The organism is Kordia zhangzhouensis, from assembly GCF_001005305.1.
Classification (GTDB): Bacteria; Bacteroidota; Bacteroidia; order Flavobacteriales; family Flavobacteriaceae; genus Kordia; species Kordia zhangzhouensis.
Genome location: NZ_LBMH01000012.1, coordinates 1 through 109,788 on the forward strand (window position 1 = coordinate 1; position 109,788 = coordinate 109,788).

The window sequence follows — 109,788 nt, forward strand, 5'->3', positions numbered from 1 at the left end:
AGTGATCCGAATGATCCATGTAATCCAAATGCAGGAGGAAATCCTGATGGCGATTGCGACGGAGATGGAGTATCAAATGGAGATGAATTAAATCCACCTAACGGAGGAGATCCAACAGATCCAACAGATCCTTGTGATTTAAATGTAGAAGATATTACTTTAGATCCTAGTCAAGATTGGATAGATGGTGATTGTGATGGAGATGGTATTCCAAACGGACCTGATGGAACAGATGATGAAGATGGAGATGGACTGCCAAACTTCTTAGATGTTAACAATTCAAATACTGTTGAAAACGATCTGGAAATATTCAATGCAGTAACACCAAATGGAGATGGAGATAATGATGTATTTACGATTAGAAACATTGAAATGTTCCCAGACAACCAAGTGCGTATTTACAACAGATGGGGAGTTTTAGTATATGAAACGCAAGGATATGGTCAAAATGGAAACTACTTCCGTGGAATATCTAATGGACGAGTGACAATACAGAAAAACAAACTGTTACCGGTAGGAACATACTATTACGTTGTTGACTATGTAATAAATGGAGTAACAAAGAATAAAGCAGGTTACTTATACATTCAACGATAAATACAAAAGCGTACATACAGTTTTTCTGTATGTACGCTCTAATTAATAAATAAAAAATACAGCATACTATAATGAGAAACAAAATCAGCATCATCATAGTTTTATTGAGTACTGTTTTTTCGCTACAGAGTTACGGTCAACAGGATGCTCAGTATACGCAATACATGTATAATACCATAAGTATCAATCCGGCATATGCTGGTTCAAGAGGCGTATTTAGCATGGCAGGGTTGCATCGTTCTCAATGGGTTGGATTGGAAGGTGCTCCGCGTACGCAAACACTCAATTTACATACCCCTATTGGAAAAAAAGGAAATGTAGGACTAGGGTTTTCTGTGATAAATGATGAATTGGGACCAACCAATGAAACTTATTTTGATATTGATTTCTCATATACAATTCGAACATCTGAAAATGGGAAACTATCATTTGGAATCAAAGCAGGAGGACATCTCTTAGACGTATGTTTTGATTGCTTAAATGAATACAGCCCTAATGATGCATTGCTGCAAAGTAATATTGACAATAAATTTTCTCCTAATGTAGGAGCTGGAATTTACTATCGAAACTCTGAAAAATGGTATGTAGGATTATCGGCTCCCAATTTACTAGAAACGAAACATTTTGATGAATCTTCACTATCAACAGCTAAAGAACGAATCAACTTTTATTTAATCGGAGGATATGTTTTTGATATGAGTGAAAGTGTAAAATTTAAACCAGCAGTATTATTTAAAGCTGTTTCTGGAGCACCATTACAAGCAGATTTATCTGCTAATTTTTTAATCAATGAAAAATTAACCCTCGGAGCAGCCTACAGATGGAGCGCTGCTTTTAGTGGACTGGTAGGACTACAACTGTCTGATAGCTTTATGATTGGTTTTGCATATGATCGAGAAACAACCGAACTTGGAAATACCCAATTCAATGATGGTTCGTATGAAGTGTTCTTACGTTTTGAACTGTTCAACAATCGCGACAAAATTATCTCACCAAGATTCTTCTAAAACTAGCATGATGAAACAAATAAAATATATAATATATACGGTATTAAGTTTACTTGTTTTTGTGGGAAATGCGCAAGAACGAAAACTTACTAAAGCAGATAAAAAGTATGATGATTATGCGTTCATCAATGCAATTGAAATTTATGAAGAAGTTGCAGAAGAAGGGTACAAATCAAAAGAACTTTTTGAAAAGCTAGGAAATGCATACTATTTCAATGCAGATTTGGCGACTGCTGCAAAATGGTATGAAGAACTATTCAAAATGGGAGAAGAAATTGCTCCAGAATATTACTTTCGTTATGCACAATCACTAAAAGCACTTGAACGTTATGAGGAAGCCGATACTAAAATGCAACAGTTTAATCAACTTACGGGAAGTGACATAAGAGGGAATAAATTTATAAAAACACGTAATTATTTAGAAGAAATTGCAGCACAATCAGGTCGCTTTCGTATAGAAAATTTAGGAGTTAATTCTCCATATTCTGATTTTGCGCCATCATTTTACCTTGAAAATAATTTAGTGTTCTCTTCAGCAAGAGATACAGGAGTCGCAACACGTTACAAACACAAATGGAATGCTCGTCCATTTTTAGACCTCTATGGAGCTGAAGTAGCTGAAAATGGAAGTTTAGTCAATGTAGATAAATTTTCAGGAAAACTAAATACCAAATACCACGAATCAACTACAGCTTTTACAAAAGATGGAAACACAATGTACTTTACGCGTAATAATTATTACAAAGGAAAGTATAAAAAAGACCAAAAAGGAATTAACAAACTAAAAATATTCAGAGCCACACGTGGGGAAAATGGTTGGACAAATATTGAGGAACTTCCTTTCAACAGTGATTTATATTCTGTTGCGCATCCAGCATTAAGTCCTGACGAGAAAAAACTTTATTTTGCATCCGATATGCCTGGCTCAGTAGGACAATCTGATTTATACGTAGTAGATATTCACAATGACGGAACATTTGGAGAGCCTAAAAATTTAGGAAAAGGAATCAACACAGAAGCTAGAGAAAACTTTCCGTTTGTAAGTCAAGACAACGAGCTCTACTTTTCTTCTGATGGACATGTTGGTTTAGGAGGATTAGATATTTTCGTGATGCGTCTTGACGATGAAGAATCTACTATTTATAATGTTGGAGAACCAGTTAATAGTCCTGTCGATGATTTTTCATTCATCATAAACACTACAACCAAAAAAGGGTACTTTGCATCCAACCGTTCTGGTGGACAAGGTGATGACGATATTTATTCATTTTTAGAAATAAAATCCATTCAATGGACATGCGAACAGGAAATTGTAGGTGTGGTAAAAGATAACAAATCTAACGAATTGTTGGTAGGAGCAAATGTAAAACTATTTGATAATGATAATCAAGAGCTAGAAAATACGTATAGCGATGATTTAGGAAAGTTTAGGTTTAAAACAATGATTGATTGTGAAGAAGTATATTTTATCAGAGCTTCCAAAAAAGAGTACAACTCGGAAGAAGTTTTATTACCTAAAACAGATGAAGCTGGTTTACGCTCAGTAACACTATTGTTGGAAAAAGAAAAAGTTCCATTCAAAGTAGGGGATGATCTTGCTGTAACTCTTAACATACCAATTATTTATTTTGACTTTGACAAGGCAAATATTCGCCCAGATGCAGCTACAGAACTAGAAAAAGTAGTTGCAGTAATGAGAAAATATCCAACACTTAAAATTGATGTTCGCTCGCATACAGACAGTCGTGGAAGTGATTCATACAACAAAAAACTATCACAACGCAGAAACAAATCTACACGAGACTATATCATCTCTAAAGGAATCGATGCAAGTAGAATAACAGGCGACGGTTACGGAGAAGAAAGATTGGTAAACAAATGTAGTAATGGTGTAAAATGTTCGGAAGAAGAACATCAACTTAATAGACGTAGCGAATTTATAGTCGTGGAAAAATAAAAAAACGAACATATACAAAAAAAGCATTCTAACATTTAGAATGCTTTTTTTTGTAGAATACATACGGCATAAAAATGGGGTAACTACTTTTTCAAAAACACAATATGTTAATTTTAACTAAAAAATAGGAAAATACAGTAAAGGCAACACCTGTTGATTTTGTAAATTTGTGTTCTATCAAAAAATATGGCACAAGAAAACGTAATTCTAGTAAACGAAAATGATGAGCAAATTGGCGTGATGGAAAAAATCGAAGCGCATGAAAAAGCATTGCTACATAGAGCATTTTCCGTATTTATCCTTAATAACAAAGGAGAGTTGATGCTACAACAACGCGCCCTCCACAAATATCATTCCCCTGGTTTATGGACCAATACCTGTTGCAGTCACCAACGTGAAGGTGAAAGTAACATTGCTGCAGGTAAACGAAGATTACAAGAAGAAATGGGTTTTGTTACCGAACTTGCAGAAGCAGTTTCGTTTATATACAAAGCACCTTTTGACAACGGATTGACAGAGCATGAATACGATCATGTAATGATAGGAAACTATAACGACGCTCCTATAATTAATCCCGATGAAGTTGCCGACTGGAAGTGGATGGATGTTAAAGCTGTTAAAGATGACATTGCTAGTCACCCCGAAAAATATACAGCTTGGTTCAAAATTATTTTTGATAAATTTTACGAACACATAAAAGTCGATATATGAAAGTTACTGTCAGCAGAAAAGCACATTTCAATGCCGCACATCGGTTGTATCGACCAGACTGGGACGATACAAAAAACGAAGCCGTTTTTGGAAAATGTAGCAATCCAAACTATCACGGACACAATTATGAATTGATAGTAAGTGTAAAAGGCGAAATTGACCCTGAAACAGGATTTGTAATGGACGTAAAAGTATTAAAAGATCTCATTTGCTCGGAAGTAGAAGACGCTTTCGATCATAAAAATCTAAACCTAGAAGTTCCAGAATTTAAAAACCTGAATCCAACAGCCGAAAATATTGTGGTAGTCATTTGGAAAAAGCTTAGAAAGCATATAAAAACTACATTAGACCTCGAAGTAGTTTTATATGAAACACCGCGAAATTTTGTAAAATATGCAGGAGAATAACTAAGAACGATGAACTTGTATCCTTTTAAATTTAATGCCATACTCAAAGAACGTATTTGGGGCGGAACCAAACTCAAAGAAGTACTCAACAAAGAAGCTACTGGTGAAACCATAGGTGAAAGTTGGGAACTATCTGATGTAAAAGGAGAATCGTCAGTTGTTGCAAAAGGGGCACTCAAAGGAAAAACATTACAAGAACTCAGCGAAACTTTTCAAGAAGAGCTTTTAGGAAGCAAAGTATATGAAACCTTTGGAACAAAATTTCCTTTATTAATCAAATATATCGATGCTCAAAAAGATTTATCAATTCAAGTACATCCCAACGATGCCCTTGCAAAAGAACGCCACAATTCGTTTGGAAAAACAGAAATGTGGTATGTAATGCAAGCTGATGAAGGAGCCAAATTAATGGTTGGTTTCAATCAAGAGGTTACCAAAGAACAATACCAGGAGCATCTAGAAAATAATACGCTTACGCAAATACTCAACTTTGAACCTGTAAAAAAAGGAGATGTGTTCTTTTTGCCTACCGGAAGGATTCATGCCATCGGAGGCGGAATTCTTCTTGCAGAAATCCAGCAAACTTCAGATATTACATATCGGATTTATGATTGGAATCGGGTTGATGCCAATGGAAACTCTCGCGAATTACATACAGCTTTGGCATTAGATGCAATAGATTATTCTTATTACAAAAACTATAAAACAAACTACCAAGAACTTCCTAATCAAATAACAAATCTAGTTGATTGCCCTTACTTTACGACTAATTTACTTCCTTTTATAGGAGAACTGTCATTAAATCATCATGACAAAGATTCATTTGTGATATATCTCTGTGTAAAAGGCAATGTAACTCTTAGCACAGAAACTTATGAAGAACAGTTAAAACAAGGAGAAACACTGTTGCTACCAGCTTGTATAAAAAACATCAAAGTAATGGCAAAAGAAGCTTCAGAATTATTGGAAGTGTATATCAAATAACTTTGCAGATTTATACCTAAAAAATAAAAAATCCCAAGCGTTCAACTTGGGAATTTCATTACTCACGAAACCTTTCGAATGGGTTTTTCTAACAAAGGAAAGCCAAAAGTAGCTTGACAAATAGCTTCTTCTGTTTTTGATTTTTTCTTCGATTTGGTGACTAAAATATGTACGACAAGTCGTTGAGCGTTTTGCTGAATCAATTGTGCTTGAATATTCAAAGAATCATTTAAACGCGCACTTTTATTCATCTTTATATCGTATTCTACAATAGTGGGAACTTCATGAGAATAAAACTCTCTAATTGGATAGGTGGCTGCTACTTGAATTTTATCAAAAAGAATATGTGGATGTAAAAATCCGTTACCGTTCGTTACTTTTTTAGTAACTAAAAATTGAATATTGGTCTGAATTGTATTTTGTGTGAATGTGTTCATAATGTAAAAAATTAATGATGTATCAAAAGTGGTATAGGTTCATAAAAAGGTGTTTGAATTCTATAATAAGGATTCATGGAAAAAATCAGTTGAGACATTTTTTGGATCAAGGTGAATGTACGTTTCATACGAATAGATTTTAAAAAATTAAACAGTTAAAAATAAAAAAGGTGCTTTGTAAAAAGCACCTTATAAGTTTATAATATAGATATTGAATTGTTAACTAATACTTATGTTGATGCTGATGGTACGGCGATTTCTGAATACGCACAGGAATACAAATCATAACACGTTTGGCGTTCGTGGTAGATTGAGTTAACTGTCGATATAACTGTACAATAGCATTCATGAGATAAAACTAGAAAAATAAATTTAGATGCACTAACATTTGTGTTATTTATAACAAATAATAGACCATTTTAGTGTAAATTTGCAAAAAATTATAATATATCATGGCAAATAAAAGAGATTTAAAGAAAGACTTGAACTATGTTTTTGGAGACATCATTGATGCTGCATTACTATGGCAAGTTGCCAATCCTCAAGAAGATTCTGCAAAAAGTGAAGAGATTATTGATGAATCTATTCAGAGTTTTGATGAATTGATTGCAGAGACTAACAAAAGAGGAGTAGAAAATCCTAAGGCACACTTTAAAGGAATCCGTCAAGAATTGGAAACAAGAGCAACTACTCTAGTAACAAAAATCAATAGTTTGTAAAAAAAATAAAAAAACGTTTGCAAAGAATAAAAAGCTTTTTATATTTGCAACCGCTTTGCCGATGTAGCTCAGCTGGCTAGAGCAGCTGATTTGTAATCAGCAGGTCGTGGGTTCGAGTCCCTCCATCGGCTCAAAGTATATAAAGACAGCAATTACGAAAGTGATTGCTGTTTTTTTTATGCATAAAAATCAGCGTATATTTAATACAGAAATTCAAAATTATTCTAAGTGACTTTTAAAGAACTAAAACTCAACAAGCCAATTCTCCGTGCAGTATTTGAAAAAAATTATGAGCAACCAACTTTAGTTCAAGAACGAGCCATTCCTATTATTCTTTCTAAAAAAGATACAATTGTTTCTGCACCTACAGGAACAGGGAAAACTGCAGCATATGCTTTGCCAATACTACAATTATTATTTGATAAGCAAGATGCTCCCAAAAAAGGAAAAAAAATTAGAGCATTAGTTGTTTGTCCTACACGAGAATTAGCCGTTCAAATTGAAGAAAATTTTAAAGCATATAGCACCTATACAAATTTACGAACAACAGTAATTTTTGGAGGAACTTCATTTGAACCACAAAAAGAGAAACTCAAAAAAGGAATTGATGTATTAGTAGCAACACCTGGACGATTATTGGATTTACATAAACAAGATTGTGTGAACTTAGATTATGTAGAAACGTTAGTGTTGGACGAAGCTGATTTGATGTTGGATATGGGTTTTATCAACGATGTTCGTAAAATTGAACGCTTATGTCCTACGAAAAAGCAAATCTTACTATTTTCGGCAACGATGCCACATAAAGTGGAAGAACTCGCTAGTTCCATTTTAAAAATGCCTGAATATATTGAAGTAGCTCCAACTTCTTCAACAGCAAAAGGAATTCAACAACGACTCTATTACGTGCCTAAGCGCAACAAAATAGAACTCTGTTTGCATTTGCTTCGCAACGAACTGAAAGGAACGTGTATCATTTTTAGAAGAACCAAGTTTGGTGTGGATAAATTGGAAAAAACACTGTTGAATAATAATTATAAAGCGGTTGGATTGCACGGCGATAAATCGCAAAGCATGCGTCAGGAAGCCTTGAATGAATTTATAAAAGGAACTTCAAATATTTTGATTGCAACTGATGTCGCAGCAAGGGGAATTGATATCAAAGAAGTAGACATAATCCTGAACTTTGATATTCCGAATGTGTCAGAAACGTACGTTCATAGAATTGGTAGAACAGCAAGAGCTGGCGCAACAGGATTGGCTATATCTTTTTGTTCGGCAGATGAAAAAAAATACATAAAAGATATTCAAGAACTCATTCGTAAAGAAATTCAAATTATTGAAGAGCATCCGTATCCATTAGATCCGAAGGCGAAACCAGTAGTTCATAAAAAGAAAGGTAGCAAACACAAAAAAGGGCGTAAATCAGTTGCTTCTAAAAAGAAAAAGAAACGTTGGTACTAAACAAGGATATACTACTTTCAAGAAAACATTGAAATAAATTGTATCTTAGAGTGCGTAGTAATTTTTAAATGTTTCCTTCCAATGAAAAAAATAATATGTTTCTTAATACTTCTTTTTGCTGTACAATCGTATGCACAGCAAGAGTCCACTGTTTTTGAATTGACAGGCTCGCAAAGCATGTGCATAACAGGAAAAGGAGCTGGGCAAGATGCAGCAATAAACCCATTTAAGGACAAAAATAGCATAGCCATTGTGGAAAATATTGGCAAAAACGAGCTTAGTGTTCGTGTAGAATATCAAGGAAAGTTGTTTTTGACACGTGCAATTGAAGCAGGGAAAACAGCAGAAATCTCTTTGCGTAGAGGAAGTATTTTATATGTTGATGCTGATTTGAAAACCAGTGCAAAAGTGAGTTTTAAAGAAGGGAAAGAGTAAATAATAAAAAAGACAACTAGAATCATAGTTGTCTTTTTACTTTTTTGAAAAAAGAAGGGATTATTGTTGTTCTTCTACTTTGCGTTTTTCGATTAATTCTTTTAATTCCTTTCCATATTTTGAATCTGCTACTTTTGGAGGTAATTGCTTGTAAATAGTGTCTAAAAACTTAACATTTGCATCGTTTGCTTCTTTGGCAACTACATAAGGGACAATAATATTCTCTTTATTGGTAAACGCATAATTTAAAATATAGCGCATACGAGTTTTCGCATAATTGTTAATTTGCGTATTGATTTCTGTTAGTTTTTTAGTGTCTTCTTCTTTTTGAGCGTCCAAACCTTCGCGAATCAACATTAATTCTTTTGTGTTAAATTTGGTCATAAAATCCTTAAATGCATCAAGATCATTATTGCTTTCAGAACCGGTAATCTTTACATCGTTTACAAATCTACGAAGAGTAGTATGTATGGTCATTTCACCAGGTTCAGCAAAAAAATCAATACGGTCGTTTAAATCGTTATAATCTTTTTTGTCTAAGTATAAATATAGCACTTGAGGTTCTTCAATACTAGTACTGAATGCAAAGTTGGCATCGCCTTTAATTACCACAGAATCTAATGTTACCAAACTGGTATCTTGTATTTTCTGCAGAAACAGTGTTCCTTCTTTCAAACCATCAATATTTCCGGTAATTTTTAAGTTACCTTCTTTTTCTTTTCCACAAGCGATGCAAGCTAAAATCGCAAGGAATGCAATACATTTTCTGAACATTATTCTAAATTTTAAAGAGCGCAAATATCTATAATTTTGTTAAACTTTAGAAGCCATTTCCATCAAAATTGTACATAAAATAGCTCCATACGTTCCAACTACATAACCAAAAACAGCCAATAATACACCTACAGATGTCAATGAAGGATGAAATGCTGAAGCTACAATTGGAGCAGAAGCAGCACCGCCTACATTTGCTTGACTTCCTACGGCTAAGAAGAAATAGGGAGCACGAATTAATTTGGCAACCAAAATGAGCAACCCTGCGTGAATTGCCATCCAAACCAATCCAACAGCAATAAGACCAGGATTTTCCAGTACTTTTCCTAAGTCCATTTTCATCCCAATTGAAGCAACTAAAATATAAATGAAGATACTTCCAATCTTACTTGCTCCAGCCCCTTCATAGTTTTTTGCTTTGGTGTATGATAAAAGAATTCCAAAAGCAGTAGCAATTGTAATCATCCAAAAGAAAGAAGAACCTAAAAATGACAGCGCTCCATCTTTATCTTTAACAGCATCAAAATTGCTTGTTAAATACTCAGTAATAGTATTGGCTCCAAAATGAGCTAGAGAAACGCCTCCAAATGCTAGAGCTAGCATAACCATTAATTCTGTTAACGTTGGATTTCGTTTTATTTTTTCTGTAAAAGAGGAAACGCGTTGTTTCAATTCTTCAATAGCAGAATTGTCAGCTTTAAAATGAGCGTCAATTTTTTTCGATTTTCCGATTCCTAATAAAAGTATAGCCATCCATAAATTCGCAACAACAATATCAACCAATACCATTGCCCCATACTTGTCTTGGCTATATCCATAAATTTCATACATGGCAGCTTGATTTGCGCCACCGCCAATCCAACTACCGGCTAAGGTGGAAAGTCCACGCCAAACAGCTTCAGGACCTGCGCCGCCAACAGTTTCGGGTGAAAAAATAGAGATTAATAAAATTGCCAAAGGCCCGCCAATTATAATTCCCACAGTTCCGGTAAAAAACATAATCAAAGCTTTTGGTCCTAAATTGAATACACCTTTTAAATCAATGCTTAACGTCATCAAAATAAGTGCGGCAGGCAATAGGAAACGACTAGCAATTAAGTAAGCTTCAGAATATTTATCTGAAATAATTCCAAGAGAGCTTAAAATAGCAGGCAATAAATAGCAAATAAGAAGTGCTGGAACATATTTATAAAACTTTTTCCAACCAGAATTTTTACTCGCTTCTGTATAAAACACAAAACCTAACAAAATCATTAGGATTCCAAAAACAATTTTATCACTACTAAATAGCGGTTTTGGATGAATAATTGTTTTTTTTACTTTTTGCTTTTCCTTAGGTATAGAAATTACAGCACTTTGATTGTAAAAAGTTACATTTTTAAGTTCATAAATTATTTCCGAAAAACCATATTTAGGTACTGTGGAAAGTTCAAAAAGCGAAATAGGTTTGGAGGTGTTAATGGTTTCTTTTCCTCGATAGGAGATGGTAGCAACTGAGTTGTCAATTGTAAAGCTGAAATTGCCAGTAGCAATAAATTGAGTGTTAATATTGCTTAGATTTTCGAGAGTTGCGAACTTAGTGTTTGTTTTAATCTCTATGTCAAATCCAGAAAAGGAAATTGAATCGATTGTAACTTTTGCATTGAATTTTTGTTCTTTACTTTCTACATTTTTAATGGTTAATTGCTGAGAAAACATAGAGAAACAGCTCAACAATAAGAATAAAGCAAACAATTTTTTGAACATAATCGGATAGTTTAAGTCGCAAAATACCAAAAATGTTAGCTTCGGTAAAATTTCAATTGCATTTTATAAAAAGAAATAAATTTAAAGCTCAGATGATTCTTCAGAAGAGTCTGTTTTTTTGTTAGGAACTCGTTTAGCATTTTTTAAACTTTGCATCAGCATCCATTCTATTTGTCCATTGGTACTGCGAAATTCGTCAGTAGCCCATTTTTCAATAGCTTTCAACATATCTTCATTGATTCGTAATGCAAAGGCTTTCTTTTTTGCCATAATTAGTTTTTGGACTTTGCCGCTTTTTGATTTTTTTGAATATAAATTAATAAAACAATAGGCATGATTACTGAAAAAGCAATCAGAATGTACATGAATGAATTTCCCATTAAAGAATTTTCTCCAGATGCAGCTTGAATGACTGATAACGCTACATATCCCATGATAAAAAGCGTTATCAAGTTCACGATTCGTAATAATCGCGCACTCATTTTATAATTATGGGGAGCATTTTCTTCGGTAATTTCGGTCATATAATTATGAATGTGTGGAAATTTAGTCAATATATACATTCCAATTGTGATTACAGTAGTAATTCCCATCAGAAACCATATAGAGCTTTTTCCGCCAGTTCCATCTACTTCACCTTGTGCATTAAAATGCGTTGGTACAATTTCTGGAAGCGATTGATATTTCATGATGACATAAGCCCATAAACATACCAAGACTGCTAATGTAATAAACTCTATAACAACATCAACTGTTGTTAAAGGAACTTTGATTCTGGGTCTATTTGAATGCATAGATTATCTATTTTTACTGCGTTCAAAAATAATTTGAACATATCCTTCATTTTTGTTGATATTACACAATATCCAACCTTGCTTAGCGTGGTTATTTAGGATTTCTTCTAGTTTTTCACTTCTATTTTTCCAACCTAAACTAGGTTTAACTACTTTATATTCTTTCATAAGATATTAATTATTTAGGAACCATCTTCTCGTAAAATCGCTAATGCAATAACGGCTCCAATCAATGTTCCTATTAAAGAGCCCATCATGGTTCCTGCGACAATGTTTCCAAATACAGCTCCATAAGTTGTTCCTATACTTGTACCAATTGACACTCCTAATGCTATAGCTGCTATTTGTTTCTTATTCATATTTATTGATGTAACGTTCCTGTGTTTACAACAGGAGAAGCATCTTTATCTCCACACAAAATAACTAATAAATTACTCACCATGGCAGCTTTCCTTTCTTCATCTAAAACTAATAGTTCTTTCTTGTTTAACTCATCAAGAGCCATTTCTACCATACTTACAGCGCCTTCTACAATTTTATGTCTTGCAGCAACAATTGCTGTTGCCTGTTGTCTTTTGAGCATAGCACTGGCAATTTCTTGCGCATACGCCAAATAACCAATTCGCGCTTCCAATACTTCAATCCCAGCAATTGCTAAACGCTCTTCTAGTTCTTTTTCTAGAGCTTCACTAACTTCATTGACACTTGATCGTAATGTGATGTCTTCATCGTGTCCTTCATCAGCAAAATTATCATATGGATACATACTTGCTAATTTTCGAACTGCGGCATCTGTTTGTACACGAACAAAATGTTCATAGTTATCTACGTCAAAGGCAGCTTTGTAGGTATTATTTACTTTCCAAACTAATATGGTACTAATCATAATAGGGTTTCCAAGCTTATCGTTCACTTTTAAGCGTTCACTATCAAAGTTACTTGCCCGAAGCGATATTTTCTTTTTTGTATAAAATGGGTTTACCCAATAAAAACCATTTTGTTTTACGGTTCCTACATATTTTCCAAATAAAAGAAGTACGCGAGAGTTGTTTGGGTTTACCATTAGAAAACCAAAAGCAATCAATAGTGCAATTATAATTCCTGGAATAAATGCAGGATTTTCATAATATAACATAGCAAAAATGTTTCCGAATAGTAAGAGCAAAAACACCAAAAGCATCAAATATCCATTTGCAGGAATAATAATTTTTTCTTCTTTCATAATGTTTAGTTTTAGATTGATATTAAAATGATATCATAAATATATAAAATTAAATAATTTCTTCGCAAGAAATTATATGTTTTTTTGATGCGTAGATTAAAAAAACATGTTTAGTACACTTTTTATAAATTATTTTTTTGAAAAATTAAAGTTTGGCACGTGGTTTGTTTTATACTATATGTAGTATAGCGATGACGTGTAGCAAAGCTGGTTACTTTCTACACAGAGTATATTACATTTTTTTGGTTGGTTAGTTATAAACACTCCGTTTTTACGGAGTGTTTTTTTATTTAAGTAATAATGCGAAATGTTATATTGATTCTCCCCTTGATTTGTCGAGTAGTTTTCGGAATTTGATGCAACCAGTGATGTTGCGTAGAACCTTTCATGAGGAGTAAACTTCCATGCTCAAGAAGAATTTTATGTTTCAGTGTGTTGTCATTTCGATGTTTAAGATAAAAAAAACGATTTTGACCAAAACTTAACGAAGCAATCACAGGATTGGAGCCAAGTTCCTTTTCATTGTCTGCATGCCAACCATTACTATCTTTACCGTCTCTATAATAATTGAGCAAAAGTGTTGTGAAGTTTTTTTTACACGTTTCATCAACTCGTTGTTTTAGTTTTTTTAAAGTTAATGTCAACGGATGTGGACTCATCTGTATGCTAGAATAACTATACGTTTTTTGATTGGTTCCGTATAATGCTGTTAATCGTGGTTGGGCATAGATTTTTCCAAAAACCTTAATATCATCTTGCTGCCAAGGGGTTTCATTTTTGAGTATTTCGAAAATTTGTGAGGCTTCTATAAAAGGAATATAGTTTGGATAATAGGTAATATCAGCATCTTTTAGATGTAATTGGTGTGGATTTTCTCCTGAAAATAAAGAAGCTTGTTTCATGTTTCTCAATAGTGATTATAAAATTAATCATTATTTTGTGAAAGAAGATGACAAGACTAGCAGTTATGCCAAAAATATACTATACAATTCCTTTATTATTATCACTACTTTTTTTTAGGAGTGACACTCAACTTCCTAGTGGGTTTGTATATGTAAAAGATTATATACCTAATATTCACGTTGAACTTCGTTATTTCTGTTCTGATAATTTTGTAGGAACACATATTGATGGCTATGAGGCACATACATGTATTTTATCAAAAGCAGCTACGTTAGCATTACAAAAAGTGCAAAAAGAACTGAACAAACAAAACTTAGGATTAAAAATTTATGATGCTTACCGACCACAACGTGCAGTAGATCATTTTCGGCGTTGGGCAAAAGATGTAAACGATACATTAATGAAACAGGATTATTACCCAAACGTTGCTAAAAAAGATCTTTTTGTACTACAATATATTGCAACACAATCACGCCACAGTAGTGGAAGTACTGTTGATGTAACCATTATTGATTTAAAAACTCAGAAAGAATTAGACATGGGAAGCTCTTATGATTTTTTTGGTGAGATATCTTGGGTTGCATATTCCAAACTGACTAAAAAGCAATTGGAGAACAGACAAATGTTGCAACGTGTTATGTTAAATAATGGGTTTCGAAACTATCCGAAAGAGTGGTGGCATTTTACATTGCGGGGAGAACCTTTTTATAATCACTATTTTGACTTTCCAATACAATAATTTCTCGATAAAAGTAGGGTGTTCCCGTACTTACATACTAAAATATTTAGTTAGCTTAGACTATTATAAATCAATAAAATACCTAATAATCATGCTACAGAATATTTTAAAATTAGAAGGAGTTTATGTGTTGGACAAGAAAGAACAATACGTAGTGACAGGAGGAAAAAAACAATGCAATTCGCACGCAGATTGTGGTTCTGGGAATTGTTGTAATACGGCAGGTTGGTGTCAAGCATTCGGCTCGCAAGGCTCTACAGGATATTTGTGTGACGGAAGCTTTTTGTAATATATAGTTTGAATCTTAACTCACTATAAAGTAAGGTGTTACCGTACAAAATCGCAAGTGATAATTAGTATCTTGTAAATAGCAAACCAAAAATTTTTAAATTATGAAAAAAAAGAGTGTACAAACATTAAAACTGGTGAAGAAAAAAGTATCAAACTTGAAAGTATCAGAATTAAACAAAGTAAAAGGCGGATCAGGAGTAGGAACGTACTGTAATACTTGGTTTGATTGCTGGTATCATTAAAAATTAGAATGAACACATTCATAAAATTAATAAGCGAACTTCGGTTCGCTTTTTTTATGTAAGATTGAATTTTGAGAAACGTTTAATCTCACGATTAAGTAAGCTATAATACTTATTAGGCGGTTCAATTGAAAAACAACAATTTTTGTTTGTGATAGGATGAACACATGCAATAGAAGTAGCACATAAAAACAGTCCTTTTTTATAATTTTCGGAAGCTTTTCCGTACAACTGGTCACCCACAATAGGATGTGAAATACTTGCTAAATGTACTCGTAATTGATGGGTTCTCCCTGTTTTAGGGAGTAATTTTACATGTGATAAAAATTGATTTTGTAAAGAAGGTACAGTTTGCAACGTTTCATAATAAGTCAATGCATCTTTTTCTGCCACTATTGAAGTTATTTGCCCTTTTTCTGGTGTTTTACCAAGAACAATAGCTTGATAGGTTTTTGAAATTTTTTGTCGTTCAAATTGTTGATGAAGATTGAGTTGAGCAGTTTTTGTTTTGGCAATTATCAAAATACCCGAAGTAGGATTATCCAATCGATGTACAGGCTTGGGAAACGGTAAAGCGTCAATTGCATTAGAAGTTTTTAAGTTATGTGGCAAAGCATTTTCAATAGTTTTAAAATAGTTGCCACTAGTGGGAAAACCTGCAGGTTTATTGATAATAGCTATAAAGTCATCTTCGAATAAGATAGGAATTTCAAGCTTAAAAACTTTTTTAGGAATATAATCTTGCTCATACACTTCAATCAAATCCTGAGTTGATACAAATGTTGCTGTGGTGGCAATTGTGCCATTAATATATACCACCTTTTTTTTAATCATTTTCTTCAATGCACTTTTAGTCATAATAGTTTTAAAATGACCTACAGGATATTCTTGAATTCGAACAGGCGAATCTATTTGATGTACAATATGGGATTCAAGAAGTTTCATTGCTGTAAAAATAGCGAAATCACAACTAAAAACCACGAATACAACTTTGATTGAATTCGCAGTTTTTCTTTACAGTTGTAATCTTATATTATTTGACTTTTTTTCCAGTCATTTTTTTGCCATTTTGGGTTAGAGTAACACGTATAGGCTTCTTTGTTTGCGTCTCAATTTCAAAAGTTAAAGTTGCAGGAACTACTTTTAGAAAGAACTGATTTTCTGTCTCTGCAAATATTTCAATTTTTGGTTGATTGGTTGCCTGTGCAAAAATTTGATTATTTTCTACGGTTATTTCAATACGAAAGTTTGGTTGTAACTCATAGATGCCAATATACTTTTGTAAAATTTCTGAAGATAATTGAATTTCTCTTTTAGGTTCTGGTAGCTTCTCATTTGTTGCAATTCCTTTAGATTCAGTTATATTACTTTTAAATAATACAGATTTTGGAGTTCCGTCAGTAAAAATAAATTCTGAAAAGCTATCTTCAAAAAAGAAACGATTTTCTGAAAGAGGAAAAATTGCAAATTCATTATTTCCATCGGTACGTTGACTGTACAATTGATTTCCTTTTCGCATAATTACACGAATTACACCATCTTCAAATTTATATGCACCAACCCATTTGTCAAGTTGAGGTTGGCTCAATTGAATTGCTTGAGCAATGGTAGGATACGGTTTTCCAATTGTAATAGCTGCAATTTTATAAGCAATGTTAGAAGGTGAGTTGCAGTTGCAATTTGTTAAAATGATGATATATGTGTTTTTACTCGGAATATAAATTCCTTGTGAAGTATACCCAAAAATTCCTCCACCATGTTCAATAATCGGAATCCCTTGAATGGTATTGTGAGACCATCCATACCCGTAATTAATCTTATTTCCGTTATTTAAAGTATAATTGCTAAAGGCTTTTTGCAAACTTTCTTTAGAAATTAAATCGTTGTTTTGAACTGCGCGTTGCCATTTCAATAAATCATCCACGGTAGACATGAGTGAACCAGCAGCATACGGAATGGTCATACTTATATAATTAGCGTTAAGATAACCTTCATTTCCTTTTTGATATCCCATGGCTCTATTGTTGATTAGTTTTGATTTGCTACCATAGTAAGAGTTGTTCATTTGAAGAGGTGTAAATATTCGCTTTTGTATAAAATCAGCATATGGCATATCAGTTATTTTTTCAATGATATATCCTAAAATTACATAGCCAGAATTATTATAGCGAAATTCCTCGCCAGGAGTAAAATCCATAGGTTCATTTTTAAAAAGATCCATAAGTTCTGTTGGAGAAAGATCTTTTCGAGCATACTCATTTAGCGAACCTAAAGAAGTATAGCTTTTAATGCCTGAAGTGTGAGTGAGTAAGTGGTGAATGGTAATTTTTGTATTCTGTGTTGGATAATCAGGAATGTATTTGGTAATCTCGTCATCGAGAGAAAGTTTGCCTTCTTCAAGGAGCATTAAAATTGAAATTGCGGTAAATTGTTTTGTAATTGAACCAATTTCAAAGACGTTTTCTGGAATCATGGCTACGTTCTGTTCTAAGTTTGCTCTTCCAAACGCTTTTCTATATACAATAGATCCTTCTTTGGCAATAAGAATTGTTGCGCCCGATTCGTTTGTCTTGTATTGATTGCTCATTAAAGCATCAATTTGTGCTTCAATATTTTGTGCATAAAATATGATGGGAAGTGTGACAAATAAGAACACAACAAGTGTCCTGAAAAGTGATAATTTTTTCATGAGTGAAATTGTTTTTTGATTGATACTATGTATGACTGTCTATTTGAAAAAAGGTTACAAAAAAAAAAGCCTCTTTTATAAAAAGAGGCTTTGTAATATATACATTCTATTATCATTTAATCATTTCATAGCTACGTTTGATGAACTGTGTCAACTCTTCCCCTTTTAACAAGTTTTGAGATAAACGGGCTAAGTCTAAGGACTGTTTGATTAAGCGTTCTTGTTTTTTCTTCGTTTTAGTATTTAAAATTTCTCCCACTAATTCGTGATTCGTATTAACGACCAAATTGTACATTTCAGGGAAATTCCCCATGCCAAACATGCCACCTCCAGTTTGTTGCATTTCTTTCATACGACGCATAAATTCTGGTTGTGTAATCATGAAAGGAGACGCATTAGAGTCCATTGCTTCTAACTGTACAGTATATGTGTCACTTGGAATTACTTCTGTAAGTGTTGTTTTTAAAGATTCTTTTTCCTCGTCAGAAAGTTTTGAAATTTGCTCTTCATCTTTTTTGATCAAGTTATCTATATGATCTGCATCAACACGAGCAAATGATATATTTTCTTTAGAAGTTTCTAATTTTTGAATCAAATGTGAAACAATAGGAGAATCTAAAAGCAATACTTCATAGCCTTTATCTTTGGCAGCTTGTATGTAACTATGTTGTTGATCTTTATCGGCAGCATACAAAATGATAGTCTTTCCATCTTTATCTGTTTGTGCGTCTTTGATTTTCTCGTGAAGTTCTTCATAGGTGTAGTATGCACCATCAACCGAAGGATATAAAGCAAACTTATCTGCTTTATCAAAGAATTTTTCTTCAGAAAGCATTCCGTACTCAATCACCACTTTGATATCGTTCCATTTTGCTTCAAAATCTTCTCGGTTATTCTTGAATAAAGAATTCAGTTTGTCTGCTACCTTTCGTGTAATATAAGAAGATATCTTCTTTACATTGCCATCGGCTTGTAAGTAAGAACGAGAAACATTTAATGGAATATCAGGCGAATCAATCACACCTTTTAGCATTGTTAAAAATTCAGGGACAATTCCTTCCACATTGTCAGTAACAAATACTTGGTTTTGATACAATTGAATTCTATCCTTTTGCATATTCATATCGTTCCCAAGTTTTGGGAAATACAAAATTCCAGTAAGGTTGAATGGATAGTCTACATTCAAATGAATATTGAATAAAGGTTCTTCAAATTGCATTGGATACAATTCGCGATAGAACTTTTTATAGTCTTCATCTTCTAAGTCTGCAGGTTGTTTGGTCCAAGCAGGATTTGGGTTGTTAATGATATTATCAACCGTAATTGTTTCTGGTTTTGCATCTTCAGGAGCGTCTTCAGGAAGAGGTAATGTTTCTTCTTTGGTGCCAAATTTGATTGGAATTGGCATGAACTTGTTATATTTTACTAACAATTCACGAATTCGCGCATCTTCCAAAAATTCAGTAGAATCTTCTGCAATATGTAAAATAATTTCAGTTCCTCTTTCTGTTTTGTCGTGTTCCTCTAATGTAAATTGAGGAGAACCATCACAAGTCCAATGAGCTGCTTTGGCATCTTCTTGATAACTTTTAGAGATGATTTCTACTTTTTCGGCCACCATAAAAGCAGAGTAGAAACCTAATCCGAAGTGTCCTATAATTCCTGAATCTTTGGCAGAATCTTTATATTTTTCTAAAAATTCTTCTGCTCCAGAAAAAGCGACTTCATTGATGTATTTCTGAATTTCATCAGCAGTCATTCCAATTCCTTGGTCAATAATGTGAAGTTTTTTTCCTTCCTTATCAACTTTTACCTCTATAATTGGATTCCCATATGTTACATTTACTTCACCAATACTAGTTAAATGTTTAAGTTTTAGCGTAGCGTCAGTAGCATTAGAAATTAGCTCACGTAAAAAGATTTCGTGGTCACTATATAAGAACTTCTTTATTAGAGGGAAAATATTTTCTACAGATACATTAATATTTCCAGTTGCCATTATGTTATTTTTTAGTTTATATTATGATTTATGAATGTTTGACTATTCTTTTTCAAAAAAAATACCATTTTACAACAGGTGACAAGATGGCATAAATACTGTCAAATACACATAGATATAAACATACAAAGGAGTTTTTTATGGAATCGTATCTTTTATAATAAATACGCTTTTTCGTTGAAGAGCACTCATTTACTTTACATAAGTTATTAATAATGCTTAATATTGCGGTTCAGTTTTTTAAGAATTTGTAAATTTATATAGCGATTACAGGCTAAAAAATAAAAAATCTACAATTTATGTATACATCAAAAATTATAGGATTAGGACATTACGTGCCAGATAATGTGGTTACCAATGATGATTTGTCCAAAATTATGGACACCAATGACGAATGGATACAGGAGCGTACAGGAATTAAAGAAAGAAGATTTGCCGTTAAAGGAACAGAAGATACCACTTCAGGAATGGGAATCAAAGCCGCTAGAAAAGCGATTGAGCGTGCAGGTATTGATAAAGACGATATAGATTTTATCATTTTTGCTACATTGAGTCCTGATTATTATTTTCCAGGACCAGGCGTTATGGTGCAAAAAGAATTAGATATAAAAACTGTTGGTGCACTTGATGTTCGCAATCAATGTTCTGGTTTTGTGTATGCAATATCTGTAGCAGATCAATTTATTAAGACAGGAATGTATAAAAATGTATTGGTAATAGGATCTGAGTTACACTCTCACGGATTGGATATGACTACAAGAGGAAGAGCAGTTTCTGTAATTTTTGGAGATGGCGCTGGAGCGGCAGTACTTACAAGAAGTGAAGATGCTAATCGCGGAATTTTATCGACGCATTTGCATTCACAAGGAGAACACGCAGAAGAATTAGCACTTACAGCGCCAGGAATGGGAACACGTTGGGTAAATGATATTCTTGATGATTATACGAATGGAGTAGAAGATACGTCTTATTTTCCACACATGAATGGACAATTCGTGTTTAAAAATGCAGTTGTTCGTTTTAGTGAAGTAATCATGGAAGGCTTGATGCAAAATGGATTGAAAAAAGAAGATATCGACATGTTAATTCCTCATCAAGCAAATTTGAGAATCTCACAATTTATCCAGAAAAAATTTGGGTTAACTGATGATCAAGTATATAATAATATTATGCGTTATGGAAATACTACAGCAGCATCTATACCTATTGCATTGACAGAAGCTTGGGAAGAAGGAAAAATAAAAGAAGGAGATACTGTAGTATTGGCAGCTTTTGGAAGTGGTTTTACTTGGGGAAGTGTAATTATAAAATGGTAATAAGCTAACACGCTATATAATAGTTTAAAATAAAATCCCAAATGCAAGTGCATTTTGGGATTTTTCTTTTTTTAGATATTGTAAAAATATCTACTATACTTTCTGCAATATTAAAGGGTGTTTTTAGAGTGCTAAATTCGAATAACTAACGTATTGCAATACAGTATAACATTAACCTGTTTGCAAGTACTTTGTTTTTTTTGGAATATAAAAGGTGCTTTACAGAACTTTAACAATTTTTTTGTTTAAAGGTGTTAAATAGCAGATTAACAGTAGTTTGTTGTTTTTATAAACAGAAAACCTTGGTCGTGCACAACCAAGGTTTTTCATATAATAACGGACAATTAACACTAACCATCAATAATAATTGCCGTCACTAGTTGTAGGATAGTGGCTTACATAAAACCACCACCACCTTCTTTTACATCTTTGTCACGTTGCTTACGTGATTTTGCTCTGTATTTTCCACCTCCAAAGCGATATGATAAACTCACATTTACAGTATTACTTTCCCAGCTAAATGAACCTACTTGACGGAAAGGTCTTTGTCCATCAAATCCGAATTCCATTGTATTGAAAATATCATTGTAATTCACGCTAATAGTTCCGTTTCCTTCAGCAAAGGCATAACGAGCACCAATGTTTACAAAATACATAGGTTCCATTTTAAACTGAATACCTTGTACGCTTCCTCTGTAAAATCCAAATGCAGATAAGCTTAATTTTTTAGTTACCCTAAAGTTATTAAACATTCTAAAGTTCCACGCTTCATTGTCTACTTCTACAGTTTCACGAACAATATTGTCCACCGTAGCCACATCTGTTGGAGCATTTAATGATTCTGTGATTCCTTTTTGCGTCTGCGAGAAAAAGTCAAAACTTGTATTAAAACTCCACCAACTTGTAGGTCTAAAATTACTTGAGATTTCAATTCCGTAGGCAGAAGTATTGTCAAAGTTATCATGAGTTAAAATCAATCGGCTTAAGTCAGTTTGATCTACAAAAACGGCTCTGTTGATTTCATCTTCGATAATTCTATAAAAAACACCTCCAGTAACAGTTCCTTTATTACCAAGCTTACGTGTGTAATTCAATTCCATAGAGTTGGTAAATTGCGGTTGTAAGTTGATATTTCCATAAGAAGTTATCAATGGAGTACTCCACTCTCTAATTGGGTTTACTTGTCCAATTCCCGGACGGTCAACACGTCTGCTATAGCTTAATTGATACGAATTTTTTTCTGACGGATTATAGGTGAAAAATGCTGAAGGATATACCTGAGTGTAATCATTTTCAAAAATAATGTTGGTTTCATCATTCGAATTTACTTCTCTTGATAGTGCATTCGCATCGACTTGAACAGTTTCGGCACGAAGTCCTAATTGATACGACCATTTTTCATATTGTTTTCCATATGTTGCATACAAAGAATAAATATCTCTGCTGTAGTCAAAATCAGTACTTGGAGTTCTACGTAAAGTTCCCATTTCATTGAATGAAAACCCTGTTGATTGGTAATCAATGTTCGAATTGAATAAACGTGCTTCTGCACCAAGTTCTAATTTAGCTTTGTTTTTTAATGGACGTACATAATCTAAGTTAATGGTAGTGCGGTTTCTATCCGTATCTGTTTCATCAATATAGTCAGGAAATGTATTAGCACCAGAAAAAGTAAAATCAAAGACATCATCTGCATCAAACGTATTATAATCTACTTCTAATTCAATATTGTGGCCTTCTTCATCAATATCGTATTTATAGTTAAAGTTATATTGAGATGATAAGTTGTCATTCTTAGCTAAGAAATATTGAAAGTTGTTAAATTGTGGATCGTCGTAAAAAAATACATTTGTCGTTCCGTCATTTTTACTATCCGATATATTTTGATTGGTAAAGAAAGAGATTGTATTCTTTTCATTCAAATAAATATCCATTCCAACTTTAAAAAGGTGCGTCTTACGATTGTCTAAGAAACTGAAAATTTGTTCAGAATTTTCATCTACTCTAAAAATATTACCATCGTTGGCATTTTTAGAAATATTATTGGCATAGTTTCCAAAAATATTGAATTTACCATTGCGATAATTCATATCGATTGAGCTATTGAATTTAGCTTCGCGCTCACGTGTCAATCCAATATTTACATTTCCATTGAAACCAATATTAACGTTTTTGTGTAATACAATATTGATAATTCCACTCATTCCTTCAGGGTTGTACTTTGCGGAAGGATTGGTAATCAATTCTATTTTTTTAATTGAATTAGAAGGTAATTGCTTCAATAATTGTGCAGCAGGAATTGTAGAAAGCTTTCCATCAACCATTACGCGTACGTTTTGGTTTCCTCGTAAGCTAATAGCGCCTGTTTGCTGATCAACATTCACAGAAGGTAAATTGTTCATAATATCAGAAGCAGTAGGTCCGCTAGTAACTAGGTCTTTACCTACAGTAATTACTTTTCTGTCAACTTTTTGTTCTATCGTTGTACGTTCAGCAACGACTTCTACTTCATTAAGAGTTGTGGCACTTTCGGCAAGTGAAATTGTTCCTAAAGAAACGGTTTTATTATCGTTGGTAATCGTCGCTTCTTTGGAAATTGTTTCGTAACCGATAAATTGAATATCAATAATAATTGCTACAGCAGGAATATTATTGATAGAAAAATTTCCGCCATCATCAGAAATCGCTCCTGTTAATACCTTTTGGTCAGCTTTTGATTTGATTACGATTGTTGCATACGGAATAGCTTCATTAGTAGTAGCGTCAATGACTTTTCCTTGTACAGTTCCGATTTTAGGGGCAGTGTTCTGCGCATGTAAGACAATGCCTAGCATTAACATGCATAGGGAGAATAGTTTTTTCATGTAATTAGTTCGTTTTTATTTTTTGACTGATGAATTCGCAATTTCACGAATCATGCATACTTGACGAGATATTACAAGGTATGTTACGTTCTTTAACAACTTTTAACATATTTTAACAATTAAGAGCCTAACAGCTCAAAATTGATTAAATTTGTATGCTTTTTACCAGAAAGCATTCACTCAAATCGTAACTAAATACTATAACTAATTGAAAACACTTGTGTTAGGTGCTTCTTTAAAGCCGCATCGTTTTTCGCATAAAGCGGTAGCTAAACTTGCTTCTAAAGGATATGAAGTAGTTGCTTTTGGATTAAATGAAGGAGAAATTAATGGAGTGACTATTGATACAAAACTGAAAGAATATAATGATATTCATACAGTTACATTGTACATGAATCCGAACAGGCAACCCGATTTTTACGAATATATTCTTTCGTTACAACCGGAACGTGTTATTTTTAATCCTGGAACTGAAAATCCTGATTTTTGCAAAATGTTACAAGAGAAAGAAATCAAATGTGAGGTTGCTTGCACATTAGTAATGTTAGCGTCGAATCAATATTAGACCCAAAAACGTCAACAATCCGTTAATAGGTAACAATTCATACCCGAATTGATAAAACGTTTCTTTTGAAAGTTTTACAGCTTCTGTCATGTTGGCAACATCAGCAGTAAAATACGTGTAATAAGCTCCAAAATTTGCTAAAAGATATGTAGCAGCAATTGAAATTCCGGTTACAATCCACACTTTTTTGTCACGTATATGGTAATTGGTGAAAATTCCAAAAGCAAATAACCCTAACAAAGGACCATAGGTATATCCTGCAATAGTAAGGAGGCTGTCAATAACACTTTTATTGCTCAAACTGTTGAAGATAATTACTACAATAATTAGTACAATAGACATGGAAATATGCACCATTTTTCGAATGTTTTTTTGTGTGTTTGCTGGCTTTTTTTCAATATCAAGGAAATCTACAGAAAACGAAGTTGTCAATGAAGTCAATGCAGAATCGGCACTTGAGTAGGCAGCAGCAATTAATCCTAATAGAAAAACGATTGCGAGCGAAACTCCAAGAGTTCCTTTTATTGCAATTTCAGGAAATAACAGGTCAGTTTTAGCTTTTCCATCCATCAAAGGGACTGCCATATTTTCTTGTGCAGCATACATGAATAACAACGCACCTAATAGTAAAAAAATAAAATTCACCACTACCAGCACAATACTAAAAGTAACCATGTTCTTTTGGGCATCGCCCAATGTCTTACAAGTTAGGTTTTTTTGCATCATATCTTGATCTAATCCAGTCATACAAACGGCAATAAATAATCCTCCTAAAAATGATTTTAGAAAATAATTTTTTGCCATTACATCTTCTGTAAACCATATTTGACTATAGTCTTTTAGCGTTTCTGAAGATAAAAATTCACCAAAGCTCATGTTCAAATCACCTAAAATTAAATACATAGCTACGCCAACAGCAATTAACATAAATAGAGTTTGCAAGGTATCTGTCCACACAATAGTTTTAATTCCGCCACGAAATGTATATAGCCAAATTAATAAAATAGAAAGTGTTACTGTTAATGCAAAAGGAACTCCTAATGCATCAAAAACATAGCGTTGTAATACAATAGCAACCAAATACAAACGGAAGGAAGCGCCGAGAATTCTAGAAATCAAAAAGAAAAAAGCCCCGGTTTTATAACTCACCACACCGAAACGATTTTCCAAATACTGATAAATAGAAGTTACGTTCAACCGATAATAAATAGGCATCAATACATACGCAATAATGAAATACCCAACCAAATATCCAAAAACGACTTGCATGTAGCTAAATTGTGAAGCGTGTACCCAACCAGGTACTGAAATAAACGTTACACCCGAAAGTGATGCGCCAATCATTCCAAAAGCAACTACATACCAAGGTGATTTTCGAGAGGCTTTAAAAAAAGTTTCGTTGCTATCATCTTTTCCTGTGAAATAAGAAATCAAAATTAAAACGCCAAAATAACCAGCGATGAGTAGTAAAATATGAATCGGTTGCATACTTATATGTTTTCAGAAGTTGCAAAATACAAACTTCTATGTCTTTTTTTAACTGAATCACAAAAAGATTGGGAAAAATAAATAGAACCACATAAAGAACATTTAAAACCTTTAACAGAACATCAATTTCAAAAATAAAAAACTGTAAATTTGCCATATGGAATTCTCCTCAAGACTTTTAGAAAATGCGGTCAATGAAGTATCGCAATTGCCTGGTATCGGAAAACGGACAGCGCTGCGTTTGGTGTTACATTTGTTACGTCAACCAGAAAGTCAAACGTTACATTTAGCAAATGCTTTGAAAGACTTGCGATCAGAAATCAAGCATTGCAAGAATTGTCATAACATTTCGGACGTAGATATTTGTGATATTTGTATAAATGACAACCGCCGGCAGGACATAATTTGCGTAGTAGAAGACATTCGTGATGTTATGGCGATAGAAAGTACTGCTCAGTACAAAGGTTTGTATCATGTATTAGGAGGGAAAATTTCTCCATTAGATGGTGTTGGACCGCATAATTTGACCATCACTAGTTTGGTAGAAAAGGTGCAAAACGGAAAGGTAAAGGAAATCATTTTTGCTTTGAGCTCTACGATGGAAGGTGATACGACCAATTTTTATATCTACAAACAAATTGAGAGCTACAACGTAAAAACATCTACAATTGCTCGTGGAATTGCTGTTGGTGACGAGTTAGAATATGCAGATGAGGTAACTTTAGGTAGAAGTATTGTCAATAGAGTTCCGTTTGAAAACTCTTTGAAAAGTTCATAAATCATTCGTGTTATGAAACTTTCAGTCATCATTCTCAATTATAATGTACGCTATTTTTTGGAAGCTTGTATCAAAAGTGTGCAAGCGGCTATTTCCAACTTAGATGCAGAAATTATTGTTATAGACAACAATTCACCAGATGATAGTTGTGCTATGATGCGAGAAACTTTTCCGAAAATAGTATGCATCGAAAATAAAGAAAATGTTGGTTTTGCAAAGGCAAACAATCAAGCGGTGCAACATGCCCAAGGCGAGTATATATGTATTCTAAACCCTGATACTATTGTTGCCGAAGATACATTTGTTCAACTGTTGTCGTTTGCAAAAAACACAAAAAATCTAGGAAGTATAGGATGTAAATTAATCGACGGACGCGGAAAATTTCTACCAGAAAGTAAACGAAATATTCCCACTCCAAAAGTTTCCTTAAAAAAAATCTTAGGAAGTAAAAATTCAGGATATTATGCAAACCTGCATGAAGATGCTATTGGAAAAGTTGATATTCTTGTAGGCGCTTTTATGTTCATGAAAAAATCGGTATATGAATCTGTTGATGGTTTTGATGAAGATTATTTTATGTATGGAGAAGATATCGATTTATCTTATAAGATTAAAAAAGCAGGTTTTCAAAACTACTATTACGGAAAAACCACAGTAATTCATTACAAAGGAGAAAGTACGTTAAAGGACAAAACCTATGCAAAGCGTTTTTATGGAGCTATGCAGTTATTTTATAAAAAACATTTTCAGCGTAATATTATCTATGATATTGTGGTGGCGCTTGGCGCGAAATGGATTCCGTTCCTATCAAAAGGTGAAACCAATACAATCAAACAAATCCATTCCTATATTTTTATTAGCGATTCGGAAGAACGTTTCAAGCAAGTTTCACTCTGCTATCATGAAAAAAAAGGAGTTCGCATCGAAAATTTAGATCATTTTTTTAGTGAGCTAAAAAAGAACAAAACGGCTGAAATTGTACTAGATACTCATTTCATAGACTATAAATCCTGTATTCAAATCTTTGAAAAACAACTTGGATATTACAAAATATTATCAAAAAACAGTACTTTTATCCTCGGTAGTGATTCGTCCAAAAATAGAGGAGAAGTTTGGCTACTGAGTGCTAAAAAGAAGTATGTTAATAAAGAATTAAATTAAAAATAATTCAATAAAAAATCATATTATTTAGTATTTTCGCAATCTCAAAATAAAATAACATCTTTAGATTAAGGATATGGCAAAATTTGAACTAAAACTTCCTCAAATGGGAGAGAGTGTTGCAGAGGCAACAATTATATCATGGCTTAAAGAAGTTGGCGATACAATTGAAGCTGACGAAGCAGTATTAGAAATTGCAACCGATAAGGTTGATTCTGAACTGCCAAGTGAAGTAGATGGTGTTTTAGTTGAAAAACTATTTGAGGTTGACGATGTAGTGCAAGTAGGGCAAACCGTTGCTATTATTGAAATTGCTGGAGAAGGAAGTGCTGTAGAAGAAACAAAAAAAGCAAATGATGCTTCAACACCAGAAGTTAAAGTAGGAGGAGAACCTGCTGAAGCAGAATTGGCAGCACAAGCAGTGGCAAAAGCCAAGGAAACAGTATCCAATGACTTTTCAACTACTGAAAAATTCTATTCGCCATTAGTTAAGAATATAGCAAAAGAAGAAGGAATCTCTGTTGCAGAACTTGATGCAATACAAGGAACAGGAAAAGATGGAAGAGTTACAAAAAATGATATTCTTGCATATGTGAAAGATGGTAAAAAAGCACAGCCTGTAATAGAAGCTCCAAAAGCAGCTATACAAGAAGCAGTAAAAACAGTAGCAACTTCAAAGTCTACTCAAGCGACTCCAGTTTCAGTAAACGGAGGAGATGAAATTATTGAAATGACGCGTATGGGGAAACTTATTGCGCATCATATGGTGGCATCAGTGCAAACTTCGGCTCACGTTCAAAGCTTTGTAGAAGTAGATGTGACAAAAATATGGAACTGGCGTAAAAAAATGAAAACTGCTTTTGAGCAACGTGAAGGAGAAAAATTGACGTTCACGCCAATTTTTATGGAAGCTGTAGCAAAAGCATTAAAAGATTTTCCAATGATGAATATTTCTGTAGAAGGAGATAACATCATTAAAAAGAAAAATATCAACCTTGGAATGGCAGCTGCCTTACCAGACGGAAATTTAATTGTTCCTGTTATTAAAAATGCAGATCAACTGAACTTAGTAGGAATGGCTAAAGCTGTAAATGATCTTGCAGAAAGAGCAAGAGCCAACAAGCTAAAACCAGACGAAATACAAGGAGGAACTTATACTGTAACCAATGTAGGAACATTTGGAAGTATTATGGGAACTCCGATTATCAATCAACCACAAGTTGGAATCTTAGCGTTAGGAGCAATTCGTAAAGTGCCTGCAGTTATTGAAACTCCTGAAGGTGATTTTATTGGCATCCGTTACAAAATGTTCTTATCACATTCTTACGATCACCGAGTAGTAAATGGAGCTCTTGGAGGACAATTTGTTAAACAAGTAGCAGACTATTTAGAAGCGTGGGATAGCAATAGAGATATCTAAAAATAGTAAACTAAATACAAAAAGAGCTTTCATTTGAAAGCTCTTTTTGTATAAAAATAAGTTTTCACGTTTTAGGATGATTTGATAAAAAAATACAATTTATTGTTTTAACATTTCTACAAAAGAAATCAGGTTCAATCCTTCGTGTAATTCACCTTTAACAATAGCAATAGGAATAGAAGAAATAAGTACATCCCTACGTTTCATTTTAGAAATAGTATTCCAAAAAAACTCTTTATATCGTTCATTTTCTGAAATATTGAAGACTTTGTGTTTGATGCGATTGACTAAAAGCATCTCTGCCAACTTTTCACATTTAGCGCATTCATCTTTAGTGAAAATGATTGTTTCTCCACGATCAATCACATACTCAAGATCTTTCCAGCTATCAACTTTCATTTCAATGTGAATTTCCTGTAATTGATTTTCTACAGAGTGAAAATATGTATACTCAGGAGTTACATTTTTTAGTGGAATAAGGACAGTGAGTAATACTTTTTGTTGTGCAGGTACTTTTTTGATTACAGGCCGATAACTGCTTTTTCGAAATCCGTTTCCGCTTACCTTAAAAAATACTTCTTTTGTAACTTTTGTGTGATTAATAGCATAAAAGGAAATCTTTTTTTGATCCTTTACTTCTACAATTTCTACAGATAACTCTTGTGCTTGTACACAAAAAACATTTGAAACACAGCAAAAAAGCACTAAAAGAAAATAATTATACAAACAGTTTTTCATGAGATACTACACAATCGCGTTAAAATCTAGTTTTAAACTAGAAAATAGTTTTATTTGCTCTGTAATAATGGTAAATTTACTGTTTTAAACAAAACAATGGAATTAAAGCTAAAAAAACCTGTCTGCTTTTTTGATCTTGAAACTACTGGAATAGAGGTTGCTAATGACAGAATTGTAGAAATATCAATACTTAAAGTATATCCAAACGGAAATAAAGAGAGCAAAACTTGGTTGGTAAATCCAGAAATGCCTATTCCTCCAAGCGTTTCTGAAATTCATGGAATTACTGACGAAAAAGTAGCGAATGAGCCAACTTTCAAACAGCTATCCAAAGAAATATTCAGCATGATTAAAGATTGTGATTTAGCTGGATACAACTCTGACCGATTTGATATTCCATTATTGGCAGAAGAATTATTGCGAGCAGACATTGATTTTGATATGAAAAACAGAGTTTCTGTTGATGTTCAAACCATTTTTCATAAAATGGAAAAAAGAACGTTGGCTGCAGCGTATAAATTTTATTGTGGAAAAGAGTTAGAAGGAGCACATAGCGCTGCTGCTGATACAATGGCAACTTATGAAGTATTAAAATCGCAACTTGAACGCTATGAAGAATTGGAAAATGACATCAAGAAGTTGAGCGAGTTTACCACGAGAAAAAAAATGGCAGATTTTGCAGGCTTTATTTTGTTTGATAAAGATAATGACGAGATTTTTTCTTTTGGGAAACACAAAGGAAAAAAAGTAGAAAAAGTATTAGAAGAAGAACCAGGTTATTTCGGTTGGATTCTTAATGCAAATTTTCCATTATATACAAAAAAAGTACTCACTGCAATTAAGTTACGAAAACTGAATACAAAATTTTAATCGCTAAAAATGATTTTGAGGAAGTCTACCATATTGCTCATCACATTTTTAAGCATGCAAATCTTGTGTGCGCAAAAAAACATGTCAGGAACCATTCTCAATCAAGAGACAATGGAACCTGTCACACATGCTCATATAATCATTCCGTCCGAAAAAAGAGAAACAACTGCCAATAGTAAAGAACAGCTTGAATTTACTGTGCTAAATCAATGGATTGGAAAAACACTTGCAACTAGTTGTGTAGGCATTGAAGACAAAAACGTGCAAATAATTCGAGCAAAAGGGATGATGTTACACATGAAACCTTCGGTAGAATTTTTAAGTACAGTACAGCTATCCAATACTAAAAAGGAAAAACAGCAAAAATCAATTCCTTTCGAGGAAAACGAAGGCGAATCATTTTCTTATTATCTGTTGGGTAACGGTTGGAAAAAGTAGGAAAATTAAAAATGCCAGAAAATAGCTTTTCAAAAAATCAAATTGTAGCACTGGCACTCAAGGTACAATTGACAAACTAAAAAAATACAAAAGATGAAAATTATTTGTATCGGAAGAAATTATACAGAACACATTGCTGAATTGGCAAATGAAAAACCCGCAGATCCTGTTATTTTCATGAAACCAGATACTGCAATACTAATTAAAAAACAACCGTTTTTTATTCCAGATTTTTCTAATGAAATACATCATGAAGTAGAAATTTTGGTAAAAATTAATAAATTAGGAAAATATATCGATCGAAAATTTGCGCATAAATATTATGATGAGATTAGTGTGGGGATTGATTTTACGGCTCGTGATTTACAATCTAAACTAAAAGCAAAAGGATTGCCTTGGGAAAAAGCGAAAGCTTTTGATGGTTCGGCGGTTGTTGGGGAATGGATTTCCAAAGACCAATTTGCAGATATGAACGACTTGAATTTTTCATTACAAAAAAATGATGAAATTGTACAACAAGGAAATACCAAGCACATGCTTTGGAAAATTGACGAATTAATAGCGTATGTATCACAGTTTTTCACGTTAAAAATAGGTGATGTCATTTTCACAGGAACACCAGCAGGTGTCGCAAAAGTCAATGCAGATGATCGACTCAAAGGGTATATCGAAGAACAAGAATTATTTTCAATATTAGTAAAATAAAATGAGCTATAATCTAGAAAAAGTAAATGCAATATCCGATGGAGATAAAGATTTTATAGAAGCTGTCGTAGTCGCTTTTATAGAAGAAATCCCTGAAGATTTAACAAAATTTGAACACGAAGTTCAAACAGAAAATTACAAAGGAATTTATCAAGTAAGTCACAAAATAAAGCCAAATTTGGATCTTTTAGGAATGCAAGAAGCCTATGAAGAAAATCTGCAAATTCTCAGTTGGTCTAAGGCAGAAACAAATATGAATGCTATAGCTGAAACTTTTGAAAGTATACAGCAAAAAATAAATCAGACAATCATTGAACTCAAAAAAGAATTCAATATAGCTTAACAGTTATGACTGCTGAAATAATTACAATTGGTGACGAGATACTAATCGGACAAATAGTAGATACGAATTCTGTATTCATCTCTAAGGCATTAAATGAAATAGGAATCTCTGTTTATCAAATAACTTCCATACAAGATGATAAAGCACACATTTTAGAAGCGCTTGAAGAAGCTAAATCTAAAGCTGATATTGTATTGATTACTGGCGGATTGGGACCTACAAAAGACGATATTACAAAGCATACGCTTTGTGAGTTCTTTGAAGATGAATTAGTGCGTAACGATGAAGTATTACAGCATATTGAAGAGCTATTTGCAAAGTACGTCACTACTTCTCCCATCTCTGAGATGAACCGAATGCAGGCGTTAGTACCTTCTAAAGCCCAAATTTTGATGAATGAATATGGTACAGCTCCAGGAATGTGGATGGAAAAAGAGCAAACTGTATTTATTTCTATGCCTGGTGTGCCTTATGAAATGCGGGGAATTATGAATGGACATGTCATACCCAAACTTCAAAAAGAATTTGAACGCCCATTTATTTACCATAAAACAATTTTGACTTATGGTATGGGAGAAAGTAGTATTGCAATGAAAATAGAAGATTGGGAAAACAATCTTCCTCCAACAATTAAACTTGCATACTTGCCTAACTTTGGAAAAGTGCGTTTGCGTCTTACGGGAAAAGGTCAAAACAAAGAAGAAGTAGTAAATGCGGTTGATACCTACGCCCAAAAACTCTATCCAATCATTGGTGATATCATTCGAGGAATTGAAGGAGAAAGTAATATAGTAACTCAAATAGGAGAACTTTTAGTCGCTAGAGGTCATAAACTCGCTGCCGCAGAAAGTTGTACTGGCGGACGAATCGCAGCTCAAATTACTCAAGAGTCAGGAGTTTCAGCTTTTTTTAACGGAAGTGCTGTAACGTATGCAGTACAATCAAAAATAGATATTTTAGGAGTTTCCAAAAAACTAATAGATCAGCATTCTGTTGTCAGTACTGAAGTAGTGGAAGCAATGGCTAGAGGAGCTCAAAATATCTACCATGCGGATTATGCGATAGCAACCACAGGAAATGCTGGACCAACCAAAGGAAACTCTGATGTTGAGGTTGGAACTGTTTTTATAGCCATTGCCACTCCTAAGGGTATAATTTCCAAAGACTTTAACTTTGGGCAGCCTCGTGAAAAGGTCGTGAATAAGGCTGTTACCAAAGCTTTTGAGATGTTATTAGAAGAAATTTTAAAAAACAGTAAATAAATATTTGCTGAGAAAATAAAAAAATGTAAATTTGCACCTCGTTTTTGAATAACTTAAAAAGTTTAGTACAGATGTCAAGAGTTTGTGAATTAACAGGTAAGAAAGCTATGGTTGGGAACAACGTATCCCATGCAATGAATAAGACGAAACGCAAGTTTAATGCGAATCTTACAAAAAAGCGCTTTTACATTCCTGAGGAAGATAAGTGGGTAACTTTAAAAGTATCTACTTCAGCGTTAAAAACAATTAATAAGAAAGGAATCTCAGCTGTGCTAAAAGAAGCAAGAGCGAAAGGTTTTATCAAATAATTCAGTCATAAAGTATAAATACCAACAGCAATGGCGAAGAAAGGAAATAGAGTTCAAGTAATTTTAGAATGTACTGAGCACAAGGCTTCTGGGCAACCAGGAACTTCTCGTTACATCACTACAAAGAATAAGAAAAATACTCCAGATAGATTAGAGATTAAAAAATTTAATCCTATCTTGAAGAGAATGACTGTTCATAAAGAAATAAAATAATAAGTCATGGCAAAGAAAGCAGTAGCATCCTTACAAACAGGATCAAAAAGATTATCGAAAGCTATCAAGATGGTTAAGTCTCCAAAAACTGGAGCGTATACTTTTGTTGAGTCAATTATGTCTCCTGATGAAGTTAATGATTGGTTAAAAAAATAATTACCCATCTTTTTATACGATTACATAAGCTATTCTCGAAAGAGAGTAGCTTTTTTGTTTGAATTATTTTGATGCGAATTTGTCAACGTGACACTTTTTCATGTTTGTAAGTTAGGCAAGATAATTGACTATATACGAAGCATACAAGATATGTTAATTTTAAGTATCTTGCTTGCGATTTATATACATCATTTTATGGATGTTAGTGATTAAATAATGAACCAAAAATTATGAGTTTTTTTAAAAAAATATTTTCATCAGAAAAAAAAGAAACACTCGATAAAGGATTGGAGAAATCCAAAACTAGTTTCTTTTCAAAACTTACCAAAGCTGTAGCAGGAAAAAGTAAGGTAGATGATGAAGTTCTTGATAATTTAGAAGAAGTATTAGTGAGCAGTGATGTGGGCGTTGATACAACCTTAAAGATTATTGACAGAATAGAAGAAAGAGTAGCGAGAGATAAATATTTAGGTACAGACGAATTGAACAAGATTCTTCGTGAAGAAATTGCTGGATTATTATCAGAAACAAACTCTGGCGAAGAAACGGAATATACGATTCCAGCAAATAAAAAACCATATGTGTTAATGGTTGTTGGAGTGAATGGAGTGGGAAAAACAACTACAATTGGAAAATTAGCATATCAGTTTAACAAAAAAGGATTAAAAGTTGTGTTAGGAGCGGCAGATACATTTAGAGCTGCTGCTATAGATCAATTACAAGTTTGGGCAGACAGGGTTGGCGTGCCAATTGTAAAACAAAATATGGGAAGCGATCCAGCTTCTGTAGCATATGACACTTTAAAATCTGGAGTTGCGCAAGATGCAGATGTAATAATTATTGATACAGCAGGACGTTTGCATAACAAAGTTAATTTGATGAAAGAATTGACGAAAGTTAAAAAAGTAATGCAAAAAGTGGTTGGAGACGCTCCACATGATGTTTTATTAGTGTTGGATGGTTCTACAGGGCAAAACGCGTTTGAACAAGCCAAACAATTTACAGCAGCCACAGAAGTAACGACACTTGCTGTAACTAAACTTGATGGAACGGCAAAAGGTGGTGTAGTAATTGGAATTTCCGATCAATTTCAAATTCCTGTAAAATATATTGGAGTAGGAGAAGGAATCGAAGATCTTCAAGTTTTCAATAAATATGAATTTGTAGATTCATTCTTTAAAAAGTAATTTTTTTGAGGTCTAGAAATGACATTAACAAATAAAAAAAAAGCTGCAAATTAATATTTGCAGCTTTTTTTTTATCGTGAAATAATCACGATTATATTTTAGTCAAACGAATTGTAACTTCGCTTAAGGCAGCATTTGTACAAGTTGCACTTCCAGTATCTTCCACAAAACGGATATCGATAGTGTTGTCATCTACCATATTGTAGTTGGTTGGCATTGCAGTTCCTTGTCCTAACAATACATTATCTCCTCCACAGTTAAAGTTTGTATCTTGATCGTCAGGAACACTTACAGTTCCATCGCAATTAAGGGTAAAGTTGAATGTCATAGTAGGTTGTGTTCCAGTCACGTCTAGATTTGCTAAATATTTAACAGTAATACTTCTTTCAGTATCTGATACACTGGTAATATCAACATTTACAGGATCTCCAAAAATTGGTTCGTCTGTATTGCCTATTTCTTCATACATATAAGTTCCTGTGTAGCCAAGAGGTAAGGTATTCACATTATTAAATCCAATCCATTGACTTTGTGTCGTAGTTCCGCAAAGGGTTCTTACAGCAAAAGTATATAAGGTGTTTGGGCATAAACCAGTAACTGTATAGTTGGAATTATTGGTTGTAACTACTGTTGCTGTTGCTGGGTCAAAACCTGCAACTTCTCCATAACGAACTTCCCAAGTTGTTTGCGAATTTGAATCCCAATCTAAACTTACAGAATTTTGTGTAAAACTATCTATCGATAAATTAATTGGAGGCAAACATGTAGAAAAACGGAAAGGACCTGAAAAAGCACTAGAGCTTCCTATTTGACTTCCGTCGGTTACGGTATTACAGTTTGCACGTACGTAAAACTCATAATCAGTATTTGGTTGTAAGTTTGCTACTGAGTGCTCTGTGTTATTTCCTGTGGCAAATAATTCTGCTTCTTCTAAATTAAATCCTACGAATCCATATTTGATCTCCCAAGAAACTTCATTTCCGCCCGGACTCCATGTAAAAGTAGCTCCTGTTTGTGTAATATTGTTTACGCCTAAGTTAGTTGGTGCTGGACATGAAGTGCGAAACTCTACAGGTCCAAACCATTCATTATTAGCTAAATTACAATCAGATTTTACATAAAACTCATATGAAGTCTGCGCAGTTAAACCTCCTATACTAGCACTTGTTGAAGGTGTATTGATAATAGTTCCTGTATCTGGGTCAAATCCAGGAGTTCCCCATGAAACAGTCCAACTTACACCTGTAACAGGCAAACATTCTCCTGATTCGTTCACGCTTCCACACCAATTCAATTGTGCAGAATTATCTGTAATATCTGAGGTAAAAGAAGCCACAACTGGCTGACAAGGTTGTATAATTTGGGGGATTGGCGTGTCATCTGAACAAGAGAAGACAAGTCCAATTAGTAGAAGCAAAACTACTTTTCTCATAAAATTTTTTTTTCGTTCATGACAAATATAAAAAAACAATGAAGAGTTTATCATGTAGAATTCAAAAAAACAAGAATTACAGACAATTACCCAATAAGATTGTATCTTTATATCTAAAAATAACGCATTATAATGAAGAAAATTATATGGTTTGTGGCACTATTTTCAATATTTTCCTGCCACACGCAAAAAAAAGTAAGTACAGAAAATAATATTTCTGATATCAGTGTCAAAGAATTTAGAGAGTTTAAAGTGTTGGACTCAAAAAATGTAGATTCAAAATATTATGACAATGCACTCGATATACAGTTACAGGACTTTAGTGAGACAGATCATGAACGGTTAAAGCCATATATTCTTGAGAAAAACATACTAGAGCTTCATAAAAATAGGGTAAAGGGAGCTTTTACATATGAAGAGTTAGTCAAATTTTACTTATATAGAATCAAAAAATACGATCGAGAAAATAATATTTCTCTTAATTCTATAATTAGTATCAATCCGAACGCTGTAGCAGAAGCACAACAGCGAGATCGTGACTTTCTCAATAAACGATTAAAACCGTTACTTTTTGGGATGCCTATACTGTTGAAAGATAATATCAATACGGAAGTTATGCCAACCACTGCAGGCGCTATTGCGCTTAAAAATAACACTACCAAAGACGCTTTTATTACCAAACAATTGAAAGATAATAAAGCTATCATTCTAGGAAAAGCAAATTTAAGTGAATGGGCCTATTTTTTCTGTGGTGATTGCCCAAGCGGTTATAGTGCTATTGGTGGACAAACGTTAAACCCTTACGGGAGAAAAGTTTTTGATACTGGCGGATCTAGCTCTGGAAGTGGAGTAGCTATAGCTGCCAACTTTGCTGTTGCAGCTGTTGGTACAGAAACGGCAGGATCAATTTTATCACCTTCAAGTCAGAATTCAGTTGTAGGATTAAAACCTACCATTGGTTTATTAAGCCGTTCGGGAATTGTTCCAATTTCAAGCACGCTTGACACACCAGGACCAATGACAAAAAACGTTGTTGATAATGCAATTTTACTAGGAGCCTTATATGGCTTTGATTCAAACGATACTAAAAGTATTTCGTTAAAATATCATGGAAGTCATTATTATGAACGAATTAAAAACGAGAATGGTTCTGTAAAAGGAAAACGTTTTGGCGCTTTTACACGCTTGCTACAAGATACATTGTATGTAAAAGCAATCGAAATCCTCAAAGAACAAGGAGCTGAAATTGTGGAAATTCCTGAAGAAGAAATACAGTTGCCAAAATTTATCAATCTTTTGAACTTGGATATGCAAAAGGATTTGCCTGAGTATTTTACGAAACACGGAAGCAAATCACTTTCGTTCAAATCAGTAGAAGATGTAATTAACTTCAATAAAAAAGATTCAGTCAATACGATGCCATATGGGCAAAAATTATTCTATGGAATTGTAAACGATAATGCTACAGAAGAAGAATTTTCGGCAATAAAGAGCGTCTTGCATGAAAATGGAAAAACTTTTTTTAACACACCAATGGAAAAGTACAATTTAAACGCAGTTTTATCTATCAATAATTATCATGCCGCTTATGCGGCTGTGGCAGAATATCCAGCATTGACTGTTCCGATGGGATATACAAAAAAAGGAGAACCTAAAGGACTTACATTTATTAGTATACCTTATTCTGAAAAATTACTGCTAGAATGGGCATATGTATATGAACAAGCTTCTTTAAAACGGAAAATGCCTGAAAATTATAAGTAGAAATAAGCTATGCGTTTCTAAAAAAAAACGGAGCACCTAGAATTATTTAGTGTTCCGTTTTTTATAATCTATTTTTAGAAGTTATATCTATTGAGATATTTTTAAAAGTAGATAAAGAAATTATTCTTCTATATTTTTTGTAGTGTCTTTGTTTTCTTCAGATTCTGAAACAATTTCAATAATTCCACCAGCTAATGATGTAACTAATCCGCCAGCACGAACAAAAATTACCAATGCATAAAATATATTTTTATTAATTGGAGGATACCCTAAACCTGCTGGTAAATAATGAATCACTTTTCCTATATAACTCATCTTTAAAAGCTTTTTAGGCATTACAGCCATTGCAATAATCAATCCGATTGCTCCAAGTGAGCAAATAGCTGGTTTTACATATTTTAAAGCTAATTTGCCAACCTTTACTACACTAGTTGTATTGAGTGCTAGCATGGCTATAACTAGTGCTAGTGCTAAAATATGTAATACGATAATTGGAATTAAAATCCATTTAATCACTGCTGGAATTTCGATCTTTCTATGATATAATAAGCCCATGGACCAAAACGTGCCAACTAAACCTAGTATTGATATTGTTTTACTGATTGATCCTACAATGCCTAAATCGGTTTCGGTACTATCGGCAACTTCTTCTGCTGCATAAAATAAAAGTCCAAGTCCTGAAATTGCTAAACCACCAATAGCAAATATTCTATCAACATCATCCAAGGTATTTTCTGCTGTATTATCTATTTCTTGTGTCATGATTGTTTAGTTTAAGTTTAGTTGAAAAATAGTTTTACCTCTATTGATGAATTCTTCTTTGGTTTTTCCTTCTCCAAAAGGAGCTTTTCCTTCACCAATTTTATAAAGAATTGTAGTTGGAATGGCAACAAATAAGCACATGACATCCAAAAATGTTAGTTCGTCACTTTTGGTAACCGCTTTATACAACGGCGTAATGATTGGAATTTCCCATTGTTTGTTCAGTCCAACTTGTGCGATACTGATTAAGGTGTCGAGAGATACAAAAATAAGATCCATCAACTGTTTTACAAGAAATAAACTCAATCCTGCAAGTTTATGCAAGAGTAACTTTAAAAACTCTAAAAATGTAAGTTCGCCTTGAATCATCTTTTTAAATCCATCAAAAATTATATCTACTTGAAGTTTAAACCCTTCTCCAGATTTGACTAAAATTTCCTTTAATTGACTTGTAAATGATTGAAAAACATCAGTAAAATCAGTTGGAATTTGCGATTTGATAGGTTTGCCAGAGCTGTCATGTAAATAATTCTTTTTTGAGTTCAACCAATTTGCTCGAGGATCGGCAGGAGCTTCTTTGGAAGGTTGAGAAGGATCTGCTTTGTGAAGTGAATCGGGAATGTCAACCAGTTCGGGAGAAAACTTTTCAATTTGTTTGTCAAGAGTATCATCTACATATTTACGTATGTTTTTGATTTCGTTTTTTAAACAGATAATAGCTTCGTTGGTAAAATCTTTAAAAGCATTTTTTGTTTCTACAATCGAATTCCAATCAAACAAAAATGCTAAAAACTCAAAAAGATCTTTAAAAAACACGCTAATCGCATCAAATATTTTCTGAATAAAATGTCCAATTTCACGTATTGTTTTCACAATCCAATTAAAGATTTGTTCTCCAATTTTGATTATGAACTTTACACCATCTTTTACTTTTTCAACTACAAATTCGAACGCCTTTTTGGTGCTATCCCAAACAGAATGTAAAAAGTCTCCTAAGGTCAATCCTTGATGAATATTAGAAGAATTTACAATACTTCTCGCTGCAGTTGTTTGGTTGGATGTTCCTATTCCGAAAGAATTACTAGAAAAAGCAGTGCCATTTTCTACTGTTTTGGCAACTGATAACATCTCTTTGATACCATTTGCAGCACTATTTAAAAGAGCTGGATCAGTCCCTTTGGCAACTAATAAATTACCGTTTTGTTTGCGTGCATTAGCCAAGGCTTCTCCTGAGGTCACTTTTTCTTCAAGATTCCTCAGAACTTGTTCAGACAAGTTAATTGCAACAGGTTTTTTTAAGAAATTAGCATTGAGAATAATATTACTTGAAGCAATATCTTTTACAGGACAAATTACAGTGAACTCTGCAGAAACACCTAGCGGAATGCTTACTTCATGATCAGGACCAATATGATAACTTTCGCCATTTACATACACAAAAAGATTGCTTTCGGCACTTAGTCGTACCTGTAAGTCTTGAAAAGTTTTTGTGGCTTTGCTTCGAAATTGAATATGTGCTGAATACGATTCAACTTCTTTTAAACTATCAATGCCTTTAATTGTAAGTGTGTTTTTATTCCATAATGTAGTGGTAGCATCTTGCCAAAGCTGTGTAAGTTCGCTTCCGTGTTTTGTGTTAATAGCAAATAATCGGTTTCGAATACCTTTGCCTTTTACACAACAAAATTGCTCAGCATCTTTTGCCATCACAATAGGATGTGTCCATTGATTGTCAATAAATTGTTGTAAATTTTGATCAAAAAACTGATTGTTTTGATAGTGCAATCCTTTTTCATTTAATGACCAAACACTATGATGGTCTCCGTTTCGAGCTGCACGTATTCTTTTGATTTCTTCAAAAGTTCCAGGCATTTTTATAACATCAACCGTATCTTCTTCGATACCAGAAATATATTGATGAATATTTTTTCCAGCACCGTATACAATATCGTTAGTATCGTCAGATTCTACTAACGCAAAACAATTAATAGCTTTTTCTTCGTCAAAACGCGCTTTAGTTGTTTTTCCATAGCGCTCATCTGGAAACGATTGGTATACAAATGAGCGTTCTTTTCCAATATCATATAGCATAAAAACACCATTCGTATACTGAAAATTACCAAGTTCAAACTGAATAATTTTCATTCCATTTTCAAAAAGCGTGCAAGGTTTAGGTGTCAAATCATCTAAATTGGCTACATAATATTTAGCATCTTCCCCTTTGGTAGTTGTGGAAAAAACTATTTTTTCAATCCCAATTGATACTTTATTGATGACTTCGTTAGTATTGACTGCTTGCATTGAAGACCACGAAAGGCTTTTGTCGAGCGTTTCAAATTGTGTAGTATCCAATGGAATTTCATCTGAAACCCACACTTTGTTATCTTCTACTTTTGCAATCTGAAAATAATCTTCTTCTGTGTTATATTCTAATTCAAAGGAAGTAACTTCTCCTTTGGATAATATCAATTGTATCCATCCAGAAGCAGAGCCTTCTGAACGTAAAATACCTTGTAATTGTTTGTCTTTCGTTAAACAAAAAATAAAAGGTTGTTCGGGTGTAACCATTAATGAACGAATAGTGGTTCCAGCTTCAATAGCAGATTCTGGAAAATAATTTTGCATCAATTCGCTTTTAAAATCTACAGTGACCTTGTCATCTTTTGAGATTTGAAATTTTGGATCTACTTTCATGATATTTTTTATTTTTCAATTACTGGCGCGTATGCAATATCATAAGCAACAATATCTTCTTTGTTTTCAATGCGTAAATTTTTAAAGGCGTATACTTTTCCAAGCGGAAGAATCACTTTATTAGTTTGGTTTAATACATCTATAGCATTGAGTTTTTTAATCAATGCACTAGAACTGCCTGCTCCTTGTTTTCCTAAGTCAGTAGCAATTTGATTAACAATGGCTTTTACGGTAAGGATAATCCATGAGATAAAGATGGTAAGAATACTCAGTAAATCATTCCAGAAACCGTGTCCAAATAAATTAGGATTTTCGTCAAACGCAATATTAGGTTCTGTAAGTTTGTGATCTAAATCAAAACGCCCCGTTTTCCCAGCTTTGATAGTGAAATCTAAATAACCAGGAGAACCTTTTTTCTTAATTTCATCTTTGGTATATTTTCCATTTGTAGATAAGGTTTTTTTCCCAACTTCAATAAACCAAGCATGTACTTTTACGGTTACATGAATTTCAATTTTGTAGCGTACAGAAATTCCTGAATTATTACTATTATTTTTTACTGATTCTTTGGTAATGGTAAACGTAGTGTCTATCGTATCATCTTTTTTCTTTTGATGCCTTGTTAAGACCATCACGTTATTTTGAAATCCGTGTTTAAGTTGCACACCTTCTAAATTTGTAAATGTGCTTTGAACATAATCATCTAACGATTTTAGATACGTGTTGAAATGATTTCCTTGAATAGAAAATACACCATCAGTAGAGCTACTAGTGTCTTTGCCTAGTTCAATTAAGCTTTTAGGAAGAATTCCTGCGGTTGTAGTTGTAGGAGGCTTGGTATCGTTTAGCATCATTAAAAAGTTTAATGCACTAAAATCACCTGGTTTTTTATTCTTATTACTATATGAAGTTGAAAAGCCTAATGAAGTAGGTTGAAACATCGCTTTTTCTGAAGCTTTTATTTTTTTGCGTTTAATTCCATATCCTAAAACATATGGATTGTCAGTTCCAGAAACAGTCATATTAAAGTAGTTGGCAATTGCATTTTGAAAAGCTTCACTACTTCCTGAAGGTAAGGTGCTTTTTGATTTATCAAAATTTGAAATATTGGCATTTTCAAAGTTTAAAAAAAGACTTTGAATGGTGAAATCTTCATAAGACAAACCACTTTCTCTAATGATTTTTTCAGCACTTTCCCCAGCATCTAAAATCATCTGTTCTTTCTTAACTTTCAATTGTCCAATAGGAACTCTAAATGCATAAACTGAATCTTTTAAATTAAAAACAGTAATGGCTTTGGTTTCTTCTTCTCTGTAATAAAGTTTTCCTGTTTTAAAACGTATTTCAAGGAATACTTCTTTGGTGTTGTCTTTTATAAAACTGACTTCAGGTGCTGCTAAAGTGGAGTCCCAGCCAAAAGTAAGGTTCAAATTCTCGGAAGCCCTACGTTTCATTAGATTGCCAATCTCCTCCCAGTTATTGTCTTTTCGAGCTTTTTCGATGTCATTTTGAAGGCTAATCCAATCTTTTATTTTTTGTTTAAATTCAGCATCTTGTTCTGTAATGTGGATATCTTTTCCATCAGTATTTTTTCCTCCTAAAACACCCCATTTTTTATGAATGATGTTTCGTTTATATAATTGTGAAAATTGATAATTAATGGTATTTTGCGATAAGGCCAGCACCATGTCGTAACCGGCAAGTGTTTCGTTTCCTTTCATATTGGCTAGTAATTAAGGTTTATGTGTCTAAATTATAGCAGAAAAAAGAAATAGATAAACGTACAAATACGTGATTTTCAGATAGAAAAAAAGTGAGAAATATCTCAAAAAGCATGATCTAGGATTAGTTAATCAATAAATTGATTTTTTCCCAGAGAGCATTGTCAAAGTCTGACAAAGCAAAATTGTCAGTATCTGCAGCATTTCCCATTCGGATGATGACCAGTTTTTTGCTAGGAACAATATAAATTTTTTGATCATTTTTTCCTAGAGCACAATACATATCTTGAGGAGCATTTGGAATCAATACACCCTCAAACTCTAATTGTGTTTGTGGTAATCGGTAAGAGCTCGTTCCATTAATCCACCATAAATATCCGTAGGCTTTGTTAATGTTTTGAGAAGTAGAAGTGGCTTCATTTAAAAAACCTTCGGGAATAATTTGTGTGCTTTCCCATTTTCCTTTGGCAGCCATCAATAAGCCAAAACGAGCCATACTTCGTGTAGTACTCCAGTAAACATTAGCTGTTTCAGTTTGTATCCAAGTTCCAGTCATTCCAATTCTATTTTTCAAATGAGAATCAAAATAATCATCCCAAGTTTGATTGCTTGCAGCAGCAATTACGTCTTGCATTTTTACAAAAACACTATGATAAGCCCAGCGAGAGCCTGCATCGGCTAAATATTGTAAATCTTCAGGGGCAATTCCATCGCCCAAGCTATCATCCAATCCTGAGGTCATGGATAGTAAATTCTTACATGTAATCAGATTTTCTTTTTCCAAAGGAGCATTTGTCCAATTTGGACCGATATACGTTGAAACTTTGTGGTTGATATCAATCAAGTTTTCTTCTTGAGCAATTCCTGCAACTGCTGTAGTAAGTGTTTTGCCAGCACTCGCCCAATACCAAGGCGATGTTGCAGAATGTCCATCAAAATAAGTTTCCACTACAATCTTTCCTTCATGTAAAATGATGAAACTTTTAGTGTTTTTTTCTTCCAAGTACTCTAAAAGAGGTTGTAATTTATTGGTATTCCACTGTAACGCTTCTGCAGAAACAGTTTCCCAAACATCAGAATTTAGTGGCGGAAAATAAAGTGAAGTATCTGTCGAAATGGGTGTTTCTTGTGGTGGAATTTCAGTAACGTCTTCGGAAGTACAATTTAAAAATAAAACAAACGCAATGGAATAAAGTACAAGAAACAGACGATTCATGAGCTAGATTTTTATTTTAAGACTATTAAATATACCAAAGGTTTAAATTAGATTGTATCTTTGTCCACTGAATTTTTTTGGATATGAGAACGAAGACTTTAAAGAAAAATAAAATCAATGTTGTTACACTTGGATGTTCTAAGAATGTGTATGACTCAGAAGTATTGATGGGACAGTTGAAGGCAAATGGGAAAGAAGTAGCACATGAAGAAGAAGGAAATATCGTGGTAATTAATACTTGTGGATTTATTAATAATGCCAAAGAGGAAAGTGTCAATACGATTTTAGATTACGTTCAAAAAAAAGAAGATGGTATCGTTGATAAAGTCTTTGTAACAGGATGTTTAAGTGAGCGTTATAAACCAGATTTAGAAGCTGAAATTCCAGATGTAGATCAGTATTTTGGCACAACACAGTTGCCACAATTATTAAAAGCACTTGGAGCCGATTATAAGCATGAATTGATAGGAGAACGTTTAACGACAACACCTAAAAATTATGCATACTTAAAAATTGCAGAAGGTTGCGATCGTCCGTGTTCATTTTGTGCAATTCCATTAATGCGAGGAAAGCACAAATCGACACCTATTGAAGAATTGGTTGAAGAAACTGAAAAACTAGCTGCGAAAGGTGTTAAAGAGTTAATTTTAATAGCACAAGATTTAACGTATTACGGGTTAGATTTATACAAGAAGCGTAATCTTGCCGAATTATTACGTGCTTTGGTAAAAGTTGAGGGAATTGAGTGGATTCGTTTGCATTATGCATTTCCCGCAGGTTTCCCAATGGATGTGTTGGAAGTTATGAATGAAGAACCTAAAATTTGTAATTATTTAGATATTCCATTACAACACATTGCAGATGATATTTTGAAATCAATGCGCAGAGGAACAAATCAAGCTAAAACAACAAAACTATTAAAAGAATTTCGTGAAGCGGTTCCTAATATGACTATTCGCACTACGTTGATTGTAGGATATCCAGGAGAAACAGAAGCGCATTTTCAAACCCTAAAAGAATGGGTAGAAGAGATGCGTTTTGAACGTTTAGGTTGTTTTACATACTCACATGAAGAAAATACACATGCCTATGCATTGGAAGATGATGTTCCGGAAGAAGTGAAACAACAACGCGCCAATGAAATTATGGAGATTCAGTCACAAATTTCTTGGGAACTGAATCAAGCAAAAATAGGCCAGACTTTCAAGTGTATTATTGATCGAAAAGAAGGCAACTATTTTGTGGGACGTACTGAGTTTGACTCACCTGATGTTGATAATGAAGTATTGATTGATGCTGAGAAATTTTATGTAAAGCAAGGTGAGTTTGTTAATGTAAAAATCATAGATGCAGCAGATTTTGACTTGTATGGTGAACCAGTTTCTTAGATGTTAAATTTTAAATACTAAATGCGTCTAATCCTACAATTCAAACGAATTGTTGTTTACCAAAAAGATTGCATTCGCAAAGAATAGTTTTCCATTTTCCCAAAATGCTCTAAACATAGGATTGTCAACCATGTAAATCATGCTGCCACTCTTAATTCTGTGTTCGCCAAAAACTAATGTCTTGTCTATTTTTTCTATTGCTTTGTAACCAGCAAATCCAGCGACAGGAGTCTTATTTTCTAAATAGCTAACGGTAAAACCATCTTCAAGATACTTGTAAGCGTTATTTCCAAGCTTTAACGTGTAATAAGTGTCATCATATCCAAAAGCTAACGGATGTGTATTGTCAACTGTTGTTTTAAAAATGGCTCCTGTTATAGAATTTGAAATATTTTCTCGTTCATTTCTAGCATATGAAGTAATTCTTTTGTCAACATCTTTATCGTCTTCTTTTTTAGAAAGTCCAAATCCTTCCTTATCTGCAAAGGTGTTTAAAGCACGTCCAATAGCAATCACTTTTCCTCCGCGTGACACCCAATTTTTCAGTGCTTTTATTTGCTTTTCATCAAAAATAGAACGGTAATTTCCATTAGGTAACACAAGTACATCAAAAGCGTTCAAAGAACTTACTGAAAAATCATCGGAATTGATATTTGTAACTGGAAATTTCAGTTCTTGTTCAAAAAAGTACCATAACTCACCAAAACCAAGAGAACTTGTTGTTTTTCCTGACATGACAGCTACTTTTGGCATTTTTATTTCTTTAATATCAGGAGAACCAAGATCAACACCATTATCTGAAAAACCTGAAGATAAACTGGTTAGTTTTATAGAATGTTTTTCAACAAGATTCATTAGTGTTTTGGTATAATCTTCCTTATTCTTATGATCACTTTTAGTGAAAATTAATGAGCCTTGTGCAAATGTTTGTCCGTTAGTAGTTAACGGTTTTTCAGTGAATCGTACACGAATTCCGTTTTGCAATGCATCACTCAAAAAAGCGGCGTCTTTAATACTATTCCAAGGAGTTATAAAAGCCGTCGAATTAACTTTATTAAAACTCGTTGTGTATGTTTTTTGGTTGGCATTTGGAGCAATCAAACTTTTGGAAGCAGTTGTTTTCAATCCATAGACATACGGAATACTCCAAGCGGTAATATCGTATGTTAGTGAATCGCTCAATTTTGCATCTTTTTCAAACAAAACTTTCACCATAGTGGCTTTTGGCTGATTTGTACTAACAACAAGTCCATAAGAGACAGCATTAGATTTTTGCGCATTGCTATCATAGTCCAACCCTTTTACAGTAGTATTGGAAGTGAAGCCATACTTAATTTCATGCCTGTCCAACAATTCTGCTAGTTTATGGAGACGATCTTCATTACCTTCTAATACATAACTCTTATAGGTAAAATGGGTATTACTAAAGTATTTTTTAAATTCAGAATTAAGTTTGTCTGCATTCTTTGAAGAAATCTCTACGGTTGATAAGCCAGTGGTATGATGATGTAAAATGCGATCTTTCAACGTTAACAAATCTCCTTCATCATTTAAAATTCCTAATCCTGCTCTTCCGTGACCTGCTTGTTCGTACGTCATTCCGATAGCTCCATTAAATGTTGGATAGGTGTCTCCGTAACTTGGGTAAAACAAATCAAAACGCTCTCGCGTGAAATACAACCAACCTTCTTTATCAAAATAACCCGCATGATTTTGACCGATTTGCGTTTGGAAATCACGCTGCCAATCAGTAATTACTTCATGAAAAGGTTCGGCAGCAGGCGCAAAATAATAAGGTTCGTTTATTCCTTGTTCATGAAAATCTACGTGAATATGCGGCAACCATTTATTATATACTTTCAAACGTTGACGTGTTTCTACTTGTGTGGCCCACGCCCAGTCTCTGTTCAAATCAAATAGGTAATGATTTGGTCGACCGCCTGGCCAAGGTTCATTGTGTTCTGTGGCTTTTTGGTGTGAGTTATACGGAGTACTAGCTACTTGATTATACCAATTGACATAACGATCGCGACCATCAGGATTAATACAAGGATCAATAATGACAATGGTGTTTTGTAACCATTCCTTTTTTGCAGTAATCAATTCATAAATCGTTTTCATAGAAGCTTCAGTGCTTGATGACTCATTTCCATGAACGTTATAACTTAACCAAACAATTGCTTTGCTAGCGGTATTTTTGGAAGTGGCCAACCCTGCATTTGCTAAGTGATTTTTACGAATGTTTTCTATGTCTCTTAAATTTTCAGGAGTAGAAACATACGCAATTTGTAACAAACGATGTTCATTTGTTTTTCCATATTCTTCTAATTGTACCATCTCAGAAGTTTTCGCTAAATGCTGATAATAATCAACCACACGATAATGATTTGTAAATCGTGTACCTAATTCATATCCTAAAAACGTTTCAGGAGATTGGGTGTTTTGTGTAAAAACAGAGAATGAAATGAAGAAAAGTGAAAGTAAAGTAAAAAAATGTCGTCTCATTACAAATGATAAGTTAGATAAACACCAAATCTAACTAAATAAATCAAAAGAAGCTACCGTAACAGTAGCTTCTTTACATATTTTATCATTTAATTACTAACAAATAAAATTGCCATCAATATCAACTTCAAATGTTAACAAACATCCTGCGTCAATTGTACATAAACAGGTAGCAAGTGTCACACAAGGATCTGATTGTGGCGGCGGAATTGGCTCACAATTTTTGCCATTAGTAGGAGCACCACCAACAATTGTAGCGGCTTTAAAGTTGGCAATGAGTTGTTTTTGGATGGATAACTTTTTTAAGTTTCGTTTTTTCATGATTTGCGAATTTATAGTTACTAAGGTAAGATACAAATACCTATTATTTTAGGTGTATGGTAAAACCGTAATTGTACATGTTTGCAATTCTTAACGAAACTTTGAGAAAATCACATTTTAAATAACTATATCTTTACAACTTAAAACTTTTTGACAAATAGCTATGCCAACCGAATGTATTCCCTACAATGAAACTGGATATTTTTCATCTATGATATGTGATTATGTAGCTGAAAAAGAAAATATAACACCTTTTTATCATCGCTTTCCAAAAATAGAAAACTTTAAAGCGCAAATAGAAGAAAAGCAAACATCGCAATTGACACAGGTTTCTCAAAGAAAAATCCTTTCAAAAGCATTACGGAATCAATATCAAACGATAAAAGCATCTGATGAGACGTTAGAAAATATTCACAAACTATCATCAACAAATACATTCACTGTTACTACGGGACATCAGCTTAATTTATTTACGGGACCATTATATTTTCTCTACAAAATCATTTCTGCAATCAATCTGACAAAACAACTCAAGGAAAAATATCCTAGTTACGATTTTGTTCCTATATATTGGATGGCTTCAGAAGATCACGATTTTGAGGAAATAAGTTTCTTCAATTTCAAAGGGAAAAAAATTCGTTGGAATAGAGAAGCTAGTGGTGTTGTTGGAGAATTGTCCACAGAAGGACTTAACGAAATACTACAAGAATTTTCAAAAGAGCTAGGAAGCGGAGACAATGCTAAATATTTACAATCGCTTTTTGAAGATGGTTATATTAAACACGCCAATCTTGCCGAAGCTACACGATATATAGCCAATGAACTATTCAAAAAATATGGATTGGTAATTGTAGATGGGAATGACATTGAATTAAAGCGTTTATTTATTCCTTATATTGAGAATGAACTGTTTCAAAAAACAGCGTATAGAAACGTAGCTGAAACAGCAGAAAAACTCACAAGTGTAGATGAATCATATAAAGTGCAAGTCAATCCTAGAGAAATCAATCTATTTTATATTCAACAGGGAATTCGCGAGCGAATCGTGGAAAAAAATGATCGTTACAGTGTATTGAACACTTCCGTAAAATGGAATAGAGAAGAACTAAAAGAAGAAATTCATAAACATCCAGAGCGTTTTTCGCCGAATGCTTTATTGCGACCATTATATCAAGAAGTTATTTTGCCTAATCTATGTTACATTGGTGGCGGAGGTGAATTAGCCTATTGGTTTGAATTAAAAAAATATTTTGAAGCTGTTGAGGTGACATTTCCCATGTTACTATTGAGAAATTCTGTGGTACTTAAAACGAAGAAACAATCTGAAAAAATGGAGAAACTTCAGGTATCTAATAGAGATTTGTTTCTTTCAAAAGATGATTTTGTAGCCAAAAAAGTAAAAGAATTAAGTGAAATTAATATTGATTTTACATCGCAAAAAAAGCATTTACAAGCACAATTTAAAGAATTATACGAGCTAGCAGAGCAAACAGATAAATCATTTTTAGGAGCGGTTGCGGCTCAAGAAAAAAAACAAATCAAAGGTTTGATGCATTTGGAAAAACGATTATTGAGAGCTCAAAAAAGAGTGTTAAAAGACAAAACTGATCGTAGTAGAGAAATACAGGAAGAATTATTCCCTAATGGGACTTTACAGGAAAGAAGACTCAATTTCTCAGAGTTTTATGAAGTATATGGAGAAAATCTCATTCCGACATTAGTGGAACATTTACATCCCTTGCAAAGTGAATTTTTGGTGTTAGAGTTGTAAATCTGTAAAATGGCAGGTGTTGTTTAAGAAATTATTTAAGGCAACTTTTACAATTGTTTGAAAGAAAAAAAAGCGAACCGAAGTTCGCTAATGAAATTAATCACCTTTCTTAGGTTTTTGCTTGCATATTTCAAGACATAATGTATTACAACTCCAATACTGAGTTCCAGGAGGATCTGCTGTTGTATCAGCACAAGATAAACATCCAGTATTATAATGGGTTCCTCCTCCAGCAACTTTAATTTGAGTTACTAATGAAATCGATTTTTTGTTCAGTTTTAATGATTTCAAATTCTTTTTTTTCATGATTTTATGTTTTAATTAAATTAAAAAATCTTTTTTCAAGATAGCGAAAACACAAAAGAGGTAGAAGGGTTTATTCTTGTAATTTATGAATTGTAAGTATAAAAAAAAAGACTCTTCTATACCTTGAAATTGTTGTGAATATCCTGTGAAAAAATCTTCAACGCAAGCGCAAAAAAGTAAAATCTAAATACTACTTTTGCATATGCAACACGACAAGGTATTAATTTTAGACTTCGGATCGCAGTACACACAATTAATTGCGCGCAGAGTTCGAGAGTTGAACATCTATTCCGAAATTCACCCATTCAACAAAATTCCAACCCAAATTCACGAGTACAAGGCTGTCATCCTTTCTGGAAGTCCAATGTCTGTACGCTCCAAAGATGCTTTTCATCCTGATTTGAGCAACATTCGTGGTCAAAAACCAGTACTAGCTGTATGTTACGGAGCACAGTATTTGGCGCATTTTTCTGGAGGAGAAGTAGCCGAATCTAATACACGAGAATACGGGCGAGCTAATTTGAATTTTGTACAAGAAAATGAACCATTTTTCAACAACATTTCAGTAGGTAGTCAGGTATGGATGAGCCATAGTGATACTATCAAAAGTTTACCAACTAATGGAAAACTCTTGGCAAGCACACACGATGTGGAAAATGCAGCTTACAAAATCGAAGGCGAAACAACGTATGCCATACAATTTCACCCTGAAGTGTACCACTCAACCGATGGAAAGCAATTATTAGAAAACTTTCTTATCAATATTGCTCATGTTAATCCTGATTGGACACCCAATGCTTTTGTAGAAGAAACCGTAGAAGAACTTAAGGAGAAATTAGGAAATGATAAAGTTGTACTTGGATTGTCTGGAGGAGTTGACTCAAGTGTAGCAGCAATGTTATTACATAAAGCCATTGGAGAAAATCTATACTGTATTTTCGTAAATAATGGGTTATTGCGTAAAGACGAGTTTACCAATGTCCTAAAACAATACGAAGGAATGGGACTCAATGTAAAAGGCGTAGATGCTTCGGCACGTTTTTTGGATGCACTAGCAGGATTGAGCGACCCAGAACAAAAACGCAAAGCTATTGGGCGTGTTTTTATAGAAGTGTTTGATGATGAAGCGGCTCAAATAAAAGATGTAACATGGTTAGCACAAGGAACCATATATCCTGATGTGATAGAAAGTGTAAGTGCTACAGGAGGTCCTAGCGCCACCATAAAAAGTCACCATAATGTTGGAGGATTGCCAGATTTTATGAAACTTAAAATTGTAGAGCCTTTAAAAGCACTTTTTAAAGATGAAGTGCGTAGAGTAGGAGCGTCTATGGGAATGGATTCACAATTGTTAGGACGTCATCCGTTTCCAGGGCCAGGATTGGCAATTCGAATCTTGGGAGATATTACTGCTGAAAAAGTTCGTATCTTACAAGAAGTTGACGCTGTGTTTATCAACGGATTGAAAAAATGGGAACTGTATGATAAAGTATGGCAAGCTGGAGCAATTTTACTGCCTGTTAACTCTGTTGGAGTAATGGGAGACGAAAGAACGTATGAAAAAGTAGTTGCCTTACGTGCTGTTGAAAGTACTGATGGAATGACTGCAGATTGGGTAGATTTACCCTATGCTTTTTTACAAAAAGTATCCAATGATATAATAAATAAAGTAAAAGGCGTTAATAGAGTAGTGTATGACATTAGCTCAAAACCGCCTGCAACCATTGAATGGGAATAATAAACTAATAAAAGAACGAATGAAGAAGCTCTTAGGATTTTTTTTGATACTGATACTATCTAGTTGTGCAGTAAAGGCACAACAATACAAAAGTCACAAGGTATCACGTGGAGAAACGATTGAAAGTATTGCAAAACAATATAATGTTACAGCAAGTGATATTATTCGATTAAATCCTGAAGCGAGAGGCGGAATTCGTAAAAATAATATTCTCGTTATTCCTTCTCAATCTCTTACTACTTCCAAAAATGTAGAAGTTACATTTGTAAATCATAAAGTACGCAGAAAGGAAACCTTATACAGTATTTCAAAAAAATATGGTGTTACAATTGAAGATATTAATAAATTCAATGAAAAAGTAGCGAAAGAAGGACTAAAAAAAGGGGATCGAATAGCAATTCCTCAATACAAAAAGAAAAAGGATTCTAAAACGGTTGTTTCTACAGATGAAAAAGATGAAGAAAAAACGGAAGACGAAAAGGACTCTTTTGAAACGTATATCGTCAAAGCAAAGGAAACCAAATGGGGAATTGCTCATAGCTATGGACTTACTATTGAAGAGCTTGAATCGCTAAATCCTGAAATTAAAGAAGGACTTAAAATTGGGCAAGAAATCAAATTGCCAATTCGCAAAGAAAAACCTAAAGTTGCAAGCGCAGAAAAATATGTGTTTTACAATGTAAAGCCAAAACAAACAATGTATACACTTACTCGAAAACTAGGTGTTTCTGAAGACGAGCTTATTCATTTAAATCCAGCATTAAAAGAAGGACTTAAAGCAGGAATGGTGCTAAAACTTCCTGTAAATAAATCAGACGATTTGGATGTTGTCGGAGCAGTAATTGTCGATAAGTTTAACTTCTTAGAAAATGCAAGTGCCGATAACGTATCGAACATAGTAATCATGTTGCCATTCAAATTGAATGAAATGAACATGGATTCAGTAAGCCAAACCAAAGAAAAACTCAAAAAAGATCGTTTGTTAGCGTATGCTACAGATTTTTATACAGGTTCTTTAATGGCATTAGATTCTATTAAAAAACTTGGTTTTTCGGTAAATGTTAAAGTAATTGACAATGGAGGAAATCGAGAAGGAACGCGTAAAGCGGTTGGAAGTTATGATTTTTCTGAGACACATGCTGTTATTGGTCCAATTTTAGATTCAAATATCGAAGTGGTTGCGTCTGAATTAAAATCTGATGGCATCCCAGTAATATCTCCACTATCAAGTATAGAAGTAAATCATAGAAACGTATATCAAAGTGTACCCGCTAAAGAACTATTGCAGGAAAAAATGTTAGATTTTATCCGAAAGAATGGGCAAGATAAAAATGTAATTTTGATTGTTGGTAATAATAAAGCGGAGATAAAACAAAAACTACGATCAGCTTTACCTAATGCTACTGTTTTTAACCCAGAAGAAGGTAACTATATCAAGCCTCAAAAAATTCTACCATTGCTCAAAGAAGATATAGAAAATTGGGTAATTTTAGAATCAGATGACCTTTCTTTAATTGCCAATACAACCTCTGTTCTTAATTCGTATTCAAAAAGGAACAGAAAAATTGTATTGTTAACTACAGATAGAAACAATAACTATGATAATAGTGACAATATATATAATACACACTTGGCAAATTTGAGTTTTCACTATCCATCAATTGATAAACCATCATCTTACGATAATAAATTTGTAAAGCAATACAAGCGTGTATATAATATATCACCAAGTGTTATTGCCACTCGCGGTTTTGATATCACTTTCGACATATTACTTCGATTAGCATATGATCCAAACTTGGCAAAAAGTGTTCGTTCTGGTGCTGAAACAAGTTACGTTGAAAACAAATTTGATTACGACAAAAAACTCTTTGGAGGATTCTATAACAAAGGAGTTTATATCGTAAAATATGATGGACTAGAACTAAAAGAAGTAAAAACACAATAAAAAAGCTATGACCTCTAAAGTCACATATACAGGAAGCCTTCGTACAGTTTCTACACATATAAAATCTGGAAATGAATTCATCACAGATGCGCCAACGGACAATAATGGGAAAGGAGAAGCGTTTTCTCCTACAGATACTGTTGCTACAGGACTCGCAAGTTGTATGTTGACGGTAATGGGAATTAAAGCTTCACAACTCAGTGTAGATATGACAAATACTACGGCTGAGGTTACAAAAACAATGGCTTCTGACCCAAGACGAATTTCAAAAATCGAAGTACACATTCATCTTCCGTTTGAGGCTGATGAAAAAACTAAAAAAATACTTGAACATACCGCAAAAACATGTCCTGTACATTACAGTCTTCATCCTGACATAGAAAAGATTGTTGAATTTCATTGGAAATAAATGTACAAATACTTAACTGCTATCTGTTTACTCTTATTGGTTCAAAGTGAAGAAACCATTACTTGGTCTAAAGATCAAAAATTGCATTGGGGAAACTTTGAAGGCACGCCAGATTATGACTCAGATGCAGTTGCGATAACAGCTTCTGGAATTACCTACGGGTACAGTGCCAAAACATTCTCTAACAGTAATAAAATTGAATATACCACACAAGTGATAGCGCAATTCTATCCTGAAAAATCATGGTATCTCAAAGAGCGAGTTAATGATACAGTACTTGGACATGAACAATTGCATTTTGATATCACAGAATTACATGCCCGAAAACTTCGAAAACGCATCCAAAACACTAAATTCACAAAGAATATCCAAAAAGAAATTTCCAAAATATACGATCAGGTCAACAAAGAATTACGAGCTATGCAAAATGCATATGATGAAGGTTCTGATTATTCCCGTAACTATGAAGGACAACTAAAATGGGAAAATAAAATTACTTCTGAACTTAAAAAACTTGAAAAATATCACAAGCCTGTAAAGTAAAATGAACAATCCTTTCGATAAAGCATCACAGCAAAAACTGCTGGTAGAATTGGCGCATGCCAAAATGCCTTTTGGTAAATACAAAGGCCGGTATTTGGTAAACTTGCCAGAAGCTTATCTCATCTGGTATCGTCAAAAAGGATTTCCGAAAGGAAAGTTAGGGCAGCAATTGGAGCAAATGCTAGATATCAAAATCAATGGATTAGAACCATTAATTCGTAATATCCAGAAGCAGTTTCATAAATAAGAATTTCAGAATATCACACAAGACGGATTTATTACTTCAAAGCCTAGTCCATATAAGTATATTTGGGAATATAAATGTATAGGTGTAGTTGGTAAAAAACCATCCCAAAAACGTCTTATTTTATCACATCGTACTTTTAATTCATCACTATTTCTGTGGTAATCTATCACAAAGCTTTATGAATAGTGCGTTTGAGTTTTTTATGCAGATATATTTGATGCATTCATTGCGTATCGAAATTTTATCATTCTTTCAGAATACCTATGAGTTTTAGCTAACATTAAAACATTTATTATGAAGAAAAAAAGAAGTATTGAAAAACTGAGTTTTCAAAAAGAAACGATTAGTAAATTAAACGAAGTAACAGGAGGCGCTAAAATTACGACAACGATAGTTACTATAACTCCGGCTGTGTCAGAAGGACTAGGAGGTAGTTGTGTAGACAGCTGTGATTGTCCAAATAAAACATATAATTGGATGATATGCGTAGCTGATTATACTGAAGATTGTTAAATAATAAAAAGGTTTTTAACCTTTCAAAAGACCTTTTTGAGCAAATACTATTGAAGCTATCTGTTTCTCAGGAATATTCAGAAACAGATAGCTTTTGTTAGATACAAACAATACTATTCTCAAAATACATATGTAACGTAGGTATTCAAATTCTAATAACGTCCACCATACATTCATACATATTTAACCTGCAAAGACGGAAAAGGTGTTTTTCCCCTTTCGGCATTCTTGAAATATTCCATACCTTTAAAAATCCTCCTTTTACAAAAAAAAATATACGTAAAATCAATACACTTGGTATAGTTTGTAAAAGGATTTTTTATTTAAAAACAAACAACTATGATAGTATTGCTGGACAACGGTCATGGTGGATTGATTAATGGAATTTATCAAACTCCAGGGAAACGTTCTCCCATTTGGAACGATGGTTCGCAACTCTTTGAAGGAGAATTCAATCGCGCAATTGTTAACGGAATTATTGAAGAATTGACCACACTGCAAATTCCGTATGTAAACTTAGCTCCTGAATATAGAGATGTCACACTAGAAACTCGCGTAAAAAGAGCTAATAAATTTGGTGCTCGAAATTGTTTTTATCTCAGTGTACATTCCAATGCAGGTGGCGGACACGGCAGCGAAGTATTTACCTCGGTAGGAGACACAAAAAGCGATAAAATTGCCACTGTTTTTGGAGAAGAGTACAAAAGGACTTTTCCTGAGCGTCGTTTAAGAACAGATTTTTCTGATGGTGATTTGGATAAAGAACAGCACTTTTATGTGTTGAAACGTACCAAAATGCCAGCTATTTTAACAGAAAACTTCTTTATGGACAATGAAGAAGAATGTAAATCCATTCTCATGACACGTGAAGGACGTTCAAAAATCATTCGCTATCATATAGAAGCAATCAAACGAGTACAAAAAGAATTATTCTAATCTATAACCAAAACAACATGAAAACACGTTATTATACAGCATACCTAAGTGCTTTGCTATTGCTGTTAGTTACCTCTTGCGCCTCCTTGCGAACGGCGGCTTTTGATCAATATTCGTATCAAAAAGGAACCGAACTAAAAGTAGATGCTCTACGCTTGATGGACAAAGCAACTTCTTCGTACGAGTCGCAAAAAGCAGCGATTGAAAACTTTGAAACTGAATTGGACAAAATGGTTGAATATGAAAAAAATAAACCCAACAATCAAATCAGTTACGCCATGTGGAAAATGATTGCCAATCCAGAAAAAAACCTTGTTGCAGGTTTTCTAAAGCGATGGAAAAATGAAGGACAATTATCTAGTTTTTTTGTAACCGAAGCTAAAGGACAAGTGGAAGAAGCTTTAAACTTAATTCTTGAGTATGAAGGCAAAAAAGATCCTGCTGCAGAAAATAAATTAAAAGCCATATTAGGAATTCAATAACACTAAAAGACTCAACAATGGAATTCAAAGATATTTTAAAAGAAATCAAAGGAAATTTGCTAGACCTCATGGGAGCAAAATTTGATGACCTTAAATCTGAAGCAAAAAAAGATGTACAAGATTTTTTAAATGCTTCCAAAGAAAAATTAGAACGTTGGACAACTTTACTAGCAGAAGGAAATTTAACTATTCAAGATTATAAATGGTTAATAGAAAGTCAAAAAGATCTTGTTGTTCTCAAAGGATTATATGCGGCAGGTGTTTCAAAAATTAAGTTAGGACATCTAAAAAACAGCATCTTACATACAGTCATCAATACAGCAATTGGAATCATAAAAGGAAATAATGAGGACGAAAATACCTCCGATGAAGGCGAAGAGTAACCAAGAGTTGTGATATAGCTTGCTGATAATCAGTTTTATTACTAAAAAATACAAAGGTTGAATACACTTAAAAAATAGGTATTCAACCTTTAGTAATTATAAATTCTTCTTTGTACTTTTGCCGCCGAATACAACAACACAACACACTATTACGAATGACAAACACCAAATACATATTTGTTACTGGCGGTGTAACTTCTTCATTGGGAAAAGGTATTATTGCTGCTTCTCTAGCGAAATTGTTACAAGCACGAGGATATCGAACCACCATTCAAAAACTAGATCCCTATATCAATGTTGATCCAGGAACACTAAATCCGTATGAACATGGCGAATGTTATGTAACGGATGATGGCGCTGAAACAGATTTGGATCTTGGACATTACGAACGATTTCTAAATGTCGCTACTTCACAAGCAAATAACGTAACAACAGGTCGTATTTACCAAAGTGTCATAGAAAAAGAGCGTAGAGGTGAGTTTTTAGGTAAAACGGTACAAGTAGTTCCACATATCACGAATGAAATTAAAGAACGTATCCAAATTCTCGGTAATTCGGGCGATTATGATATTGTGATTACTGAAATAGGAGGAACCGTAGGTGACATTGAATCTTTACCTTACATTGAAGCAGTGCGTCAATTGCTTTGGGAATTAGGAGAAAACAACGGAATTGTAATCCACTTGACATTAGTGCCGTACCTTTCTGCTGCGGGCGAACTCAAAACAAAACCAACTCAACATTCTGTAAAAACCTTAATGGAAAGCGGAATCAAAGCAGATGTGTTGGTATGTAGAACGGAACATGAACTTTCTGAAGAATTGCGTCATAAACTAGCATTATTCTGCAATGTAAAACGTGAAGCTGTTATTCAATCAATTGATGCAGAAACGATTTACGATGTGCCTAACTTAATGTTGCAAGAAGGATTAGATACCGTTGTATTAAAAAAATTAGCAATCACAGAAGAGGAAACTCCAGACTTGTCTCAATGGAATAAATTCCTTCAAAAGCTTAAAAATCCAACAGATACCGTAACTATTGGTTTGGTTGGAAAATATGTCGAATTACAAGATTCTTACAAATCTATTTTAGAAGCCTTTATTCATGCAGGAGCTGAAAACGAAATCAAAGTACAGGTAGAGTTTATTCACTCAGAGCATATTACAGAGAAAACCATCAATAATACATTTAAAAATTTAGATGGAATTCTTGTAGCACCTGGTTTTGGAGATAGAGGGATAGAAGGGAAAATCAAAGCGGTACAATATGCGCGTGAAAACAATGTACCTTTCTTGGGTATTTGTTTAGGAATGCAAATGGCAGTAATTGAATTCTCTAGAAACGTATTGGGCTTAGAAAGTGCCAACTCTACAGAAATGAATCCTAAAACAGCAAGTCCAGTAATCAACTTGATGGAGGAACAAAAAGATGTAGAAAATAAAGGAGGAACGATGCGTTTAGGAGCATGGGAATGTGAATTGAAAGCAGGAAGTAGAGCGTATGACATATATGGGAAATCAATGATTTTAGAACGTCATCGCCATAGATATGAATTTAATAACGATTACAAAGAAAAAATAGAAACAGCAGGATTATTAGCTACAGGGTTAAATCCGAAAACTGGTTTGGTAGAAATTGTCGAATTGCCATCACATCCTTGGTTTGTAGGTGTTCAATACCATCCAGAATACAAAAGTACAGTAGCCAATCCGCATCCATTATTTGTCGCTTTTGTAAAGGCTGCTTTAACACATGCGCAAGCCCAACAAGATGCCAGTTTGGCATAAAAAGACAAATTGGATACTTTTTTGAGTAACAAAAGCACATAAAAGGTGTCTACCTAATTGTAGATGCCTTTTTATGAGATTAGTATAAATTAACGATTAGATGGAAGAAAACAAGTTTGATTACAAACAATTTATAGGATTTGCTTTAATAGCTTTAATTGCAGTTTTTTGGTTCAATACTACAAAACCTACAGAAGAAGAAGCGGCTGCAGAAGCAGAAAAAGCCAAAACAGAACAAGTCAACTCACAAACTACTGTGGCTAATAAAGTTGCAGAACAAGAAGCTACGTTAGACTTGACAGATTCTACACAAGTTGCCAACTACAAAAATAAACTTGGTGCTTTTGGATACAACGCCGATAAAGTATCTGCGGAAGAAGTAACAACGCTTGAAAACCAATTACTGTCTTTAAAAATTAGTAACAAAGGTGGTCAAATTGTTGAAGCACAGGTTAAAGGACAAATGGTTAAAGGTAATTTTGAACCTTTAGTGACGTATGACTCATTGCCAGTATACCTAGTAAAAGATGGGAATGCCTCATTTGGACTTAACTTAACAACAGCCGATAATCGTGTCATCAATACAAAAGATCTTGCTTTTGAACCAACCTTTACAGAAAATGGAGATAGCAAGGTACTTTCTATGAAACTAAAAGTAGCTCCCAACAAATTCTTAGAGTATCGATACGAAATGAAAGACGATTACATGATCGACTTTACAGTACGTTCGCAAGGATTAAATGGCGTAATCAATGGAAGTCAGCCAATCAATATGGAGTGGAAACTAAAAAGTTTCAGACATGCTAAAAGTGTTACATATGAAAATCGCTATACAGACTTACATTATGAATATGACGAAGGAAAAGATAGCTATTTAGGACAAGGTACAGATGAAGAAAAAATCAACGATGTCACTTGGTTAGGTTACAAACAACACTTCTTCTCATCAATACTATTAACCGATCAAGCGTTTAAAACGGCAACAATTTCTACAGAAAATATTGTAGACAGTGAAATGCCTGAAAAAGATGTTGAATTCTTAAAAAACTTCTCCACTACAGTACCTTTAGAATTGCAAGGAGGTGAGTTGAATTACACTATGGACTTATATCATGGTCCGACTGATTACGATGTCTTAACAGCGTACGACAGAAACCTAGACGAAATTGTTCCGTTAGGTTGGGGAATCTTTGGATGGATTAACCGTTATTTCCTAATTCCGTTATTTGGATTGCTAAGTGCCATGTTACCAGCAGGTATTGCAATTATTGTAATGACAATCTTAGTGCGTTTATTATTGTCGCCAATTACGTATAAATCGTACCTGTCACAAGCAAAAATGAAGGTCATTCGTCCAGAGATTAATGAGATCAACCAAAAATACAAGGACGATGCAATGAAAAAGCAACAGGAAACAATGAAATTATACAGCAAAGCAGGTGTGAGTCCTATGGCAGGATGCATTCCAGCCTTAATGCAAATTCCTGTATTCTATGCACTCTTCATGTTTTTCCCTTCGGCATTTGAATTAAGACAAAAGAGTTTCTTGTGGGCAGAAGATTTATCTTCTTATGATACCATTGTACAACTTCCATTTAACATTCCTGTATATGGAGATCACATCAGTTTATTCCCAATCTTAGCATCTGTAGCAATATTCTTTTACATGCGTATGACTACAGGTCAGCAAATGGCAGCACAACAACCTGCGCAAGAAGGAATGCCTGACATGAGCAAAATGATGAAATACATGATGTATTTCTCTCCACTAATGATGTTATTCTTCTTTAACAACTACGCAAGTGGATTAAGTTTGTACTATTTTGTGTCGAACCTAATTACCATCGGAATCATGTTAGTCATCAAAAATTACATCATTGATGAAGATAAGATTCATGCGCAAATTGAAGAAAATAAGAAAAAACCTAAAAAGCAAAACCGTTTCCAACGTAAAATGCAGGAAATGATGGAGCAAGCCGAAGCACAGAAAAAGGCAAACACAAACCGAAAATAAAACGTAATTAAATACTACAAAACTCCTCAACTTGAGGAGTTTTTTTATGCCTTCTATTTATATCAAGATGAATTTTGAAGCCTATCAAAATAAGTAAAGTTCACACTCAAAACGATGTACATAGTCACTAAAAAAGGATAAAAAACTCCACCGAAATGTTGTAGTTTATGGATATAGATTGGAAAAAAATCGCTCAAAACTCGCACAGTGTCAAAATAATGGCTATATTGTATCGTAATTACTTTAAAACCACACAGATGAAAACAAACAAGAAAATAAAAGTATTAAAAGTTCATGAAAAAGAAACTCTTTTAGGAGGATTTAAAGGAGACTTGAACTTAAACCATAGAACGGCGGATTGTGACGATCCAACATGTAGTTGTAATCAACACAAGTTGCCAATCGCACCTTCAAGAGAAGCATAAAAAAAAAACGATTATAAAATAAATGCTGCCTGTATCAAATACACTCGTATTGGGTACAGGCAGTATTGTATTCAGGGAAAATATATTCTTTGTAATATCTATGACAATTGTTGAATAACATTATTGATTTCTTGTAGTTCATTATGCCCTGTTTTGGGAATTTCTACAATCATACTTTCCACACCTTGATTGACATACGTTTGCATATAGTCGCGCACTGCGGCATAACTGCCTACCAGATACGGAACATCTGTATAGCCGTTGACAAACGGTTGTAGATTGTATACGCCATCATTGGCTGAATTTTTATGACGATCATACACCTGTTGTTTCCAAACCGACTGCGATTGTTGGATGGATATGTGCTGTAAAATGCTTCGCTTTCGATTTGCTTTAGAAAAAGTGTCCAACACTTCCTGCGCTGCTTCAGACGTTTCTCTAGTAATCACTCCAAAATGATAGCTAATTTTTTGAAAAGCATTTAAAGAAAGATTAGACAATGGTTCGCCCATTTTTAATTGTGTCATGCCTTTCTGCTGAATCAATTGTTGCGCAAATTCAGAACTTCCTGCAATATGAAACACAGGTTGCAACGCGGAAGGCAGTGAACCTTTAAAAACAATCTGGTCGAGCGTATAAAAATCTCCCTGAAACGAATAGGTTTCATTTTCTTTAGCAGTCAATAACTCCTGTACAATTGTGATAAATTCTGCTAGTCGTTTGTACTTTGCTTCTTTAAAAAGGGAATCGCCAATCTTTGACGAATCTGCTGCTGAGCCTCCTGTAATAAAATTGAGGTAGATACGTCGTTGGTAAAATGTAGACAGATTGTATAAATTTCGCACGACATATAACGGATGTACAAAACATGGATTAATCGCGATAAACGGTACTTTGGATGATTTCGACAACATTTCTTGCGCAAAAAACCATGGATTAATCGGGCCTTCAATCGATTCAGGCAATAAGGTTCCAGCAAAAGTTGAAGTGTCGGTCTGCTCGATAAAATCGGTCAAATACTGAGCAAACGATACTTTTTCTTCAAAAATAGAATCGCGCGAAATGCCTAAAAGATTAAATATCTGTACGCTCATTGGACTGTCTATTGATTTTTCCGGTGCTGGTTCTGGAAATGCTTTCTACTTCTTTAATAATATCTGGCACTGCATATGGCGGCAACTGATTCCGAAGATAGGTTTTCAAGGCAACTTTATCAACCTTCTCGGTAGAAATTACGTATGCAATGAGTGTGTCATTCTTTAAAAAAACGTGTGCTTCTTGGGTCATTTGCGAGTTCAGTAACGCATTTTCCACATACGTAGGCGACACTTTATACCCTTTTACCTTGATAAATGATGAATATCTGCCTTCTATATGCAATCGGTCATTCTTCACATAGCCAACATCACCTGTATAGATTGGTGTAAACAACTCTTTTGAATGCACCACCATTTCCTCGTCGATTGTGATTGAATAACAAGGCAGTATTTCATACGAATGGGTATTCTCTTCAAGAGTAGTAAAAGTGTTCAATGCAATCACCGAAGGAATCTCCGAAATACCATAGCGAATGGCATACGAAGCCTTTGGATACAGGTCGTGTAATGTTTGGAGTAGTACGTCATGTACAAATTCACCTCCAAAACCAAGATGTTGCACATTCGGAAAACGAATCTTTTGTTGCAGTACCAACAATTGCGAATACAGATACGGAACACCTTCTACGGCAGTAATTTTTGCCTGTATCTCTTTCTTCGCCAACAAGCGAAATAAGCCTGCAAACGACGCTTCGCTCGGCAAGTAGATGATGCTATTGCCCAAGGTATATTCGAGCATCGCACTAAACCCGTATGAATGCGTTAAAAAAGGCGTCAACAATACGTGTTGCTGTTTGCAGTACGGCATCAACTGTTCTTTAGAAATACACTCCAAACTTGTTTCGAACTGTGCAAACGTATTCCAGATTAACTTTGGTGTTCCTGTCGTTCCGCTCGATACAAAACCGATTTTTGAAATGTGTTTGCGCTTTGGTCTTTCGGTTTGTACTTTGATGTGATACGTAGTCAGATTACGTACATCTAGCTTCTCAAAAAGTATTTCTTTGGAAGTAACCACCAAGTCGCACAACGCCTCTGAAAGTAATGCTTTCTCTAATACAGGAGTTGTTTGAAACGGTAACACTACAAACGATTGTGCATGCTGTATACATGCCCAAATGCAGCCCATCAACAACGCTTGATCGTTTATTTTCAGAGCGATCACTTCATTCGTATCTTCCAAAAACGTCTGTGTAAAACTCACAACAAACGCAGACATATCGGCATACGTATACGCTGCTTTCTCTGTATGGAGATAGACAACGTTGGGATTTTTGTGTTGTAGCAATGTTTGGAGTTGCACGAATGGTTTTCTTTTGTTTTAAATGTAGGAAAAAGGATTGGTTTCACAAACTGTATGTGAGTTTAGCAGTTTCGTTGATGATTATTTAAGTTATACAAATGTCCGTTCGAGTGTGTCATGTTAAGTATAGTCGCAATACAGGTAGGAAACAAAATAAAACGTCATTATGAAGGAAGTGTGACTGAAGTAATCTCTTTAATTAATAAAAGTATAACTCATTAAAAATAAAGGTTTTATATGGTTTGCGCAAAACCACAGCATCTTTCGGAAAAAACCTCCTGTACTTTTACCAAAAACCTCAGCAGGTTTTGGTCATTTCCTCAGTACCTTTTTGGGAAAACCTGCTGAGGTTTTTGCAGATACCTTTTCTGGTATAAAAAATTAGTGGATTTCACCCCTTTTTTTAAAGCTAGAAAAAGAAGATTTTTTACATGGATTACGGAAAACCGCATTGCGTATATGTAATCTTTGTTTTACATTTATAAAAATAACAGGAAGCTTTGATTAAAAAAGTTCCTGTTAGTTACCTAATTTAGTATATAAACAGGAATTCCTGTTATACATATGTTAGGCATCATTTAAACCAACATCATCAATGGCATTAGGAACAGGAACAAGCTTTGATAATTTATTTGACTTAATCGAACGCGATTTAGCCGAAATTGAAATCATAGAAACTAATGCTAAGGATAAATGTATTATTTGGGATTTGGCAGATAGCGATATAGCTTATAATAGCTTTTTAATTGCAAGAAATTCAAGGTCAAGAACAATCTGCGACATTTCATTTCATAAGTCAAGCCAAACTGAGAAGTATCTTCCAAGATTAGCATTTAAAAGAATTGCAAATGATGGTAACATACAATCAACTAAAAGCAGAGACAAAGTCACAATCAAGTTTGATGAGTCTGAAGACGCTATTCGCTTTTGGCAATTTATAGGATTTCTGTATAACTATAAGGATTTGGTAGATGTTGAAGAATTTGAAAAATCATTTCAAGTTGTTTCTAAAGAAGATTACATTCTTAAATTTACAGACAAAAATGAGTTAGAAAAAATCCAAGATTTAAAGGAGTTAATTGGAATTTCGGATTTAAACTACAATCAACTCAAAACGTTAACGTTTGAAAATCGCAAAAGGAATTTAAAAGCATTTTATTACCTCTTGAAAAATATTCGAGAGAGCCAAAAGCATTACCGAGAAAAGTTTGACATACAACCAGGCGAAGAACATATATGGCATCATTTTCTTCAAAATAACGATTGGATACTTGGTTTGAATGCTGATTTAAGGTTTATATCAGATTTCTTGGATGAACAAAAAGTAGGCATCGAAAATTCTGAAGGAAGAGAAAGCCCCAAAGTAGATTTGTTTGGAATTTCTGAATTCACAACACTTATAGAACTTAAACACACCTCTGCGAACATTTTTAAGACAACAAAATCGAAAGGAAGGGCGAATACTTGGGATTTTACAACTGACTTCATAGAAGGTATAAGTCAATGTTTAGGTCAAAAAAATGAATTGGAAAAGTCATTTGAAACAAAGGTTTTTCTTGATAGCGAAAATAAGAGAATACCAAAAGACGGAATAGACACTATTGACCCCAAAGCACTATTGCTAATTGGAAATAAAAAGAGAGAATTTCCTATTAATGAATTGGACAATACGAATATTTTAAAAAATAAGACCCTTGAAAGGTTCAGAAGAAACAATCGAAATATTGATGTACTGACTTTTGACGAGTTATTTGAGAGAGCTTACCAAATTGTGTTTTCAAGAAAATTAGACAAAAATTGGTATTGGCAAGAGGAAAATGAAATATTTCGAGAAGAAAACGATGCCTAACATTGTATAAAAATAATAGCGGTTTAGTCGCTAAAATGAAAGTGAAATATATAAATCAAAAGACAGTAACAAACCGAAAAGTAAGTGCGTAAAACACCGCTACTATTCTTATACGTTACCGTTATAAAACATTTAATAGAACTCAATAATTAATTGGAAATATCGTTCACTCATTTAGAGTTTCGGAATAGATAAACAAGAAATAGATTTGAAAATAAATCTAAACGGAATGAATAAAACTGTATTGCTATACTTGATAATTCTTCTGAATCTCAATTTTAGTTTTTCACAAACTGAATCGGAAATTGACTTATTATTAAACGAAATTGCGAAAACGAAAAATTCTATCGGAATTATAAAAACAACGCAAGCCGAAAAAATTATGGATTTCGGAGAAAAAGCGTTACCAATTCTTACGGAATTTTTTACTGACTCAACTCTGACTGAAATAAAATCGGAATGTAATAAACGGAATTTGACGAAAGGAGAATTAGCAATAATTATAGCTGACAGAATTGAAGGGATGCCATTTGCTCTTTTGACTGGAGTTCAAAATTGCACGATGAAGTTTTGTGAAAATAATCCAAACTTAATTGAGTATTATTTACCTTGGATTAAACAAGATGGAGGAAAATTGTTTAAAGAGAAATATATAAGTTGGTTAGCGAGTTATAATCGAAAATCAAAAAGTGAAAGACGAAAAGAAAAACGGAAATCGAAAAAAGAAAAAACATAAAAACGATTTGCCAACACCATATAGAATTAATTGCTAGTGTAAGCCCATTTACGAAAATCTTCGTGGATTTTCTATCTATTTTTTGCTAAATTTAGTGCTTAAATATACAACGAAACCATATACGACACGTTGTTAGTAATCATAAAAGAATAATGTTGAAGAAAAAACTATTAATTATTTTATCAGTTATCATTATTCTGTATGTTATTGGAAGTAATTTCCCTAGAGGAACTTTTAAAATTGAGGATGAAAATGTAACAATCAAAATGTCGATAACTGACAATTTCTGGGTATTTAGAGATCCTGAATGCACAAAAAGAATCAAAATTATTGACGGAACGGAAAAATTTGAAATTAAATTCTGGTCTGAGCTTTATGAAGTGAAAGTTTTTAAACGAATCAATGGGAAAGAATTTTTTTGGGTGATTGGTGATAATATGAGAGGAGTTACAAGAACCAAAAATGGTGATTTTAAGGAGTTTACCTGTTGGGAACCTTCTTGCTCTGGAGGTGAAATGGAAGGGGAAGACGTCCTAAGTTTTGAATTCAAAAATGATAAATGGACTAAAAAAAAAATAATTACCAACAACATCATATATTAACGTTGTACACAATTTAAACCGAATGTAACCTGAATGTGTAAGATTGAAGAAATAAAAGAAAACTACAAAGGGTTTTCAGATTCAAAAATTGAGAATATTGCCCGGAATGAATCTAAAGAATTACGAAAGGGAGTACTCGGAATACTAAAAGAGGAAATTGAGAAACGGAATTTAGACAAAAAACTTATTACTTGGATAGATGCGGAAACCAATACTTTATCTGACTTTGAAAAGCAAACTCTACTTCGAAATATTGAAAATTTAAAATGTCCAAATTGCGGATTAAAAGAAAATAAATTAATTGGACAAGAATTTAATACAATTGTTTCGGTAATCCTTTTTTGCAATAATACAACCGAAAACAGAATCCTATGCTCGAGTTGTAGCAGAAATAAAAAAATAAAATCGTTTCTAATAAATGTATTTGCTGGTTGGTGGTCAAGGCGTGGATTTCTTTTGACACCTTATATTTTGATAAAAGACACGATTAACCTTTTTTATAAAAAGAAAATTAACAATAGAATAATTGCTGAATTTATAGAACGAAATAATGGAATGTTCAGATTACAAGGAACAGATGATGAGACTTTGTTTGGGCTAATTTCGTGGCATAATAATGATTACAAAATTTCTGAAACAGAAAACGGAAACCTAAAAGGAATAAAAAAAAGCACCACACGTAGTTAACTATTACAAAAGATTATAATCTCATAAAAGCATACCTATTTTCAATTGATTTAAGTAGTTTTATATATTTTAGACTTGTGTAACTGGCACAACGTATATAAAAACAGCGGCTTAATCGCTTAATCGAAAGAAATGAACAAATAAATATTGTAAATTAAAGCGTAAAAAAACCTGTAATTGAAATTGAATAACTATCTAGAATTGGATTCTAAAACAAAAGCTATCTGTAAATGATTTTTATATATAAAAACCGTGGAATTTTAATTCCTGTATATCTTGTGGTGTCAGTTTTAGGAATAATATTCTTAGACAAGTTTTTGAAAGAAAGCATAGGCGGAATCTTTTTAAGCGGATATGATTTTCAAATTGTTTTAGGAGTTGGTTTGTTTATCTCATTTATTTGGACATATTTAACAAGTTATGATTATATAGAAGTAGACGGAAAGAAGCAAAGAATCGAAATGTTTAATCATTTTTTCTTTATCTCTAATAGACTCTGGAGTTATATTATGTTAGGTGCTTCGATTTTGGTATTTTCTGGAGGAATAATTGAAATTTTAGATAAATAAAAACTATACTAAATAGTAATAACCGTTCCACAACCCAATAATCCCATGAAAAATGACTACATTCGTAGTTGTTGTATAAGTGTCTCTCTTATGAATTCCTGCAAAAATCTTTAGAACTTTCTAAAAACATAGTTGATCAAGCGCAGTCGACATCACATCCCATTCGAAAACAAAATCTCACATTTGGAACAAATCGGCATCAATTCATTGTTATGTGTTTCGCGGAATTTGGTAAAGGTGTCGCCATGCCATACGTCTTTGAGATTGTTTTCGTATAAGTTGCCCATTTTAAATTCGGTAAACTTTTTACAAGAAACCACATTGCCCGACGGCATCACATCCATACGATTGGAAATACCTAAACATGTCGCTTTGCAGGAAGGCGCTTGCGATTTTCCACGAATATAGGCTTCAATTTCGTGCAACTCTAAGTCTGGTTGAAAACGAATGCGAATGTTCCATGTTTTTTCTAAAATACGGTGAATTTGCGCGAGCAGTTCGCCCAACTTCGCAACATCAATATGAAAATCAAACGATTCCCACGTGCGCTTGCGAATGCGCGGTCGTTCCAACCAAGCAAACTGTTCATTATAAAAATCTGTCATCTTTTCCGCTTCGTCTTCGGGAATATACCACGGAAAATTAAAGTATAAGGTGTCAATTCCTTTCGCTTCAAAATATTCGCAACATTCGTACAAATGCGGAATCAATTCTTCACTAAACACCGCCGCAATCGAAATATGTCCTTTGTACACACCTTGCTGTTGCAGTTCAATCAAATAATCTACATTGTTCATGATCTTGTTGAACGTACCTTTGCCACGTAACTTATCATGCTGTGCTTCCAAACCTTCCACACTGACCAACGTCGTAAGTTTTTCAGAAATCTTTACGAGCGAATCTATTTTTCGTTTGATGGACAACCCATTGGTACATACCACGGTATCGCGAGGATCGTTCGAAAGAAGTTCTACCAATTCGTTCCAATAGGCATAAATCATCGGTTCGCCGCCCCACAAATAAATATGCGATTGCTGTTCGCGGGTTTCTTCCAGTAATTTTTTAACAATCTCGATATCCAAATCGCCTTGTACTTTCACTTCTTTCTTGTCCAACTCCCGATGAAAACCAATATCATTCCACTGAAAACAATGCGTACAGCGCAAGTCACAACGATTGGTCAGTTTCAAACCGATCTCGTTCGGCACTTCGGTTGCATAGGTTGGATCTTTCATCCGCTCCGCATAAGTTTTCCGCGTAAAATCAATCTTTTCCTTAAAGCGTTGCAGTGCTTTTTTTGTATATGGCTTATTACTTTTGGGTTGCATGCGTGTCTAAATTAGCGATTAAGTTGGTATATGCCGTGATAAAACAAGGAGTTTTTGCCTTTATGGCAAGAAGATTTGTCTGCATTTCTTGTAAAAGCGTTGCTTTTTGTTCGCTTTGTAGCCAGTTTGGAAGTGACATACCTAACTGCAACTGTTCCCATAACTGTTGATTGCTTTGCTCGTTCTTTCCCACAGTTTTTAAGAAAAGCAACGGTGTTTCTGTAATGAGAGAATCCATTAAGGTCATACCGCCAGGTTTGCTCACAATGGCTTTGCTTTGGGCGAGTACGGTTAAAATCCCAGGATGTTTTTGATAGTCTTGTAAGAGAAGTGTAGAGTCGCTTTCCATTCTACCAAATGACGGAAATCCATCATCGTATAGCGGATTCCAATTCGGTTGATTCGCATACAACGTGATGTTTTCTGTAGAAAGCTTCGGTGCGGCATTTACAATTAAATTCACATGATACGCGTTCGTAAAATGATTGGTCATTTTGGTAAATTCTCCTAAATCCCAACCGCCACCATGCATGGCAACTGCGTCTGCACGTTCCGAATAGGGAAGAGGTTGTACTTCGGGAATGTGCAACACATAGTTAATCTCGTTGGTTTGCGCATTGAAAAAAGAGAAATCGTTTGCAATCAAATCATGATGTCGTTTTAAGGCTTCCCACGTAGCAGAAACTGCCGAATCCACACGACAGATATCAATCGTACAAGAAGGATGCTGTTTTGTATAGGTTTCCAACGTATCCAACCACAATCCAGAAAAGCATAAAAAATGTGTCGAAACGTTGTTTGCCCATTCTTGAAGCAATGCTTCAGTTTTTTCGTTACTGAGTTTTTGCGTGTATTTTACTGGAATTCGCGAAGCAATTTGCACCAAACGCACGTCTTTTTGAAAAGCTTTTTTGGTATCCTCAAACGCCGTTGTGGCTTCTTCCGTAAAATAGCGTTCTATAGAATAGATATGTACGTCGTAGTTAAGCGCTTTGAGTTGTTCATAAACGATTAGCGCAGGAAAGTAGATACCATAGCCAATAACGGACGTCAAAATAGTGATGGTATGAGCTTTCGAAGCGGTCATTTACTCAGCTTGTTCGCGTTCAATATAGGCTTTTACGGTTTTGTACACGAAAAAGGTTTCTAAGTCAACTTCTTCCAAATCGACTTCCACACCAAACACATTTTCAATCTCCAAGATAAAATACATCATATTGAGTGACGTCATGCCTAAGTCGCTGGTCAAATTGGTATCGTCTTGAATGTCTGCCACTGTAATGGTTTCGTCGAGAATTTCGGTTAATATACTTGCTATTTGTGCTTTCATGGGTACGTTGTTTTCGTTGGCTTCTGTATGTGGTATTGATTACAGCAATATAGTTTATTCTTTTGGAGTATGATAGAGTTGTTCAGCCAGATGTAATTGTTCTTGTGTGTTGATTGAATACCACGGTTTGGTATAGGTTTCGGATGCATACAACAATCCTTGAGTCATCAATTGTTGCCAAACTTCATAAAAACTTTCTACGGGTTGCGTTGCTTGATTGATTTTTTTTGGATGGAGAAGTTGAATGCCCGAACCGTAAATAGGCGAAACGTCTGTTCTGCTTAATTGTGTAATTTGATGGTTTGTGTGTTGAATAAAATCACCTTCGATTCCTTCTACAGGTTGTACAGGAATGAGCATACACGCAGGTGCATTCAATTGTTGGTATTGTTGAAAAATCCAATCGAGATCAATTTCTACAATATTATCACAGGTTAACACCAATAACGGTTCGTCCAATTGTTTCAGTAAGGTGTTATACAACCACCACGAATTTCCTTTTCCATTGGTGTTAAAAATAGTGTGTACACCTTCTTTGATTGCGTATTCGGCGAGTTCGGCACCTTTGTAACCTACCGTAATACTGATGGTTTGCAAGTCGCTTTGTACAAGTTGTTTAAGGGAATTACCAATCAACATGGCATTATTGAATTGAATCATCGCTTTGGACGTGTTGCTGGTGAGTGGCATCATGCGCAAACCTCTTCCTGCGGCAAGTATCAACGCATGCTGAATCAAAATATATGGTCGGTTTCAAAGGTTAGTAATTGCTGTAAGGCTTCTTTTTCTAAAAGTGGCTGATTGTCCGTAGAGACGGAATGTTCAATTGCATCTTCCACAGAATGATCGTGAATCAAGTAGAACGATTTCCCGTTTAGTTCTATCATCTTTGTGGCATGGGTTTCATACGGATCAATCATCACTTCGTCCACACTTTCGCCTGCACGTGCAGGAATCTTTTGGTAGCTTCCGCCGAAGCGTTCAATAAAACAATCCAACGCATCTTGCATCAACACCGTTTTCATGTGTGGACAGAGTATTTTTCCTTGAGTGGTTTCAATATGTGTCAAGCAAGTATTTACCAAATCTACTGCGTCATCCAAAGAAAAGATAAACCGACGCATGTGCGCGCCTGTCGTTTCGATGAGGTTGTTGTTTTCTTTCAACATTTTCTCCCAAATCGGAAATACCGAACCTGTGGACCACGCAATGTTGCCAAACCGAACACAGGCAAATTGTGTTTGCGCATCGTTGTTCATCAGCACAAATAATTTTTCCATCACTCGTTTGGAAAGTCCGTAAAACGAGTTGTTTTTCACACTGGCTTTGTCCGTTGAAATGCCAATCACGGTTTGTACATGGTGTTCTATTGCCGCGCGCGCAATGTTTTGTGAACCTTTAATGTTGATATCCAAACACTCATTAGGAAATTTTTCTGCGAGATGTACATATTTGGTCGCTGCCGCGTGAATGATAACGTCAGGCTTTACAAGTGACAACGTTTCCCGCACAGCGTCTATATTCGTAATGTCCATCGGAATCACTTCACAACCCACCACTTTCCGAACGCGTTCGTTGAGGTAATTATTGCGTCCGCAAGCGATCACATGATGTTCCTTTTGGAATTTTCGTGCCAACGCACGTCCTAAGAAACCAGTTCCGCCAGTGATGAGTATTTTTTTCATGTCGAATTATAGGTTTGACTTGAATTTTAGAATTCGTTGATAGGATTCGTTGATACGTTCTTCGGATATTTCGCCGTCATTGACCATTTTCTTCACTATATCAATAATGTCTTGCGGCAAAATCATATCGCGCCCTTTCATCGGAATGTGATTAGAGAACATTAGTACATCTACTCCCGCATGAATAGCCATTTGAATGGATTTTTCAAAACCAAATTGATCGGCAATTGCTTTCATTTGCATATCATCCGAGAAAATAACGCCTTTGTAGCCAAGATCGCCGCGTAGATAATCGGTCATAATCTTTTTAGAAAGGGTTGCAGGTAATTTAGAGTCGTCCAATTTATCATTTACAATATGTGCTGTCATAATCGCGTCTACGTTGCCTTCATACATCAATTTTACATACGGAAACACTTCTTGCAATTGCCAATAGTTGCTCACATCGGTTACATTGTAGTGTGAATCTTGTCGTGAATTTCCATGCCCTGGAAAATGTTTTACCACTGTTTTGACATTGAAGTAACGATGACTTTGAATCACTTGTCGCGCATGGTTGATGATGTCTTGTGGATTGTCCGAAAACGCACGTTCATTTTTGCCAATTGGCGGATTCAACGGATTGTGGACATCTAATACAGGTGCATAATTTACATTGATACCCAACGATAACAAGTTGTGTGCAATGATGTCACTGTAATATTTGGTAGAGTCAATATTGTTGACATTACCTAAGTAGTTTGCAGAAACCGTTTTTGGAAAACCATATTTTTGTTTCAATCGGTTTACGAGGCCGCCTTCTTCATCAATACTTACTAAGAGTGGTAATTCTGCGTCTTTCTTCAACGTAGCAATGAGCTGTTTGAGCTTTTCAACAGAATTTTCTTTTGAAATGTTTTTCTCATATAATAAAATACCACCTAGTTTTTGCGCTTTGATATCTGCTAAAATTTTATTGTCTGCTGTAATCTCAGTATCGCCGCCAATACCTAGCATAATCATTTGTCCAATTTTAATGTCTAGACTGTCTGTTTTTTGTACTTGAGAAAAGCCGAGATTTCCCATCATAAGGAATGCTATCGCAATAATTCCTATCTGTATCTTCATGTGTTATTTCTTTTTAATTGCTTCGATTGTTTTGTCGCCATCTTGATCGAACTTATGATATTGTTCCACTACAAAATTGTCATAGAAAAAGCAATACGCCAATTCTCCATTTTTATGGAAAAATAAAATGATTCGATCGGTCAGGCATTGTTCGCCATCTACTGTGTAATGTATTCTATACTTCACATAAAATATGCCACCTGTTTTAAAATACTCTCGTTCAACTTCCTCATTACTTCGATACACCGCGTCTTTATGGGGAACACGCAGTTGAAAAACTTTTTCAAATTGTGCTCTTATTTGTTCTTCGACAGTATCGATTGGGACAATGGTTTTCATGAATGTGACGGAATCTAGTACGCTTTGTGATTTATGTAAGATGTACGCTTGTTTCGTATCGAATATACGGTAAAATTGATGAAATAAAAAGAATAATAACAGAGCGATAACAAACGCTGCATAAAAACAATTGCAACGAATTGCTGCTCAGAGAAGTATTAGAATAGGGGAATTTCTGTTTTTGAATTGTTTTATGTACAGAAGTGTGCGACTAACCATTTGTATGTGAAATAATTAAAATGTAAAACCAACGCAACCAACAAGCGTTTTGCGCATCTCAAACATATAAAACCAATCAAAAAAATCTCATGAAAATATATCAGATTACCTTAATTTTTCTTTTTGTATTATGTATACTTTCGTGTGAAAAAGATACGGATGCAGCTCCGTTAGCAGAAAGTAGTATTTCAGGTAAATTCTTCGCGCCCAATACAATTGATCCTATTGTGAATGGGAAAATCACCGCAAGTAAAGATGGAACAATCGTTTCGGAAACACGTTCAGCCGCCGATGGAAGTTTTGTATTGTCAAATTTAACAGCAGGAGAATACGAAATTTTGTTAACCAAAGGACTATTCAGCGCTTCCAAGACAATTACAGTTGCAGAAGATGACGATATTCAAATTCCAAATATTCCTATTGATGTTTTTCCAAAAATTGGTGTGGTAACCGGTGCGTACGACCATATTGAATCAGTGTTGTATGATATTGGATTGGTAAATCCAATTACACAAGAACCATTGTTTGATATTATTCAAGGTATAGGTGTTGGCAGATCGGGCGTTAATAGCACCTATCATGGAACGCATCACGGACACGATTCTGGAATGTTTGAACCGGAAAACACAAGTAATTTACAACCAAACGTATCCTTTACTTTTGCAGATTTGATTGCATCTCCAATGATGTTGGCAGATTATGATATTCTCTTTTTAAATTGTGGATTGAGTGAAAGTTTTACCAACTATAATGACAATATCGTCCAATATGTAACTAACGGAGGAATTTTATATGCAACAGATTGGGCATTTAAATATGTACAAGGGATTTCTGATGGACCTAATTATATAGATTTTTATGATGCTGAAAAAAGCGGACGATCTACTTCCACAGAAGCAATCATTTTTGATCCTGATTTAATTGCTTGGCTACAAGTGAATTTCGGAATTACTTTAGCTGCTGATGATACTATTCTACTCGATGAGTTTTTACCAGGTTGGCAAGTAGTAGAAAGTGCTAACGATGCAACTGTAGTAAGTTGGTTTAATGGACCCGTAACCTACCGAGATACAACGGGTACAGAAATTACAGCACACAAAGACTTGGCGTTTACATTTTTAGTGGGTGACGGCGGCGTATTCTACTCTTCATTTCATACGGAAAACCACGACGACGACTTTAGTACAGTTGATAGGCTATTGGAATACTTAGTATTTGAATTGTCTTCGCTGTAGCTAAAAAATGTAAATAATTTTAAAAGCCTGAGTTTCTTTCTGCTCAGGCTTTTTTCGTATTGTATGAATAATTTATAGGACATAAAGATAAAAGAAGATGATAATTTGCTGTAAAATCTTAGTATTTTTAAGCGTTGTTAAATGATGTTTCTTTATCTATTTGAATTGAAAAGAAGTTGAGTGCATCTATTAAAAAATTAATTCGTACCATAATAAAATTCTAGGCTTTTGAGTAGTGAAAAAACAGCCATACGCACCACATATTTTAGTATAATAGGAAATACTTGCTTGGCTTTGATTAAAGGAATAGCCGGTATTTTTGGAAATTCCTATGCGCTTATTGCTGACGCTATTGAATCTACAACCGATATATTTTCTTCATTACTCGTTTTGTTTGGTTTAACATATGCCAAACGACCTGCAGACGAGAATCATCCGTATGGACATGGAAAAATAGAACCATTAATCACTTTCTTGGTCGTTACGTTTTTAGTTGTTTCTGCAATTGTGATAGCATATGAAAGTATTCAAAATATTCAAACACCTCATGAAGTACCAGAATCTTGGACTTTATATGTACTTGGAGGAATTATTTTATGGAAAGAAATATCATTTAGAATTGTTTATAAAAAAGGAAAGGAAACTCACAGCTCGTCTTTAAAAGCAGATGCATGGCATCATAGAAGTGATGCTATAACTTCGGTAATGGCTTTTATAGGAATTTCGGTAGCATTAATTTTTGGAAAAGGGTATGAAAACGCCGATGATTGGGCCGCTTTATTAGCTTCTTTTTTTATTTTATATAATAGCTATTTGATTTTTAGACCTGCTTTGGGCGAAGTGATGGATGAACACTTGTACGATGACCTCTTAGAAGTTATTCGAGAAGAATCGGTAAAGGTAGACGGTGTGTTGGGCACAGAGAAATGTTTTATAAGAAAAGCAGGAATGAAATATCATGTAGACTTACACGCTATTGTTGATGGCAAGAAAACAGTAAAAGAAGGACATGAAATTTCACATTCGTTAAAAAACCATTTAAAAGAAAAAATTCCTTCTCTTATTAATGTTCTTATTCATATTGAACCGGATGATTGATTTTTAATAATTTAATGTTTAGCTGCAAAGCAGATGTTACTATTTTTAGAAGTATAAACGACACGACAAATTGGGAGTGATTCCTAATGAGAAACGCTGAATATCTGTCAGAGTATTTTGAGAATTTATCCTGTAATATCTTTCGATAGAATTTTTAGTATCTAGAATATTCCATAAAGCAAATGCTAGGTCCAACCGTAACTGGTTTTTTAACGCGTAAGTGTATTTTGCAGAAATATCCACTCGCAAGTACTCATCCAGTCTAGAAGAGTTTACCGGTTGGTAATTTATTGTTCCCTCAGAAATTGCATTATTAGGTACGGGTGTCGTAATGGGTTTTCCTGTTCTCCAATTGAGTCCAACGCCTACTTTTAATGCATTGTATGAATACGTAATTCCAGAAGTAATGGCATGTGTTATATCATAGTTACTAGGAAATGGAGTAGGTTCAAGAGTTGTAAATTCATATTCATTATTCATGTATGAATAGCTTAGCCAAGCATTCAAATCGTTCCATTTTTTCCGTAGGAGCATATCAATACCCAACACATTGTACATTCCGCTAGCTTTGGTAAATTCATATTGATTTTGAAATCCTTGACTTTGAGTAGTGATTCCATCTACAGCTTTATAATAGGTATCAACACTAGCAAGCCAATTGTTTTTTTGGTAATTAATGCCCACGGAAACTTGTTGGCTAGTAAGCACAGGAATATTGTCATCATTGGATAATTGCCAACGTCTTTTTTCAATACCCAAAAAGTCATTTTGAAAATTAACAATTTGCGAAGTGTTTTGATGTTTATATTCTGCTTGTGCTTCAACTATAAAATCATTTAAAAATTGATGACTTAAACTGAACCGTGGTTCAAATATGTGTTTTTTGAATTTGTCGAGATAATTGTAACGACCGCCAATACTAATCTGAGTGTTTTTATTAGCAGAGCTATAATCAACTCCAGCAAAAACGGCATGTGTTCTTAAAACTTCTGAAATTAACAAGCGAAATAAAGGAACATCAATATCATCTAAATTAGTGACCTCAGTTTCTACAAAATGATAGCCAGTACGGATATTAAAATTTGTATTGTGTAAGTAATTGAATTGTACTTTGGCACTTGTTTCAGAAACCTTATTTTCCTGTAAAAAACGTTGTGCGTCTAATACGTTCGCATTAATTGCTTTTAACTTATAATCTGTTTCATAAATTTCTACAGTAGTGAATAGTTGATCTCTCCAATTGTTTTTGTAGTATAAACCTGCGGCAAAACTATTTTGTTGCAAGTTGCTTTCTCGAGCGTTCTCTATATTGTCTGTTTGTAAGTTTTCTGTAAAACTTAGTGTATTGGAAACAAAAATTCCGTTGAGACGTAATTCGTTGCGTTCATCAATAGTATACAACCAGCGAAAAGAAGCATCATAAAAATCAAAATCTTTATTAGAGTTAACAATGTTTTCTTGATTTTCGGCAACTTCAGTATTTTGTTCAATTTGTTCAAAATAGGCAGTGTATGCAGGAGTTTCAATCAAATCATTAATTGATTTTCTAGCTGCTACTTGAATAGAAGATTTTTTCCCCAGTGGAGTATCTAAAAAAAGATTGGCATCCGTAAAATTTATACCTGCATTTCCATTAAAAGTCGTTGTAATATTTTTGGCAGTTTCCATATGAATGCTACCTGAAACACCATCAGTTTCACTAGCATCTGTACCATTTTTAAGTAATTTTACTTTTTGCGTGATTTGTGGATTGTACATAGAAATGAGTCCAAAAAAGTGGCCAGACTGATACATTTTAATGCCATCCCATTTAATTAAGTTTTGATCGTGTGTACCACCTCTAATGCTCAAGTTTGATACTGTTTCGTTTGTACTTTGAATACCTGGGAAAGCTTGTACTGCTTGCAACACGTCATTTTCTGTCATACCAGGAAGCATGTCAAAATTTTTGAAGTTTATGCTAAATGAACCATTGCCAAGCTTGCTTATTCCTGTTGATAAAAAGTGAGAAATAATTACACTAGATAAGAGCTCTGTTTGCGGGCGCAGATATACCTGTCCACAACCATTTGTCGTAAAATGATCACTCATGCGTTGAACAGTTTTGTATGAAATATGGCGAATTGTAATACGTTCATTCGAATTGGTGATTCGCAGGCGAAAAAAACCATTCTCGTCACTAGTAGTAGCATTACTCGCTCCTTGAATTGTAGCTGCGTCAATAGGAGTATTATCTTCTTTATTTTTTAAATAGCCACATAATAAAAAACCTTTTTTTAACTGTACTACAATAAATCGTTTATCAATCTGTTGAAAAGCAAATTGAGTTTCCAATTCTAATTGTAGTAATATTTCCGGAAGTGTCTTTGAAAGGTCAGGAGTAGTAACGGTTATTTCTTTAAGTTGTGTTTGTGCATAATTAAATTCTACACTAAACTTTTTCTTCAGCATATCAAAAACTTCAGTAATGTTTTTTTTTGAAGCGTTAGAAGAAACATTTTGTCCCAAACAAGAGATAGAACACAATAAAACACATACTATGATGATATATAGTTTATGGATGCTTTTCATATAAGATTACACTTTTTTCTGTAGCAAACTCATAACGTATATTCATAGGTGTAGTAACCGATTGGAGCGCTTTTTCTAGATTTTCATGTTGAAAACCTCCAGTAAAAAGTTGGTCGCTGTCAATATGTGTGGTTGTTATTTTTACATCAAACTGACGTGCAAGTTCATCAAAAACTTCTTGTAATGGAACTGCTGAAAAAGTACTAAAGTTTTGAGTCCAATTTGGCTTGGTATCGCTTAGTTTTCTTTCGATTAGTTCTGAATTCATTACAATTAGTTGATCACCAGGAGCTAATATTTTTTGGTGGTTTCCTGTGGAAACTTTTACAGAACCTTCATAACAAGTCACTTCAAAGTAATTTGAACGTTTTTTTACATTGAATTCGGTTCCTAATACGGTAACCGTATCTTTTTGGGTAATAACATCAAAAGTTGCGCCTTTAGCAACTTGAAAAAACGCTTCTCCATCAAGTGTAACCAGACGATTTTCTTTCCAATCTTTTTTATGATAGGAAACAGAAGAGCTAGCATTGAGCACTATTGTTGAGGTATCTGGTAAGGTAATGTTTGTTTTTTCGCCAGCAATTGTGGTAATTGTGATGAGAGAATTTTGAGTAAAAAAGAAATACAGCCCAAATATAATTATACATGCTGCAGCTATTTTAAGTGCAGGCATCAAAGTTTTCATAAAACTTCGATGTTGGGTTTTTGGAGTCAATCTTTCGCCTTTAAATTTCTCATAGGTGTCAACATTTTGAAAATTTGAAGCTTTAAAGTTCTCTGCATACTTTATAATAGATTGATAATGCTCAAAATCAGGACTTTTTTCAAAGTCTTGTAATTCGGCTTCAGTAAGCTCTCCATTCAGCCATTTATGTAGTAAATTATCATTGTCCATTGCATGTGCATTTTTTATATAACAACTTATGTTTTAAAATCCCTGACTATTTTTTTAAGGTAAAACCATCCAATTGCTCTTTAAGAATCATAAAAGCTCTGTGTATTCTGTATTCTACTACTTTAACAGTAATGTTTAACATGTCAGCGATTTCTTTTTGTTTCTTGTGTTCAGCTTTACTTAACAAAAAAGCAACGCGGTATTCTTCTTTCATATTGGCCAAAACGGTTTGATACTTTTCTAAAAATTCAGCTTCTTGCATGATGAACTCAGGACTTACATTGGTATGTGTTTTTACTTGAGTTTTCTCATAATTGAGCTTTACTTTTTCATGTTTTAACTGGTTTAAAATAATATTATTGGCAACAGTAAATAAGAAGGATTTTGCTTTGTTGGGAGATACATTTTCACAATTGTTCCAAAGCTTAATAAAAGCTTCTTGCGTAGCATCATTTGGATTGCATGCGCTTCCATATTTATAATATAGGAAGTCATGCAAGCTTTTCGAAAGCTTTCTGTATATGCTTTCGAAAATACGTTCTTCACAAACCTGAGTTTCTAATTCTTTTTCCACAAAAAAAAATATCTAAATCAAGATAGTTAAATTTTTTTTTAATAAAAAGTCAGGGATTTTAATTTGATGGTTGTTGTATAGATAAAGAAGCAAAAAATTAATCCAAAAGAATATGAAAACACTAACGCAACTTTTAATCACGGCAATGCTTTTTGCCATTGTAAGTACTTCCTGTAGAACTGAAGATATGGAAGTAATTGAGCCGCCTCAAGAGCAAACTTTAGTAGTAAATTCAACTGTTCAAACTTTGATGCAACGAACCGTAATGAATGATGGCTCTATAGATAATATTATTGATAATGCAAACTGTATCACTATACAATTACCCGTTACAGTTGTTGTAAATGGTTTGGAGGTACATGTAGATTCTCAAGAAGATTTTGCAACTATTGAAGCTATTTTTGATGAGTTTGATGATGATAATGATGACTTGGTAATACAATATCCTATCACAATCATATTGGCAGACTTTAGCGAAATAGTGATAAATAATGCAACAGAATTAGCAACATTTACAGCCAATTGCAATGGGCAAAATGTAAGTGACGACGATATTGAATGTCTAGATTTTAACTACCCGATAGTAGTTTCTTTTTTCAATACCAACAACGAATTATTAGAAACGATCTCTATTATGAATGATGCTCAGATGTATGCATTTATTGAAAATATTGATGAAAATGATATCATTACTATTCAGTTTCCAATCACTGTAACTACCTATGCAGGCAACGTTATCACAATTAATAATTTTACAGAACTGGAAAATGTAATCAGTAGCTACGATGACGAGTGTGATGAAGATGATGATTATGATTACAATGATGACGATTGTAACAATTGTACAAATGATCAACTAGCAACTGTTTTGAGTCAATGTTCTGATTGGAAAGTTGACAAACTAGAACGCAATGATAACGATCTTGAAGATAATTATGTAGGATATGCGTTTAACTTCAATACAGATGGGACTATACAGGTTACCTCTGGAAATGGAAACTACACAGGAACTTGGCAATCTTCAGGCACAGCCAATAATATTTCGGTTACTATTGACATAACTGGGTTGACAGATTTTAATGCTACTTGGAATTTGCATGAAATAGAACAAGGAAACAATGAGACAAAAGTAGATTTAAGGTTAGGGGATGATCGTTTACGATTTGAAAATAACTGTTCTACATCAGGAAGTAACGGAAATGTAGACGATACAGCATTGGTAAACTCATTAACAACAGGTGATTGGTATATAACCTATTATTTTGACGATACAGATGAGACAGCAAATTACACAGATTATGTATTTACCTTTTCTTCTGATGGCTCTGCGACTGCAAACAACATGGGGAATGTGACAAACGGTTTTTGGAATACTTCCGCAGGAGACCAAACCGCTTTAGAATTGAATCTAAACTTTGGAACGACAGCTCCGCTAGATGACATTGCAGAAGACTGGGATGTTTTAGAAGTTACCAATGATATCATTCGATTAAAAGATGTGAGTGGAGGAGATGGAAGTATAGATTATTTAACTTTTGAACGCAATCCAAGTGGAGGAAGTGGAAACAATCTGGCAACAGTATTAACAGATGGCATTTGGATTGTACAATCATATACAGATGATGGAAATGATGAAACTGCTGATTATAACGGATATCAATTAACATTCATGAGCAATGGTACAGTGCAGGCAAGTAATGGAACGGTAATCAATGGAACATGGGATGTTCAGAATGCCGGAAATGTACTGGCACTAAGCTTTGCTACTGTTCCTTTTGATGAATTTACAGATGATTGGGATGTAATCTCTGTAACGTCAACAGAAGTCGTATTACAAGATGTGAGCGGCGGAGGTGGTGGAACTGATGTATTAAAATTATCTAAACTATAAACACTTTAATATTATGAAAACACGACTTTATTTATTCTTTTTAGTAATGCTGAGCTTCTCTTTAATGTCTACAACCTGTGAAAATGATGACGATGCAATTATGGATAACTCACAAGTAATTGCTGAAATTACAGATATAGCAGAAACGAATACATGGAGAATTACAAGCTATATTGATTCAGGACAAGATGAAACTACTGATTTTACTAATTACACTTTTACTTTTGAAGCAGGTGGAACAGTTACCGCAAGTAATGGAACCAATCAAGTAACAGGTACTTGGTCAGTAACAGATAGTAGCAATAGTAATGACGACAGCAGTTCTGATGATGATATCGATTTTAATATCTCTTTTAACGTAACAACCTCGAGTGTATTTTTTGATTTGAACGACGATTGGGATATCGTTACGTATTCTTCAACCACTATAAGTTTGCAAGATATTAGTGGCGGAAATGGCGGAACAGATACGTTGGTTTTCCAGCGAAACAATTAATCTTTTTTTGTCCCAAACGTCAAAATAGTTAGTATGCTGCCCTTTTGAATAAAAACAAAAGGGCAGTTTTTTTATGCGTATAGTTTGAATTTAATCAGTTTCTAATGATGATCAATAACGAATCTATAAAAACGCAAAAAAGGTAGTATCTTTGTCAGCAAAATTAAATAACTACGTCTAAAGCAATTTGACAACTTTATGATGCGAGAACTTTCATGTTACGCATACTCAATATAAAAAAATAAATAAGCGAAAGGAACAACAATGAAACGAGTAATAGTAGGACTCTCTGGTGGTGTAGATTCAAGTGTGGCAGCCTATCTGTTAAAAGAGCAAGGCTATGAAGTGATTGGGCTATTTATGAAAAATTGGCACGATGATTCTGTTACAATCTCAAACGAATGCCCTTGGTTGGAAGATAGTAATGATGCAATGATTGTAGCAGAAAAGCTAGGAATTCCTTTTCAAACCATTGATTTAAGTGAACAATACAAAGAACGAATTGTTGACTATATGTTCAATGAGTATGAAAAAGGTCGTACACCCAACCCAGATGTGTTGTGTAATCGTGAAATTAAATTTGATGTCTTTCTTAAAATTGCTTTAGATTTAGGAGCTGATTATGTAGCAACAGGTCACTACTGTCGCAAAGAAACTATTGAAAAAGAAGGGAAAACTATTCACCGATTATTAGCAGGAAAAGATACAAACAAAGATCAGTCGTATTTTTTATGTCAATTATCTCAAGATCAATTAGAAAAAGCATTGTTTCCTATTGGAGAACTGACCAAGCCTGAAGTGCGAGAAATTGCAGCAAAAGCAAATCTAATTACTGCAGAAAAAAAAGACTCACAAGGGTTATGTTTTATAGGAAAAGTAAAATTACCGGACTTCTTACAACAACAATTACAACCCAAAGAAGGTGTTATTGTAGAAGTCCCTCTAAGCAATGAAAATTACCACCTAGAAACACCAGAATTTACCAATAAAATAGACGAATTAGCTTTCAGAGCACAAAAATATACCTACTCCAAAAATGATGGAAAAGTTGTGGGAAAACACCCAGGAGCTCATTACTTTACCAAAGGACAACGCAAAGGACTCGCAGTAGGAGGTACAGTTGAACCTTTATTTGTAATTGAAACGGATGTAAAAGAAAACATAATTTACACAGGGCAAGGAAAATCACATCCTGGGTTGTATCGTCGTACACTGTTTGTGAATGATGATGAATTGCATTGGGTACGAGAAGATATGGCACTTCAACCAGATGAATCGATGGAAGTGCTGGCTCGTATTCGCTATCGTCAACAATTAGAAAAAGCATTCCTCTATAAAATTGAAGGAGGTTTATATGTTGATTTTGAAAAACCACAAAGTGCCATCACTGAAGGTCAATTTGTAGCGTGGTATATTGAGGATGAATTAATAGGTTCGGGAGTGATTTCATAAAGAAAATGAAAAATCAATACAAATAAGTTGTGTAAACTTATGATATATAGAATCACTATACTGAAATCTATTTTTTAATCAAGAAAAATAAATGTGGAAGTAAAAAAGAAGCTTATGAAAAAAATTACAATACTTGTTATTCTTTTAATTTCACAACTTAGTATAGCGCAAACGGAACATGCATGGGTATATTTTACAGATAAACCCAATGTGGCAAATGCGTTGGCAAACCCTTCAACAATCCTTACGCAAAAGGCAATTGACCGCAAAAACAATCACGGAATCGTAATTGATGAAAGAGATGTTCCAGTAAACGAAACTTATATTTCACAAGTAAAAGCACAAACAGGAATTACTGTAAAAGCAAAATCGAAATGGTTCAACTGTATTCATGTGCTCGGAACACAAACAGATATTGATAATTTATTAAATCTAACATTTGTTAATGAAATTATATACGCTGATCATTCTTTGAATACGGCTAATAGATCTGTTGCCTTTACAACTGTTAAGCAAACCGCTGAAAAATTAGAGACTCTAGTTGTGTATAACTATGGAAATAGCTCCAACCAAGCGACTATGATTAAAGTTGAAAAGCTTCACGAACTTGACTATACAGGAGAAGGTGTAACAGTAGCAGTAATGGATAGTGGTTTTCCAAATGTAAACACAATGGCTGCTTTTCAACGCTTGCGAGACAATGGAGATTTACTTAATGGATATGATTTTGTAGATAGAAATCCAAATATTTATGCTTACACAGGAAACAGTCATGGAACAAATGTACTGTCGGATATGGCGGCGTATATTGATGGACAATTTGTAGGTACAGCGCCCGATGCAAGTTATTATCTATTCAGAACAGAAGATGCAGCTACTGAAACACCCGTAGAAGAATCGTATTGGGTAGAAGCTGCCGAACGAGCAGATAGCCTTGGTGTTGATGTAATTAATACGTCGTTGGGTTACAATCGTTTTGACGAAAGTCGCTATGATTATACAACGAATGACATGGATGGTAATACAGCATTTATTACAAGAGGAGCAAACATAGCTGTTGAAAAAGGGATTTTGGTAGTTAATTCTGCAGGGAATTCAGGAAATGATGGAACTTGGGGAATTATTACTGCTCCTGCAGATGGAAATGTTTTTACTGTTGGAGCTGTCGATGCTAGCGGAAACTATGCTTCATTCAGTTCAAGAGGTAGAGTGCCAAACATTCCTGTAAAGCCTGACATTGTAGCGCAAGGAGCAAGTGTGTATGTAGTAAGTTCTGGCGGAAGCGTAGTAACGTCGAATGGAACGTCATTTTCGTCGCCAATTATTGCGGGTGCTATGGCGTGTATGGTACAAGCGTTTCCTAACAAAACGAATTTAGAATTAATGCAAATTGTACGCGAATCAGCTTCTATATATACAAATCCTACCACAGAATTAGGGTATGGAATTCCAAATTTTGAATTGGCGTTTCAAACATTGGCAATTGTTGAAAATGGTACTGAAGAAAAAATTACACTTTTCCCAAATCCTGCGAAAACAACTTTGCATGTTAAAATTCCTGCAACCATACAGCAAGCAAAAATTACACTCATTAATGTACTTGGAAGAACAGTACAAAGCTTCCAATCTACTTCTCCACTTCAACTTATAGATGTTAGTAAATTGGCAACAGGAATGTATCTTTTACAAATTGAAACAGACAACAAAATCATTACTAAAAAATTGATAAAACAATAAACGAATGAACTTATTCGAACACAACAAAATCACACAATTATACAATATACACTATCCAATCATTCAGGGAGGTATGATTTGGGCAAGCGGTTGGCGTTTAGCTTCTGCTGTGAGTAATGCGGGAGGATTAGGACTAATTGGTGCTGGCTCAATGTATCCAGATGTATTGCGAGAACACATTCAAAAGTGTAAAAAAGCAACCCATAAATCGTTTGGAGTAAACGTTCCAATGTTGTATCCAAACATTGAAGAGATTATGGATATTATTGTTGAAGAAGGGGTGAAAATTGTGTTTACGTCTGCTGGAAATCCAAAAACATGGACGCCCTTTTTAAAAGAAAATGGAATTACAGTGACGCATGTGGTAAGCAGTTCAAAGTTTGCTTTAAAATCGCAAGAAGCTGGAGTGCATGCTGTTGTCGCAGAAGGTTTTGAGGCAGGAGGGCATAATGGCCGTGAAGAAACTACTACATTAACGTTGATTCCAACTGTTAAAGAGAAATTAGAGATTCCGCTAATTGCTGCCGGAGGAATAGGAAGTGGAAAAGCGATGTTGGCCGCTATGGTGTTAGGAGCTGATGGCGTACAAGTAGGAAGCCGATTTGTGGCTACAGATGAAGCTTCTTCTCATATTGAATTCAAAAAACAAGTAGTTGAAGCAAAAGAAGGGAGCACTAAGTTAACCTTGAAAGAATTGGCTCCAGTTCGATTGCTAAAAAATAAATTTTACCATGATGTGGAAAGTTTATACGAAAAAGGACCAAGTATTGATGAACTCAAAACATTATTGGGTAGAGCGAGAGCGAAGCGAGGAATGTTTGAAGGAGATTTAATTGAAGGAGAATTAGAAATTGGTCAAGTATCAGCTTTGATACATGATATCAAACCTGCAGCCAAAGTAGTAGAAGATATGATTTCTGAATTTAAAGAAAGTGTAACAACTGTTTCTAACAATTTTAAAATATAAAACCAGTACTTTTAGAATAAAGAAGTAGGTAAAGTTATGTGTAGAAAGCTGATGCGGAGTTTAATTCCCATATTTTTGAATTAAGCGTCCAGTTTCGTTTCCTTCATAGGAACCATCGGGTTTTTGTAAAATATAGTCAAAAATATCAGCTTGTTTGACTTTAACTTTTGTTCCAGATTTTAAGTTTTTAATATAATATGGCTCATTCTGTAAAATACCTTCTATTGTATCTTCGTTCCATGTAACTACTTCAATCCACATCCATTCATTACTACCATCGTCCGTTTTGAAAGGAGCTTTCAGTAACAAAGAATAATTTGCTTCTAGTCCATTATTGAATATTTTTTTCATGGAAGGCAAACGCTTTTTAGCACGTTCACTCGCTGCGATAATTTCTTCATTATGAGCCACTGAAGTAAGTTCGTCTTTAAATCCAAAAACTTTTCGGTAGATTTCATCTTGATAGGCTTGTACATTGGTATAATTATCATTTTCAAAATCTATCTCTAATAATAAATTAAAAGGATCTCCTTCGTCACGAGTTGCTTCTTTAAAACGAATCGTTGCTTTTTTAGTTGCATTTTCAAATATGAGTTCTTGTACATCTTTTTGCAAACTATTGTTTTGAATGGCATCTAAATCTATTACAAAATTGTTTGTGTCAAAATCTGGTCTTTCTGCCATCAATTGCGCTGTAATGATTAGTAAGTCATTAGCAACACTTGTACTTGAACAAGCAGCATTTTCAATAACTAAATCTGGCAAGCCAAAACGTTGCATGCCTAAAGTGATAGCACGACAATAATCTCCTTTACGATAGGAATGTACAGTAGTTTGGTAGGAAATATTAGGAATAGTGTCTTGCCATGCTTCTGCACGCCTTGTTTTCCATGTGTCGGGAAGAAAATACTCTCTACTTTCTCCATCATAAGCAACAAAATCAGTATCCTTAAGTGTAGTGTAAACCCATTGACTAAGTTTTTTAGTGTGTAAAAAAGCATCATTCTTATAAAAAATAACACAGATTAAGGCATTCTTTGTAGTTAGGAGTTTTTCTTTTTGTGCTTGCGTAAAACCGTCTGCAAAATAGTTGAGGTATTCTATACCATACACAGGATATTCTTTACTCACATCGCTTACAGGTTTCATATAAATCAATGTTTGGTCTACTTTTTTAGGTAATTCGGTAATAAAATCAGCCGTTGGATAAATTTCTTTAAGCTCCTTTTTGACATTTTCAATATCTAAATTTTGATTCATTGTATACAAACCAACTTCCCAATAATTAAAAGGTTCTTGTGGTTCAGTATCTTGAGAAAACACACTAATTGTGTTGCATAGCAGTAAAAAAAAGAAAAGTCGTTTCATGGAAATTTGCTGAAAAAAATATAAAAAATATAAATACCTCATAATCTAATTGTTTTTTGATACATAAAACTGATGTACTTGTCTACCTAATTCGGCTAAAAACGGAATACCAATTTCATCATATTCATAAGTGTCGTCGTTAAATAACTGATTTTCATTAACGTGAATAGTAGCTGTAATAAAAAATGAGCTATTGTTTTTTTCATCAACTACATATGCGCAATCAGTCAAATATCCATAAGCATAGCCAACTTTGTTATATATTTTTAGATAGGATGGAATAGCTTCTTGAGTATCGCCAAAAAGGAAAAACTTTACATAACTATCATAATACTCCAAATTGTTAAAACCTTGCTGTTGCGGGGTTTCTTGCATAACTTTTAATAAAAATTGGCGATCACTTTGCGAAATATTAAATATTTTTTCTTGTGAAAACTTCTCGGGAAACTGAATGCGTTTCATTACTTCATGAAGTGTAGTGATAGGTACATAATTTTTTCTTGAAAAATCCATGGGGTGTTGGATTAACGAATCATTTCTGTAAAAGCCCTTTCCTTTCGTAACATTAAGAAGCGCAAGCGGTTGTACAGAACTGTTTTGTATTGATTCTTGTTGATAGATAATACGGTTATTTTTAAAAAACGTAACTACTTTATTTTGTGCAGAATAAGGGTTGTTGGAGTCTAATCGGTGTGAAATACGGACAAGGTTAAGTCCTTTGGAATGTAATCTCGTATTGATTTCATCTTTTCCAACAAATTCAAACAACCGATTATAAGCTTCATTATCACTTATAGCAAAAATTTTCTGCACTTCTTTTCGAATGGTTGTTTTGACAGAATCACCGTGTACAGAAAATAATGTGTTGCTATCAATCTCCGGGATTTCTTGTGCTTTCTCTAATGCGAGTAATGCAACTGGGAATTTTACACTACTTGCAGGGTAAAAATACATTTGATCATTTACTTGAAAACTAAAATCATTTCCTTTTGAATCGGTTACCATGATTTGAATTTCATGCGATTTCAAATTTTTCAACACGAGTTGGATTTTTTCAGAGTCAGAAGAAAGTGCATAGGCAATAGGATCTGAAGTTGGTCGTTCGCCACGACAACTTACACATACAATTGCAAACAAACAGAGAAGCCTTTTCATAAAATAATTTCGAAAATCTATTTACAAGATACTTTTTTTAATTGAAAAACGTAAAATGAGTATCTTTAACCACTATGATTTCTCAATTTAATGAAAGACAAAAGTTTGGGCAATGGTGGCTCTGGCTTTTGCTTGTTGGGATAGGTGTTTTTCCAGCAATAGGGATATACAAACAACTAATTTTAAAGGAAGAATTTGGAAGCAAGCCAATGTCTGATGGAGGACTTATCACTTTTTCTTTGATTATAGCGGCTGTAATTGTGCTTTTTGGAATTTTACGTTTAGAAACCACAATTGATCATACAGGGATTCGGATGAGATACTTTCCTTTTGTTAGAAAAAATGTATCATGGCAGACTATTGAAAGTGTCAATGTGATTGATTATGGATTTGTTGGAGGCTGGGGAATTCGTTTGTGGACTTCCTATGGTACAGTTTATAATGTAAGCGGAAGTAAAGGACTTGCTATACAACTCAAAAATGGTAAAAAGTTTCTCATTGGAACTCAAAAACCAACTGAATTAGATGCGTTTTTGAAAAAAATAAAATCATAAAAAAAAGTGTCTGAAGGTACAGACACTTTCCAACACTAAGCTAAACCTAAACTTCTTTAGGAATATTTTTTTTCTTTTTCACAGGAGAAAAATCAATATCTACTTGATTTCTCAAAATATCGTCTAGTGTTTCACGTTTTCGGATGAGATGTGCTTTTCCTTGATACCATAGTACTTCTGCTGGGCGATAACGTGAATTGTAATTACTCGCCATTGAAAAGCAATATGCGCCAGCATTGTTAAATTTTAAAATATCACCTTCTCGGATTTCACTAATTCTACGATTATTGGCAAACGTGTCAGTTTCACATATATATCCTACAACCGAATAATAGCGTTCACGACCTTCTGGATTGGAAATATTTTCAATATGATGATAAGAATTATATAACATAGGGCGGATTAAGTGGTTAAAACCACTGTCAACTCCAGCAAAAACAGTTGAAGTTGTTTGTTTAACAACATTAACCTCTGTTAAAAAATAACCCGCCTCGCTTACAAGAAACTTTCCAGGCTCAAAATTGAGTGACAACTGTTTTCCATACTCATGGCAAAACTCATTGAAACGTTTACTTAATTTTTCACCCAATTCTTCTATATTGGTTTGAATATCATCTTTTTTATACGGAACTTTAAATCCGCTGCCAAAATCAATAAAATCAAGTTCTTTAAAATGTGTAGCTGTAGAGAATAAGATCTCAGAAGCATACAAGAAAACATCAATATCCAATATATCGCTTCCAGTATGCATGTGAATTCCATTGATGTGCATTCCAGTTAGTTCAACAATACGTAATACGTGCGGAACTTGGTGGATAGAAATACCAAACTTTGAATCAATATGTCCTACAGAAATATTGTGATTTCCACCCGCTAGCACATGTGGGTTGATGCGTATACAAACTGGAATTTTAGGATGCTTACTCCCAAACTGCTCTAGAATAGATAAATTATCTATATTAATTTGTACTCCTAGTTGAGCTGCCTCCTCAATTTCTTGCAATGAAACACCATTTGGAGTGTACATGATTTCACTTGCATCAAATCCAGCAGCAAGTCCAAGTTGTACTTCCTGTATAGAAACAGTATCAAGTCCAGCACCAAGTTTTTTCATTAGTTTCAAAATAGACACATTTGAAAGTGCTTTAACTGCATAATGTAATTTCATTTTAGGAACAGACGCAAAAGCATTGGTTAGTCGTTCGTATTGAGAACTAATTTTTTCTGCGTCGTACACGTATGTAGGGCTTCCATACGTTTGTGCAATATGTAATAAATCTGAAGTATTCATTCGTATAAATTTGGATGTCAAAACTATAGTAAAATGAAGTTACAATAAAGAAATGATTTAAAAAATATAAAAAACACACAAAAAGTTATATTTGAAACAAAAAAAAGATTCTATTTACCTTGTGAGCGTGTAAGTCGTAGTGCATGTATATTTTCTTTTTGCAATAGTTGTTATATCTTGTAAGAATAATTGTAAAAATTAAAATCATGAAAAAAAGAAATCTACGATCACTTGCATTAAACAAGTGTAAAATCAGTGAATTACAAAAAGAGCGAGGTGGGTTGGGTGATTTTACAACCGATCAACCAACAGCAAGTACTTGCACATGTGTAAGTTGTTTACAACATTGCCAAGAACCTATTCGACCAGCCACACAAAAATGTGAAAGATAGTAGCTAATTTTATAACGAAGCGAGCACAAAAGGCTCGCTTTTTTTGCATTCTATCTAAACCTTAAAATTAATTGGTTTTAGTGCTATTGATTTTTTACATTTGTGCTTTATAAAAAACTTCGTAAAATGAATCTACACGAATACCAAGGAAAAGAAATATTAGCAAGTTTTGGCGTACGCGTCCAAAGAGGAAAAGTAGCGACAACACCAGCAGAAGCTGTTGAAGCAGCAAAGCAACTAACAGAAGAAACGGGAACTGGATGGCATGTGATCAAAGCACAAGTACATGCAGGTGGTCGTGGAAAAGGTGGCGGTGTTAAACTTGCCAAGAATCTTCAAGAAGTAGAAGAGATTGCAGGACAAATTATTGGAATGGATTTGGTAACGCCTCAAACTTCTGCAGAAGGGAAACGTGTACACCAAGTATTAATCGCAGAAGATGTATACTATCCAGGTGACAGTGAGCCAAATGAGTTTTACATGTCTGTGTTATTAAACAGAGCTACAGGACGTAATATGATTATGTACTCTACAGAAGGAGGAATGGATATTGAAACTGTTGCTGAGGAAACTCCACACCTAATTTTTACAGAAGAAATAGATGCTGCTCAAGGTTTATTGCCTTTCCAAGCAAGAAGAATAGCTTTTAATTTAGGCTTAAGCGGAACGGCATTCAAAGAAATGACAAAGTTTGTTACCGCTTTATATAAGGCATATGTAAGTTCTGATTCATCATTATTTGAAATCAATCCTGTATTGAAAACTTCAGATGATAAGATTATGGCAGTAGATGCAAAAGTTACCTTAGATGATAACGCATTATTCCGTCATAAAGATTATGCAGCAATGCGCGACCTTCGTGAAGAAAATCCAATTGAAGTAGAAGCTAAAGAAGTAGGATTGAATTATGTAGACCTTGATGGAAATGTAGGATGTATGGTAAATGGAGCTGGTTTGGCAATGGCTACAATGGATTTGATTAAAATGGCTGGTGGAGAACCTGCAAACTTCTTAGATGTTGGAGGAACTGCTGATGCAAAACGTGTTGAAGAAGCATTTAGAATCATCTTAAAAGATCCTAACGTAAAAGCAATCTTAATTAATATTTTTGGTGGAATTGTTCGTTGTGACCGTGTAGCACAAGGAGTAGTTGATGCGTACAAAAATATGGGAGATGCTATTCAAGTTCCTATTATTGTACGTTTGCAAGGAACAAACGCAGATATTGCTAAAGAACTGATTGATAATTCAGGATTGGCGGTAGAGTCTGCTGTTGAATTCCAAGAAGCTGCCGATAAAGTGCAAGCTGTTTTAGCATAAAGACACAGTTATATATTTAGACACTTTCAATTTATATAGTAAAAGACCTTTCTATTTTAGAAAGGTCTTTTTTTATGGAATCAAATAAAAATTACACTTATCTCTCTCTTTTTAATCTACGAAAGGTTTATTTTTTCAGCATTAAATCGTCAGTATGTCGTACTATTTTAAATAAAATTGACAATTTGTCATTGTTTTATTAAGCAGTAATGACAAATTGTCATTAAAATTCATTTGGAATACTGTTTGCCTTATACAAGTCGTATTTGAATAACAAAACTGAATTTTAAACATTAAAAGACTTTAAAGATGAATATAGTAAAAAGAAGAAACGCAGATTTTCCATCAATTTTTGACGATTTATTCCAAACAGATTGGTTTGGAGGAATTGCAAATTCAAACACGCATGTGCCTGCTGTAAATATTAAAGAAACAACGGATGAATTTACGTTAGAATTAGCAGCGCCAGGAAAAGCAAAAGAAGATTTTGAATTGTCATTAGATCATGATGTACTAACTATTAGTACAGAAGATAAAAAAGAAGAAACTACAACAGAAGAAAACTATACACGCAGAGAGTTTAGTTTTTCAGCATTCAAGCGTTCTTTTAAATTACCACAAACGGTGAATAAAGAGCACATCAATGCAACGTATACAAACGGAATTTTGAATGTTACCTTACCGAAACGTGAAGAGGATAAAGTGAAGCCTAAACGCTTAATCGAAATTTCGTAACAAATTTTCATAATAATTATTTAGGATTGGTTAGTTAATTAATGGTTGAAAGGCTCGTCAAATAAATTGATGAGTCTTTCCCTTTTTATAAAATGTTATCTATTTACTAGTGTACGTACAATTTGAAGTTTGTTTCTAAGCTTTTCCCTGAAATTTTATCTTTCATTTGAAAGGTACAAGTCACAGGTTCTTCTCCAGTTTCTTTTTCAGTAATGATAATTGAAGCATATAATTGTTCTTTCAAGTCTTTGGCAGAAACTTTATTAGGGAACAAATCTTTAATCTCGGTAATAATTGTTCCATCAGCATGTTTTAAACTCATATTTGCACTAATATCAGCTTTTCCTTCTTCGTCAATTTCATAGCCTTCCAAACCTTCCATAAGAAGATAAACTTTTTCATTTACTGAAATTTTGTGATCTATCACAGATAGGTTTCGATCCATGGAGTAGATGTACATAATATCGTAGCTAATACCATCTTTTTTGACGTTCATTTCAGGATCATGAGTGATTGAAAAATTCCGTTCTACATGATAAAAAGCATCGCTATTATTTTTGTCTGTGATATGAGCATGCATTCTATAGGTGTTATTAGGAAGTAGCGGACGCGCAAATGTTACATCGCTGTGTAAGATAAGTTTTCCATCTATCTCTTTATAACCATCTGTAACACCTTCAAATAAATTTTCTTGCTTCAATAATGTATCTCCTTTTTTATCAATAAGATAAATGTCCATATTTGGATGTGCCTTACCATCCTGCAACGTAAACCCTCTCATATCATTATAAAATAAGGTAATCTTTTCTCCATACATCGCTTCTGAGGCATCTACAACACCTGAGTAATTTTCCATAACAATGTGATTACAGGAAAGACCTTCTTGTGTTATTTTAAATTGGTCAGAAATAGTGGGAAGTTGTATTTCGCTTTTACAAGAAAGTATCAAGCAACATACACTAACTATTAGATAAAGAGAAAATGGTTTCATGGGTTTGGTATATTAGACCATGAAGCTATAAAAACATTTCCGTACTTGCAAATTACTTTTGCGTGAGGAGTAGTTTATTGTTTACGCTTAGAAGTGGCTGGCTTAGAAGTTGATTTTGCCTCTTTTTTTGGCATTGGTCCACGTAAGTGAATTACCAACCCATTAAGAAAATTACGCAAAATTTGATCTCCACAATTTTTATATTTAGGGTGATCTTCGCTTCTAAAAAAAGCACCTAATTCACTTTTGGAAATTCTAAAATCAACTAGTTCTAGAATTTTGATAATATCCTCATCGCGTAGTTTGTGTGCTACACGTAGTTTTTTGAAAATGTCATTATTTGTTAGTGCCATACAACAAAGATACTTATTTTAGGAAAAGAATATGGAGAATTATGAAATACTTCTGTATAAAAAAAGTCTATCATTTGATAGACTTTTTACTTCATTAAGGAATAAAATATATATATAATATTAAATCACTTTCACGTTCACTGCGTTTAAGCCTTTGCGACCTTCTGTTAATTCGAATTCTACTTCGTCACCTTGGCGAACTTCATCGATTAATCCAGAGATGTGCACAAAATGTTCTTTGTTTGAACCTTCTTCTACGATAAAACCAAATCCTTTTGTATCGTTGAAGAATTTAACTGTTCCTTTGTTCATTGTAATAAATTTAAATAATTGTTTTAATGTTACAAAGATACTATCATTTCGTATGCGCCCGACCTGCGGTGCGATTTTTTTTGAATAGTTACAATTATTTAATATTAAATTTCTGTAGTTTGTTGTGTAAAGCCGCGTCTTTCATAAGTTCTTCGATGAATGGAAATTTTTCTTTTTCAACAGATTTTTCGATTTTTCCTGCTTTTAAGTAGTGTAAAAAGTCGCAAGTGTCTTGTAATGTGGTAAATATGTGTGAAGAAAGAAGGATAATTTTACCTTTTTCTTGCAGCTTTTTGATAATTTCTTTAATGAGTATGTTGCTTTGAATATCTACACCATTAAATGGCTCGTCAAGAATGAAAATATCGTTTTGTTGTAATAGGATTCCTGTTAAAGCAAGCTTCTTTTTCATTCCTGTTGAATAGGTTGAAGCATACTGTTGTAAAGGTAAATCAAATAGATTGCTGTCATCAAAATTTACAGCGTTGATATTTCGCGCATTACAGAGCAATTGTAAATACTCTTTTCCAGTCATTTTTGATAAAAACTGCGGATTGGTTTCTAAAAAACCAATTGAAGGAGTTTGAGAAGCATCAGAAAATACAACAGAGCCTTGATGCGATTCTAATTGAGCAATACATTTAAAAAAAGTGGTTTTTCCAGCACCATTTTCTCCAACAATTCCGTGAACTTCACCTGATTTTAACTGAAGTGAAATGGATTGTAATAAGGTTTTTTTACCAAAAGATTTCGATAATTTTTCTATGCGTAGCATGAAAGTATAGAATTTAAATTTTTAGTAGCACGATGATATGCTAGCGGAATAAAAAGGATTAATAAAGGCGGAAACATAAAACTAAATACTAAGGTAAATGCTTGAAATATTGGAACACTAGAAGGGTAATTAGCATATTTTCCTAAAACAGCCAATACCATAAAACCATATCCTATTGCCAAGAATATTAAAGTAGTATCTATTTTTTTTACAGAAAAGATAAATAACAAAATGACTATGGGAAATAGTAAAAAAGTGGAAAAAAGGAACGCTGTTTTTATTTTGTCAAGTAAAAAAGCTTTGGTTGTTTTTTTGTAAATCCACACGTAAAATAAAGGTTCTGGCTTTGAATAATAAGACATACAACATACAAAGGCTGCGATTAAGCTAAAAACAATCAAATTATAGTTAGCAACGTATAAACCTATACAAGCAAAGGTGTATAAAATAGGAAATACCCAAAAGGTTTTTCGAAAACCAATAGAAAATTCAAAAGGTTTTTTGCCAAAAGGTGTAGGAATGGTTCTGTTTTTTACTTCAAAATTTTTGAAAAAAGCTGTTACTATTACAAGAACATGAAGTAATAACGCTTCAATATAAGCCTGCTTGTAGATTAAAAAACTACTAAAAGGGAGTGCTAATAATGTGTTTTCAAGAATTCGTATGTAATGAAAGGAACGATTAGGAAATGTCATTTTTAAAAAAGTAATGCGTTTTGTAGATAAGAAAGTAATACTAAAAGCGACACCAATCCCTACATAAAAATAAGACGCATTGCTTAAATTTTGAAAAATGCGCTGCGATACTACAATGAAAAGCGCTATGATGATAGCAAATCCTACAATTGGAATGATACCAAATTCATCTATATGACGATATATTCTTTTGCATTGTAAGGTAAAATAAAACTTCACGGTGGATATTTTTTCAAACAAAATCGAAGATACATATAAAATCCAAAAAGCAACTTTTTATGAGCAATTCAACATAAAGTTTGGGAATTTATTAACAAAACTATCGATGAATGCTAATAATTATAAAAGCAAGCAGTTTTACCTGTTTTCAATTTTTAGAGAATTTACGCATTGTACACATTGGCTATTCTAGTACCTTTATAAAGTTACTATTTTCTAAAAACAACAAAGTATGGCTAGAGTTCCGGTGTATGGTACCTACAAACCTTCAAACAATACATTTGAAGTAACAATTACAAGTGCAGATCCTTCTAACGGACAGATACAAGGAACATATATTCATCATTATACACCTGAAGGAGAAATTACGGTTACAGGAAAAATTGGAGGCTATGCTTGGGTTCATAATAATGATGGAGGTAGTGGAACAGCTCCTTTCAGTATCAACTTCACAGTCTCGGTTCGACCAGATGCTTATTCGTATTGTATTGTTGATTTTTGGAACGGATTTTATACTAAAACAAATTCAATTGTGCTTTCTGGCGTGCGTTCGTATGTCAAAAATGATGGTACAACTCAATCCATAGGGTTGGGAACTTTAGAGTTGTACTTACAGTCGTAAGTACTAAGTTTTATCTAAAAATTCCATATCCAAATAAAATTCGTCAACATCATAAGGGTTGATGTATAAAGTTGTACTTTTTTGCATGTAAAAATACATCCGAACCGTTGTTTCATCTTTGTGGATAGTATGTTTCACTGTAATGGTTGTATCGTGATAATTTATTTTAAACGTAACTTTACAATATACATGCTCAATCTTCTCTTCGTTGAGATGACCGTACCCAGCAATTTCGTTCAAAGCTGCACCATTTCCTTCAACTACATTAACAGTTTGATAGCGTTTATTTTCTATAATATGAGCTTCATCCAATAAAATTACTATACGATCAGCGGATGCTTTAAATTCTTTCACATATTTTTCATAAGCACCTTTGTTTTTGGATTCAGTTTCGTCCATTTTCAACTTTTCTTTTAAGAGTAAAAAAAGGGGAACTAAAATCATCAAACCTACAATGATATACTTCCATTCAATAGTATATGAATACACGCCCGAAATGATTAAGAACGCACCGATTCCAATGATAACTAAATAGATTAATTGACCGAGAACACCTAATTTATCTATAAATTTAATCATTATAGTTTTTCTTGAAGTACTTTGATTTCATCACGATATTTTGCAGCGTCCATAAAGTTCAATTCTTTTGCGGCTGCTTCCATGGCTTTGCGCTTTTCTCGAATCATTTTTTCGATATCTTGTTTCGATAGATATTCTAAATCTGGTTCGGCTGCTTTTTTCGTTTCGATTTCGTTTTCCCAAGCCAAACTTTCATTTTTACTAAGCGCATTGTTTAGAGATTTGTTCAGACCTTTAGGAACAATATTATTTTCCGTATTATACGCAATTTGTTTTTCTCTTCGATAAGCTGTTTCATCAATGGTTTTTTGCATGCTATTGGTAATTTTATCAGCATACATAATCGCTTTTCCGTTTACATTTCTCGCAGCTCTACCTACAGTTTGTGTCAGTGATCTGTTGGAACGTAAAAAACCTTCTTTATCTGCATCCAAAATAGCTACTAAGGAGACTTCTGGCAAATCCAAACCTTCCCGCAATAAATTCACACCAATCAGGACATCAAATAATCCTTTTCGTAAGTCTTGCATAATTTGTACACGTTCTAACGTATCTACGTCACTGTGAATGTAACGACAGCGAATTTGAATTCGCGATAAATATTTGGTCAATTCTTCTGCCATACGTTTAGTCAACGTAGTTACTAAAACACGTTCATCTTTTTCCACGCGGACTTGGATTTCTTCTACTAAATCATCAATCTGATTCAAACTTGGACGCACTTCAATGATTGGGTCTAGTAAACCTGTTGGCCGAATAACTTGCTCAACATAAATTCCATCTGTTTTTTGTAATTCATAGTCTGCAGGTGTCGCACTCACATAAATTACCTGATTTTGAATTGCTTCAAATTCTTCAAATTTTAATGGCCTGTTATCCATAGCGGCAGGCAAGCGAAAACCATATTCTACCAAATTTTCTTTACGACTTCTATCACCTCCATACATCGCATGCACTTGCGAAACCGTTACGTGACTTTCATCCACAACCATCAAATAATCATCAGGAAAATAATCCAACAAGCAGAAAGGACGTGTTCCTGGTGCGCGACCATCTAAATAACGAGAATAATTTTCAATGCCAGAACAATAACCCAATTCGCGAATCATTTCCAAATCAAAATTGGTGCGTTCTTCCAAGCGTTTGGCTTCCAAGTGTTTGCCTATTTCTTTGAAATAATCTACCTGTTTCACTAAATCTTCTTGAATTTGGTGAATTGCATTTTGTAATACATCTGGCGAAGTCACAAACATATTGGCAGGATAAATATTGAGTTGTGAGTATTTTTCTAAAACTGTATTTGTTCCCGGATCAAAAGATTCTATTTCTTCAATTTCATCTCCAAAAAAGTGAATTCTAAAAGCAAAATCTGCATACCCAGGATATACATCAACGACATCTCCTTTTACACGAAATGAACCGTGAAGAAAATCTGCCGTAGTTCTTGAATATAAACTCTGTACTAAACGATGTAGTAATTTTGTGCGAGAGATTACTTGATCACGATGCAGTTTGATGACGTTTTTTTGAAACTCCACAGGGTTTCCAATACCGTACAAACATGAAACTGAGGCAATCACTACTACATCACGACGCCCTGAAAGTAGGGAAGAAGTGGTGCTCAACCGAAGTTTTTCAATTTCTTCATTGATTGACAAATCCTTTTCAATATAGGTTCCAGATGTTGGAATGTACGCTTCAGGTTGGTAATAATCGTAATACGATACAAAGTATTCTACCGCATTTTCTGGAAAAAATTGTTTGAACTCCGAATACAATTGTGCTGCCAAGGTTTTATTATGAGCTAAAATCAGCGTGGGTTTTTCTACTTTTTCAATTACGTTAGCAACGGTAAATGTTTTACCAGAACCTGTTACACCAAGTAACGTTTGATACTTTTCTCTCGATTTTATTCCAGTTACTAATTGATCAATAGCTTGCGGTTGGTCGCCCGTAGGCGCAAAGTCAGAGATGATTTTAAACTTCATGGATATTCTTTCTTTTTCCTGTTTGGGCGTTTCCGCAAAAGTGTATTTCGAGTACCTCAATGCACTTTTGTGGTCAGGCTTTTAGCAGTCGCTCTCCTTTGAAAAAAAGGAGGAGCTCCAACAATGCCTCAATCCTTAACGCTGTGTCTTACAAAAATACGGAAAAGAAATCAGCTGTTATCGTTTCAACGTAAAATGTCCTTTTACATCAAAAGAATTTGGCCCGTCTTTAATTTCTGCTAAAAACCAATAATCGCTCGAAGGCATTTTTCGACCTCTATACGTACCATCCCAACCTGGATCATTTGCACGCAACGTTTTGAGCAGTTTCCCATAGCGATCAAAGATATAGACTACGGATTTCGGTAATGTTTCAATGCCTATAATATGCCAAGTATCATTGTAGCCATCATTATTTGGAGTGACAAATTGGATGTAATCAATTATAACGACTTCTTCACTGACTGAACCACAACCATTACTATCAGAAACTGTTACAAGGTGATAGCCTGGACCTACATATTCAAAAATGTTAGATATTTGAGGTGTTCCGCCATCTAAGGAATATAAATAATCGCCATTTCCAGTAGCCGTTACGGTAATTGTATTATTGTCTGAAAAATTAACGGTTTCTACATCAACAATTGTAGCCAATTCAGATTCGTTTACATTGAAGCTAGCAGATTGTGAACAACCAAAAATATTTGTTACTGTAACCGAATATGTCCCAATAGATGTAATATCAATGGAAGCGGTCATTTCACCTGTTGACCACAAATAAGTGTTGCCTATGTCAGAACCAGCAGTTACAGTTAGTGGCAAGTCATTTAAGCATAAAGTAATATCGTTTGGAATGTCAATTTCTGGTAATGGATGAATAATCGTCATAAATTGTGAGGTAGCATAACAACCTGTTGTATTGTTTTCAACACGGACGTAGATAATTTGCTCGTCAAAAGCATTGTACAATGGAGGAAGCGGATTTACATCATCTTCAGCATTTTCAATACTTACATGATAACTCACTGTGAACAATGCTGCACTTTGCGAGCCTAGAATAGCTGCATTTTGCTGAGTTAAGTCAAAGGTTTGTGTGGTATTGGCATTATCATCTGTACATGCTTCCAAATTATTTACTGGATTTGCAATCGGATTCGGATTGATTACTACTTCAATACTTTGCACGTAGTAACAACCTGTGGTATCATTTTCTGCACGAATAAAAATCGTTTCAGGATTGGACGCAAAGTTGTAAATATCTGGAAGAGCGTTTGTATCATCGTTTGCATCTAAGGAAGTGTTGTGATACGAAATAGAAACATTGGTGTTGTCATCAATAATAAGAGCATCAATCTGTCGTAAATCAACGGTGCCAGGTTGTTCTGCTTCGCAAAAGGTAGCTTGTGGAACATTATTTAATACTGGAGGTAAATTTACGTGCAATGTAAAAGGAATGATTACATAGCAACCAGAAATGGTGTTGATTAATCGAACAAAAATAGGTTGTGGATTGCTACTATTGGTATAGTTTGTTGGATCGGGGATTGCGTTTGTTCCACTATCAGCATCTGCTTGCGTTTCGTGATAGGTGATGACCACGTTATCTTGGCGAATATTTAATATTGAGAATTCCGCTTCGGTTAAGTCCCAAAGAACTTGGCCATCATGATTGACATCGCAAGCGGTCATGTCTGGCGCAGGATTGGTTTCAGGTACTTGAATTACATTCACTTCAAAATCTACCACAGTGAAACAATCAGAATCATTTGTAATTCTAGCATAAATAGCTTGTGGATTTGTGGTATTTGTGAATGTTGTCGGAATTGGGTTGCTATCATTCGAAGCATCGTCAAATGACGTGTGAAAAGTGATGTTCAAGTTTTGTGGAATTCCAGCACTTATTTCGGTTTGTTTTTCGGTGAGATCAAAGGTGTCAACACCATCATTACTCACATCATCACAAACAAAAATGTCGGTCGGTTCATTGTACAATGGAGCAGGACTTACTTGAATCACAAAGTCAGAAACAGCAAAGCAATTTGGATCGGTATCATTTTCAATACGTACGTGAATCGTTTGTGGATTTGTTTGATTAGCGTACGGTTGTGTTTTGTCGATTTCGTTTGTTTTATCCAAGGCATCTTGTGCAGTTGGATAGTATAATACGGTCATATCGCTTTGGCCATTCAAAATTTCATCATCTCTAGTTTGCATGATAAAATTTTCTGTTTGATCTGTATCCGTTTCGCAGAGTTGGTAGATATCTGTGGCAACTACTTCGGGAACTGTATTTACTATGATAGGCAATTCTACAATTGCAAAACAACCTGTAGTTGCGTTTTCTACACGAACATATGTAGAAGTTGTTGCCGTGTTATAAACTGTTGGATCTGGAATTGGATTGGAATTACTATTTGCATCACCACCACTCACATGGTATGAAATGTTTATATTATTTAAGTCTGTAATAATTTCAGATAGACTTGCGGTCAAGTCTGCATCAGCAATTCCATCAGTATCATTATCACAAATTAAGATTGTGTTTGGTTGTGAAACATCAGGAGCTGGTAATACTTCCATCATAAAAGAAGAAACGTCAAAACAGCCTGTGTTTACATTTCTATATCTATAAAATATTTCTTGCGGATTGGAAGAGTTGACAATAGGATTTGTGACTTGATTTGTTGCATTATTCGCATCGTTAATTGTTAGGAAATAGGCAACTGCAAATTCGGTATTTGTACCAACAATATCAGGCGTAAATATATTTAAGTCAACCAATGCAATAGCATTTGAATTGGTGTCACAAACTGTTAATGTACCTACATTGGGTGCTTGTACGTATGGATTTACGATTAAATCAATCTCGCTGGTGTCTGTACAGCCAGTTTCTATATCAGTGAGCGCTATAAAGATTTCCTGTGGATTTGAAGTGTTGTTGAATGGAACTGTAATGTCAATTGCATTGATTCCATTTGTACGATCATCTTCAGAAAGGTAAAAATCAATGCCAACATAATCTAAGTTGTTTTGAAGGGTTGCCAAAATATTTTGAAAATTAAATTGGTAAACTCCATCATTGCTAACATCATCACAACGATTGATGTTTCCAATACTTGTAGCAGTTAATAAAGCATTTGTGTGTACTGCAAATTGCGTTAATGAAAAACAGTTAGAGTTATTGCTTTCTACTCGTACATATAATGTTTGTTCTTCAGGATTGGTATTGTCAAACGCAGAAATATCAGGAATAGGATTGGTGCCATTTGTAGCATCTTCCAGTGTAGTGTGTACAGTAATTGTAACACCTGTTAAACTAGCGGTTATTTCGTTTATATAATTTGTAAGGTCAAACGTAGCAAATCCATCGTGATCTGCATCGCAGGCATCAATTATATTTCTATCAGGTTGGGTAAGCATTGGAGCTATATCTACATTAATCGTAAGTGTAGTGAAGTTAACGCAGCCTGTTTGTGTATTTACTACACGGACAAATAAAGTATCAGTAGGAGATGTATTTGTGTAATCTCCAATGATTGGATTGATATTGGTATCAGCATCATTTTGTGTGTAATGATAACTAACTCCATAATTTGGGTTTGAACCCGTAATTTCATCGTCTCTTACCGTAAGCGATATTTGAGTAATTCCGTCACTATCTGTGTCACACGCATCAATAGAGCTTGGAGCATTAACGGTAGGTAGCTCATTAACTATAAGATTGAAACTGGTATAAGATAAACAACCATTATCTGTATCTAGTACGCGTACAAAAATCTCTTGAGGAGAAGTTGTATTTTGAAGTGTTGAAGGGTAGGGGTTTGTATTGTTGTTGGCATCATCTTGGGTAGGATGGTAACTTACACTATAGTTTGCGGGAGGAACTGTGGTAAGTATTTCAGGTTCTTTGATTGTTAAATCAAAGTTCTCTATTCCATCTTGAGAAGAATCGTCACATAGTTCAAAGTCAGTTACAGGGCCAGCCGTTTGAGCAGCATTTAGTGTTACTTCTACAGTGTCTTCAATTACACAGGTTTCGGTTCCTACAGGAATGGTTATTTCTACTCTGTAAGTACCTGTTATTGTGGCGTCGTGTGTGGAAGCTATACTGCCAGGAATAGGAACGTCATTTCGAAACCATTGATAGGTAGCTAGTGGATTCCCAATATCGGCATTTAACATATATGAGTTGGCGCAAGTAGTAATATCTGGACCAAGATCAACTGTTGCATTGAAACTATTCCCTTGAATAAAAATAGCAGAATCTGCATTTTGGTCTGTACCGTCTGCCAGAACTAATTTAATGTGATATTGCTGGTTAGGAATAAGGTTGGCAGTTGCTGTTAAAACTGTTGTTCTACCATTGTAATTTGTATCTCCTAAATTATAACCTGCAAAATATTCTTCATTTTCAGCAGGACAAAACCCAACAATTTCATCATGAATTACACTTGTACTAACAGGAATAGTTGTTCCAGGGACCACAGCAATATTTGTATAAGGCACTGTACTTCCTGTTGGGCGTATTAAAAAAGCAAAACTATCGGAAAAACGACAAGGGAAGTCTGCAAAGTATTCTTCAGAAGCTAATAAGTAATTGAAACTAATTTGATTGGTTACTGCTATAAAATCGAATTCGATAGAGGTTGCATTTAAGGTGTTCATAACACCAAGAGCTGTTTCTATATCGGGATCTGTTCCCCAATTGGTAGTTCCGCTATTGAGAGGCATTGTGTTTACAGGAGTTCCAACATCTGAAACACGTCCAGAGGTAAGTACAAGACCATTTGAGAAAGGGAAATTAGAGCTTGCTTGTTCAAAAGCTCCATAACTAGCAAAACCATCAATAGAACCATTGACAGAAGAAGAAACATTAGAAATTTCAACGCATCCCTGAACTAACTGTTCAACAAGTTGTTGTAGCGAAAGTGATTCGTTTGTGGTTACTTGTTGGGCTAAAACTAAGTGGTAGGTACACAAAGCAAAGAGTGTGAAAAATACTTTTTTCATAAGAATGGGGTTAAGTCGCATGTATGACAATGCTTGATGTTAGTTGGGCAGACTACCACCAAAGGTTTTTATATTGTCATGATAAAATTTGCAACAAATATATACATAATTTAACGCGCAAAAAACAATTTTTAGTGCATGCTTTTTCTTTTGAAAGCTACAGTCTTCATATACTAAAATACAGAAAATCAGTGATATTTACAGTAAGAATGGTTAATTATCTTGTAAATACACCCAGCCAATATACGTTTGCTGTAATAGGAGAGGAGTAGCAATGGTGTGAATGTCATTTAAATATAGGACATAAAAATAAGTACCTGTAGGCATTTTTTGGCCTGTGGGATATCCTTTGTTTGCATATCCATTCCAAGGAGTTTCGTTTCTACCTCCTTCAAATATTAATGTGCCAAGTCTGTTGTAAATCAATAGTTCATGATTGGGATGTGCTTCAAGGTTTAAAATATTGAATACATCATTCTTACCATCATCATTAGGAGAAAAGCCACTTGGAATATAAATTTCGCAATTTATTACCCTGATATTAAATGATATATTTTCTGAGCAACCATTTGAATTTAAAACACTTACATGAATAGTTTGTGGGTTGCTATTGTTAAAAAAATGAGTCGGCTCTGTGATTTCATCAGCAAAAGTTCCATCACTATTTAAGGTTTCAAAATAGCGAAAAATGATATCGGCATCAGTATTGATAAAAGCTTCATTTACAGTTAGGTCGAACGGAGCAGATGCTGTTGTGTTAATTGTACAGTCTTCTAAATCAGTGGCTTGGTTTGTTGTTGGACTATCTAAAAGAATTAATTCAAAACTTTCAATAGCATGACACAAAGTGATTGTATTTGTAACTCGGATAAAAATTTCTGCTGGAAAGTTTGAAGGTTGATAATTTTCAGGATTTGTTATAGGGTTTGTTTCATTAGTAGCATGTGTAAGATTTGTGTAATATTCAAATGTAAGTGAAGGTTCTGAAAATAGACTTTCTTGAACAGTCAAATCAAAACTTAAAATTTCGCTATTATCACAAAGTGAAAGAGTATTCAAATTTGGAATCTCAGGAGAAATAGGAAGAACGTAATTTTCTATCGCAGAATTATTGTCTTCGTTAATTTCGTCCACAGTTCCTGTTCCTGTGCCATCATCATCTACTACAATTTCTAGTACAAAAGAATCAGGAATCGTTGCTGGAATTACCAAAGCAATCATTTGTTGTATACTCCCGCCTATAGGAAGTGCATTTTGTGTTACATCACTCCCGAGAAGTATTCCATCTCCATAAAAAGCAATTGGAGTATCTTGTGGAAGTGCTGCAGTACTGTTAGTATTAAAAATGGTATATGTAACGTTCAATTCGCGAGAATCGCACATACTACCAATTTGATCAATAACCACGGTAGCATCTGGCAATTGACTGTTCAATACCGTAATGATATTGTTAATCATTACAAAATCCTGTCCAGAAGTCAATGAAATAGTAGCTTCTGTATCGCCTATATTGATGTAGTTTTGAATATTATAAAAATCAATATCCATATTATACAAGTCAGAAGCACCTGTAAAACTATTTGTACCGTTGAACGCATTCGTCGCTGGATTTAAAGGGAAATTAGAGATTAACGATCCGTTGATGCGTAACGATTCATTAACGCTCAATGCTTGATCGCCTTCCCAAGCAATAAATCCAATTTTGGCGCCCATATTATCAAAAACGTTGAGGTTTTCTAGTGTAATTTCTAATTGATCGGGCACACTTTCCAAGCCGTCGTACACATTCAATTGATTCAAAGGTAATGCAGGGTTTTCATAGATTACTGTCATGGCCCAACCTCCAAAATTCGTACCTGTAGGACAATAAGGAGCTATTATAGAAGTTAAATCTAGTTCACTTACAGTGTAAATACCGTTTCCTTGAGATTGAACAATAGAGGTGACATCGGCAAAAGCAGCAAAAAATGTTCTATTTCCAGTTAAGCTATCGCTGAAAGTACGTTCTGCAGATACAGGAATTCCGTTCAATTCAATATCAAAATCACCATTATCAGAACCCGCCCAATATAAATAGGCAGCAATCATTGTTTGATTAGGAGTAAGAAACAAGCTTGCACTAGAGCTTGTATTAATAACACACGCTCCATTAGGACCATTTTCGGCTGTATTTAATGTATTTCCTAATGCTGTATAATCATATCTACCATTGAATTGTTGAAATAAAGTAATTTCTTGTGCAGCTGTTTTGAGTGTGCATACAATACAACTTAAAATGAAGAATATACGTATGTATGTTAATCTACTCACTTACTAATGATTATTTTTTGAAAGTAGCAAATTCTACTCGCATAAAAAAACCGAAGAATATTTTTCTTCGGTTTTGCTATTCTATAGAATCTTATCTCTTCAATGTAAAATG

105 protein-coding genes and 1 tRNA gene are annotated in these 109,788 nt (G+C 34.1%); 59 read left to right on the plus strand and 47 right to left on the minus strand.

Annotated features, from left to right (window positions below):
* The 6 genes from AA088_RS14965 to AA088_RS14990 all read left to right on the plus strand — a co-directional run.
* The coding region (locus AA088_RS14965; protein WP_046745847.1) for a gliding motility-associated C-terminal domain-containing protein at positions 1-597 on the plus strand (597 nt) is incomplete at its 5' end.
* A gap of 71 nt (positions 598-668) precedes the next feature.
* The gene (locus tag AA088_RS14970; protein WP_046745848.1) at positions 669-1,604 is read left to right on the plus strand and encodes a PorP/SprF family type IX secretion system membrane protein; all 936 of its coding nucleotides are present in this window, start codon (positions 669-671) and stop codon (positions 1,602-1,604) included.
* Between the two features lie 7 nt (positions 1,605-1,611).
* The gene (locus AA088_RS14975; protein ID WP_316931689.1) at positions 1,612-3,561 is read left to right on the plus strand and encodes an OmpA family protein; all 1,950 of its coding nucleotides are present in this window, start codon (positions 1,612-1,614) and stop codon (positions 3,559-3,561) included.
* Between the two features lie 186 nt (positions 3,562-3,747).
* Positions 3,748-4,272 (plus strand): isopentenyl-diphosphate Delta-isomerase, encoded by a 525-nt coding sequence (idi, locus tag AA088_RS14980; RefSeq protein WP_046745850.1) that lies wholly within the window; start codon positions 3,748-3,750, stop codon positions 4,270-4,272.
* Positions 4,269-4,679 carry a 6-pyruvoyl trahydropterin synthase family protein gene (locus AA088_RS14985; RefSeq protein ID WP_046745851.1) on the plus strand — a complete coding sequence of 137 codons (411 nt, stop codon included), beginning with the start codon at positions 4,269-4,271 and terminating at the stop codon, positions 4,677-4,679. Before idi ends, AA088_RS14985 begins: the two co-directional genes overlap by 4 nt.
* Positions 4,680-4,694: 15 nt before the next feature.
* Positions 4,695-5,663: a type I phosphomannose isomerase catalytic subunit gene (locus AA088_RS14990; RefSeq protein WP_046745939.1), complete on the plus strand. Its 969-nt coding sequence runs from the start codon at positions 4,695-4,697 to the stop codon at positions 5,661-5,663.
* A 62-nt stretch (positions 5,664-5,725) separates the two neighbouring features.
* Here AA088_RS14990 and AA088_RS14995 read toward each other — a convergent pair whose 3' ends face one another.
* Positions 5,726-6,100: a hypothetical protein gene (locus AA088_RS14995; RefSeq protein ID WP_046745852.1), complete on the minus strand. Its 375-nt coding sequence runs from the start codon at positions 6,098-6,100 to the stop codon at positions 5,726-5,728.
* 452 nt (positions 6,101-6,552) lie between these two features.
* Between AA088_RS14995 and AA088_RS15000 the strand changes: the two genes are divergently transcribed.
* From AA088_RS15000 to AA088_RS15015, 4 genes are all read left to right on the plus strand, one after another.
* The gene (locus AA088_RS15000; RefSeq protein ID WP_046745853.1) at positions 6,553-6,819 is read left to right on the plus strand and encodes a hypothetical protein; all 267 of its coding nucleotides are present in this window, start codon (positions 6,553-6,555) and stop codon (positions 6,817-6,819) included.
* 57 nt (positions 6,820-6,876) lie between these two features.
* Positions 6,877-6,950: transfer RNA gene (locus AA088_RS15005), tRNA-Thr, on the plus strand.
* A gap of 97 nt (positions 6,951-7,047) precedes the next feature.
* Entirely contained in the window at positions 7,048-8,283 is a 1,236-nt protein-coding gene (locus AA088_RS15010; protein ID WP_046745854.1) for a DEAD/DEAH box helicase, read from the plus strand.
* A gap of 81 nt (positions 8,284-8,364) precedes the next feature.
* Entirely contained in the window at positions 8,365-8,718 is a 354-nt protein-coding gene (locus AA088_RS15015; RefSeq protein ID WP_052752925.1) for a hypothetical protein, read from the plus strand.
* Positions 8,719-8,778: 60 nt separating this feature from the next.
* Here the strand turns inward: AA088_RS15015 and AA088_RS15020 are convergent, their stop codons facing one another.
* From AA088_RS15020 to AA088_RS15045, 8 genes are all read right to left on the minus strand, one after another.
* Positions 8,779-9,492, minus strand: a complete 714-nt coding sequence (locus tag AA088_RS15020) for a DUF4369 domain-containing protein (RefSeq protein ID WP_046745855.1) — start codon at positions 9,490-9,492, stop codon at positions 8,779-8,781.
* A 39-nt stretch (positions 9,493-9,531) separates the two neighbouring features.
* A complete protein-coding gene (locus AA088_RS15025) occupies positions 9,532-10,746 on the minus strand; it encodes a DUF819 family protein (RefSeq protein ID WP_046745941.1) in 1,215 nt (404 codons plus the stop codon).
* Between the two features lie 573 nt (positions 10,747-11,319).
* Positions 11,320-11,508 carry an Arc family DNA-binding protein gene (locus AA088_RS15030; RefSeq protein ID WP_046745856.1) on the minus strand — a complete coding sequence of 63 codons (189 nt, stop codon included), beginning with the start codon at positions 11,506-11,508 and terminating at the stop codon, positions 11,320-11,322.
* Positions 11,509-11,510: 2 nt separating this feature from the next.
* Positions 11,511-12,032: a DUF1648 domain-containing protein gene (locus tag AA088_RS15035; protein WP_046745857.1), complete on the minus strand. Its 522-nt coding sequence runs from the start codon at positions 12,030-12,032 to the stop codon at positions 11,511-11,513.
* Between the two features lie 3 nt (positions 12,033-12,035).
* Positions 12,036-12,200, minus strand: coding sequence for a DUF4177 domain-containing protein (locus AA088_RS18065; RefSeq protein ID WP_082106788.1), 165 nt, complete (start codon positions 12,198-12,200; stop codon positions 12,036-12,038).
* A 14-nt stretch (positions 12,201-12,214) separates the two neighbouring features.
* Positions 12,215-12,391 (minus strand): hypothetical protein, encoded by a 177-nt coding sequence (locus AA088_RS18640; RefSeq protein ID WP_164484242.1) that lies wholly within the window; start codon positions 12,389-12,391, stop codon positions 12,215-12,217.
* A 2-nt stretch (positions 12,392-12,393) separates the two neighbouring features.
* On the minus strand, positions 12,394-13,254 hold the full coding sequence (locus AA088_RS15040; protein ID WP_046745858.1) for an SPFH domain-containing protein: 861 nt from the start codon (positions 13,252-13,254) through the stop codon (positions 12,394-12,396).
* Between the two features lie 290 nt (positions 13,255-13,544).
* On the minus strand, positions 13,545-14,156 hold the full coding sequence (locus tag AA088_RS15045; RefSeq protein ID WP_046745859.1) for an alpha-ketoglutarate-dependent dioxygenase AlkB family protein: 612 nt from the start codon (positions 14,154-14,156) through the stop codon (positions 13,545-13,547).
* Positions 14,157-14,221: 65 nt separating this feature from the next.
* Between AA088_RS15045 and AA088_RS15050 the strand changes: the two genes are divergently transcribed.
* The 3 genes from AA088_RS15050 to AA088_RS18455 all read left to right on the plus strand — a co-directional run bounded on the left by AA088_RS15050 (position 14,222) and on the right by AA088_RS18455 (position 15,429).
* On the plus strand, positions 14,222-14,896 hold the full coding sequence (locus AA088_RS15050; protein WP_046745860.1) for a M15 family metallopeptidase: 675 nt from the start codon (positions 14,222-14,224) through the stop codon (positions 14,894-14,896).
* Between the two features lie 91 nt (positions 14,897-14,987).
* A complete protein-coding gene (locus AA088_RS15055) occupies positions 14,988-15,185 on the plus strand; it encodes a hypothetical protein (RefSeq protein WP_046745861.1) in 198 nt (65 codons plus the stop codon).
* 103 nt (positions 15,186-15,288) lie between these two features.
* Complete coding sequence (locus tag AA088_RS18455; RefSeq protein WP_157547256.1) at positions 15,289-15,429, plus strand: hypothetical protein; 141 nt, start codon at positions 15,289-15,291, stop codon at positions 15,427-15,429.
* Positions 15,430-15,483: 54 nt separating this feature from the next.
* Here the strand turns inward: AA088_RS18455 and AA088_RS15060 are convergent, their stop codons facing one another.
* The 3 genes from AA088_RS15060 to htpG form a co-directional block, all read right to left on the minus strand.
* Entirely contained in the window at positions 15,484-16,374 is an 891-nt protein-coding gene (locus AA088_RS15060; RefSeq protein WP_046745862.1) for an RluA family pseudouridine synthase, read from the minus strand.
* An 88-nt stretch (positions 16,375-16,462) separates the two neighbouring features.
* Positions 16,463-18,118, minus strand: coding sequence for a serine hydrolase (locus AA088_RS15065; protein ID WP_046745863.1), 1,656 nt, complete (start codon positions 18,116-18,118; stop codon positions 16,463-16,465).
* Between the two features lie 112 nt (positions 18,119-18,230).
* Entirely contained in the window at positions 18,231-20,117 is a 1,887-nt protein-coding gene (gene htpG / locus AA088_RS15070; RefSeq protein WP_046745864.1) for a molecular chaperone HtpG, read from the minus strand.
* A 299-nt stretch (positions 20,118-20,416) separates the two neighbouring features.
* Between htpG and AA088_RS15075 the strand changes: the two genes are divergently transcribed.
* Complete coding sequence (locus tag AA088_RS15075; protein ID WP_046745865.1) at positions 20,417-21,433, plus strand: beta-ketoacyl-ACP synthase III; 1,017 nt, start codon at positions 20,417-20,419, stop codon at positions 21,431-21,433.
* Between the two features lie 395 nt (positions 21,434-21,828).
* Here AA088_RS15075 and AA088_RS15080 read toward each other — a convergent pair whose 3' ends face one another.
* Positions 21,829-24,297 carry an outer membrane beta-barrel family protein gene (locus AA088_RS15080; RefSeq protein WP_046745866.1) on the minus strand — a complete coding sequence of 823 codons (2,469 nt, stop codon included), beginning with the start codon at positions 24,295-24,297 and terminating at the stop codon, positions 21,829-21,831.
* A 208-nt stretch (positions 24,298-24,505) separates the two neighbouring features.
* Here AA088_RS15080 and AA088_RS15085 point away from each other — a divergent pair, with 208 nt between their 5' ends.
* On the plus strand, positions 24,506-24,862 hold the full coding sequence (locus tag AA088_RS15085) for a CoA-binding protein (RefSeq protein ID WP_046745867.1): 357 nt from the start codon (positions 24,506-24,508) through the stop codon (positions 24,860-24,862).
* On the opposite strand, the gene AA088_RS15090 is transcribed toward AA088_RS15085, so the two are convergent.
* Positions 24,842-26,350 carry a sodium:solute symporter gene (locus tag AA088_RS15090; RefSeq protein WP_046745868.1) on the minus strand — a complete coding sequence of 503 codons (1,509 nt, stop codon included), beginning with the start codon at positions 26,348-26,350 and terminating at the stop codon, positions 24,842-24,844. The genes AA088_RS15085 and AA088_RS15090 overlap by 21 nt on opposite strands.
* Positions 26,351-26,507: 157 nt before the next feature.
* Here AA088_RS15090 and recR point away from each other — a divergent pair, with 157 nt between their 5' ends.
* The 3 genes from recR (at position 26,508) to AA088_RS15105 (ending at position 29,709) form a co-directional block, all read left to right on the plus strand.
* Entirely contained in the window at positions 26,508-27,128 is a 621-nt protein-coding gene (gene recR, locus AA088_RS15095) for a recombination mediator RecR (RefSeq protein WP_046745869.1), read from the plus strand.
* A 12-nt stretch (positions 27,129-27,140) separates the two neighbouring features.
* Positions 27,141-28,289, plus strand: a complete 1,149-nt coding sequence (locus AA088_RS15100; RefSeq protein WP_046745870.1) for a glycosyltransferase family 2 protein — start codon at positions 27,141-27,143, stop codon at positions 28,287-28,289.
* Between the two features lie 76 nt (positions 28,290-28,365).
* The gene (locus AA088_RS15105; RefSeq protein WP_046745871.1) at positions 28,366-29,709 is read left to right on the plus strand and encodes a dihydrolipoamide acetyltransferase family protein; all 1,344 of its coding nucleotides are present in this window, start codon (positions 28,366-28,368) and stop codon (positions 29,707-29,709) included.
* A 99-nt stretch (positions 29,710-29,808) separates the two neighbouring features.
* Here AA088_RS15105 and AA088_RS17785 read toward each other — a convergent pair whose 3' ends face one another.
* The gene (locus AA088_RS17785; RefSeq protein WP_157547258.1) at positions 29,809-30,447 is read right to left on the minus strand and encodes a hypothetical protein; all 639 of its coding nucleotides are present in this window, start codon (positions 30,445-30,447) and stop codon (positions 29,809-29,811) included.
* A gap of 96 nt (positions 30,448-30,543) precedes the next feature.
* On the opposite strand from AA088_RS17785, the gene AA088_RS15115 reads away from it, so the two are divergent.
* The 9 genes from AA088_RS15115 to ftsY all read left to right on the plus strand — a co-directional run bounded on the left by AA088_RS15115 (position 30,544) and on the right by ftsY (position 35,929).
* Positions 30,544-31,317: a 3'-5' exonuclease gene (locus tag AA088_RS15115; RefSeq protein WP_046745872.1), complete on the plus strand. Its 774-nt coding sequence runs from the start codon at positions 30,544-30,546 to the stop codon at positions 31,315-31,317.
* Positions 31,318-31,398: 81 nt separating this feature from the next.
* The gene (locus tag AA088_RS15120) at positions 31,399-31,755 is read left to right on the plus strand and encodes a hypothetical protein (RefSeq protein ID WP_157547260.1); all 357 of its coding nucleotides are present in this window, start codon (positions 31,399-31,401) and stop codon (positions 31,753-31,755) included.
* A gap of 93 nt (positions 31,756-31,848) precedes the next feature.
* Positions 31,849-32,460: a fumarylacetoacetate hydrolase family protein gene (locus AA088_RS15125; protein WP_046745874.1), complete on the plus strand. Its 612-nt coding sequence runs from the start codon at positions 31,849-31,851 to the stop codon at positions 32,458-32,460.
* A gap of 1 nt (position 32,461) precedes the next feature.
* Complete coding sequence (locus tag AA088_RS15130) at positions 32,462-32,803, plus strand: hypothetical protein (RefSeq protein WP_046745875.1); 342 nt, start codon at positions 32,462-32,464, stop codon at positions 32,801-32,803.
* A gap of 5 nt (positions 32,804-32,808) precedes the next feature.
* On the plus strand, positions 32,809-34,065 hold the full coding sequence (locus AA088_RS15135; RefSeq protein ID WP_046745876.1) for a competence/damage-inducible protein A: 1,257 nt from the start codon (positions 32,809-32,811) through the stop codon (positions 34,063-34,065).
* A gap of 71 nt (positions 34,066-34,136) precedes the next feature.
* Positions 34,137-34,373, plus strand: a complete 237-nt coding sequence (gene rpmB, locus AA088_RS15140; RefSeq protein ID WP_046745877.1) for a 50S ribosomal protein L28 — start codon at positions 34,137-34,139, stop codon at positions 34,371-34,373.
* Positions 34,374-34,403: 30 nt separating this feature from the next.
* Positions 34,404-34,586, plus strand: a complete 183-nt coding sequence (gene rpmG / locus AA088_RS15145) for a 50S ribosomal protein L33 (protein WP_007094744.1) — start codon at positions 34,404-34,406, stop codon at positions 34,584-34,586.
* A 6-nt stretch (positions 34,587-34,592) separates the two neighbouring features.
* Positions 34,593-34,742 (plus strand): DUF4295 domain-containing protein, encoded by a 150-nt coding sequence (locus AA088_RS18070; protein ID WP_082106792.1) that lies wholly within the window; start codon positions 34,593-34,595, stop codon positions 34,740-34,742.
* A gap of 230 nt (positions 34,743-34,972) precedes the next feature.
* The gene (gene ftsY, locus AA088_RS15155) at positions 34,973-35,929 is read left to right on the plus strand and encodes a signal recognition particle-docking protein FtsY (RefSeq protein ID WP_046745879.1); all 957 of its coding nucleotides are present in this window, start codon (positions 34,973-34,975) and stop codon (positions 35,927-35,929) included.
* Positions 35,930-36,020: 91 nt separating this feature from the next.
* On the opposite strand, the gene AA088_RS15160 is transcribed toward ftsY, so the two are convergent.
* Positions 36,021-37,361 carry a fibronectin type III domain-containing protein gene (locus tag AA088_RS15160; RefSeq protein WP_162199694.1) on the minus strand — a complete coding sequence of 447 codons (1,341 nt, stop codon included), beginning with the start codon at positions 37,359-37,361 and terminating at the stop codon, positions 36,021-36,023.
* A 132-nt stretch (positions 37,362-37,493) separates the two neighbouring features.
* Here AA088_RS15160 and AA088_RS15165 point away from each other — a divergent pair, with 132 nt between their 5' ends.
* Positions 37,494-39,125, plus strand: a complete 1,632-nt coding sequence (locus AA088_RS15165; RefSeq protein WP_046745881.1) for an amidase family protein — start codon at positions 37,494-37,496, stop codon at positions 39,123-39,125.
* A 120-nt stretch (positions 39,126-39,245) separates the two neighbouring features.
* Here the strand turns inward: AA088_RS15165 and AA088_RS15170 are convergent, their stop codons facing one another.
* The 4 genes from AA088_RS15170 to AA088_RS15185 all read right to left on the minus strand — a co-directional run bounded on the left by AA088_RS15170 (position 39,246) and on the right by AA088_RS15185 (position 45,518).
* On the minus strand, positions 39,246-39,887 hold the full coding sequence (locus tag AA088_RS15170; protein ID WP_046745882.1) for a hypothetical protein: 642 nt from the start codon (positions 39,885-39,887) through the stop codon (positions 39,246-39,248).
* Positions 39,888-39,893: 6 nt separating this feature from the next.
* Positions 39,894-42,581 (minus strand): hypothetical protein, encoded by a 2,688-nt coding sequence (locus AA088_RS15175; protein WP_046745883.1) that lies wholly within the window; start codon positions 42,579-42,581, stop codon positions 39,894-39,896.
* Between the two features lie 8 nt (positions 42,582-42,589).
* Positions 42,590-44,302: a hypothetical protein gene (locus AA088_RS15180; RefSeq protein WP_046745884.1), complete on the minus strand. Its 1,713-nt coding sequence runs from the start codon at positions 44,300-44,302 to the stop codon at positions 42,590-42,592.
* Between the two features lie 124 nt (positions 44,303-44,426).
* The gene (locus AA088_RS15185) at positions 44,427-45,518 is read right to left on the minus strand and encodes a serine hydrolase domain-containing protein (RefSeq protein WP_046745885.1); all 1,092 of its coding nucleotides are present in this window, start codon (positions 45,516-45,518) and stop codon (positions 44,427-44,429) included.
* 83 nt (positions 45,519-45,601) lie between these two features.
* Between AA088_RS15185 and rimO the strand changes: the two genes are divergently transcribed.
* Positions 45,602-46,906 (plus strand): 30S ribosomal protein S12 methylthiotransferase RimO, encoded by a 1,305-nt coding sequence (gene rimO, locus AA088_RS15190; protein ID WP_046745886.1) that lies wholly within the window; start codon positions 45,602-45,604, stop codon positions 46,904-46,906.
* A 33-nt stretch (positions 46,907-46,939) separates the two neighbouring features.
* On the opposite strand, the gene AA088_RS15195 is transcribed toward rimO, so the two are convergent.
* Positions 46,940-49,411, minus strand: a complete 2,472-nt coding sequence (locus tag AA088_RS15195; protein ID WP_046745887.1) for a M14 family metallopeptidase — start codon at positions 49,409-49,411, stop codon at positions 46,940-46,942.
* Between the two features lie 96 nt (positions 49,412-49,507).
* A complete protein-coding gene (locus tag AA088_RS15200; protein WP_046745888.1) occupies positions 49,508-49,732 on the minus strand; it encodes a hypothetical protein in 225 nt (74 codons plus the stop codon).
* A 163-nt stretch (positions 49,733-49,895) separates the two neighbouring features.
* Here AA088_RS15200 and bshC point away from each other — a divergent pair, with 163 nt between their 5' ends.
* Positions 49,896-51,503: a bacillithiol biosynthesis cysteine-adding enzyme BshC gene (gene bshC, locus AA088_RS15205; RefSeq protein WP_046745889.1), complete on the plus strand. Its 1,608-nt coding sequence runs from the start codon at positions 49,896-49,898 to the stop codon at positions 51,501-51,503.
* A gap of 96 nt (positions 51,504-51,599) precedes the next feature.
* Here bshC and AA088_RS15210 read toward each other — a convergent pair whose 3' ends face one another.
* Positions 51,600-51,809 carry a hypothetical protein gene (locus tag AA088_RS15210; RefSeq protein WP_046745890.1) on the minus strand — a complete coding sequence of 70 codons (210 nt, stop codon included), beginning with the start codon at positions 51,807-51,809 and terminating at the stop codon, positions 51,600-51,602.
* A 202-nt stretch (positions 51,810-52,011) separates the two neighbouring features.
* On the opposite strand from AA088_RS15210, the gene guaA reads away from it, so the two are divergent.
* The 12 genes from guaA (at position 52,012) to AA088_RS15270 (ending at position 63,237) form a co-directional block, all read left to right on the plus strand.
* On the plus strand, positions 52,012-53,547 hold the full coding sequence (guaA, locus tag AA088_RS15215; protein WP_046745891.1) for a glutamine-hydrolyzing GMP synthase: 1,536 nt from the start codon (positions 52,012-52,014) through the stop codon (positions 53,545-53,547).
* Complete coding sequence (locus AA088_RS15220) at positions 53,504-55,495, plus strand: LysM peptidoglycan-binding domain-containing protein (protein WP_082106794.1); 1,992 nt, start codon at positions 53,504-53,506, stop codon at positions 55,493-55,495. Before guaA ends, AA088_RS15220 begins: the two co-directional genes overlap by 44 nt.
* 7 nt (positions 55,496-55,502) lie before the next feature.
* Entirely contained in the window at positions 55,503-55,904 is a 402-nt protein-coding gene (locus AA088_RS15225; protein WP_046745892.1) for an OsmC family protein, read from the plus strand.
* A complete protein-coding gene (locus AA088_RS15230; RefSeq protein ID WP_046745893.1) occupies positions 55,905-56,447 on the plus strand; it encodes a DUF922 domain-containing protein in 543 nt (180 codons plus the stop codon).
* A gap of 1 nt (position 56,448) precedes the next feature.
* Complete coding sequence (locus tag AA088_RS15235) at positions 56,449-56,694, plus strand: DUF3820 family protein (RefSeq protein WP_046745894.1); 246 nt, start codon at positions 56,449-56,451, stop codon at positions 56,692-56,694.
* A gap of 294 nt (positions 56,695-56,988) precedes the next feature.
* Positions 56,989-57,207: a class I lanthipeptide gene (locus AA088_RS15240; protein WP_007094728.1), complete on the plus strand. Its 219-nt coding sequence runs from the start codon at positions 56,989-56,991 to the stop codon at positions 57,205-57,207.
* Positions 57,208-57,546: 339 nt separating this feature from the next.
* Positions 57,547-58,143 (plus strand): N-acetylmuramoyl-L-alanine amidase, encoded by a 597-nt coding sequence (locus AA088_RS15245; protein WP_046745895.1) that lies wholly within the window; start codon positions 57,547-57,549, stop codon positions 58,141-58,143.
* A gap of 17 nt (positions 58,144-58,160) precedes the next feature.
* A complete protein-coding gene (locus AA088_RS15250; protein WP_046745896.1) occupies positions 58,161-58,625 on the plus strand; it encodes a hypothetical protein in 465 nt (154 codons plus the stop codon).
* Between the two features lie 17 nt (positions 58,626-58,642).
* Positions 58,643-59,008: a hypothetical protein gene (locus tag AA088_RS15255; protein WP_046745897.1), complete on the plus strand. Its 366-nt coding sequence runs from the start codon at positions 58,643-58,645 to the stop codon at positions 59,006-59,008.
* A 155-nt stretch (positions 59,009-59,163) separates the two neighbouring features.
* Positions 59,164-60,798: a CTP synthase gene (locus AA088_RS15260; protein WP_046745898.1), complete on the plus strand. Its 1,635-nt coding sequence runs from the start codon at positions 59,164-59,166 to the stop codon at positions 60,796-60,798.
* Positions 60,799-60,898: 100 nt separating this feature from the next.
* A complete protein-coding gene (yidC, locus tag AA088_RS15265) occupies positions 60,899-62,812 on the plus strand; it encodes a membrane protein insertase YidC (RefSeq protein WP_046745899.1) in 1,914 nt (637 codons plus the stop codon).
* Positions 62,813-63,069: 257 nt separating this feature from the next.
* Positions 63,070-63,237 carry a hypothetical protein gene (locus tag AA088_RS15270; RefSeq protein ID WP_157547262.1) on the plus strand — a complete coding sequence of 56 codons (168 nt, stop codon included), beginning with the start codon at positions 63,070-63,072 and terminating at the stop codon, positions 63,235-63,237.
* A gap of 98 nt (positions 63,238-63,335) precedes the next feature.
* On the opposite strand, the gene AA088_RS15275 is transcribed toward AA088_RS15270, so the two are convergent.
* Together AA088_RS15275 and AA088_RS15280 are read right to left on the minus strand one after the other, a co-directional pair.
* Positions 63,336-64,331: an LLM class flavin-dependent oxidoreductase gene (locus tag AA088_RS15275; protein ID WP_046745901.1), complete on the minus strand. Its 996-nt coding sequence runs from the start codon at positions 64,329-64,331 to the stop codon at positions 63,336-63,338.
* On the minus strand, positions 64,312-65,637 hold the full coding sequence (locus AA088_RS15280) for an AMP-binding protein (RefSeq protein ID WP_046745902.1): 1,326 nt from the start codon (positions 65,635-65,637) through the stop codon (positions 64,312-64,314). The genes AA088_RS15275 and AA088_RS15280 overlap by 20 nt, the downstream gene beginning before the upstream one ends.
* A 595-nt stretch (positions 65,638-66,232) precedes the next feature.
* Here AA088_RS15280 and AA088_RS15285 point away from each other — a divergent pair.
* From AA088_RS15285 to AA088_RS15305, 5 genes are all read left to right on the plus strand, one after another.
* Positions 66,233-67,486 (plus strand): Shedu anti-phage system protein SduA domain-containing protein, encoded by a 1,254-nt coding sequence (locus AA088_RS15285; protein ID WP_046745903.1) that lies wholly within the window; start codon positions 66,233-66,235, stop codon positions 67,484-67,486.
* A gap of 229 nt (positions 67,487-67,715) precedes the next feature.
* On the plus strand, positions 67,716-68,222 hold the full coding sequence (locus tag AA088_RS15290) for a hypothetical protein (protein ID WP_046745904.1): 507 nt from the start codon (positions 67,716-67,718) through the stop codon (positions 68,220-68,222).
* Between the two features lie 155 nt (positions 68,223-68,377).
* A complete protein-coding gene (locus tag AA088_RS15295) occupies positions 68,378-68,824 on the plus strand; it encodes a hypothetical protein (RefSeq protein WP_157547264.1) in 447 nt (148 codons plus the stop codon).
* Positions 68,825-68,857: 33 nt separating this feature from the next.
* The gene (locus AA088_RS15300) at positions 68,858-69,511 is read left to right on the plus strand and encodes a hypothetical protein (RefSeq protein WP_046745906.1); all 654 of its coding nucleotides are present in this window, start codon (positions 68,858-68,860) and stop codon (positions 69,509-69,511) included.
* Positions 69,512-69,741: 230 nt separating this feature from the next.
* Positions 69,742-70,080 (plus strand): hypothetical protein, encoded by a 339-nt coding sequence (locus AA088_RS15305; RefSeq protein ID WP_046745907.1) that lies wholly within the window; start codon positions 69,742-69,744, stop codon positions 70,078-70,080.
* A gap of 152 nt (positions 70,081-70,232) precedes the next feature.
* Here the strand turns inward: AA088_RS15305 and AA088_RS15310 are convergent, their stop codons facing one another.
* Genes AA088_RS15310 through AA088_RS15340 form a run of 7 tightly spaced genes read right to left on the minus strand, consistent with a single transcriptional unit; the run spans position 70,233 to position 75,869 of the window.
* Positions 70,233-71,408: a radical SAM/SPASM domain-containing protein gene (locus AA088_RS15310; protein ID WP_046745908.1), complete on the minus strand. Its 1,176-nt coding sequence runs from the start codon at positions 71,406-71,408 to the stop codon at positions 70,233-70,235.
* Positions 71,392-72,495, minus strand: a complete 1,104-nt coding sequence (locus tag AA088_RS15315) for a hypothetical protein (RefSeq protein WP_046745909.1) — start codon at positions 72,493-72,495, stop codon at positions 71,392-71,394. The genes AA088_RS15310 and AA088_RS15315 overlap by 17 nt, the downstream gene beginning before the upstream one ends.
* Complete coding sequence (locus AA088_RS15320) at positions 72,496-72,738, minus strand: acyl carrier protein (RefSeq protein ID WP_046745910.1); 243 nt, start codon at positions 72,736-72,738, stop codon at positions 72,496-72,498.
* Positions 72,739-72,792: 54 nt separating this feature from the next.
* Positions 72,793-73,476, minus strand: a complete 684-nt coding sequence (locus AA088_RS15325) for a nucleotidyltransferase family protein (protein ID WP_241483427.1) — start codon at positions 73,474-73,476, stop codon at positions 72,793-72,795.
* The gene (locus tag AA088_RS15330) at positions 73,473-74,423 is read right to left on the minus strand and encodes an SDR family NAD(P)-dependent oxidoreductase (protein ID WP_046745911.1); all 951 of its coding nucleotides are present in this window, start codon (positions 74,421-74,423) and stop codon (positions 73,473-73,475) included. Before AA088_RS15330 ends, AA088_RS15325 begins: the two co-directional genes overlap by 4 nt.
* A gap of 6 nt (positions 74,424-74,429) precedes the next feature.
* Complete coding sequence (locus AA088_RS15335; protein ID WP_046745912.1) at positions 74,430-75,530, minus strand: glycoside hydrolase family 3 protein; 1,101 nt, start codon at positions 75,528-75,530, stop codon at positions 74,430-74,432.
* A 3-nt stretch (positions 75,531-75,533) separates the two neighbouring features.
* The gene (locus AA088_RS15340) at positions 75,534-75,869 is read right to left on the minus strand and encodes a hypothetical protein (protein WP_046745913.1); all 336 of its coding nucleotides are present in this window, start codon (positions 75,867-75,869) and stop codon (positions 75,534-75,536) included.
* Between the two features lie 308 nt (positions 75,870-76,177).
* On the opposite strand from AA088_RS15340, the gene AA088_RS15345 reads away from it, so the two are divergent.
* The gene (locus tag AA088_RS15345; protein ID WP_046745914.1) at positions 76,178-77,323 is read left to right on the plus strand and encodes a carboxypeptidase-like regulatory domain-containing protein; all 1,146 of its coding nucleotides are present in this window, start codon (positions 76,178-76,180) and stop codon (positions 77,321-77,323) included.
* Positions 77,324-77,551: 228 nt separating this feature from the next.
* The gene (locus tag AA088_RS15350; protein WP_046745915.1) at positions 77,552-78,421 is read left to right on the plus strand and encodes a cation diffusion facilitator family transporter; all 870 of its coding nucleotides are present in this window, start codon (positions 77,552-77,554) and stop codon (positions 78,419-78,421) included.
* Positions 78,422-78,466: 45 nt separating this feature from the next.
* Here AA088_RS15350 and AA088_RS15355 read toward each other — a convergent pair whose 3' ends face one another.
* Genes AA088_RS15355 through AA088_RS15365 form a run of 3 tightly spaced genes read right to left on the minus strand, consistent with a single transcriptional unit; the run spans position 78,467 to position 82,464 of the window.
* Positions 78,467-80,992 carry a TonB-dependent receptor gene (locus tag AA088_RS15355; protein WP_046745916.1) on the minus strand — a complete coding sequence of 842 codons (2,526 nt, stop codon included), beginning with the start codon at positions 80,990-80,992 and terminating at the stop codon, positions 78,467-78,469.
* Positions 80,976-81,890 carry a FecR family protein gene (locus tag AA088_RS15360; RefSeq protein ID WP_046745917.1) on the minus strand — a complete coding sequence of 305 codons (915 nt, stop codon included), beginning with the start codon at positions 81,888-81,890 and terminating at the stop codon, positions 80,976-80,978. Before AA088_RS15360 ends, AA088_RS15355 begins: the two co-directional genes overlap by 17 nt.
* Before the next feature lie 46 nt (positions 81,891-81,936).
* Entirely contained in the window at positions 81,937-82,464 is a 528-nt protein-coding gene (locus AA088_RS15365) for an RNA polymerase sigma factor (RefSeq protein ID WP_046745918.1), read from the minus strand.
* A gap of 112 nt (positions 82,465-82,576) precedes the next feature.
* On the opposite strand from AA088_RS15365, the gene AA088_RS18670 reads away from it, so the two are divergent.
* From AA088_RS18670 to AA088_RS15390, 5 genes are all read left to right on the plus strand, one after another.
* Positions 82,577-84,355 carry a hypothetical protein gene (locus AA088_RS18670; protein ID WP_064972174.1) on the plus strand — a complete coding sequence of 593 codons (1,779 nt, stop codon included), beginning with the start codon at positions 82,577-82,579 and terminating at the stop codon, positions 84,353-84,355.
* A 13-nt stretch (positions 84,356-84,368) separates the two neighbouring features.
* Positions 84,369-84,851, plus strand: coding sequence for a hypothetical protein (locus AA088_RS15375; protein ID WP_046745919.1), 483 nt, complete (start codon positions 84,369-84,371; stop codon positions 84,849-84,851).
* 264 nt (positions 84,852-85,115) lie between these two features.
* Positions 85,116-86,303 (plus strand): tRNA 2-thiouridine(34) synthase MnmA, encoded by a 1,188-nt coding sequence (gene mnmA, locus AA088_RS15380; protein ID WP_046745920.1) that lies wholly within the window; start codon positions 85,116-85,118, stop codon positions 86,301-86,303.
* Between the two features lie 114 nt (positions 86,304-86,417).
* Complete coding sequence (locus AA088_RS15385) at positions 86,418-88,040, plus strand: S8 family serine peptidase (RefSeq protein ID WP_046745946.1); 1,623 nt, start codon at positions 86,418-86,420, stop codon at positions 88,038-88,040.
* A gap of 4 nt (positions 88,041-88,044) precedes the next feature.
* Positions 88,045-89,007, plus strand: coding sequence for an NAD(P)H-dependent flavin oxidoreductase (locus AA088_RS15390; RefSeq protein WP_046745921.1), 963 nt, complete (start codon positions 88,045-88,047; stop codon positions 89,005-89,007).
* Between the two features lie 60 nt (positions 89,008-89,067).
* On the opposite strand, the gene AA088_RS15395 is transcribed toward AA088_RS15390, so the two are convergent.
* A complete protein-coding gene (locus AA088_RS15395; RefSeq protein WP_162199695.1) occupies positions 89,068-90,375 on the minus strand; it encodes a DUF2314 domain-containing protein in 1,308 nt (435 codons plus the stop codon).
* A 45-nt stretch (positions 90,376-90,420) separates the two neighbouring features.
* On the minus strand, positions 90,421-91,530 hold the full coding sequence (locus tag AA088_RS15400; RefSeq protein WP_046745923.1) for a serine hydrolase: 1,110 nt from the start codon (positions 91,528-91,530) through the stop codon (positions 90,421-90,423).
* A 74-nt stretch (positions 91,531-91,604) separates the two neighbouring features.
* On the opposite strand from AA088_RS15400, the gene AA088_RS15405 reads away from it, so the two are divergent.
* Positions 91,605-92,084, plus strand: a complete 480-nt coding sequence (locus tag AA088_RS15405; protein ID WP_046745924.1) for a hypothetical protein — start codon at positions 91,605-91,607, stop codon at positions 92,082-92,084.
* Between the two features lie 46 nt (positions 92,085-92,130).
* Here AA088_RS15405 and lysA read toward each other — a convergent pair whose 3' ends face one another.
* Positions 92,131-93,375, minus strand: coding sequence for a diaminopimelate decarboxylase (gene lysA, locus AA088_RS15410; protein ID WP_046745925.1), 1,245 nt, complete (start codon positions 93,373-93,375; stop codon positions 92,131-92,133).
* Positions 93,376-93,581: 206 nt separating this feature from the next.
* Here lysA and AA088_RS15415 point away from each other — a divergent pair, with 206 nt between their 5' ends.
* The 3 genes from AA088_RS15415 (at position 93,582) to AA088_RS15425 (ending at position 95,822) form a co-directional block, all read left to right on the plus strand.
* Positions 93,582-93,767: a hypothetical protein gene (locus AA088_RS15415; protein WP_046745926.1), complete on the plus strand. Its 186-nt coding sequence runs from the start codon at positions 93,582-93,584 to the stop codon at positions 93,765-93,767.
* A 126-nt stretch (positions 93,768-93,893) separates the two neighbouring features.
* A complete protein-coding gene (gene sucC, locus AA088_RS15420; RefSeq protein ID WP_046745927.1) occupies positions 93,894-95,087 on the plus strand; it encodes an ADP-forming succinate--CoA ligase subunit beta in 1,194 nt (397 codons plus the stop codon).
* Between the two features lie 309 nt (positions 95,088-95,396).
* A complete protein-coding gene (locus AA088_RS15425; RefSeq protein WP_046745928.1) occupies positions 95,397-95,822 on the plus strand; it encodes an Hsp20/alpha crystallin family protein in 426 nt (141 codons plus the stop codon).
* Positions 95,823-95,928: 106 nt separating this feature from the next.
* On the opposite strand, the gene AA088_RS15430 is transcribed toward AA088_RS15425, so the two are convergent.
* The 5 genes from AA088_RS15430 to AA088_RS15450 all read right to left on the minus strand — a co-directional run bounded on the left by AA088_RS15430 (position 95,929) and on the right by AA088_RS15450 (position 99,167).
* On the minus strand, positions 95,929-96,678 hold the full coding sequence (locus AA088_RS15430; RefSeq protein WP_046745929.1) for a hypothetical protein: 750 nt from the start codon (positions 96,676-96,678) through the stop codon (positions 95,929-95,931).
* A 209-nt stretch (positions 96,679-96,887) separates the two neighbouring features.
* Positions 96,888-97,166: a DUF1456 family protein gene (locus AA088_RS15435; RefSeq protein ID WP_046745930.1), complete on the minus strand. Its 279-nt coding sequence runs from the start codon at positions 97,164-97,166 to the stop codon at positions 96,888-96,890.
* Positions 97,167-97,286: 120 nt separating this feature from the next.
* On the minus strand, positions 97,287-97,478 hold the full coding sequence (locus tag AA088_RS15440; RefSeq protein WP_046745931.1) for a cold-shock protein: 192 nt from the start codon (positions 97,476-97,478) through the stop codon (positions 97,287-97,289).
* 94 nt (positions 97,479-97,572) lie between these two features.
* Entirely contained in the window at positions 97,573-98,253 is a 681-nt protein-coding gene (locus AA088_RS15445) for an ATP-binding cassette domain-containing protein (protein ID WP_046745932.1), read from the minus strand.
* A complete protein-coding gene (locus tag AA088_RS15450) occupies positions 98,241-99,167 on the minus strand; it encodes a hypothetical protein (protein WP_157547268.1) in 927 nt (308 codons plus the stop codon). The genes AA088_RS15445 and AA088_RS15450 overlap by 13 nt, the downstream gene beginning before the upstream one ends.
* 232 nt (positions 99,168-99,399) lie before the next feature.
* Here AA088_RS15450 and AA088_RS15460 point away from each other — a divergent pair, with 232 nt between their 5' ends.
* On the plus strand, positions 99,400-99,789 hold the full coding sequence (locus AA088_RS15460) for a hypothetical protein (RefSeq protein ID WP_046745935.1): 390 nt from the start codon (positions 99,400-99,402) through the stop codon (positions 99,787-99,789).
* Positions 99,790-99,792: 3 nt separating this feature from the next.
* Here AA088_RS15460 and AA088_RS15465 read toward each other — a convergent pair whose 3' ends face one another.
* The 4 genes from AA088_RS15465 to AA088_RS15480 all read right to left on the minus strand — a co-directional run bounded on the left by AA088_RS15465 (position 99,793) and on the right by AA088_RS15480 (position 109,676).
* Positions 99,793-100,368: a hypothetical protein gene (locus AA088_RS15465; protein WP_046745936.1), complete on the minus strand. Its 576-nt coding sequence runs from the start codon at positions 100,366-100,368 to the stop codon at positions 99,793-99,795.
* The gene (gene uvrB / locus AA088_RS15470) at positions 100,368-102,356 is read right to left on the minus strand and encodes an excinuclease ABC subunit UvrB (protein ID WP_046745937.1); all 1,989 of its coding nucleotides are present in this window, start codon (positions 102,354-102,356) and stop codon (positions 100,368-100,370) included. The genes AA088_RS15465 and uvrB overlap by 1 nt, the downstream gene beginning before the upstream one ends.
* A 177-nt stretch (positions 102,357-102,533) precedes the next feature.
* The gene (locus AA088_RS15475; protein ID WP_046745938.1) at positions 102,534-107,366 is read right to left on the minus strand and encodes a T9SS type B sorting domain-containing protein; all 4,833 of its coding nucleotides are present in this window, start codon (positions 107,364-107,366) and stop codon (positions 102,534-102,536) included.
* 213 nt (positions 107,367-107,579) lie between these two features.
* A complete protein-coding gene (locus tag AA088_RS15480; protein ID WP_064972175.1) occupies positions 107,580-109,676 on the minus strand; it encodes a gliding motility-associated C-terminal domain-containing protein in 2,097 nt (698 codons plus the stop codon).
* Between the last annotated feature and the right edge of the window lie 112 nt (positions 109,677-109,788).

Excerpts from the sequence above, each read along its gene's own strand:
- AA088_RS14970 (WP_046745848.1), top strand. The coding sequence starts at position 669 with ATGAGAAACAAAATCAGCATCATCATAGTTTTATTGAGTACTGTTTTT.
- AA088_RS14975 (WP_316931689.1), top strand. The coding sequence starts at position 1,612 with ATGATGAAACAAATAAAATATATAATATATACGGTATTAAGTTTACTT.
- idi (WP_046745850.1), top strand. The coding sequence starts at position 3,748 with ATGGCACAAGAAAACGTAATTCTAGTAAACGAAAATGATGAGCAAATT.
- AA088_RS14985 (WP_046745851.1), top strand. The coding sequence starts at position 4,269 with ATGAAAGTTACTGTCAGCAGAAAAGCACATTTCAATGCCGCACATCGG.
- AA088_RS14995 (WP_046745852.1), bottom strand. The coding sequence starts at position 6,100 with ATGAACACATTCACACAAAATACAATTCAGACCAATATTCAATTTTTA.
- AA088_RS15000 (WP_046745853.1), top strand. The coding sequence starts at position 6,553 with ATGGCAAATAAAAGAGATTTAAAGAAAGACTTGAACTATGTTTTTGGA.
- AA088_RS15015 (WP_052752925.1), top strand. The coding sequence starts at position 8,365 with ATGAAAAAAATAATATGTTTCTTAATACTTCTTTTTGCTGTACAATCG.
- AA088_RS15020 (WP_046745855.1), bottom strand. The coding sequence starts at position 9,492 with ATGTTCAGAAAATGTATTGCATTCCTTGCGATTTTAGCTTGCATCGCT.
- AA088_RS15025 (WP_046745941.1), bottom strand. The coding sequence starts at position 10,746 with ATGATTTTGTTAGGTTTTGTGTTTTATACAGAAGCGAGTAAAAATTCT.
- AA088_RS15030 (WP_046745856.1), bottom strand. The coding sequence starts at position 11,508 with ATGGCAAAAAAGAAAGCCTTTGCATTACGAATCAATGAAGATATGTTG.
- AA088_RS15035 (WP_046745857.1), bottom strand. The coding sequence starts at position 12,032 with ATGCATTCAAATAGACCCAGAATCAAAGTTCCTTTAACAACAGTTGAT.
- AA088_RS18065 (WP_082106788.1), bottom strand. The coding sequence starts at position 12,200 with ATGAAAGAATATAAAGTAGTTAAACCTAGTTTAGGTTGGAAAAATAGA.
- AA088_RS18640 (WP_164484242.1), bottom strand. The coding sequence starts at position 12,391 with ATGAATAAGAAACAAATAGCAGCTATAGCATTAGGAGTGTCAATTGGT.
- AA088_RS15040 (WP_046745858.1), bottom strand. The coding sequence starts at position 13,254 with ATGAAAGAAGAAAAAATTATTATTCCTGCAAATGGATATTTGATGCTT.
- AA088_RS15045 (WP_046745859.1), bottom strand. The coding sequence starts at position 14,156 with ATGAAACAAGCTTCTTTATTTTCAGGAGAAAATCCACACCAATTACAT.
- AA088_RS15050 (WP_046745860.1), top strand. The coding sequence starts at position 14,222 with ATGCCAAAAATATACTATACAATTCCTTTATTATTATCACTACTTTTT.
- AA088_RS15055 (WP_046745861.1), top strand. The coding sequence starts at position 14,988 with ATGCTACAGAATATTTTAAAATTAGAAGGAGTTTATGTGTTGGACAAG.
- AA088_RS18455 (WP_157547256.1), top strand. The coding sequence starts at position 15,289 with ATGAAAAAAAAGAGTGTACAAACATTAAAACTGGTGAAGAAAAAAGTA.
- AA088_RS15060 (WP_046745862.1), bottom strand. The coding sequence starts at position 16,374 with ATGAAACTTCTTGAATCCCATATTGTACATCAAATAGATTCGCCTGTT.
- AA088_RS15065 (WP_046745863.1), bottom strand. The coding sequence starts at position 18,118 with ATGAAAAAATTATCACTTTTCAGGACACTTGTTGTGTTCTTATTTGTC.
- htpG (WP_046745864.1), bottom strand. The coding sequence starts at position 20,117 with ATGGCAACTGGAAATATTAATGTATCTGTAGAAAATATTTTCCCTCTA.
- AA088_RS15075 (WP_046745865.1), top strand. The coding sequence starts at position 20,417 with ATGTATACATCAAAAATTATAGGATTAGGACATTACGTGCCAGATAAT.
- AA088_RS15080 (WP_046745866.1), bottom strand. The coding sequence starts at position 24,297 with ATGAAAAAACTATTCTCCCTATGCATGTTAATGCTAGGCATTGTCTTA.
- AA088_RS15090 (WP_046745868.1), bottom strand. The coding sequence starts at position 26,350 with ATGCAACCGATTCATATTTTACTACTCATCGCTGGTTATTTTGGCGTT.
- recR (WP_046745869.1), top strand. The coding sequence starts at position 26,508 with ATGGAATTCTCCTCAAGACTTTTAGAAAATGCGGTCAATGAAGTATCG.
- AA088_RS15100 (WP_046745870.1), top strand. The coding sequence starts at position 27,141 with ATGAAACTTTCAGTCATCATTCTCAATTATAATGTACGCTATTTTTTG.
- AA088_RS15105 (WP_046745871.1), top strand. The coding sequence starts at position 28,366 with ATGGCAAAATTTGAACTAAAACTTCCTCAAATGGGAGAGAGTGTTGCA.
- AA088_RS17785 (WP_157547258.1), bottom strand. The coding sequence starts at position 30,447 with ATGAAAAACTGTTTGTATAATTATTTTCTTTTAGTGCTTTTTTGCTGT.
- AA088_RS15115 (WP_046745872.1), top strand. The coding sequence starts at position 30,544 with ATGGAATTAAAGCTAAAAAAACCTGTCTGCTTTTTTGATCTTGAAACT.
- AA088_RS15120 (WP_157547260.1), top strand. The coding sequence starts at position 31,399 with ATGTCAGGAACCATTCTCAATCAAGAGACAATGGAACCTGTCACACAT.
- AA088_RS15125 (WP_046745874.1), top strand. The coding sequence starts at position 31,849 with ATGAAAATTATTTGTATCGGAAGAAATTATACAGAACACATTGCTGAA.
- AA088_RS15130 (WP_046745875.1), top strand. The coding sequence starts at position 32,462 with ATGAGCTATAATCTAGAAAAAGTAAATGCAATATCCGATGGAGATAAA.
- AA088_RS15135 (WP_046745876.1), top strand. The coding sequence starts at position 32,809 with ATGACTGCTGAAATAATTACAATTGGTGACGAGATACTAATCGGACAA.
- rpmB (WP_046745877.1), top strand. The coding sequence starts at position 34,137 with ATGTCAAGAGTTTGTGAATTAACAGGTAAGAAAGCTATGGTTGGGAAC.
- rpmG (WP_007094744.1), top strand. The coding sequence starts at position 34,404 with ATGGCGAAGAAAGGAAATAGAGTTCAAGTAATTTTAGAATGTACTGAG.
- AA088_RS18070 (WP_082106792.1), top strand. The coding sequence starts at position 34,593 with ATGGCAAAGAAAGCAGTAGCATCCTTACAAACAGGATCAAAAAGATTA.
- ftsY (WP_046745879.1), top strand. The coding sequence starts at position 34,973 with ATGAGTTTTTTTAAAAAAATATTTTCATCAGAAAAAAAAGAAACACTC.
- AA088_RS15160 (WP_162199694.1), bottom strand. The coding sequence starts at position 37,361 with ATGAGAAAAGTAGTTTTGCTTCTACTAATTGGACTTGTCTTCTCTTGT.
- AA088_RS15165 (WP_046745881.1), top strand. The coding sequence starts at position 37,494 with ATGAAGAAAATTATATGGTTTGTGGCACTATTTTCAATATTTTCCTGC.
- AA088_RS15170 (WP_046745882.1), bottom strand. The coding sequence starts at position 39,887 with ATGACACAAGAAATAGATAATACAGCAGAAAATACCTTGGATGATGTT.
- AA088_RS15175 (WP_046745883.1), bottom strand. The coding sequence starts at position 42,581 with ATGAAAGTAGATCCAAAATTTCAAATCTCAAAAGATGACAAGGTCACT.
- AA088_RS15180 (WP_046745884.1), bottom strand. The coding sequence starts at position 44,302 with ATGAAAGGAAACGAAACACTTGCCGGTTACGACATGGTGCTGGCCTTA.
- AA088_RS15185 (WP_046745885.1), bottom strand. The coding sequence starts at position 45,518 with ATGAATCGTCTGTTTCTTGTACTTTATTCCATTGCGTTTGTTTTATTT.
- rimO (WP_046745886.1), top strand. The coding sequence starts at position 45,602 with ATGAGAACGAAGACTTTAAAGAAAAATAAAATCAATGTTGTTACACTT.
- AA088_RS15195 (WP_046745887.1), bottom strand. The coding sequence starts at position 49,411 with ATGAGACGACATTTTTTTACTTTACTTTCACTTTTCTTCATTTCATTC.
- AA088_RS15200 (WP_046745888.1), bottom strand. The coding sequence starts at position 49,732 with ATGAAAAAACGAAACTTAAAAAAGTTATCCATCCAAAAACAACTCATT.
- bshC (WP_046745889.1), top strand. The coding sequence starts at position 49,896 with ATGCCAACCGAATGTATTCCCTACAATGAAACTGGATATTTTTCATCT.
- AA088_RS15210 (WP_046745890.1), bottom strand. The coding sequence starts at position 51,809 with ATGAAAAAAAAGAATTTGAAATCATTAAAACTGAACAAAAAATCGATT.
- guaA (WP_046745891.1), top strand. The coding sequence starts at position 52,012 with ATGCAACACGACAAGGTATTAATTTTAGACTTCGGATCGCAGTACACA.
- AA088_RS15220 (WP_082106794.1), top strand. The coding sequence starts at position 53,504 with ATGACATTAGCTCAAAACCGCCTGCAACCATTGAATGGGAATAATAAA.
- AA088_RS15225 (WP_046745892.1), top strand. The coding sequence starts at position 55,503 with ATGACCTCTAAAGTCACATATACAGGAAGCCTTCGTACAGTTTCTACA.
- AA088_RS15230 (WP_046745893.1), top strand. The coding sequence starts at position 55,905 with ATGTACAAATACTTAACTGCTATCTGTTTACTCTTATTGGTTCAAAGT.
- AA088_RS15235 (WP_046745894.1), top strand. The coding sequence starts at position 56,449 with ATGAACAATCCTTTCGATAAAGCATCACAGCAAAAACTGCTGGTAGAA.
- AA088_RS15240 (WP_007094728.1), top strand. The coding sequence starts at position 56,989 with ATGAAGAAAAAAAGAAGTATTGAAAAACTGAGTTTTCAAAAAGAAACG.
- AA088_RS15245 (WP_046745895.1), top strand. The coding sequence starts at position 57,547 with ATGATAGTATTGCTGGACAACGGTCATGGTGGATTGATTAATGGAATT.
- AA088_RS15250 (WP_046745896.1), top strand. The coding sequence starts at position 58,161 with ATGAAAACACGTTATTATACAGCATACCTAAGTGCTTTGCTATTGCTG.
- AA088_RS15255 (WP_046745897.1), top strand. The coding sequence starts at position 58,643 with ATGGAATTCAAAGATATTTTAAAAGAAATCAAAGGAAATTTGCTAGAC.
- AA088_RS15260 (WP_046745898.1), top strand. The coding sequence starts at position 59,164 with ATGACAAACACCAAATACATATTTGTTACTGGCGGTGTAACTTCTTCA.
- yidC (WP_046745899.1), top strand. The coding sequence starts at position 60,899 with ATGGAAGAAAACAAGTTTGATTACAAACAATTTATAGGATTTGCTTTA.
- AA088_RS15270 (WP_157547262.1), top strand. The coding sequence starts at position 63,070 with ATGAAAACAAACAAGAAAATAAAAGTATTAAAAGTTCATGAAAAAGAA.
- AA088_RS15275 (WP_046745901.1), bottom strand. The coding sequence starts at position 64,331 with ATGAGCGTACAGATATTTAATCTTTTAGGCATTTCGCGCGATTCTATT.
- AA088_RS15285 (WP_046745903.1), top strand. The coding sequence starts at position 66,233 with ATGGCATTAGGAACAGGAACAAGCTTTGATAATTTATTTGACTTAATC.
- AA088_RS15290 (WP_046745904.1), top strand. The coding sequence starts at position 67,716 with ATGAATAAAACTGTATTGCTATACTTGATAATTCTTCTGAATCTCAAT.
- AA088_RS15300 (WP_046745906.1), top strand. The coding sequence starts at position 68,858 with ATGTGTAAGATTGAAGAAATAAAAGAAAACTACAAAGGGTTTTCAGAT.
- AA088_RS15305 (WP_046745907.1), top strand. The coding sequence starts at position 69,742 with ATGATTTTTATATATAAAAACCGTGGAATTTTAATTCCTGTATATCTT.
- AA088_RS15310 (WP_046745908.1), bottom strand. The coding sequence starts at position 71,408 with ATGCAACCCAAAAGTAATAAGCCATATACAAAAAAAGCACTGCAACGC.
- AA088_RS15315 (WP_046745909.1), bottom strand. The coding sequence starts at position 72,495 with ATGACCGCTTCGAAAGCTCATACCATCACTATTTTGACGTCCGTTATT.
- AA088_RS15320 (WP_046745910.1), bottom strand. The coding sequence starts at position 72,738 with ATGAAAGCACAAATAGCAAGTATATTAACCGAAATTCTCGACGAAACC.
- AA088_RS15330 (WP_046745911.1), bottom strand. The coding sequence starts at position 74,423 with ATGAAAAAAATACTCATCACTGGCGGAACTGGTTTCTTAGGACGTGCG.
- AA088_RS15335 (WP_046745912.1), bottom strand. The coding sequence starts at position 75,530 with ATGAAGATACAGATAGGAATTATTGCGATAGCATTCCTTATGATGGGA.
- AA088_RS15340 (WP_046745913.1), bottom strand. The coding sequence starts at position 75,869 with ATGAAAACCATTGTCCCAATCGATACTGTCGAAGAACAAATAAGAGCA.
- AA088_RS15345 (WP_046745914.1), top strand. The coding sequence starts at position 76,178 with ATGAAAATATATCAGATTACCTTAATTTTTCTTTTTGTATTATGTATA.
- AA088_RS15355 (WP_046745916.1), bottom strand. The coding sequence starts at position 80,992 with ATGAAAAGCATCCATAAACTATATATCATCATAGTATGTGTTTTATTG.
- AA088_RS15360 (WP_046745917.1), bottom strand. The coding sequence starts at position 81,890 with ATGGACAATGATAATTTACTACATAAATGGCTGAATGGAGAGCTTACT.
- AA088_RS18670 (WP_064972174.1), top strand. The coding sequence starts at position 82,577 with ATGAAAACACTAACGCAACTTTTAATCACGGCAATGCTTTTTGCCATT.
- AA088_RS15375 (WP_046745919.1), top strand. The coding sequence starts at position 84,369 with ATGAAAACACGACTTTATTTATTCTTTTTAGTAATGCTGAGCTTCTCT.
- mnmA (WP_046745920.1), top strand. The coding sequence starts at position 85,116 with ATGAAACGAGTAATAGTAGGACTCTCTGGTGGTGTAGATTCAAGTGTG.
- AA088_RS15385 (WP_046745946.1), top strand. The coding sequence starts at position 86,418 with ATGAAAAAAATTACAATACTTGTTATTCTTTTAATTTCACAACTTAGT.
- AA088_RS15390 (WP_046745921.1), top strand. The coding sequence starts at position 88,045 with ATGAACTTATTCGAACACAACAAAATCACACAATTATACAATATACAC.
- AA088_RS15395 (WP_162199695.1), bottom strand. The coding sequence starts at position 90,375 with ATGAAACGACTTTTCTTTTTTTTACTGCTATGCAACACAATTAGTGTG.
- AA088_RS15400 (WP_046745923.1), bottom strand. The coding sequence starts at position 91,530 with ATGAAAAGGCTTCTCTGTTTGTTTGCAATTGTATGTGTAAGTTGTCGT.
- AA088_RS15405 (WP_046745924.1), top strand. The coding sequence starts at position 91,605 with ATGATTTCTCAATTTAATGAAAGACAAAAGTTTGGGCAATGGTGGCTC.
- lysA (WP_046745925.1), bottom strand. The coding sequence starts at position 93,375 with ATGAATACTTCAGATTTATTACATATTGCACAAACGTATGGAAGCCCT.
- AA088_RS15415 (WP_046745926.1), top strand. The coding sequence starts at position 93,582 with ATGAAAAAAAGAAATCTACGATCACTTGCATTAAACAAGTGTAAAATC.
- sucC (WP_046745927.1), top strand. The coding sequence starts at position 93,894 with ATGAATCTACACGAATACCAAGGAAAAGAAATATTAGCAAGTTTTGGC.
- AA088_RS15425 (WP_046745928.1), top strand. The coding sequence starts at position 95,397 with ATGAATATAGTAAAAAGAAGAAACGCAGATTTTCCATCAATTTTTGAC.
- AA088_RS15430 (WP_046745929.1), bottom strand. The coding sequence starts at position 96,678 with ATGGAAAATTACTCAGGTGTTGTAGATGCCTCAGAAGCGATGTATGGA.
- AA088_RS15435 (WP_046745930.1), bottom strand. The coding sequence starts at position 97,166 with ATGGCACTAACAAATAATGACATTTTCAAAAAACTACGTGTAGCACAC.
- AA088_RS15440 (WP_046745931.1), bottom strand. The coding sequence starts at position 97,478 with ATGAACAAAGGAACAGTTAAATTCTTCAACGATACAAAAGGATTTGGT.
- AA088_RS15445 (WP_046745932.1), bottom strand. The coding sequence starts at position 98,253 with ATGCTACGCATAGAAAAATTATCGAAATCTTTTGGTAAAAAAACCTTA.
- AA088_RS15460 (WP_046745935.1), top strand. The coding sequence starts at position 99,400 with ATGGCTAGAGTTCCGGTGTATGGTACCTACAAACCTTCAAACAATACA.
- AA088_RS15465 (WP_046745936.1), bottom strand. The coding sequence starts at position 100,368 with ATGATTAAATTTATAGATAAATTAGGTGTTCTCGGTCAATTAATCTAT.
- uvrB (WP_046745937.1), bottom strand. The coding sequence starts at position 102,356 with ATGAAGTTTAAAATCATCTCTGACTTTGCGCCTACGGGCGACCAACCG.
- AA088_RS15475 (WP_046745938.1), bottom strand. The coding sequence starts at position 107,366 with ATGAAAAAAGTATTTTTCACACTCTTTGCTTTGTGTACCTACCACTTA.